The organism is Aquitalea pelogenes (genome assembly GCF_041914625.1).
Classification (GTDB): domain Bacteria; phylum Pseudomonadota; class Gammaproteobacteria; order Burkholderiales; family Chromobacteriaceae; genus Aquitalea; species Aquitalea pelogenes.
Map to the genome: position 1 here is coordinate 127414 of NZ_JAYSDA010000005.1, position 89643 is coordinate 217056.

Below are 89643 nucleotides of genomic sequence, written 5' to 3' on the forward strand. Positions count from 1 at the left end.
TTCTCCGGCGACATGGTCACCATCACCGGCACGGTGGGTGGCGATGCCAAGCTGGGTGACAAGGTGACGCTGGATATTGGCGGTGCGCACTACGAAACCACCGTGATCGACATCAATGGCCAGCTGGGCTTCTCCAAGGTGGTAGGTACTGGCGATTTGTCCAGCGCCACCAATATCCACGCCACGGTAAGCGTGAGCGACAGCTACAACAACACCGCCACCGCCTCGACTGACCATGCCTACTCGGTAGACCTGAAGGCTCCGACCATTGCCATTGATGCCACTCTGGCTGGTGACAATGTGGTGAATGCAGCCGAGCAGAAACAGCCGCTGACCATCAGTGGTACCACCAGTGGTGTGGAAGATGGGCAAACCGTCGATGTCCAGTTCAATGGCGAACACTACAGTGCCACCGTGACCAATAACAGCTGGACGGTAGATGTGCCTGCTGTGAATGTTGCCAAGCTGGCAGATGGCCAGAGCTATACCATTACCGCCAATGTTCAAGATCTGGCCGGTAACAGTGCAGTGCCCGCGCAGCATGGCCTGGGTGTACATGTCACGGCACCGGAAGCCACCATCACGGTGGACAACGTCACCGCCGACAACATTCTCAATATCCGTGAGTTCTCCGGCGACATGGTCACCATCACCGGCACGGTGGGTGGCGATGCCAAGCTGGACGACAAGGTGACGCTGGATATTGGTGGTGCGCACTACGAAACCACCGTGATCGACATCAACGGCCAACTGGGCTTCTCTGTTGATGTGGGTACCGGTGATCTGTCCAGTGCCACCAAAATCCACGCCACGGTAAGTGTGAGCGACAGCTACAACAATACCGCTACCGCTTCCACCGATCATGACTACCTGGTTGACCTGACATCGCCCAAGGCCAGCATCACGGTTGATCCGGTGACTGCCGACAATGTACTGAACATCCAGGAAACCAGCGGCAACACCGTCACCGTCACCGGCACGGTAGGCGGGGACGTCAAGGTTGGCGACACGGTGACGCTGACCGTGAATGGCCACAACGCTTATGGCAATGTGCTGGATCTGGGTAATGGCAAGCTGGGTTACAGCATTGCTGTCAGCAGCGATGACCTGAAGAACGACAGCAATATCCACGCCAGCGTCACTACCAGCAGCATTGGTGGCAATTCTGGCGATGCCAGCACCAACCACAGCTATGGCCTGGACTTGCAGGCACCGACCATCAGCATTGATAGCGGCCTGGCTGGCGACGACATTGTCAATGCGGCCGAGCACAAGTTGCCGTTGACCATCAGTGGCAGCACCAGTGCCGAAGACGGCCAGACTGTTGATGTAGTGCTCAATGGTCAGCATTACAGCGCCATCGTGAACAATGGCAGCTGGAGTACCGAAGTACCGGCTACCGATGTAGTCAAGCTGGCCGATGGCAGCAGCTACACCATCACTGCCGATGTCAGCGACAAGGCAGGTAATCCGGCAGTCGAAGCCAGCCACAAGCTGTCGGTCGATACCAGCGCCACCATCACCATCCTTGATGACGGCAGCGGCGGCGACCACATCTTCAACCAGAGCGAAGCCGGCACCGTGAATGTCACCGGTACCACCAATGGTGTGGAACCGGGCCAGGCGGTGTACGTCACCTTCACCGACGGTGCCAATTCGGTATCCAGCATTGTGTACGTGCAGAAAGACGGCAGCTGGAGCACTTCCGGCGACCTGACGCTGGACCTGACCAGCCTGGAGCAGGGCAAGATCAGCGTGACCGCCAGTGTGGTTGACAAGGCGGGCAATACCGCCAGCGACAGCGTCAATAACGATGTGCTGGACACCCAGGCCACCATCACCATCGCCAATGATGGCAGTGGCAAGGATGGCGTGTTCAACAAGACCGAAGCGGCCGCAGCAGCAGTCAGCGGCAGCACCACGGGTGTGGAAGCAGGCCAGACGGTTACCGTTACCTTCACTGACAGCCAGAATCATGTTGTCAGCGTGAATACCAAGGTAGGCGCGGACGGCAGCTGGACGGTACCGGCGCAAAGCCTGAGCGGCCTGGTGGATGGCACGGTGACGGTGAAAGCAGCAGTCAGCGACGTGGCCGGTAACAAGGCCAGCGACAGCCACAACGACAGCCTGGATACCCAGGCCACCATCACCATCGCCAGTGATGGCAGTGGCAAGGATGGCGTGTTCAACAAGACCGAAGCGGCCGCAGCAGCAGTCAGCGGCAGCACCACGGGTGTGGAAGCAGGCCAGACGGTTACCGTTACCTTCACTGACAGCCAGAATCATGTTGTCAGCGTGAATACCACGGTAGGCGCTAACGGCAGCTGGACGGTACCGGCGCAAAGCCTGAGCAGCCTGAGCGATGGCAGCGTGACCGTGAAGGCGCAAGTCAGCGACCTGGCCGGCAACACTGCTACCGACAGCCACAAGGATGGTCTGGACACCCAGGCCACCATCACCATCACCAACGACGGCAGCGGCGGCGACCACATCTTCAACCAGAGCGAAGCCGGCACCGTGAATGTCACCGGTACCACCAATGGTGTGGAACCGGGCCAGGCGGTGTACGTCACCTTCACCGACGGTGCCAATTCGGTATCCAGCATTGTGTACGTGCAGAAAGACGGCAGCTGGAGCACTTCCGGCGACCTGACGCTGGACCTGACCAGCCTGGAGCAGGGCAAGATCAGCGTGACCGCCAGTGTGGTGGACAAGGCGGGCAATACCGCCAGCGACAGTCTGACCAAGGAAACGCTGGATACGGTAGCGCCGACCCTTACCATCGGCACGCTGGCTGGTGATGACATCATCAATGCCAAGGAGCACGCTCAGCCGCTTACCATCAGTGGTACCACCAGTGCCGAAGATGGCCAGAAAGTGGACGTGGTGCTCAACGGTACGCACTACAGCGCTACGGTGAGTGGTGGCAACTGGAGCACGGTAGTGTCCGCGGGCGATGTGGCCAAGCTGGAAGACGGCAAGAGCTACACCGTGACCGCCGATGTGCGTGATGTGGCCGGCAATGCCGCACCGGAAGCCAGCCATGCGCTGGCGGTGGATACCACTGCACCGGATGCGCCGAAGGTCAGCTTTGTTGCCAGCGGTACTTACAGCTACAGCAACTACTTTGGCATCGACGATGCCCATATCAGCACCCCGGTGAGTGGCCAGAATGCACTGAGCACCGTACTGGGCGATCTGGTTAACCTGAACCCCACGGCCACCTTCATTGCCCAGTCGATCAACTTTGGCACCAGCAGCGGGGCCTGGCAGGACAGCTCGCTGGCGGTGAAGAGCAATCTGGGCAGCTCCGGCGCCTTGCAGGACTTCATCACCAACAGCCATGGCAGTACCGGCACCGACCTGCAACTGGCCGGCAACTATGGCACCACCTCGCGCGCCATCGTGGAAACCGGCGGCGTTTTCACTGCTGCTGCCGGTAACTACACCATTGCCGTGCGTGCGGATGATGGCTACCTGCTGATGATTGACGGCAAGGTTGTGGCGCAGGAAGTCAACAACCAGTCCCCGGCAACGGCCTGGTACACGGTTCATCTGGATGCCACGGCCAACAACCAGCACACCATGCAGATCGTGTACTGGGATCAGGGCGGGCTGGCCACGCTGCAAGTCAGCCTGGAACAGAATGGCAACAACATCGTCAATCTGCTGCAACCGGATAGCACGGTTACCGCACAGGTCACCCTCAACGCCAATGACCAGGCGGTACTGGTGAATGGTGGTTCGGTACACCTTACTGGTAGTGGCAATACCGACCTGACCTTGCATCTGGAAAGTGGCAAGCTGGTAGACGGCAGCCACAACAGCTACAGCTACCAGAACGGGGTGATTTCACTGAGCATGGCCGCACCGGCTGCCGGTGCCTCCATCGCACTGGCGGCAACGGTTTCCGACAAGAGCGGCAATATCTCGCCGTCGGCATCTGCAAGTTACAGCCAGCCGGTCATCCCCACCGGCCATCTGCAGCATGATGCTGTCAATGATACCGGCAGCAATAGCGCCGACAGCATCACGGCAGACAAGACCCCGGTCATCACCGGCACGGCAGATGCCAACAGCCAGATCACGGTGACCCTGAACGGCCACAGCTACACCACCAGCGCTGACAACACCGGCCACTGGTCGGTAAGCGTGAGTGATGCACTGCCGGATGGTGTTTATATTCCGCTGGTCAAGGCCGTGGATGCCAATGGCGCCACTGCTACCGGCTTTGGCACCGCTTTTGCGGTGGATGGTACGGCTACCATCACCATTGCCAGTGACGGTAGCGGCAGCGACGGTGTGTTCAACAAGAGCGAAGCCGCAGCGGCTGTGGTTAGCGGCACCACCAGCGGTGTGGAAGCAGGCCAGACCGTTACCGTCACCTTCACCGACAGTGCCAATCACGTCGTCACTACCACCACCAAGGTGGGCAGCGATGGCAGCTGGTCGGTATCGCCTGCCAGCCTGAGCAGCCTGAGCGACGGCAAGGTGACCGTGAAGGCTCAAGTCAGCGACCTGGCCGGCAATACCGCTACCGACAGCCACAAGGACGGTCTGGACACCCAGGCCACCATCAAGATCACCAACGACGGCAGCGGTGGCGACCACATCTTCAACCAGACCGAAGCCGGTACGGTGAATGTCACCGGCACCACCAGTGGTGTGGAACCGGGCCAGGCGGTGTATGTCACCTTCACCGACGGTGCCAATTCGGTATCCAGCATTGTGTACGTGCAAAAAGACGGCAGCTGGAGCACTTCCGGCGACCTGACGCTGGACCTGACGGGTCTGGAGCAGGGCAAGATCAATGTCACTGCCAGCGTGGTGGACAAGGCGGGCAATACCGCCAGCGACAGCGTCAACAACGACATCCTGGATACCCAGGCCCCGTTGGCGGCACAGCTGTCGTCCACAACCACTACTGCCGCCATCACCGGCCTGTTCAACACCGGTCTGGATGCCAATGGTCATGCCGTGGCAGCTGGCCAGGTTGATGCAAACTACACGCTGCTGTCCAAGCCTGCTGGTGCCAGCCTGAATGGCACCACGGTGGTAAGCGAGACCGATGCTGGCGGCAAGCATTGGGTGACCAATGACTACAGCAAGTCGCAGTGGATTGGCGACATGTCCGACAGCTATGGCCGCTATACCTACCAGACCACCTTCACGATTGCGTCCACGGCCGATCTGGCAACGGTGCTGATCAGTTTCGATCTGTCGGCGGATGACAATGTGCACATTCTGGTCAATGGCAAGGATACCGGCCTGTCCTACAACTCGCTGTGGACGCAGATCCAGCATGTCGACCTGAGCAACGACAGCGGGGCAGGCAGCCTGTTTGTGGTGGGCAACAACACGCTGACCTTCGAGGTGGACAACTCCGGTGGCGGCGCAACTGGCCTGAAGGTGGACAATATGGTGGCCACTGTCCAGGGGCAGGTGCTGGAGCTGGATGTTTCGCTGGCCGGTACCGGTGCGGTTGCCAACGACACGCTGACTATCACTGCGGTGGAACACGGCGCGACCACCACCACCACCCATGTGCTGACCAGCAACGACATCAGCCATGGCATTGTCAGCCAGTCGCAACATCAGCCGGATGCCCACACGGTATCCACTTATACCGCCACCCTGACTGACAAGGCCGGTAATGTGTCCACCGTGGCGACGGAAACCGTGTTCGGTTCCGGTAACCATACGGTGAGCGACGGCGTAGGTGTGGATACCTTCAAGTGGACGCTGGCTTCCAATGGCAGCAGCAGTGCCGCGGCTACCACCACCATCAGCAACTTCGATCTGGCTGACCATGCCAGCGGTGGCTCGGCGCTGGACCTGAAAGACCTGCTGCAAGGGGAAAACCACACCTCTGGCATCGGCAACCTCACCAGCTACCTGCACTTCACCCAGAGTGGCAGCGATACCACGGTGCACGTCAGTGCCTCGGGCAGTTTTGCCAACACCACGGCTGGCGATACCGTGGACATCGTGCTCAAGGGCGTGTCGCTGGCAGATCTGGGTGGCGGCCTGGGGCATACCTCGGATACGCAGATCATCCAGAACCTGCTGAACCACGGCAAGCTGATCACCGACTGAAACCGGCTCAGCCAACAAAAAAACCGACAGTCAGACACTGTCGGTTTTTTTATGCATCCGGCTTGTCAGGCCGACTGCCGGGGCCAGGATGTCGTATCAGTGAATGGCCGGGCCGGTCAGGCAGTGCACGCCCATTTCTACCAGTGCCGTGGCATCTTCGACGTTGCTGATGCCCTTGGCTTCCAGCTGCACACCCATCAGGGCGGCCATGCGCAGCAGGCCGCGCAGGAGCGCGGCACGGCCTTCATCTGCGTGAATACCCTGGGTGAGGGTGCTGTCGAGCACCAGATAGCTGATGCTGGCCTCGTGGGTGCGGGCCACCAGTGCCAGGTTGTGGCCCTGGATTTCCACCGCCAGCTGATGTCCTGCCGGGCGTATGGCACGGCTGAAGGCGACAAAGTGTTCCCAGTGCTCGTCCAGGCCGGTTTCATGGAATTCAAAGTTGATCTGACGTTCCGGGTAGCGCTGCAACAACTGCAGGATGGCCGGCAGGAAGTCCGGATACTGCAAGGAAGCCGGCGACATGTTCACCGCCAGGCAGGCCGCGGGGCCTTGCTGCAAGGCCAGTTGCAGGGTGTTGATGTCCAGCCGGTGCACCAGGCCCAGCCGGGCGGCCTGCGACACCAGGCGTAGCGCGCTCATGGCGGGCAGGCTATCCCGTGCCGGACGATACAGCATGCCTTCGTGCCACAGCACATGACGTTCCGGGTCACATACCGGATACCAGCGCAGCTGCAGCGAATCATCCTGGCAGGCAGCCTCTAGCAAGGGTTTCCAGTCCGGCTGTACCTGACTGGAGGCCTCGGCATGCTGCTGGTCCAGCACCCAGCTGTTCAGCGGCTGGGCTTCGGCCAGTGTCAGGCTGTCGCTGGCACGCGCCAGCACATCGCGCAGGGTGTCGCCGCTGTGGAATGCGGTAATGCCGATATGGCCCAGGCCCGGCTGGTCGGACAAATCCATGGTCCAGTACACCGGCCACAGCAGGCAAAGCTCGTCCGCCAGCTTGCCGGCTTCATCCACCCCCAGCTCCGGGCAGAACAGCGCGAAGTCGGCACCGCGCAGGCGGGTGGCCATCCAGCCACGCTGTGACTGGCAACGGGTGGACAAATCATCCGCCACCCGCTTGAGCAGGGCATCGGTACGTTGCCCGCCCAGCCGCTGGTTCAGCTCGGCCAGGCCCGCTACCCGCACCAGCAGCAAATGCCCGCTAGCCGGGTCGGCCTGCGGGTCCAGCAAGCTGTTGAAACGTTGTTCGAAAGCCTCACGGTTGGGCAGGCCGGTATTGCTGTCGGTCAGCACCTCGCGGCGCAGGCGGTCCACTTCGTCCCTGAGGCCCAGCAGGTAGTTTTGCAGCCGTTCCACCATGTGGTTCATCGCCATGGCTACTTCGGCCAGTTCCGGAATGCCCGGAATGGCAATGCGCATGAAACGCTGTTCACTGATGGCGTGGGCCTGGGTCACCACGGTTTGCAGTTCGCGGCGCAGCTTGCGGATGTCCAGCACTCCCAGCAGGCCGGCAGACAGCCCGATCACCACCAGCCAGAACACGGTTTGCAAGGCACCTTGCCACAGCGAACTGTAGGCATAGCCCAGATGGGCGCGCACCACGATACGCCCGGCCTGCAGCCAGCCATTGCTGACCTGGGCCTGGCCGTCCTGTGGCTTGAGCGGCAGCAGGTGGTGGAACCAGGCCGGGGTATCTTCCAGGCCGTTGCGGTTGCGCAGGTGGATGGTCATGTCGGCAGGCACGCCTTCCCAGCTGATTTCGGCGAAATGCCCTTGCTCGAAGGCCGCTCCCAGCAGGGTTTGCGCCATTACAGGGTCCGCCTTGTACTGGGTGACCATCAGCGCCAGCGCATTGGCGGTATCGGCGCTTTGTGCCGTCAGCTGTTGTTCCAGATAGCTGCGGGCATTGAGCAGGTTGGCAATCAGCGCCCCGCCGATGGACAGGGTGACCAGCAACAAGAGCAACAGCCACAGGCGCTGTACCAGCGAGAGTTTGCGCGACATCACGGGTGTACTCAAAAGGCAAAACCTTCCGTTTTCAGTTTATCCAGCAGCTGTTTCCAGCGGGTCAGCCGGTTGACATTGTTGTTCTGGGTGCCGCCCACCCAGATGCTTTCCATATTGAAGCTGAATACCGGGATCAGGTCGGGCCGCTGCGAGGCAGGCTGGATGCTGGTGATCAGGTTATCCAGAATCAGCGGCTCCACGGTCGGACTGGCATAGTATGCCAGCACCATATGCGCCTGGGTAACATTGCTGGAGGGGCCGCCAATGCGCGCCTTCACATAAGTCAGGCGGATCTTGTCCGGTGCCATGCCCAGCAAGCGTAGCGATACGTATTTGGCAATCACGAAGCCCTTGCAGTCGGCCATGCCCTTGCCAAAGGTTTCCAGCGGTGTGGCCCAGTAGTCCTCCTGCCGCCATACCTGGCTGTTTTCAGCATAGGTGATGCGCCGGTTGAAAAACTCGTTCACATCCTTCAGCCGTGCGCTGTCGCTACTGCCCGCATTGTTCAGCATGGCTTGCCAGTCGCGGTACAAGCGCTGTGCCTGCGGGCCATAGCGCGCCACGGTCTGTTCGCTGGGCAGGCTGCTGCCGGTCACCGCCAGACACAACAACCATCCCAGCAACACGGGCAGCAGGGCGCGCCAGCCGCTGCGTAGCAGGCTGAGGGGGGCAATGGCGCAGAATGGCGTCATGAAGGGGAATGAAACGCGCATGGCATTAATTGTGTAAAAAAAGGGCAGTGACAGTAAAATTCCGTGTGTATAATTGTTAGATAGTGTTTAAAAATGTTGTTTAAAATTAATCACACATTCGATATGGGGTAGTATCAATGAGAAATTTGCGCAAATCCATCAGTTTGTCGGTCGCCATTGGTCTGGCAGGTGTGGCCGCTTTGTTGCCGCAAGCCGCCAATGCCATCGAGGTGAATGCTGCCGTCCAGCAGGCCATCCTGAACAACCCGGAAGTGCTGGCCAAGCTGCACCAGTTCCGCGGTGCCGGCCAGGATGTGAATGTGGGCCGTTCCGGCTACATGCCCACTGTGGATTTGAGCTATGAATCCAACCGCCAGCGCTATGACTACCCCAGCACCGTGGCTGTTGCCGACCAGAATTACACCACCCGTGGCTGGAAGGTGACACTGAACCAGAACCTGTTCCAGGGCCTGCAAACCTATAACACCGTCAAGCAACTGGGTTATGACGAACAGGCACGTTACTTTGATTTCCTCGATACCAGCGAAAGCATTGCACTGCAAACCGTGCAGGCTTATCAGGATGTGCTGCGTTATCGCCAGCTGCTGGATACCGCGCAGGAAAATTATGCCATTCACAAGGGCATCTTCGAGCAGATCGGCCAGAAGGTACAAGCCGGCGTGGGCCGCCGTGTCGACCTGGAACAAGCTGCTGGCCGTCTGGCACTGGCCGAGACCAATCTGATCACCGATACCTCCAACCTGCATGATGTTTCGGCACGTTATGCCCGCCTGACCGGTACCCAGCCGCCGGCACAGCTGAGCGATGTACCGTCGATGAAAGACGCGCTGCCGGCCAACCCGGACCTCATCAAGAATGCCGTAGCCCATAACCCGGCTTACCTGAGCACGCTGGCCAGCGTGCGCTCGGCCACTGCCGAAGTGAATGTCCGCCGTGGCGCCTTCTCCCCGACGCTGGATTTGCAGGCCAGCAAGGCACCTACCGACAATTACAACGGTTACAACGGCCGCAGCAATATCAGCTCGGTGGCGGTCATCTTCAACATGAACCTGTTCCGTGGTGGTGCCGACCGTGCCCGCCTGGGTTCGGCTGCCGAAAAGCTGAATACCACCAAGGACCAGCGTGAAAAGGTATGCCGCGACATGCGTCAGACCTTGAGCATTGCCAACAACAACATCATCAAGCTCAAGGACCAGATGGAATCGCTGCGTCAGCACCAGCTGTCCACCGAGAAGGCGCGTGATGCCTACCGCAAGCAGTTCGATATCGGCCAGCGTACCTTGCTGGACGTGCTGGACAGCGAAAACGAGCTGTTTGATGCCCAGCGTGCCTATATCAATGCCCAGTCCGATTACAAGGTGGCCGAAGCCACGGTACTGGCCAATTCCGGTCGTCTGCTGGAAACGCTGAAACTGAAGCCGGTAGAAGACTTCAAGACCGACAACAGCCTGAGCGAAGAAGAGCAGAACGCGTGTGATACCAGCTACACCCCGCCGCCGGTGATCGACGTGAAGTCGATTGCGGCACGTCAGTACACCGCTGCAACCGCCGAAGCCCAGGCTGCACCGCAAGCCGCGCCGCTGGCTGCCCAGCCGGTGAAGGCCAGCAAGCCCAAGGCCAAGAAGAAAAAGCCGGTAGCCTCCGCCGCCAACTGATTGTTCGTTCCGGCTCATACGCAAAACGCCACCTTTCGGTGGCGTTTTTCATATCCGGCTGCGGCATTGCGTGCCGGGGATGCAAATCAGACCCGGAAGCGGTTCAGGCTGTCATCCAGTGCGGCAGACAAATCCTTCAGCTGCTGTGCCAGCTGGTTGGATTCCTGCACCGAGCGGTTGGTGCTGTCATTCATTTGCGCAATCTGCTCCACATTGCGCGCTACATCCTGGCTGGCCTGGCTTTGTTCCTTGATGGCATCGGCCACATCGCCAATCTTGTCCACCGAACGCTGCGACAAATCACGGATCAGCTGTAGCGAACTGGCCACCTGCTGCGTGCTGCCAACGCCGGTTTCGATACGGCTGTTGGCCTGCTGCATGCTGACAAAGGCCTGCTTGGTATCGGTTTGCACGCTGGAGATGCGCGAGGAGATTTCCGCCGTGGCCACGCTGGTGCGCTCGGCCAGCTTGCGTACTTCATCGGCTACCACGGCAAAGCCGCGGCCCATTTCGCCGGCCCGTGCCGCTTCGATGGCAGCATTGAGCGCCAGCAGATTGGTCTGGTCGGCAATGTCGCGAATCACCTGCACGATATTGCCGATTTCCCCGGAGCGCTGATTCAGCTGTTCGATCACCTTGGCCGTGGTGGTGATGCTGTCGGCAATCTGGCGGATTTCATCTGCTGCCTGGGCGGCCAGCTGGCTGCTCTGGGTGGCTTCTGCCGTGGCGTGGCGTGCCTGCTCCTCCACGCCCTGGGTATTGTCCGACACCATCTGGATGCTCACCGTCATCTGCTCGATGCTGGCAGCACAGGCCGAGGCCGCTTCGGACTGCTGATGCGAAGCCTTGGCCACGTAGCCGCTGACATCGCCCAGGCGGTCGGCCACGCCAACCAGTTGCGATGAATACCCGTGGGATTCCTGGATCAGCGTGCGCACCGTGCCCACCAGGTCGGAAACCGAACGACCCATGCTGCCCAGTTCGTTACGGCCCAGGTCCGGCAGCTGCTGCGTCAGGTCGCGGCTTTGTGCCAGCTGCTGGCTGCTGTCGCGCATGCTGTTGAGCGGGTGACGGATGGAATGGATGATGACCCAGGACAGGGCAATCCCCAGCAGCAGCGCAATCACCAGCAGCACCACCACGGCATTGCGTACCGATGCCGAGGTGCTGTTGATCTGATCGCCCAGTGCATTCACTGCTTCCACCGCAGCCTTGCTGATGGTTTGCAGCATGTCTTCCATCTGGTGCACGTTGGATTTGAATTTATTGATGGCAGCATTACCGTCGGCCGGGGTGGCAATGCTGCCGGCCTCCACCTGTGTGCTGACGCTATTGAAACCATCGGCATAGGCTTGCAGCAGCTCGCCCTGCTTTTGCACCGGGCCGCTCAGGCTGCCGCTCAGGCTGTTGCTGCCGTCGCTCAGCGACTGGGACAGCTTTTTCACCGTGTCCTGCGCCTTGCTGTAGGTGTCTTTCCATTTGCCCAGGTATTCGCCACGCTTTTCGCGGTTGGCAATGTTCAGGAAATAGTCTTTCTCATAGCGGCGCAAATTCCCCATGTGCACGCGCAGCTCGGAGACATCGCGAAAGAACATCAGTTCGTGGCTGGCCACTTCGTCGACCCGGTGGTCGATACGACCCAGCCCTTGCAGGGTAATGCTGCCGATGATGGCCAGCGCCACCAGCAGCAGGCCGAAGCCCGCTGTGATGCGTGCGGCAATGGATAAATTTTTCATTGTGTTCCCCACCCAGGTTGACAGGCAGTCCTGACGCCATCACCCGCGGGTGTGCGCTGCCTGATACATTCCGCCATCCTGATGACCGGCCGATGACATGTGCAGTGCAATGAAAGTCTGCAATGTCGACCGATGCGGTCCGGATTGGCGTTGATTTGGCGCGCACCTTGCCAGTTCATGCCGGCAAATTCAACCCGGCTGGCAACATTGTCATGCAGGGGCATCCAGGCCGATGGCCTGGTAGGTGTTGCACCATAGCGCGTGCCTCAACTCATTCAAGTCCATCTTGCGCAATTCTGCCATGACAATTGCAAACTGATTGAGGTTGGCCGGGGTATTGGGCTGTTGCTGCGCCCATTCGGGCCGGATGTCGGGCGCGTCGGTCTCCAGCACCAGGGCGGACAGGGGGAGGGTGGCGGCCAGTTCGCGGATGCGCCGCGAGCCGCTATAGGTCATGGCACCGCCAAAGCCCAGCTTGAAACCCAGCTTGATGAAGGCGTCGGCTTGCTGGCGGCTGCCATTGAAGGCATGGGCGATGCCGCCCCTTACCGGTATCTGGCGCAGGTATTTCAGAATGCGGTCCTGCGCGCGGCGCACATGCAGCAGCACGGGCAAATCGTATTTGCGCGCCAGCTTCAGCTGTTCCACCAGCAGGGTTTCCTGCCGTGCCGCGTCCAGGCCGGGAACATAAAAATCCAGCCCGATTTCACCCACGGCAACCGGTGCATGCTGTTGCAGGTGTTGCTCCAGCGTGTGCAGGTGTTCATCCAGATGGCGCGACAGGTAGATAGGATGCAAGCCAAAGGCCAGCCAGCAGCCATAACGCTCACGCATGGCCAGGCTGTCGGCAAAGCTGTCGCTGTGGATGGCGGGCAGAATCAGCTGGCCCACGCCGCTGTCCTGCGCCGCTTCTACCAGCTGGTCGCGCCAGCCGGTAAATTCCGGGGCATCCAGATGGCAGTGCGAGTCAATCAGGCAGGGGCCGGGGCGGGGGGCAAAGTGTCTGGTCATCCCGCCAGTGTAGCGCGTGTCAATAGCGCTGGGCGGCCAGCAGGGTCATGAAGTCGGCCACCGGCATCGGGCGGCCAAACAGATAGCCCTGGAAGGCCCGGCAGTGCTGCTCCAGCAGGAAGCGGCGCTGGCTGGCGGTTTCCACGCCTTCGGCAATCACCTGCAACTGCATGCTGCCGGCCAGGGCCACAATGGTGCGGATGATGGACACGTCGTTGGCATCACTGTCGATATCGCGCACGAAGGACTGGTCGATCTTCAGCTGGTCCAGCGGCAGGCGCTTGATATAGGCCAGCGAGGAGTAGCCTGTGCCAAAGTCATCCAGCGAGAAACACACGCCGTCCTGCTTGAGCAGGTTCATCTTGCGCACGGTGTCGTCCACGTCCTGCAACAGCAGGCTTTCGGTCAGTTCCAGCTTCAGGCGACGGGCGGGTGCGCCACTACGCATCAGTGCATTGCGCACCATTTCGACAAAGCTGCTCTGGTGGAACTGGCGGGCGCTGACATTTACCGCCAGCTCCAGCCCGGCAGTGGCCGGGTCTTCCGCCCAGGCGGCCAGCTGGCGACAGGCGGTATGCAGCACCCATTCGCCCAGCGGCACGATCAGGCCGCATTCTTCCGCCAGCGGAATGAAGCTGGCCGGACCCACCAGCCCGTGCTCCGGACGCTGCCAGCGCAACAGGGCCTCCGCACCGGTGACGCGGCCATCGGCATCTACCTGCGGCTGGTAATACAGCTGGAATTCCTGCTGCTGCAAACCGCGGCGCAGCGCACTTTCCAGCTCGGCACGGGCGCTGACGGCCTCCTGCATTTCCGGGTCGAAAAAGCGCAAGGTATTGCGCCCGGCACCCTTGGCCTGATACATGGCGAGGTCTGCCCGCTTAAGCAGCTCTTCCACCGAGTTGTCATGGCCGTCAAACAGCACCGCGCCCATGCTGCAGGTGTTGTGATGCAGGTCGCCCAGCATGGGGTAGGGGCGGGCCAGTGCTTCCAGCACATGCTGGCCGATGGCGCGGGTTTGCAGCACGGCCTGGGCCGGGTCCTGGTGCAGGCCTTCCAGCATCAGCACGAATTCGTCCCCCCCCAGCCGGGCCACGGTATCGCCCGGCCGCAGGCATTCATTCAGCCGCTGCGCCACTTCCTGCAGCAGGCGGTCGCCCTTGTCATGGCCCAGGGTGTCGTTGAGGGTTTTGAAGTTGTCCAGGTCGATGAACAGCAAGGCCCCGGTACGGGCGTGATGCTGGCAGACTTCCAGCGCCATTTGCAGGCGGTCCAGCAACAGGCGGCGGTTGGGCAGCTGGGTGAGCGGGTCGTAGAAGGCCAGCCGTTTGATCTTGTCCTCCGCCGCCTTGCGCTGGGTAATGTCGCTCATGGTGCCCACGTAGTGGCTGACCGAGCCGTCCTCCGCCAGCACCGCACTGATGCTGAGCCATTCCGGATAAACCTCGCCATTCTTGCGCCGGTTCCAGATTTCTCCCTGCCAGGCGCCCAGCTCTTGCAGGCTTTGCCACATGCGCTGGTAAAACGCAGCGTCGTGACGGCCGGACTGCAACAAGCTGATTTTCTGCCCCACCACTTCGTCGGCACCATAGCCGGTAATTTTGCTGAACGCGCCATTCACCCGCAGGATGGTGGTGTGACAGTCGGTCACCACCATGCCTTCCTGCGCTTCAAAGGCGGTGGCGGCAATGCGCAGCAGCTGTTCGGCGTGCTTGCGCTCGCTGATGTCGCGGGCGGAGGCATAGACATAAAGCCGACCGGCAATGGTGACCGGCTTGGCATTCACCTCCACATCAATCATCGAGCCGTCCTTGCGCCGGTGCCGTGTTTCCAGTCGCACGCCCAGGCCGCTGGTGTCGTGCAGCAGCCGTTGCAGCTCGCCGGTGCTGACTGTGCTGTCCCAGTCCTGCAGGCGCAGCGCATGCATTTCCGTTTCGCTGTAGCCCAGCATGGCGGCAAAAGACGGGCTGCACTCGGTCAGCCGTCCTTCCTCGTCCAGAATGTGAATGCCATCAGACGCTGTTTGCAGCAAGGCGGCCTGACGCATGGTTTCGGCCAGTGCCGCATGCTCTGCCGCTTCCCGGTCCGACGTTTCCTGCTCCAGCGCACGGGTGCGCAGGGCCACCAGCAAGGCCAGTTCGGCCCGATTGCGGCGCAATTCCCCCATTTGCCAGGCCAGCCAGCCCAGCAGGCCGCTGATCAGCAGCACCAGCAGGGTATTGATGACCAGATGGCGCGGATTGCGCCAGCCGTCACGCGGTTCCACATCCAGCGTCCACGTGCCGTTGGCCATGTTGATGGTGTAAGGCACCGGCTCGGCCAGCGGCGTGGCCTCGTGTTCCGAGCTGGCCAGTACCTGAATCTGGTGGCTGTCCGGGTGCTGACGCCACAGCCGGTAGCGATAGCCGCGCCGGGGCAGCCAGTCCAGCCCGGCGCTTTGCAACACATCCGGAAAACGCACCAGCGCAATGGCAAAGCCCCAGAACACCGGCGGCACACCACGCTCCCGGCTCAGGAACACCGGCATGCGGCCCACCGCGCCCATGCCGCCCTGCACCAGCGGGAAGGGCCCGGCCAGCGTCATCTCGCCGCTGTCGCGCGCCATGAAGGCTTCCTTGTTGCGCGCCGGGTCGGCCAGCAGATTATGGCCAATCGCCTTTTCATTCCCCTTCAGCGGATAGATTTGCCGCACCACCCCATTAGGGGCCAGTTGCAGCGACATCACGCCGGGGTAGTAAGTCATCAGTGCGCGGGCATAGGCGTCGAAATCATCCAGCTGGCCATGCCCTTGCCGCACCATGGCGCTCAGCGCGTAAGTGGAAGACAGCGCACGGTCTATGGTCACCTTCACCGCATTGCCCCGGTCGCTGGCATCGGCCAGCGCCTGCGAGCGGGCAATGTCCTCATCCTGACGCGCAGCCACACACACCACTGCCATGCCTATCAGGAAGGCAAGCACGGTGACGAGCAGGCTGGACAGCCAGGAAGGCCAGATTCTGTTCACGTTGGTCGGTGCCGAAGGTAATGGGCAGGCAATAGGCCAGACTAGCGCATAGTGTACTGACCCCGCCCAGCCCTTGCCATGCCAAACGCAAAGAAAATCACCTGCATTTGCGCATGATCAGCCCATCGTGGCATTCCCCCCGCCAAAGCCTTGCCAATACTGGCCCTGCGACAATTGGTCACATCCCGGAGCGCAGCGAAATTGCTACGCTTCCGTCCTTATGGATCAAACAGATGTTTGTCCGACAGCTGGTCAAGACCTGCGCTATCCCACCCATGCCGGTTTCTTGTCCCCATCGCGCCGGGCCGGGCTCCCCCTGCACCGGTGCATGACCCTTCCGTCATTCACTTGGGAAACAACATGCATTACCAGACCAAGCCGGCCGCCCTGGCCGTCACCCTCGCGCTGGCCGCCCTTGGCCAGCTGGCCAACGCCGCCGACAGCACCGACAGCACCGACGTACAGCAAATGCCGGAGGTGGTGGTCCACGGCACGCGGCCGGACAGCCAGGCCAATGGCAGCAGCCTCAGCCCGGCACAACTGGCCGCGCAAGCCGCCCGCAGCAGCGACAGCGCCCAGCTGCTGCAAGACATTCCCGGCCTGAACCTGCATGCCGCCGGTGGCTTCTCCAGCCTGCCGGTATTGCGCGGCCTGGCCGACGACCGCCTGCTGGTGAAGACTGACGGTGCCAGCCTGATTGCCGCCTGCCCCAATCACATGAACTCCCCGCTGTCCTATATGGACGCCAGCAAGGTGGACAGCGTGCAGGTATATAACGGCGCGGCCCCGGTCAGCGCCGGGGGCGACAATATCGGCGGGGTGATTGTGGCCAGATCCGCCGCCCCGCAGTTTGCCGAGGCAGGCCAGATATTGCAGACCGGCAACGTGGGCGCGTTCTACCGCAGCAATGGCGATGCCCGAGGTGCCAATGCCAGTGCCATCCTGGCCAACGACCATGTCAGCATCAACTACACCGGCTCCACCGCCCTCAGCAACAACTACGACGCCGCCGCCGATTTCAAGAAATCCGGCCTCGCCGCCACCGGCCGCGCCTGGATGGATGGCAAAACAGTAGGCTCCACCGCCTACAAAACCGAAAACCACGAACTGGGCCTGGCCTGGCGCGACAATGACCAGCTGCTGGAAGCCAAGGTGGGCGTGCAACGCACCCCTTATGAGGGCTTTGCCAACCAGCGCATGGACATGACCGACAACAGCAGCAACCAGCTGAACCTGCACTACAACGGCCAGTTTGCCTGGGGCGAGCTGGACGCCCGCCTGTACAGCCAGTACGTGCGCCACAGCATGGACTTTGGTGACGACAAGCAAACCATCTACGGCATCTATAAAGGCATGCCGATGGACTCTGCCAGCCACACCCTGGGCGGCAGCCTGACTGCCGATCTGGCCCTGAATGCGCGCGACAAACTGAAACTGGGCAGCGAAATCCAGCGCTACAACCTGAACGACTGGTGGCCGGCAGCTGGTGGTACTGGTGGCATGGGCCCCAACACCTTCTGGAACATCAAGGACGGCAACCGCGACCGTGTGGACGCCTTTGCCGAATGGCAGGCCGACTGGACAGCACAATGGCGCAGCATCATCGGCGCACGGCTCAGCCAGGTGAAAAGCAACACCGGCAGCGTAGCGGGCTATAACACCACCGCCTCCTACGCGCCGGATGCCGCCAGCTTCAACGCACAAAACCACGCCCGTACCGACCTCAACCTCGACCTGTCCGCGCTGGCCCGCTACACCCCGTCGGAAACAGCGCAATACGAACTGGCCTACGCGCAGAAAACCCGCTCGCCCAATCTGTACGAGCGCTACACCTGGTCCAGCAACACCATGGCCGCGGTGATGAACAACTTTGCCGGCGACGGCAACGGCTATGTCGGCAACGCCAACCTCAAGCCGGAAGTGGCCCACACCCTCAGCAGCAGCGCCAACTGGCACGCCGTCGACGGTGAAGCCTGGCAGCTCAGGCTCAGCCCCTACTACAGCTATGTGGAAAACTACATCGACGCCCAGCGTTACGGCACCGCCAACAACAACCAGACCGCCACCACCGGCTACGTGGTGCTGCAATACGTCAACCAGAACGCCCAGCTATACGGCGTGGACGTCAGCGGCAAGCTGCAACTGGCCAAAACCACCGGCTTAGGCAGTTTCACTGCCACCGCCCAGCTCAGCTACACCCGTGGCGAAAACCTCACCACTGGCGACAATCTGTACAACATCATGCCGCTCAACGCCAAACTGGCGCTGGTAAACACGCTGGGGCAGTGGACCAGCACCGCCGAATGGCAGGCCGTCCGCGCCAAAACGGACGTCTCTGCCGTGCGCAACGAAGTCAAAACCCCCGGCTACAGCCTGTTCAACCTGCGCACCCGCTATGAAAACAAACGCTTCAGCGTGGACGTGGGCATCGACAATGTATTCAACCGCTTCTACACCCTGCCGCTGGGCGGCGCCTACACCGGCCAGGGCATGACCATGAGCCGCGCCGGCATCCCCTGGGGCGTTGGCGTGGCCGGCCCGGCCCGCTCGCTGTACACCGCCTTCAACCTCAAGTTCTGACCCTGCCTGATTTGGCCGCCAGATGGCGGCCAGAACAACAACACCCCCGGCCATACAGATGGAGCGGGGGTGTTTGGTTGTTGGGGTCTTTATCGAAGTGTGGCTGGAAAACCAATACAGGCGGTGATTTATAAGTTAAATCTATACCGGCTATTCAAATTCTTCTGTCAAAATACTATTCATGGTTATTATGAAATCTTTTGGCATTATATATATGTTGTCGGACAAAATTGATTCAACAACGTGCCGCATAAGTCCTCCAGCATGTTTGTTTTTTGGCATCAGAAATCCAAATGTTTTAATCACTTTTCGTTCTAGTGCATGATCATCCATGTGTAGGTATTTTTTGGATACCTGAAGGGTCATGCCATTCATATACTCAATGCTGATTGTTTCATGGGGGATGTATTCATCTTCGAGTAATAGTTTTTGAAGAGTGCTAATGGCACTCTGCCAGCGAGTAGCATCCCATGTAAATAGTGTTGCATAGCTTTCCTCTAAGGAAAGGATGCTTCTTTCTTTCGCAAAGCCTATATTCTCTTTTGCAACTGTTGCAACCAAAATGACAGGATCAAGCAATAGAGATTCAAGGCCATTCCGTACTCCTGGTGACAGTACGTGGAGGCGCTTTGTTTTAATTTTTTCCCCATCCCAATCAACCAGTCCGAGTACACTTTTGTTCCCGCCCATGGCTAAAGCATCTACGAGGCGAATTACTTGATCGCAGCCAGAGTTTTTCTCCGTACCATCCACTTCTTTTCGACCAACCTCAACAAAGACTAACGACCTCTCGGAGTTAAGAAAATTTTTGTATTTTTGATAGAGGAGGTCATACAAGCTGGCATCCGTTCTGCTTTCAACAAAAACTTGACGCCGGCCATCAAATGCTACAGATAAAGTGGGAACCCCAGCTGTCAACAACATAAGCGCGGAGCCTTTGCTTACCTTTTCAATCATTGGACCGGAAGGATTCATTGCGTAGATTGCCTCCTCCGGTGCTAAGGCTACTGTCGATGGACTATGAGTAGTTAGGATGACGGCAACATTTTTATCTCTGACAAGTACATTCTGAATAGTCTGTAAAAGAGATGAGGCCATTGAAGGGTGGAGTGGGGCATCCACTTCATCAAGTAGAAGCAGTCTAGGGAAGTTTTTTGTTTGACGACTATCCTGCGAGTTGTATAGACAAAGTGCAAATGACATTAATACTTTTTCACCCGATGAAAGGTCCTGAAATTTCATCTCGACTTGTGAAGTGATCTTACTTAGCTTTGGTTCGTATGATGTAATTTCAGACAGTGGTGGGCTATCAACTCGAAAGTCAAGCTTGCACTCTTCTAGTATTTGATTAACAAAGTCCCATGGTGGTGTTCCATACTCTTCGATAAACTCATTTGAATTAAGGTGCCGTCTACTAGGGTCATCTTTAGGTGCATACTTTTCTAGCCGGTCATTGTCATGAATTAATTCACGGTACATCGTGAATACACGTCCAAATGCTTGTTGGAATGGGTCGACTTCTCCCCAGATAAAGTGTTTATTTCGGAAGAATCGGGATTGAGATGAAATTAAAAAATCCTCTGGACTGGTTTGCTGAATTTTTGGAACAGTTTTCCTCCAATATTCATCACCAATCTGGTTGAAAGAATTGGCTCCTATATTATTACCCATTGCCCGGATTTGATCTTTTAATTGCTGTGCAATTTGTTCGGCCAATGATGGGTCTGGTATAATTTCTCTTAGTTTCTCTGCATTCAATTTCGAGATTGCTCTGATGCTGGAGCAATGAGTGGAAGGTATTCCAAGCTGAATGGCAAATTGCTGTAAGCCCGGGAATACTTGCTCCCTGTGCTGTTGCACTGTATTGAACCATTGAGAACGTCTTGTTTGATCTTGGGCTGGATCAAACATGCCTGTGTCATTTGGTATTATAGTATTTGAGTCAAATAATAAGACATCGGTTGTTTGGTTTTGCACTAGGGAAGATGAGACTTGGCCATTTTTTATTGCAGATAATAAATGAGTTTTTCCAGATCCATTTTTGCCGGTTAAAACTACGAACATTGGCAAATTAGTTTCGTCAAGCTTGGTGATGGATTTATGTATTGACCTGAAGCTCAGTGTATTAATCATTCCTGGTACCTTTTAAATGGATAGTGGTGCGTCGTATGAAATTTTATTTCGTGGAGATTGAATTTCTGTGTTGCTGTGTGTAGAGGGATGTTGATCATTCGATCTTGTTTAAGATGATCTGCTAGTTATTGCAATTGGCATGTTTGTAGAGATTTAGGAAAATATTTAAATGGTCAAGAGAAAGGATTTGTTCGTTGTCTTTGGTCTGATTGACTTAAGTTTTCAGCTTTTAAGCAATGTGCTGCTATAGGCCAGCCGGGTCTTACTCTTTGAGTCCAATAGATGGGATTTGCAGGACTGATAGAACTGACCACAACTGCCAGTTAGTACCTATCCCTCTCCTAGCCAGTTTCTTACCAAGCCCTCCATACACATCAAAAAACCGCCCCAAACGGTGGAAGCGCCCCTCAACGCTCTGTCAGACAAGGGTTGCGGCTCCACGTTTTTGCCCACGGTTTTTTCTGCCATTCAGTGGGTCTCTCCGAATTCTCAATAAAATCAATGTTTTGAATGGGGGATGTCATCCATGGTTTCCACGCCTTTCCCACCGCAAACCGTGAATCAGCTTTTCCGGCCTGTTGCGACTTCGTGGACTCCTCGTCCGGTAGCTCTCTTCCCGACACTAAGCAGCTGAAAGACCCTCTTTAGCATCCAGTTTTTCACAATAAACGTGCCGATGTCATATGCCGGATCAAAAATCAGCCAACAATCTGCCGTTGTATTGGTATGAATCGGACAGTGGCGGAATCGACAGGGGCTAATGCCATGCAGTGCTTGGGTGGCGTTTGTGCTGACGGGGAAGGTAATGGCCTGCCGCTGGCAAACAGCACACAGCCCACGCTGGGCGGGCTGTTGGTGGACGGCAGGGGAGGCTTGCGAAAACGACAGGCAACAAAACAGCGCCTTGCGGCGCTGTCTGTCCCTTACAGGAGTTGGCCGATATCGGTGCGGGCGAGGCTGATTTGCTGATGCAGCGGCGTCAGCAGCCCGGCCAGCTGGTTGGCTGCCAGCGGCATGTCTTCGGCGTGGTGCAGCAGATCAAGCAGGCATTGCATGCAGTCAGCGGCACGGTCCAGCGTGCAGATGCCGTCGGCAATGGTGTGCTGGATGGTCTGGCTCAGGCGGGTCAACTGACTGATGGGTTCGCGCAGCGCGGCATGTTCCGGCAGGCTGGTCAGGGTTTGCAGGTGGCCGAGTTGGTCTTGAAAGGTGGCCAGCGCCAGATAGGCGGCGGGAGCGGGCTGGATGAGAGGTTGCTGGGTGTTCATGCGCGGGCCTCCTTGCGGAAGGATGGCGGGGCGGTAACGGCAATGACAATCGCGGGGGGAGGGTGCAACAGGGCGCGGGAGATGCCAGGCATGGTGATTGCCTCCATAGTGTGCGGTTTGCGTACCGCCAACCACTTCCTACGGTGGGTGGCAGTCCGAACGGGGGTAGGAATACCGGCACTATGGAACCGGCCAGCCCGAAGGCTGCCCCGCCCGGCCCGCCATAGAAGGCAAGACAAGACGCACGGACGCAAAAAAACCGCTTTCGCGGTGGTGTCCGCCATAGTGCTAATCGGGTTCCTACGCCCGGTGCCGCTATTGAACAGCACGCGGCAATTGTTGGTTGGCGGGGTTGGCTTGTCAATACCGGGGAAGGATGTGGCACGGCATGGCTGCGGGCTGAGCCTGCCGGTTTGTGCTGTGTTGCGTTATTGGCCCGCCAGTGTTCCATGGCAGGATTTTGGCAACAAAAAAGCGCCTTGCGGCGCTGTTTTTGATTCTTGCTGCAATCCTTATCTGCTAAGGACTTGGTGCCGGGGTCTCTATCGAAGTGTTGCCTGAAAGCCACGCCATTAAAGGACTCTTGTATCGTGATTTTTGAAAAGGTACACAAAAAGGTACACAAAACAGCACCGTTGGAGCGTTGCCACAGTGAGCGCACCACAATTTTCACGTCTCTCGCCAAACCATGTGATGGCTGGCGTAGCTGCTAGCCAGGTAGTGAAATGTTTGGCCGGTTGTTCATTTTTTCATCCGCCTGTCTGATCGTTTGCCATACGTTGCCCTGTGAACACCCCCCCTCCCTAAAATTCTCTCCCCATAAAAATGCGAAGCTAGGCACTGGGTCTTGGTCGGGGCTTGCTGGACTTTCAGTCACCCCCCACCCCATGGCAGATGCCCACCCATTTCTCAGGGTGGTGCTATGGACATCGGGTGCAATCCATACCGCTCCCACTGATTGCTCTGACCTAACGGCGAACTATTTTTCCCATCCCGATAAAAATTGGTAGTGACAATAGTGACGTAGTGACAGCGTTGATTTAAAAGGACATTTTCTATTCTTGTGTAGTGACAAAGCTCATTTGTCACTAGTGACGGCAGCTAGAGTAAGCAACTGATCCTGCTCAATCGCGCAGTGTCATGCATGATGCTGCTCGCAGAATTGCGATCAAGTCATGCAAGGTGCATGATGGCATTAATACTTATGACGATTGGGCGAGGTAGCAATGAAAAGCTATTTTGTATTGAGCATCATATTAATGATGCCGATGGGCGTAAGCGCCGGTGCTTATAGATGCACAGGCGCGAATGGAGCTATTACCTACACTGACACGCCTTGCTCAAATGGCAACGCGGTGACGATACATGACAGTCATATGGGCGAGCCCGCACTACCCAAAAACGTACCGCAACAGGTCAATCCGCAGAATGATGTTAATGCGGTTCGCAAAGCTGGTTGCCAAAAGCTGATTGCCCAATATGAGGCGGCCCGGCGGAATGCAGCTAATAGCAATGACTGGGGACAACAGTTGGAGGCTATTCGTACAACCAAGCAGTTGGCACCCGGTTACAACGCCTGCCTATTAAATGGGTACTAGCAACCATAAATTGCTAATCCCGAAGAGTAGATGGCAGTATTTATATCATTCGGGCGACATCGCCTTGTGGATGTTGTAGGTGCAGGTGAGGTGTGAGAATGCATGAAATAATTAGAGAAATATCTATGGATGTATATAAAAAGTTTGTTGCTATTTTAAATAAAATCAATCCCATGATGTGGGGGGTCCGTTTAGGATTGTGGAATGCTAGACGTAAGGCAAGAGCAGCGTCAAAGATAATAAGAGAACAACAGCCTGATCAGGGTATTGGAGCTGAGTCGCCAATTAGAAAGTCTAGTGAAGATAAGCTTCGTCGAAAAGATTTTGCATGTCATATAGCGAAAATTCTTTCAGAACTTAGTCCGCGTGAAGGTCGGATATTCTCAATTCGTGGAGGGTGGGGATATGGAAAATCTTCGCTGAAAAATTTAATTACTGAGCAACTTGATAGTGATAATAATGGTGCTGATTGGTTGGATTTTAATCCATGGCAATGGGGCGATGGGAATGCAATTGCCCGTGCACTTTTTGAGCAAATGGCCAATAGATTGGGTGGTGATTATTCTGAGTCTGCTAATGAGCGTGCAGAAGCGTTGCGCCGCTATGGGAAACTTTTAGTTGGTGGTGGTAGTGGAATTAAGAAGATTGGTAGTAACAATCATTTAATTACGATGATTGCTGCAAATGCTGCTGTTATTTCAATCGGAACTGCAGTTGGCTTTAAAATGCCAGCAGTTGCCAAGATTGGTATCGGGATTGCTGCTGTTTCTTTTTTTCTATCTATATTGGGGACTTTTCTCGTTCATGTAGGTCGGGATCGTAGTAATGAGTCGCTTGATAAGATTCGTAAGTCTTTGGAAGAGCGTCTTAGCACGCTGGAGAAGCCATTAGTTGTATTTGTGGATGATATTGATCGGCTTGAACCAGAACAGATTCGAACACTCCTTCGGCAGATTAAGGCGAATGCAAATCTGCCTAATATAATATTTGTCCTTCTATTTCAGCCCAGCATTGTGGAAAGTGCATTGCATCCTATTTCTGATGGGGATGGACGTGCATTTCTTGAGAAAATTATACAAGCAAATTTTGACTTGCCTGTGGTTCCTTCTGCTGTAGTCCATGAAATTCTAGCTGCTGAGATTGAGGTTGTTGTTGGACTTTATGCAACTAAAGAGAATGGATTTTCAACTAGTCGATGGGGCAATGCTTTTGTTGGTTGTATTCAGCCGTCGGTGCGTAATTTAAGAGATGTGAGAAGATTAATTTCTTCAATTGAAATCCATTTTCCATTGCATCTGTCTGGGAAAATTCTCGAAGTAAATTTAATTGACTTTATCATTCTTGAGTGTGTTCGTGTATTTGAACCGGCTTTTCATTCTATACTGAGTGGTGAAAAAAGGATTCTCCTGCAAAATGATGTTTTCAGAAGCGGAAATAGAGATTTCCATATTGCTGAGGCTGAAAAATTGCTGGAAATTATTCCAGAGGCTAGGCGTGGTTATGTAAGAAATTCTGTGAATGAATTATTTCCTAATTTTAAAGGGCTTTTTGAAAATAAATCATACTCTGATAGCATTCATTCTATTTGGGCGTACGATAAACGAGTGTGTCATGATCGTTTTTTTTCCCGCTACTTTGAATTGAATATACCAAGTGGTCAAATATCAGAAGGGCAATTCTCTTTTTTCCTAAATCCGAAGGCCACTAGCGATGAACTGAATGATCTAATTGCTAATATTGAGCGTGATGGAAAGCTACGTTCTCTTGCTGAGAGATTGGATGAGTCTGTGGGACAGTTGCCAATTTCTAACTCGCAAGAATTGTTGTGTATGTTGTTTATTATTGCTGAGAAAATAGCAGGCAGTGGAGTGAGTGGTGGCTTTGACTCTTCTTGGATATGTGCGTGGAGATCATGTCATTGGTACATAAAGAGAATTCCGGAGGCATTTCGAGATGTGCGTGTTTTGCAAGTATTTCGTTTGTGTAAAGTTGTTTCTATTTCGGCAATGCTAATAAGTCTGTCAGATGCATCAGAAAATGAGTCGGGTGAGGGAAGTGGTTTTGATCCTGCTTTTAGTATGTCTGCCGTTGCTGAGTTGAAGTTGGAGTGGTTGAGAATTGTTAATTCGCGAGATAATCAAATTAATGATTTGCTTTTGAATAATAATTTGACTTGGCTGCTTAGATGCTGGGAGCGTTTTTCTGGAGGTGTGAGTGAGCCTCGGTCATGGATTTCTGAAATTATTACAGATGACCATGGTTTTATTAGGGTTGTTGATTGCATGTTGAATCGTGGTAGAGCGCATGCGGTAGGTGATAGGGTGTCAATACCCTATAACACTTTCAGGAGAGTTGATGTTGAGGATTTTATTGGAGTTGATGTGGTAAAAGAAAGAATGGCTAAGATTATAGTTTCAGACTATCCAGAATATGCCGAAGTGTTGGAAAATTTTGCTAAGCATATTGATATGTGGGGTGGAGAGTCTGAGAGATAAAGTTACTTATTTCTTGCAATCTAATTTTTGTAAATCTTGAAGTTTATATATATTTGATGGGGTAGTTTATTTGTGGGGCTTAAATGAATGCATGGTGGTGTGTGTATTTTTTAATTTTATCTGGTAGTAATGTAGTATAAAAATTGACATTATGAATCATTAAATTTTTTATATAGATTTTTTCCTGCTCACTTTTATAGGAATTTTTGCGAATTTAATTTAAGGTGCCATAAATAAAATGTAGCAATGACCTATTGGCTAAAAATAATTCATGACTTGAGCAGCGTAGATGTAGCTTGGTGATTATGGCACCGCCATTGCATCAGGTATGGGAAGGATAGACACCAACTGCCGCCCAAAGCGCGGCCTTGCCCATTCAATCACGCTGCGTTGACTTGCCGCTGGCGTGGCCATATACCAGACCAATCGGCCATCATCGAGGCTGATACGCCACAACCAGCAGCATCCTATCGTTACACCAGTACGCGGCAGAAAGCTGGTGCAGTATGCTGCCGTGTCAGCATCCGGCTTGATGCCAAGTGATTGAGCCACAGGGCAGAGGGCGGTACTGTCCAAGTGGCAGGCAGTGCAGGGCATGGGCCGTGCCTTATCCACGTCAGCATCAGCTAGGCCCTGAACCTCTTGTGCGCTTTCATTACACCATTCAAGAGCAAGCGGGTCTGGCGTAGCCTTCACCAGGTGCGTGCTGGAGGCATGTTGATGGCTCTCCGTGTGCGAAACAGCAGCGTGGAAAGCTTCGGCAGGCAAAGCGGCAAACCATGATTCAAGATCATCAGGCGGCATCGCTGGCCTCATCAATGAAGTTGCCATCGCCAAATATTGCTGATGTCACGCAATACACCTTTGCCCGCCCACTTTTGCTGTACTTGGCTTCTGGCGTATACCGGATTTGCAGCATATGGCCAGCACCTTTTGTCACCTCCAAGGCCCCAGCTTGTTGGAGTAAACGACAGGCACGTGATACATCCATTCCCGCGCATACTTCTGCCCGGAAGCTCTCCGGAAGTATCAGATACTTGATGACGCCAGATATCTTGTCCTTGAGTCGATAGCCACACCGGCTAATCGTGCGTGGCGCATGGTCATCAGGGTCAGGGCCTAAGCTATCAACGCTTTGCAGGATGGCTTCATCAGACAGCCGGGTAAATCGTGCCTCGCCATGCTGCTCAAGGAAAAACCGAATCTTGGACAAGATTTCCTCATCCTCGCGATTGCCTGTTGTTCCACGCGCTTTAAGCCAGTCGGCAAAACATTGCTGTGCCGCTTTCCATGCGGTGCCCTTTGGCCAGCCGGTTACTCCCCACGCACTTGCCAATTCACCAGCCACAGCCACTAGCGCGAAGCGCGTGGCGGCGCGGTGGGCTTGCCCGTGTGCATCCTCTGGCAATACCTCACAACCAAAGCGTGCTAGTTGCTGCCTGATGATGGACGGCAGTTTTTCCTTTTCAGATACCAGCCGGTCAATAAATGCCCGGGCGGCTGTGCCGTAGCTGCTGGCGCAGTTTGCTTTCAGGTGGTCAGCAAGGGCCTTGCCGTTCTCTTTGTCGTGCAAGGTATCAAATAGGCCCAGTCCACCACCGGCGTCGGCCTGCACGGCAAGCATGCGGATTTCCATACCTGCTTTCATGTCCTTGCGAGCCTCTGCCATGTGTGCGGCAAGGGTTTTCTCGCCAGACGACAGGAACAGCAAGCGCCACTCTGCTACCGCCCCACGGCTGCCGCCACGGTCATTGGCCCGGCCTTTGCCGCGCCCATTGCCCAGCATATAGACCGCCTCGCCAATAATGCGCGGGTCACACTGGTGAATCTCATCAAGGGGCAGCAAGCAATCCGAGTAGGCAGACGCCATGGCCTCCAGGGCGTTATCCGTTGCACGCCACGTTTGCAGGTAGCCCGGCCCGCCAAAGACACTACCCGCTACTTGTAGCAGAGTGGTCTTACCCTGAGAGCTATCACCATAAAAGTGAAACCCGCCCGATTCAGCGCCAATTACCCCCAGCAGTGGGCCTGCAAACGCGCATGAGGCGGCAAAGGCCAAGCGGCTGTTACCCACGCAATACTGAGCAATGCCAGTTTGCCAGGCTGCCAAATCCCCAGCGCACTGCATGGCCTCGCGTTGCTTTTGTGCAGCCTGAAACACCAGCACCTCATTGCTGTCGCCTAGCTGGCCATCGGGCAGCAGGAAAGCATTGCCATGCCAGCCCAAGCGAGACACCAGCGTGGCACGCTCGCCCCCATCGTAACGGCCAAGATACTCAAGCAGGCGTTGCCGGGCTTTGGGGCCGCTACCAATCAGCAGGCCACGGGAGAGCAGCCCCTTGATAACCTCAGTCCCTTCGCTGCTGGCCACCAGCTCAGACGGGATATTCCATTCCTTGATGCTGCCATCCGGGTCGGCAAAGCGCACCAGCAAGCCCCAGCCCTCGCTATTCACATCACGGGTGCGGGCAAGAATGTCCAGTTTGCTGCACACCCATAAAGGGGCGTCCATATCCTCACTTTTGAAGTACACCCCATTATCAGAAATCTTGAATGGACTTCCCCCATTGCTGCTAATTTGGCGCTTTGGGCGGCCCGGCTTGGCCTTCTCTGGAATGGCATTTTCAGATGCCTGCTGCTCTGCAGGTGGTTGTGTGGTTTCCTCAGAGTGCTGGGGGGCAGCAGGCTTGTTCATTTCAAGCAACATGGCCAAGTGAGCAGCTGTCCAGCCGCGTCCAATTGCGTCGGCAGCATCATCGCCCTCATGCCATTCTCCACCAGGTAACAGCACAGGGGCCGTGCCATCCAGACTAGGGGCGTAGGTGGCAAAGCCAGCCACGTCCAGATGCGTGACGCTGGCCGCGCCGATCTTGAGCAGCTGGCCAGCGACCGCATTGGCGGCAATTTCACCGGGGCTGTCATAGTCACGCCAGATCAGGCAATCACGGCCAGCCAATGGGCTGAAATCTGCCTTGCTTACTGCCTCTGCACCATTCATCCAGCAAACGGCTACATGGTCGGGTAGCAGCTTCCCCGCAGCATCGGCAGCCTTTTCGCCTTCGCAAAGCACGACAGGAGCCGACTGGCGGCTGTGCAGTCTATCCAGTCCATACAGTGGGCGCGGTGCCGGTACGTTTTTCCAGCGCCAGGCGCGCTTGCCCGTGGCAAGGTCTTGCCATACCGACAAGGGGTAATAATCCTTACTACGGCCATTCGCGCCGGGTTCCAGCCGTGCCACAAAGACAAGCGGCAGCCCCTCTGCATCGTTATAGCGCCACACCTGTACCACTTTGCCCGGGTGCTTTGGCTTATTGCGTGGCATGTTGCCCAGCATGTCTGCCGGAATGGGTAGAACAGGCACACTATCCATAGCAGCTGCGGCAGAAGGGGGTAGTGGCACTGCCTCTGTTGCCGGTGCGGCTTTGCCGGACATAATGCCAAACAGCCGGGCCAATTCCTTGCATGCTTCACCCTGCGGGCAGCTTTTCAGATACGCCACCAGGTTCACGACATCCGCGCCCTTGTCGCCGCTGGCAAAGTCAGCCCAAACGCCAGAATTGGCATTGATACTGAATGACCCAAAGCCATCATCATTGGCGCGTGTCGGGTTAATCATCTGGATTTCATGGCCATGCTGTTGCCAGTGAACACCAGCCCAATCAAGCACACGCGGCAGCGCTGCAAGCGCCGCACTATTCACCTCTTTGAATGGCAAACGTCCCGCTGTCGTCATAAGTTACCTCCGTTGCGCCCAACATCCAGCGCCATGGCCGCACCGTTGGAAATGTCCTCAATTAGCCCGGCAAACAGCCCTTGCTGTGCATCATCAGCAAATAGCTCAAGGGCATCAGCCAGCAGGGGGAGAAATGGAGAGAGAAAGCCAGCAAGGGCAGCGGCGGCCATATTGGCGCGCTCTTGCTCGCTATAGCTGGGCATGGCTTGAAGGGTGGCGATATAGCGCAGTAAATCCATGGCCATGCAATGGCCATCACGATAAGCAGGGGCTGCTCCAGGTAATGCAGAGTCAAAGGGCAAGCCGGGGGCCTGACCATTCAAGGTCATCAAATTTTTCATGGGAATCAGCCTAGAGGGATGGGCAGCGCGTCTGCGTAGATGGCTGCCGGTCGGTTATCAGTTGCAAGCTCACGAGTGACAAGGGGATGGGGCCGGTGCCCCATGTGCTTGGCTTTATGTCTTGGAGCGAGGCGGATGAGTTACCACACGGGACAGCAGTGATATTTCTTGCGCCAAATCGTGAGCCAGCCACATGAAGTCCTCTTGCAAGCTGTTATCGAGGCGGCGGAAGCCATCTCCGGCTTCGCCATATGTGGCGGAAAGCAATGCAGTCAACTGTGAAGTCCGACGTGTCAGCATGTCAGCTGCGGTTTCATACTCATAGGAGACAATAAGAGACGAATTTTTCTCTTCGACACCAATGCCAAAACTGGTGATTTCAGACATTACGCCACCTCCACAACAGAATAGCCACGGCTGGCCGGTTCAATGCGAACAGATTGGCCCGTTTTGGCCAGGTGCTGGCGGGCAATGGTTTGTGCCTCTGCCAATGTTGCGGCGGTGCTGATGGTGCTGGAAATGGGGAACAGGCGCGACAGGGCGCGGGAAAGCTTAGGCATGGTGGCCTCCTTAGTGAGTTTATACCCACCATCCGAGGCTAATCGGGGGTGGCAGGCACGTGGCGGGATTAGCCTTACCGGCACTAAGGAACCGGCGCATCCGAAGATGCTCCCACCACGGCCCGCCATAGAAATGGGCGCACCAATGGCGTAATCCGGACGCAAAAAATGCCGCATGGGGCGGCTGTCCGCCTTAGTGTTCGACGAGAGGCTAATCTCGGTGCCGCTATTGAACAGCACAGCAAGATTGTGGCCGACTGCTGGTGTGGCGTCAACCTGCTGGCAGGAGGTGATGCTTGCCACAATCAAGGCCAGGGCAATGATGCGACGATTGAACCGCAAGTCTGCAAGCCGCATGGCTGAGTGACGAATGGCTTGAATTTTCATTTGTACTCCCAGCTGACAATTTCACGGATAAACACATCTATCTCTTTTGCCTTTGCACGGTCGCCGATTCGTGCCGCATTCCGTTTCAATGCACTCAAGTAACTCAATGAGAATGCCATTGCAGGCTTAGGCACTGGAGCCGGTTTCTTACGGATAGAGCGTGCTGCTCTTTTATGCCGCTCTGCAACGGAGCCAGATGAGTGATCTGCCTTGCATTTGAGGTCTGGATGATTGCTTTCGAGTTGGGCAATGATGGCCAGTGCATGGGCAGATTTGCATTGATGCTGTTGATTGGTCGTCATGCCACATTCCCCATGCGATCATTCAGCCATTGCATGACCAGGTGAGAAGGCCAGCCAACGGCACGGCTACCCAGCTTGACCGATGCAGGAAATTCACCTGCTTTGCTCATGGCGTAGATACTAGACTTACTCAGTCCAGACAGGGACAGCACTTCCGGCAGGCGCATCATGTAGGAGCCGATAGGCTGCGATACTGGCGCTGGTGTGCTCTCGGTGCTGCTTATCGTTGCCTTGTATGCATCAATGTCCTCACGGCGATATACCGACTGTCGGCCAATGCGGATGGCTTTGGGGCCTTTGCCTGATACAGCCCACTGATTGAGGGTGAAAACAGATACACCCAACTCGGTGGCAAGCTGGGAGCGTGTGAGGGAAGGGGAATTGGATGCTTGCATACGTCCTCCGGTAAGGGTTGAAGCCGCGCCAAGTGGTGCAGCAGGACGAATGCTAGATAGTTAAGTTTAGCTAGGAGATGATGACTAAAAAAATACTATTTCACCGATCATTTTTCCTATGGTCGTCGATGATCTCTGATACCTTTTCAACGCTAATGCCAAACTCGACAGCAATCGCCTCCTTGGATTTTCCTGATTTTATTTTTTCTATCATTTCTCTCTCCTTCTTATATTGTTTTTTGATTTGAGAAACCCAGCTGTCACCGATGCCAAGGTTAATGGCTATGTTTTTTTGAACTTCGCCAGATTTTAATGCTGCTATTGCTCGCCACTTATTTCCACCATTAATGTCTCTTCTGGCAGTGGCAGCGATTATTTTTTTCTTCTTTGTTTGAATGGCGGCATTTGTTTTCTTTTTCATAATGCCAAGCTCATCATTTATTAAGATTACTGCATTTTCTGGGAAATTCTTGTTTTCACTATAGCGTTCTAGTACCTCTGTCATGCGCATACGCATAATCAAAACACGTGCATTTCCGCATCGCAATAGTGCAAATTCGATACTCTCCTGTTCTGACAGCGGTGCAATAAGGCTACGCTGTAGTGAGGATGCTTCCTTAAGATTTGCAAGGCCAAGTGCAGCCTCTTTCATTGCAGCGATAGCATATGTAAGCGAGTCGGGTACCTTTTCTACTATATTTACGATACTTGAAGGGTGGTTTTCTCTTATTGTGGCTAGCACTGCCTCAGGAATGCTTGGGTATCTGGAAGGTTTTGGCGTTGAGTCAATTCCTTTGAAGAACTCATAGAGAATTTTGTCATTTGTTTGGTCGTTGTCATCCATTTCATGAAATGCAAATGTATTGTATTTATTACTTTGCAGCATAAATAATGCTAGCTCTGTTAGCATTTCATTTTTAAATTCATCATATCCTCTTTTGCGTGCAAAATTCTCCCATCTGCTTAGTGCAGATTGAAATGAATCATGAAGTTGCCTGAATGCGATAAACTTAATAGATGGGCCGTCCGGAAGGTTGGTGTCACATTCACTGTCAATGATTTCACTCTCTAAACTGTAAATATCAAACCCAAAAAGGGTATGGCAAAAATTAGGAAGCATACCCATCATTATTAAGCCCGCTTGAAATTGACGGGTACAACATTCCCACCCTGCTGGGCTGCAATAAAGTCTGCCCACCATTGCATCATGCGCCGCCGTTCTTCCAGATATTCAGCCCGGTGGTATGCAGCACGCACCTTGTTGCGTTCTGCGTGGGCAAGCTGGCGCTCGATTACATCGGGGTCGAATCCCTCTTCATTCAGCACGGTGGATGCCAAGGCCCGGAAGCCGTGCGGGGTGGCCGTTCCTTTGTACCCCATGCGGCCCATGGCATAGCTCAGCGTGTTTTCGCTCATGGGGCGGTCATGGTCGGTCATCGCCGGGAAAAGCATGGCATTGCGGCCCGTTAGCGGCTTAAGCTCATCCAGCAGGGCTAATGCAGAACTGCTTAGAGGGACAATATGAGGGGCGCGCATCTTCATACGCTCAGCAGGTATGCGCCATTCCTTGCGGACGAGGTCGAACTCTTCCCAACGTGCTGCGCGTAGTTCACCAGGGCGCACGAAAGTCAGAATGAGCAGATGCATGGCAATGCGCGTAGGCTGGTAAATCGGTTCCGCTTCCAGTCGCTTGAAGAACTCTGGCAATTCATTGCGCGGCAAGGCCGGGCGATGCTCTACCTTTGCTGAACTGATTGCCCCAGCCAGGTCGCTGGCCGGATTGGTTTGGGCGCGGGCCGTCTGGATGGCATATCGCATCACTGAACCAATGCGCTGCAATACACGTGAGGCCGTTTCAAGCGCACCACGGCTTTCAATTTTGCGGATGGTGGCCAGAATTTGCGGCGCAGTTAACTCACTGACCGGTATCTTCCCCAGGTCAGGGAATGCATCGGTCTCAAGGGAGTCCAGCACCCGGGCCGCATGGGCTGGTGTCCACAAAACCATCTGCTTTAGATGCCACTCCCTTGCAATCGCTTCAAAAGCGTTGGCGCTAGCTTCTTTAGCCGAGGCTTTTGCCACTTTCTTCTCTTGGCTTGGGTTCTTACCCTCATCCAGTAGCATTCTCGCTTCTGCTGCCTTGTCTCTGGCGCTAGCCAGGCTAACCGTCGGATATTTGCCAAGGGATAGCTTTCCGGGCTTGCCGTTGTGACGATACCGAAACAGCCACAGCTTGCCACCCGCTGGTGTGACCTCAAGGAAGAGGCTACCTCCATCGGGTAGGTGATAGGGCTTGTCCTGCGGCTTTGCTTGGCGAATAGCCAGATCAGTTAAGGGCATGATGTGTACCTTTTCCTATGTACCTTTTCGCGCCGCGCCGTAAGGGTGGCGGGCGGAGACCATTCCGCGCCTAGACTTGTGCAGAGAACCAGCTTGCAGGGTGTTGGGTGGCCTTTAGCGGCTCTCTATGCATGGATTTCTACCGTGTCACTAGTGACAAATCGCTTTTGTCACTATCAATGGACATGAAAAAGTCTTTTGAAATCAAGGCTGTCACTATGTCACTACTGTCACTAGTCATTTCTCGCGGGGTGCCGAAAAAAATACATAAATGGTCGTGATGGATGCCAGGGCCATGAGTGGCTGATGACATACATACAATTTTGTAACCAGTGTATGAATTGCAAATGGTGCTAATGACAAGTGATTGTGTACCTTTTTCTACGGGGTTTGTAGGAAGGTACACAAAAAGGTACATAAAAAAGCTGGCTGTTACGGGACGTTGCTGGACGCTAATGGACAACAAAAAACCCGCAGAGCCTTGTGCTGTGCGGGTTTGATGGACTTTCTTGGACTTCTCTAATCGTTGCGATGGTGCCCGGGGTCGGACTCGAACCGACACACCTTGCGGCGGGGGATTTTGAATCCCCTGCGTCTACCGATTTCGCCACCCGGGCATCGCAAGAGGAGGCAAGTCTATCCCATCTGCCGGGGCTTGTAAATCACTCGCCGGCGTCCTTTTTCATTTTCAGCGCATGGTCATACAGCAGCTTGCGGTTGGCACCGGTGATTTGCGCGGCCAGGGTGGAGGCTTGCTTCATCGGCAGGTCGGCGCTGAGGATGTTCATCACCCGGATGGCTTCTTCCGGCAAACCGGCCTTGTCTTCCGCTTGCGGGGCAGCGTCGATGATGAGCACGATTTCGCCGCGCTGCTGGTTGCTGTCGGCCTTTACCCATTCCAGCAGTTCGCCGGCGGGCAGGCTGTGGAAGGTTTCAAAGGTTTTGGTCAGCTCGCGCGCCAGCATCAGGCGGCGGTCCGGCCCCAGTTCGGCCACGATGTCCTGCAGGGTGTCCACAATGCGGTGCGGTGCTTCGTAGCACACCACCAGGTGGTCGGCGCCGATCCATTGCTGCAAGGTACGGCGGCGTTCGCCGCTTTTGGGCGGCAAAAAGCCGTGAAACAGGAAGGCATTGCTGGTGAAGCCGCTGGCGGACAGGGCGGTAATGACGGCGGATACGCCGGGGATGGGGCGTACCGGGTGACCGGCGGCGCGCACGGCTTCCACCAGCCGCGCGCCGGGGTCGGATACCGCAGGGGTGCCGGCATCGGATACCTGCACCACGATCTGCCCTTCCGCCAGCCAGCGGATGACTTGTTCGGCCATGCTGCGTTCGTTGTGCTCGCGCAGGCTCACCAGCTTGCTGGCGTGAATGCCGTAGGCGGTCAGCAGGCTGCCGGTGACGCGGGTGTCTTCCGCGCAGACCACATCGGCCGCGGTAAAGGCCGCCAGCGCACGTGCGGTAACATCTCCCAGGTTTCCAATGGGAGTGGCCACCACATATAATGTGCCGCGACAGAAACTTTCCCGTGCAGTTTCAAGCAAGTGAGCGAACGAAGTATGCAAAGACTGGCTCCGCTGTTGGTTGGCGTCATGATGACATGGTTGACGGCTGCGCATGCGCAGGCACCGGACTATATCATCCAACTCAATGCTGCGCCGCTCAATAGCGTGGCCGGACAAAGCCCGCGCGCCCAGGCGCAGCCGGCATCCGCCCCTGTTGCCCCGGTGGCCAAGCCGCTGGCTGCGCCCGGCAAGCAGGCGGTCCGCCTTAAAATAGGCCTGTTGCTGCCCACCGAGTCCAAATTGCTGGGCGAAGCGGCTGCGGTGGTGCGTAGCGGGGTGGAAGCCGCGCACGATGCCGAGCCGCAAGCCGATGTGGTGGTGATTGATGCCGACGAACACAACGCCGCCCAGCGTTACCGCGAGGCGGTGGCCAGTGGCGTCAACGTGGTGATAGGCCCCTTGTCGCGTGGCGGTATTGCCGCGGTGGCACCGCATGTGATCGTGCCCACGCTGGCGCTCAATGCCGTGGGGCGCGATGTGCCGACCAACCCCAGGCTGTTTACCCTGGCCCTGAATGTGGAAGTGGAAGCCCGCCAGATTGCACGCCTGATGCGTGATGATGGCCGCAGCAATCCCTTGATCATTGCCGATGGCGAGGTATTGTCCAGCCGCCTGAAGCAGGCCTTTGCCGACGAGTGGCGCAGCCAGAGCGGCAAGGACGCGCCGCAGATTGAAGACAACGGCCAGAGCCTGTCCGTGTTGCAGCAGGCCGCCAGCCAGGCCGATGCAGTGTTTCTGGCGGTGGAACCGGCCGAGGCCGCCCGGCTGAAACCGGCCTTGCCGCCGGATCTGCCGGTGTATGCCACCTCGCAAATCAGCACGCGCAGCCCGGACAAGCAGCTGGCCGGGGTGCGCTTCATCGACATGCCGTGGTTCCTGATGCCGCAACATCCGGCGGTGAAGCGTTTTGCCCGGCCGTCCACCGCACTTACCCTGCAAACCGAGCGCCTGTATGCGCTGGGGATCGATGCCTATCGTCTGGCGCTGTTGCTGGGTACCACGCGCAACCCTGCCAGCATCAAGCTGGATGGCGTCACCGGCGACCTGAAACTGGGCCGCGACCGGGTGTTTGACCGCCAGTTGCCGGTATCGCTGATTGGCGAAGGCGAATAAGGCCGATGAACCGCCAGGGCCAGCAGGCAGAGGAACGCGCGCTGGCCTTCCTGTTGCAGCAAGGTTTGCAGCTGCTGGAGCGCAACTGGTTGTGCCGTGGCGGTGAGATAGACCTGATCATGCGTGACGGGCGTTATCTGGTGTTTGTGGAAGTGCGCCACCGGGCCAGCCCGCGTTATGGTGGAGCGGCGTACAGCATTACGCCGGCCAAGCAGAGGAAACTCCTGCATGCGGCCACGGTCTACCTGTCCGATAAGCGAGTAGACGCGCCCTGTCGTTTTGATGCTGTGCTGAGCGAAGGCCAGCAGCCGCTGCAGTGGTTGAAAAACATTTTTGCATAGCAGCCATCCCGCGCTGCTACAAGGAAGAGCATGGACCTGATTGAACGCGTCAACGGACATTTTCTGGAAAGCATTGCCGCCAAGCAGGAGGCAATGGAACTGCTGTCGCCCGCGGTGGCGCTGGCTGCCGAGCGCATGGTCAGCTGCCTGATGAACGAAGGCAAGATCCTGGCCTGCGGCAATGGCGGTTCGGCTGCCGATGCCCAGCACTTTGCTGCTGAAATGCTGGGACGCTTCGAAAAGGAGCGCCCGGGTCTGGCCGCCATTTCGCTGGCGACCGACTCTTCGGCACTCACTGCCATTGGCAATGACTACGATTTCGACATGATTTTTTCCAAGCAGGTGCGTGCGCTGGGGCATACCAACGACCTGTTGCTGGCCATTTCCACCTCGGGCAATTCCGCCAATGTGATTGAAGCCATTTATGCCGCACACGAACGCGGCATGGGTGTGATTGCCCTCACCGGCAAGGATGGCGGCAAGATCAGCGAAATCCTGTCGCCGGAAGACATCCAGCTGAATGTGCCGGTGCTGCGCACCGCGCGTATTCAGGAAGTGCATATCCTGCTGGTGCATGCCCTGTGCGATGCCATCGATTACATGCTGTTGGGAGGTGAGTAAATGAAACGTACTGTCCTGTCCCTGTTGCTGGCGGCTGCTGTGTCCAGCACGCTGTCCGGTTGTTTCGCCCTGGCTGCCGGTGGTGTGGCCGGTGGTGCGCTGGTGGCTACTGACCGTCGTTCCAGCGGTGCTTATGTGGACGACCAGAGCATTGAAGCCAAGGTGTCGCACCAGATTGGCGAGAAATTGCCTTCGGCTCACGTCAATACCACCAGCTATAACCGTGCCGTGCTGCTGACCGGTGAAGTGCCGTCGGCAGAAGCCGGCCAGCAGGCCGAGCTGATTGCCCGCGCCATGCCCAATGTGCGCCGCGTGTTCAATTACACCGTGGTGGCTCCGTCTTCCGGTTTCTCCGAGCGCAGCAACGACACCTGGATTACCAGCAAGGTGCGTACCCGCCTGCTGGATGGCAAGGGCTACTCGCCCAACCATATCAAGGTGGTGACCGAACGTGGCGTGGTGTACATGCTGGGTCTGGTTACACCGGCGGAAGGGCAGGCGGCAGCACAGGTGGCGAGCGAAACCGCCGGGGTGCAAAAAGTGGTGACCCTGTTTGAAAGCATCACCGAAATCACGCCAGCGCAGTAAGTTGTGCTGAAACAGAAAAAGGACCGCATGCGGTCCTTTTTTTATTCTGTCTGGCCTGAGTGTGCTTCAGCCGTGGCTGCTGTGCACACGCGGTGCCAGCACATCGGCACACAGCACGTGCATGGCTTCGTCGATTTCAATCGCCATGGACAGGGTGACGCAGGAGCGGGTGTCGGTCATCGACAGGTAAGGCTCGCTCATGTACAGCACGCCGGGCTGGTCGATGGCATGCTGGAAATACGCACGGCGCGACCACACCGCACCGGTGGTATCCGCCAGCGGGGCAAACTTCAGGCTGCTGGCAATGGTGTTGTGGCGGCTGTTGAGGTTGCGGCCAATCTGGCGGCCTTCGCTGTCCAGCAAGAAACAGCGGATGACATCGGGCATGGCCAGCATGGGGGTGGCTGCCTGGTCGAACGGGGTGCCCTGCATCAGCGAAATGGCCGATTGCACAAAGGCCTGGCGTGCCAGTTCGATCTGGCGGCGGGTAATCTTGCGCTTGAGCAGGTCGCGCACCATCAGCTCGTCCCAGCGCGAATCCAGCCGTTTGGTGATGATGTCGTCTGCATCCGGGCTGGCGGAGGGGCGGGCCACATAATAGCCCTGTACCAGATCGCAGCCGGACTCCAGCGCCACCAGCACATCGTTTTCGGTTTCAATCCCTTCTTCCACTACCAGTGCACCAATTTCGTGCATCAGTCGCACCAGTCTGGACAGCAGATTGCGGGTGCGTGGTTGGCTGACGGCACTGCGCAGCAAGTCCTTGTCGAATTTCACCAGGTCCGGTTCCAGCTGGCAGACCCGGTCCAGGTTGGAATGGCCGACGCCAAAGTCGTCAATCGCAATCAGGAAACCGGCTTTTTTCAGCAGATTCACGCCTTCGATCAGGGCTTCATCCACTTCCAGCACATGTTCCAGCACTTCCAGCACCACATTGCCCGGCTGCAGGCCGGCTTCGCGAATGGTGTTGGCTAGTGCCATGGCCCGCTCCGGGCGGGACAGCGAGGCGGCATCGACATTCAGGAACAGCCAGTGCGGATGGCTGTGCTCCAGCGCGGCAAAGTGCTGTACATGGGCCTGGCTGACGGCCAGGTCCAGCCCGTGGCGTCGCTCGGGGGACACCATGGCATAAAAGGCCTCGGCCGGTGACAGCGGCAGCTGGTTCTGCTCGGCGCGCAGCAAGGCTTCCACGCCCACGGTACGGCGGTGCGCCAGACTGTAGATGGGCTGGAAATGGCTGCCGAGTATCAGACCGGCATGCTCGAAACGTTTCATTGCAGTACATTCCTTCCTGAGATAGGGCTCTTGCTGGCCCATGAACCCGTTACCTAGCAATCGGCATTCCAGTGTAGAGCATGGCCGGATAATAAAAAACGGGCCCGACCGGGCCCGTTAAGATAATTCGCACAAAAAAGCGGATTTATTCCTGCTGGATACCAGCAACCAGCCATTTACCGCCGGTGCTGCCATCCTTGATGTAGTGCCAGTATTCGCTGAACGGCACTGCCGCGGCATTCACCGACTCGCTCACCGTACCGGAGAAGCGCACGGTGGCAATAAAGCGGCCACCTTCTTCCACGGCTTCGGCCAGCTGGCAGTCCAGCTGCGGGAAGTCAGCCACATCGGTATTGCTGCCGATTTCATTGCGCAGGCCTTCGAACAGATCCGGCGTCATGTACTTGCGTACTTCTTCCAGGCTGTCCGGCGTGTTCAGGCTTTGCAGGTGCAGGAAGGTTGCCTTGGCCTGACGCAGGAAGTTCGGGGTTTCCGTACCATCCGGCAGGCGTCCGGGCACTGCACCAGCCATGGCCGGTGCTGCGCCATAGCCAGCCGGCTGACCCAGACCGGAGCCAATCTTGGGAATCGGCTCGAAACGGGCAGCGTCCTGGGCATTGCTGTTGAAGACCGGGCCGTTACCAGCCGGCATCGGGCTGTTCATCGGTGCCTGGCTGGCAGTCTTGCGGCGGAACCACATCAGGCCGCCAATACCCAGCAGGCCCAGCAAGGCCAGCGTGCCCCAGGGAATGCCGGAACCGGCACCTGCGGTATCCACGGCGTTACCCGAAGCATGGTTGTTGTTCATGGCCGAACCCAGCATGTAGCCGGCGGCAGCACCTGCAGCACCCGCTGCAATGGCGGTACCAATGCCAGGGCCCTTCTTGGGCTGGGCTTGCGGCGCAGCCTGCGGAGCAGGTGCCGGAGCCGGCATCGGAGTGGGCTGCTGGTAGCTTTTGGTCGGGGCCGAGCGGCGCATGCCGGCGCTCTTGCCTCCGCCCAGGCGTGCGGCTTCCGCAAACGGTGCCGCCAGGACAGAAACCAGGGTGAAGGCGAGCATGATCGTCTTCGCGCGAGGTGTCATGATTTTATTCTCCAGAGTAAAGGGCTCCGGTGTGACCGGAGCATGGAAGTTTAGTTCGGGGCAAGCGGCTGGATTTCAAGCACGTGAGCATGGTTATCCCGGATGCAAAAGCGGATGTTGTAGTCATAAAGCCGCACGCCGTAGATGCGTTCCGGGTCGTGCTGATAGGCCGGGCGCGGGTCTTGTGCCAGTACTTGTTCAATCAGCTGTGCCAGGCCCGGCGGGGCAGAGGGCAGGGCGGCCAGCTGTTGCAGCGCCGGTTGGCTCCAGCAGATTTCCAGGCTGGGCGGCGGGCCATCGACAAAGCCGCCGCGTGCTTCCGGGTGGGCTTCCACAAACGGGATATAAGGCTTGATGTCCAGCACAGGCGTGCCATCCAGCAAGTCCGCGCCTTCCAGATGCAGCCACACGCCATGCCCGGTATCGATGCCGCGCAGCGCCACCAGCGACAGGCCCAGCGGATTGGGCCGGTGGGTGGAGCGGCTGGCAAACACGCCCACCTTGGCATTGCCACCCAGCCGTGGCGGGCGTACCAGCGGCTGCCAGCCGCGCTGGGCGGTCTGGTGGAAGACGAAGCTGATCCAGACATGGGAGAAGGCTTCCAGCCCGCGTACCGTGTCGGGGTGATTGAATGGCGGCAACAGCTCGATCTGGATGTCGGCAGCGGGGGCCAGCGCGGGCTGGCGCGGGATGCCGAATTTTTCCTTGTAGGGCGAGTGGACGATGCCCACCGGGTGAAATGCGTAGCTCATGGCGGGATTGTAGCCGGGTTCCGGCTGGCTGATCCTGCTTAATCCACCAGACAGAAGCGCTTGGCAAACAGAACAGCCCGGCCGAACGGGGGCTTCGGTCGGGCTGATGACAGCGACAGCGCTGTGCAGGCTGGGGAATCAGCCTACGAAGTGACGGTTGTAACGGCCGGTCAGGCGGCTCATCGGCAGCAGCATGAAGAAGTCTGCGCAGTTGAAGTCCGGGTCCCAGGCCGGTTCACCGCAGATGAAGGCCCCGGCGCGCAGATAGCCCTTGATCAGCGGCGGCATCGGCGAGGAGGGCGCATCGTCGTGAATACGGTCCAGCGGCAGCGGCAGGTGCGGGAACACACGCCATTCGGCCGGGCTGAGGTGGCTGGACTCCAGCTGACGGTACAGGCTGACAGCCTGATGTCCACCATCGGCCAGGCTTACGCTGGCGCAGCCTGCCAGGTAGGCACCGCCTTTTTTCTGTACGTAGTCGGCCAGGCCGGACCACAGCAGGGCAATCACTCCGCCGCTGCGAAAATCCTTGTGGACGCAAGAGCGGCCCACTTCAATCAGGCTGTCGCGCAGGTTGTCCAGGCGGGTGAGGTCGAATTCGTGTTCGGAATACAAGGACGGGGCGCGGCGTGCCATGTCAGGCGGCAGCATGCGGTAGGTACCCACCACCAGGCCGCTGTTGGCATCTTCCACAATCAGATGGTCACACAGGGCGTCGTACTCGTCGCAATCAATACCCAGGGCTTGCGATGACAGCTCGGCACCCATTTCACCAGCAAATACGTCAAAGCGCAGTTTCTGTGCACGGCGGATGTCTTCGGCCGTTTCTGCTACACGCACGCCCAGTTTCAGCTGGCGGCGGCTACTGATGCTTTCATTCAGTTGCATGACTTACTCCCCTGGCGGATATGCGAACGGGCTTGTTGTATTGATCCGGAATGCTAGCCTTGCTGTGGTGTGCTGCCAGTCAGCCATTTCCGGATACGGGCACGGCAACTCCTTCATTTGGCAGTAGCTTTTCGCTTGGCCGGCCTTGCAACACATGCTAGTGATGGAGTTTGACGCAGACATTTCGCGCATATGACTTGTGGATGACCGGCGTTTGAACTGCCGGTTACAACAGGGGCGAAACAAATCAATGACTTATCATGCAATCGGTTTTGCCGTAGAATAGGCCGTTTTTCCTGCACGCTTCGCCCTGCCTGCCTCTTGCGCACGGGCTTCCGAGTACAGCCGATGATTTATCCCACACAGTTTGACGTGATCGTGGTTGGCGGCGGACACGCCGGCACCGAGGCCGCGCTGGCCGCCGCCCGCATGGGCCGCGCCACGCTCCTGCTTACCCACAATATCGAGACCCTTGGTCAGATGTCGTGCAACCCGTCTATCGGTGGCATCGGCAAGGGGCATCTGGTGAAAGAGGTGGATGCGCTGGGTGGCGCCATGGCGCTGGCAACCGATATCGGTGGCATCCAGTTCCGCACCCTCAATGCCTCCAAGGGCCCGGCGGTACGTGCCACGCGTGCGCAGGCCGACCGCATCCTGTACAAGGCGGCCATCCGCGACATGCTGGAGAACCAGCCCAATCTGACGCTGTTCCAGCAGCCGGTGGATGATTTGCTGATCGAGGGTGATCAGGTGGCCGGTGCCATCACCGCCATCGGCATCGTGTTCCGCGCCCGCACCGTGGTGCTGACGGCCGGTACTTTCCTGTCCGGCAAGATTCACGTTGGCCTGGAAAACTACACCGGTGGCCGTGCCGGCGATCAGGCAGCTTCCACGCTGGGCGCACGTCTGCGCGAGCTGGATTTGCCGGTGGGGCGTCTGAAAACCGGCACGCCGCCGCGTATTGATGGCCGCAGCATCGATTTTTCGGTCATGGAAGAGCAGCCGGGGGATACGCCCGAGCCGGTGTTCTCCTACCGCGGCCAGCGCAGCATGCATCCCAGGCAACTGCCGTGCTGGATCACCCACACCAATCAGCAAACCCACGACATCATCCGTTCCGGCTTCGAGCGCAGCCCGATGTTTACCGGGGTGATTGAAGGGGTGGGCCCGCGTTACTGCCCGTCCATCGAAGACAAGATCAACCGTTTTGCCGACAAGGACAGCCATCAGGTCTTCCTGGAACCGGAAGGCCTGACCACGCACGAGTTCTACCCCAACGGGATTTCCACCAGCTTGCCGTTTGATATCCAGCTGGCGGCGGTGCGTTCCATCCGTGGCATGGAAAACGCCCATATCCTGCGCCCCGGCTATGCCATCGAATACGATTACTTCGACCCGCGCGGCCTCAAGTCCACGCTGGAAACCAAGTCCATCAAGGGCCTGTTCTTTGCCGGGCAGATCAACGGCACCACAGGTTACGAAGAAGCCGCAGCGCAAGGCCTGCTGGCCGGCCTGAATGCCGCACTGTATTCGCGTGATGAAGAAGGCTGGTGTCCGCGCCGCGACGAGGCCTACCTTGGCGTGCTGGTGGACGACCTCATCACCAAGGGTGTGTCCGAGCCTTACCGCATGTTTACCAGCCGTGCCGAATTCCGCCTGCAACTGCGCGAGGACAATGCCGACTTGCGCCTGACCGAAATGGGCCGCAAGCTCGGTCTGGTTGGCGATGCGCAGTGGGATGCCTTCTGTCGCAAGCGTGACGCAGTGGAAGCCGAAACCGCCCGCCTGAAAACCACCTGGCTGCATCCGGCCAAGCTGCAGGATGCCGCTGCGCTGGAAGCCCTGCTGGGCAAGGGTATCGAGCGCGAGTACAACCTGTTCGACCTGCTCAAGCGCCCCAATGTCGCTTACCGCGAGCTGATGACCCTGCCGGAAGCCGCAGGTGGCGTGGCGGATGACGTGGTTGCCGAGCAAGTGGAAATTCAGGTCAAATATCAAGGCTATATCAATCGTCAGAACGAAGAACTGGCGCGCCGCGACAACCTGGAAGACGTCCGCCTGCCCGCCGACATCGACTTCGGCGTGGTCAAGGGCTTGTCCAAGGAAGTACAGCAAAAACTGAATCAGCAGCGCCCGGAAACCCTGGGTCAGGCCTCGCGCATCCAGGGCATCACCCCGGCGGCGGTTGCCCTGCTGATGGTGCATCTGAAGCGCGGCTTTGCCGACGCCAAAACCGAATAATTGCAAGCCAAGCGCATGACACATACTGCAGAACTGAAACAAGGGCTGGAACAGCTGGCCCTGGGCCTCACCGAACAACAGCTGGCCTTGCTGGACGGCTACCTGAACCTGCTGGCCAAGTGGAACCACACTTACAACCTGACCGCTGTGCGCGAAGAGCAGCGCATGGTCAGCTACCATCTGCTGGACAGCCTGTCGCTGGTGCCGCACCTGAACGGTGGCACCCGCCTGCTGGATGTGGGCTCTGGTGGCGGCATGCCGGGCATTCCGGCGGCCATCGCCCGTCCCGACCTGCAAGTGGTGGTGCTGGATGCCAACCACAAGAAAACCACCTTCCTGCGTCAGGCCGTCATCGAACTGGGCCTGCCCAATGTCGAGGTGATCACCAGTCGTGTCGAGGCTTACCAGCCGGAACAGAAGTTCGATCGCATCACCAGCCGTGCCTTTGCCGAACTGGCCGAGTTTGTCCGCCTCACCCCGCACCTGCTGGCCGACGGCGGTCAATACCTGGCCATGAAGGGTGTGTATCCTTACGAAGAAATCTCGCTGCTGCCGGAAACGGTAGCGGTAGCCGAAGTACTACCGGTGTCGGTGCCCGGTCTGGACGCCGAACGCCATCTGGTGAGAATGGTGGCTAAATGAATGCACGCGTGATCGCGGTTGCCAATCAGAAAGGTGGGGTCGGCAAGACCACCACCGTGGTCAACCTGGCCGCAGGTCTGGCCGAGCTGGGCCGCAGGGTGTTGATTGTCGACCTCGACCCGCAGGGCAATGCCACCATGGGTAGCGGCATTGCCAAGCAGGCGCTGGAGCGTTCCGTCTACCACGTGCTGCTGGGCGATGCTTCTGTCGAAGAAGCGCGCCAGCCGGCCAAGGAAGGCGGCTATCACGTGTTGCCGGCCAACCGCGACCTGGGCGGGGCCGAACTGGAACTGGTCAACGAACTGGCGCGTGAAGCCCGGCTGAAGAATGCCCTGAGCGAAGTGGAAGACCAGTACGACTATGTGCTGATCGACTGTCCACCCTCGCTCAATCTGCTCACCCTCAACGGCCTGGTGGCCGCCAACAGCGTGCTGATTCCCATGGTGTGCGAATACTATGCGCTGGAAGGGTTGTCCGATCTGGTCACCACCTTGCGCAAGGTGCGCGTGGCGGTGAACCCGCGTATCGAAATCATGGGCCTGCTGCGCACCATGTTCGATGCACGAAGTAATCTTTCACAGCAGGTGTCCGAACAACTGGCCAGCCACTTTGGCAACAAGGTGTTCGAAACCGTCATCCCGCGCAATGTGCGCCTGGCCGAAGCACCCAGCCATGGCTTGCCGGGGCTGGTCTACGACCGCAATGCCCGTGGCGCACAAGCCTATCTCACGCTGGCACAGGAACTGACCGCCCGCCTCGAACCCGCAACTGCAACTCCATCTGTCTGACAACATGGCCAAACTCAAAGGACTCGGGCGCGGTCTAGACGCGCTCCTCGCCACCAGCACGGTGGCGGATGACCGCCTCACCACGCTTTCCATCGACCTGATCCGCCCAGGCAAATACCAGCCGCGCAGCCATATGGACGAGGCCGCGCTGGACGAGCTGGCGGCCTCCATACGTGCGCAAGGCGTGATCCAGCCGGTCGTGGTACGTGAAATCGGCCTCGGAGAATACGAGCTGATTGCCGGTGAACGTCGCTGGCGCGCTGCCCGCAAGGCAGGGCTCACTGACGTGCCGGCGGTGGTAAAGACCGTGGCCGACGAAGCCGCCCTGGCCATGGCGCTGATTGAAAACATCCAGCGCCAGGAGCTGGACCCCATCGAAGAAGCACATGGTCTCAAACGCCTGATCAGCGAATTCGGCCTGACGCATGAAAGCGCGGCGGATGCCGTGGGCCGTTCACGCAGTGCAGTGTCCAATTTGCTGCGCCTGTTGGCGCTGCCCGAGCCGGTACAGTCACTGCTGCATCAGGGGCAGCTGGAAATGGGGCATGCGCGCGCTTTGCTGGCACTGCCGGTGGTGCAGCAGCTGGAGCTGGCACACGAGGCAGTGGAAAAGGGCTGGTCGGTGCGCGAAGTGGAACGTCGTGTCCAACAATTGTCTGACCAAAAAACCACACCACCGGTAGCACAAAAGCGTGTCGATCCGGACATTGCCCGCCTGGAACAAGAGGTGTCGGAACGCATTGGCGCCAAGGTCAGCATCCGCCACGGTGCACGCGGGCAGGGGCGTTTGCAGGTGGAGTATGCCAATCTGGACGACCTGGAACGCTTGCTTGAAAAACTTCAAGCAAAATCAAGCAAATGATTTTATGTTGCACTGCAATGGTGCGGGTGATGTTCAGTTTGACGCAAATCAAGCGCTCAGCCTATAATCGAGCGATTTTTTAAGTGTCGGACATGCAAAATCCGGAAGTCGGGCGCGTACTGCGCCTGCAAGCAAAACTGCTTGTAGTGGCTGTACTACTTGGTGCCGTGCTAAGCGCCGGCACCGTTGTTGTTCCGGTGTCGGTTCTGCTTGGGGGGCTGTCGGCGCTCATTCCCGCCGCAGTGTATGCAAGAATCGCCTACGCCAAGCGGCATGTCCCACCTGCGGTGCTGATGAAGGCGCACTTCAAGGCTGAGGCAGTCAAATTCATCCTGACTGTCTTAATGTTTGGTGCATCTTTGGTGTTTTTCAAGGATTTATCGGTAGTGGGTTTGCTGGCAGGCTTTTTTGCCACGGTGTCCGGCTACTGGTTAGGGCTTCTAATCAAATAATTGAGAAAAGAGCGATGGCAAGCAACGCAATTGAGTACATTAATCACCACCTTACGTTCTGGAATTCCGATCCGTCTCCGGCTCGTGGTTTCTGGAGCCTGCACGTAGACACTTTCTCCGTCTCCCTGTTCCTGGCTTTTGTGTTTGCCGGTGTATTTGCCATGGTGGCCCGTCGTGCCAGCCTGGAAAATCCGGGCAAGCTGCAGTTGTTCGTGGAATCCATCATCGAACTGGTGGATACCCAGGTTAAGGAAATCTTCCATGCCAAGAGCAAAGTCATCGCCCCGCTGGCGCTGACCATCTTCTGCTGGATCTTCCTGATGAACGCAATGGACATGCTGCCGGTTGACCTGCTGCCGAATCTGGCCCAGTGGATCGGCCACACCTTCTTCGGTCTGGAACCGCATCACATCTATTTCCGTTCGGTTCCGTCCGCTGACGTGAATGCCACCTTCGCCATGTCGCTGTCCGTATTCCTGTGCATCATCGGCTTCTCCATCAAGGCCAAGGGCCTGGGCGGCTGGGGCAAGGAATTGCTGACCGCACCGTTCCACACCCACAACCCGATTGGCGCCATCATCCTGGCCCCGCTGAACTTCATCTTCCAGCTGGTCGAACTGGCCGCCAAGCCGATCTCTCTCTCGCTTCGTTTGTTCGGTAACCTGTACGCCGGCGAACTGATCTTCATCCTGATCGCACTGCTGCCGTGGGGCGCACAGTGGATCCTGGGTGCACCGTGGGCCATCTTCCACATCCTGATCATCACCCTGCAGGCCTTCGTGTTCATGATGCTGACCATCGTGTACCTGAGCCTGGCCGTGGAAGCGCACTAAAGAGTTTGTGGTATCTGTTTTTTTAGAGCTTTACCTTTGTTTTAGTTTTTTTTACCAACCATCCTTGCATAAGTCTTAGGAGATACATAATGGAAGCACTCGTTTCTCAGATTCAGTCGATGACCGCTATCGCAGCTGCTCTGATCATTGGCCTTGGCGCTCTCGGCACTGCTATCGGTTTCGCCATTCTGGGTGGCAAATTCCTCGAGGCCTCCGCCCGTCAACCGGAAATGATCCCGGTTCTGCAAACCAAGCTGTTCATTATCGCCGGTCTGCTGGATGCGATCTCCATGATCGGTGTGGGTGTTGCCATGCTGTACACCTTCAGCAACCCGTTCCTGTCCGCTGCCAAAGCAGCTCTGGGTGGCTAATTTTTAGCCAGTAAACGGTTTGTGTAGAAGTCATTCTCTGGAGGAAAACAAGCGTGGAATTTAACGTAACACTACTGGGCCAGGCGATCACGTTCGCCATCCTGGTATGGTTCACCATGAAGTTTGTTTGGCCTCCGCTTACCAATATGATGGAAGAGCGTGCCAAGCGTATTGCAGACGGCCTGGCCGCTGCAGAACGTGGCAAGCAAGATCTGGAAGCTGCTGAAAAGCGCGTTGCGGACGAACTCCGCAAAGCCAAGCAACAGGCAATGGAAATCATTACTGCTGCTGAGAAGCGTGCCTCCCAGATCGTGGACGAAGCCAAAGACAATGCCAGCACCGAAGGTGCCCGTATTGTGGCTGACGCCAAGGGCCAGATCGATCAGGAAGTGATGCGCGCCAAGGAGGCCCTGCGTGAGCAGGTAGCCCAGCTGGCCGTTATCGGCGCAGAGAAGATCCTGCGCAAAGAGATCGATGCAGCCAAGCACGCCGACCTGCTTTCCTCCATCAAAGCGGAGTTTTAATTAACTCATGGCAGAACTCATTACCGTCGCAAGGCCCTACGCCGAAGCGGTATACAGCCTCGCCACCGAAACGCGTACGCTGGACCAGTGGTCCGATGCGCTTGCGTGGCTGGCTGCCATGGTGAACAACCCGGATATGGTTGAAGTTGTCACCAATCCGAAACATACCGCAAAAGAGGTTGAGGCGCTGATGCTGGAAGTCCTCGGCGAGCGTACCAACGAAAGCGTGAAAAACTTTCTGGTCGCCCTGATCGAGAACCACCGCCTGATGCTGCTGCCGCATATCGCCAGTCAGTTTGAGCTGTTCAAGGCCGAAGCGGAAAACATCGTTGATGCGCAAGTTGAAACGGCGTTCCCGCTGACCGAAGAACAGAAAGCCGAACTCACCAGCACGCTTTCCAAGCAGTACGGCAAAACCGTACGTCTTGATGTGCGTGACAATGCCGATCTGATCGGTGGTGTGCGCGTGCTGGTCGGTGACGATGTCATCGACAGTTCCGTGCGCGGCAAGCTGCAAGCCATGGCGGCAAGCCTCAAGAATTAGGAGAGATCATGCAGTTGAACCCCTCTGAAATCAGCGATCTGATCAAGGCCAAGATTCAGAACCTGGCTGAAGGCGCTGAAGTCCGTACCAAGGGTACGGTAATTTCCGTGACCGACGGTATCGTTCGTGTCCACGGTCTGGCAGACGTGATGCAGGGCGAAATGCTCGAGTTCCCGGGCAATACCTACGGCCTCGCCATGAACCTGGAGCGCGACTTTGTCGGCGCCGTGGTTCTGGGTGAGTACGAACACATTTCTGAAGGCGACGAAGTCAAGTGTACCGGTCGCATTCTGGAAGTGCCGGTAGGTCCGGAACTGGTGGGCCGTGTTGTCAACGCTCTGGGCCAGCCGATCGACGGCAAGGGTCCGATCAACGCCAAGCTGTCCAGCCCGATCGAAAAGATCGCGCCGGGCGTGATTGCGCGTCAGTCGGTATCCCAGCCGATGCAGACCGGCCTGAAGGCGATTGACTCCATGGTACCGGTAGGCCGTGGCCAGCGTGAGCTGATCATTGGCGACCGTCAGACCGGCAAGACTGCCGTTGCTCTGGACGCCATCATCAATCAAAAAGGCACTGGTGTTGTTTGTATCTACGTTGCCGTAGGTCAGAAAGCATCCTCCATTGCCAACGTGGTACGCAAGCTGGAAGAGCACGGTGCACTGGGTCACACCATCATCGTTGCTGCTACCGCTTCCGAAGCCGCTGCCCTGCAGTTCATCGCCCCGTACTCCGGTTGCGCGATGGGCGAATACTTCCGCGACCGTGGCGAAGATGCACTGATCGTATACGATGACTTGTCCAAGCAAGCCGTTGCCTACCGTCAGATCTCCCTGCTGCTGCGTCGTCCGCCGGGCCGTGAAGCTTACCCGGGTGACGTTTTCTACCTGCACTCCCGTCTGCTGGAACGCGCTTCCCGCATCAACGCGGATGAAGTGGAAAAACTGACCAACGGCGAAGTGAAGGGCAAGACCGGTTCGCTGACCGCACTGCCTATCATCGAAACCCAGGCTGGTGACGTTTCCGCCTTCGTTCCGACCAACGTGATTTCCATTACCGACGGCCAGATCTTCCTGGAATCCGACCTCTTCAACGCAGGTATCCGTCCGGCCATCAACGCCGGTATCTCGGTATCCCGCGTGGGTGGTGCGGCCCAGACCAAGGTCATCAAGAAGCTCGGTGGCGGTATCCGTCTGGCACTGGCCCAGTATCGTGAACTGGCTGCGTTCTCGCAGTTCGCTTCCGACCTGGACGAAGCTACCCGCAAGCAGCTGCAACACGGTGAAGTGGTTACCGAACTGATGAAGCAGAAGCAGTTCGTTCCGCTGGCCACTGCCGAAATGGCACTGACCCTGTGGGCTGTGAACAAGGGCAGCTACGAAGACGTTCCGGTGAAGAAGGCCCTGGCATTCGAAGCTGAGTTCCTCGCTTACGTGCGTGCGAACCACAGCGACCTGCTGGCCGCCGTTAATGCTTCGGGCGACCTGTCCGGCGACAACGAGAAGGTACTGGCCAAGGCGATGGAATCGTTCAAGGCTGGCTACAGCTTCAACTGAGCCTTTCGACTCACGTCGTAGCTAAAGAAAGGTTCAGGAATGGCAGTCGGTAAAGAGATTCTCACCAAGATCCGAAGCGTGCAAAACACGCAGAAGATCACTCGCGCGATGCAAATGGTGTCAACCTCCAAGATGCGCAAAACGCAAGAGCGTATGCGCGCTGCCCGTCCTTATGCTGAGAAGGTGCGCACGGTTATGGCGCACCTTGCTCAGGCAAACGCGGATCTTGGTCATCCACTGCTTGCACGCCGTGACGTTGTCAAGCGCGCTGGTATCATCCTGGTTTCCTCCGACAAGGGCCTGTGTGGCGGCCTGAACGTGAACTCGTTCAAGCGCTTCTATACCAAGGTCAAGGAACTGCAGGAACAGAACGTCGAAATCGACGTGTGCTGCCTCGGCCAGAAGGCCGTTGCTGCCTGCCAGCGTGCTCGCCTCAATGTTGTGGCAAGCGCAGTCCAGCTCGGCGATGTGCCGAAGATGGACAAACTAATTGGCCCGCTTACAGTGCTGTTCAAACAGTACGCTGAAGGCGAACTGGACGCGGTTTACATCGTCTACTCCGGTTTCATCAACACGATGAAACAGGAACCGACGCTCGAACAGCTCCTGCCGTTGACTCCGCAACACATGGTGGTGGAGCACTCGCATTCGTGGGATTACCTCTACGAACCGGATGCACCCAGCCTGATGGAGTTCTTGGTCAAGCGTTACCTGGAGTCGGTGGTTTATCAGGCTCTGGCCGAAAATATGGCTTCCGAACAGGCAGCGCGTATGGTGGCCATGAAAGCTGCAACCGACAACGCCGGTAATACGATCAAGCAGCTGCGCCTTGTGTACAACAAGGCCCGTCAAGCGGCAATTACCACTGAGCTGTCTGAGATTGTGGCTGGTGCCGCAGCGGTGTAAGCCGTTACACAGACTGTAAAAGTTAAATGTTTAGGAACCGATAATGAGCCAAGGCAAAATCGTACAAATCATTGGTGCGGTGATCGACGTGGAATTCCCGCGCGACGCCATGCCGAAGGTTTATGATGCCCTGAAGCTGGTTGACGCTGACCTGACGCTCGAAGTCCAGCAACAGCTGGGCGACGGCGTGGTCCGTACCATTGCGATGGGTAGCTCGGACGGCCTGAAGCGTGGCATGGCTGTAGCCAATACCGGCGCACCGATTTCGGTGCCGGTTGGTAGCGCCACTCTGGGTCGCATCATGGACGTACTGGGTAACCCGGTTGACGAAGCTGGTCCGGTGGCTACCGACGCACGTCGCGCCATTCACCAGTCCGCTCCGAAGTTTGACGAGCTGTCTTCCGCTACCGACCTGCTGGAAACCGGCATCAAGGTGATTGACCTGCTCTGCCCGTTTGCCAAGGGTGGTAAGGTTGGTCTGTTCGGCGGTGCCGGTGTAGGCAAGACCGTGAACATGATGGAACTGATCAACAACATCGCGAAGGCCCACTCCGGTCTGTCCGTGTTCGCTGGTGTAGGTGAGCGTACCCGTGAAGGTAACGACTTCTACCACGAAATGAAGGACTCCAACGTACTGGACAAGGTTGCGATGGTGTATGGCCAGATGAACGAGCCGCCGGGTAACCGTCTGCGCGTTGCACTGACCGGTCTGACCATGGCCGAGCATTTCCGTGACGAGAAGGACGCTTCCGGCAAGGGCCGTGACGTTCTGCTGTTCGTGGACAACATCTACCGTTACACCCTGGCCGGTACCGAAGTATCCGCTCTGCTGGGCCGTATGCCTTCCGCAGTGGGTTACCAGCCGACGCTGGCCGAAGAAATGGGCCGTCTGCAAGAACGTATTACTTCGACCAAGGATGGTTCCATTACCTCCATCCAGGCCGTATACGTACCTGCGGATGACTTGACCGACCCGTCTCCGGCAACCACCTTCGCCCACTTGGACGCTACCGTGGTTCTGTCCCGTGACATCGCTGCCCTGGGTATCTACCCGGCCGTTGACCCGCTGGACTCCACTTCCCGTCAGCTGGACCCGCTGGTGGTTGGTGACGAGCACTACTCCGTAGCCCGTGGCGTGCAATCCACGCTGCAGCGCTACAAGGAACTGCGCGACATCATCGCCATTCTGGGTATGGACGAACTGTCCGAGGACGACAAGCTGGTAGTGGCACGTGCGCGTAAGATTCAGCGCTTCCTGTCCCAGCCCTTCCACGTAGCTGAAGTGTTTACCGGTTCCCCGGGCAAATACGTCTCCCTGCGCGATACCATCAAGGGCTTCAAGGCAATTCTCGCTGGCGAATACGACCACCTGCCGGAACAAGCGTTCTACATGGTTGGCGCGATCGAAGAAGCCGCTGAGAAAGCCAAGACCCTTTAATTAAGGAGAGGGCTTATGTCCAAGATGCATGTGGAAGTGGTCAGCACCGAACAACTCATCTACTCGGGTGAAGCCGAGTTTCTGGTCGCCCCGGCGCTGGAAGGTGAGATCGGTGTTTATCCGCGACACGTGCCGCTCCTGACCCGTATCAAGCCCGGTGTGCTGCGCATGACCGTACCGGGCAGCAAGGAAGAAGTGTTGGTGGCTGTCTCCGGCGGCATGCTGGAAGTACAGCCCACCCACATCACCGTCCTGGCTGATACGGCGATCCGCGGCGAGGATCTCGACGAAGCGCGCGCCAATGAGGCCAAGCGTGCAGCAGAAGAATCTCTGCAGCATGCTACCGACGACCTGAGCACGGCAAAGGCTCACGCTGCCCTGGCAGCCGCCATTGCCCAGCTCAAGGCGCTGGACTACCTCAAGAAGCGTGTGCACTAAAAGCGCGGGAACGATTCGTGTATAGTTGCAGGCTGCCACTTTTGTGGCAGCCTTTTTCATTTTTGGTCAGCAAAGAGTTCGCATGGACAGCCTCAATATCGTGATTCTGGCAGCGGGCAAGGGTACCCGCATGTACTCCGCCAAACCCAAAGTTTTGCACCCGATCGGTGGTGCGCCGATGCTCGCCCGCGTCATCGCCACGGCCCGCAGCCTGAATCCGGCGCGGCTGGTGGTGGTATATGGTTTCGGTGGCGATCAGGTCCGCCAGGCTATCAAGGATGAAGACATTGTCTGGGCCGAGCAGGCCGAACAACTGGGTACTGGTCACGCACTGAAAATGGCCTTGCCGGCACTGCCCAGCGAAGGCAAGACCCTGGTGCTGTATGGCGATGTACCGCTGACCCGCAGCGAAACCCTGCAACAACTGATTGCTGCTGCTGGCCATGGCATGGCGGTGCTGACCGACGTGCTGGAAGATGCCAGCGGTTATGGCCGCATGCTGCGTGGCAACGACGGCAAGCTCAAGGCCATTGTCGAGCACAAGGATTGCACGCCGGAGCAACTGGCAATCCGTGAAATCAATACCGGCATGATGGTGCTGCCCAACCGCCAGCTCTCTGGCTGGCTGCAGGCACTGCGCAATGGCAATGCCCAGGGTGAATATTATCTGACCGACGTGCTGGCACTGGCCGTGGCGGATGGCGTGGCGGTGGAAAGCGCCAGCGTGTCGGCTTCGTGGGAAGCTGCCGGCGTGAATAACAAGCTGCAACTGGCCGAGCTGGAGCGCATCCTGCAACAGAACCAGGCGCGCGCGCTGCTGACTGCCGGTGTCACGCTGGCCGACCCGGCGCGTATCGACATCCGTGGTCAATTGCAGCATGGCCGAGATGTCAGCATCGACGTCAATTGTGTGTTCGAAGGCGTGGTGGAGCTGGGTGACAATGTCGAAATCGGCGCCAACTGCGTGCTGAAAAACGTCAAGATCGCGGCAGGCACCCGTATCGCCGCGTTCTCGCATCTGGAGGATGCCGTGGTCGGGGCAGATTGCCGCATCGGCCCGTATGCCCGCCTGCGTCCTGGTGCGGCATTGTCTGACGAAGTGCATGTCGGCAATTTTGTCGAAATCAAGAAGAGCACGGTTGGCCTGGGTTCCAAGGTCAATCACCTCACCTATATCGGTGATGCTGAAATCGGCAGCAAGGTGAATGTGGGTGCCGGTTCGGTCACCTGCAATTACGACGGCGTGAACAAGTTCAAGACGGTCATCCAGGACAATGTGTTTGTCGGTTCCGGCACCTTGATGGTTGCCCCGGTTACGCTGGAAGCCGGTGCTACTGTAGGGGCAGGTTCGGTGATCAGTCGCACCGCCCCGGCCGATACCCTGACCGTGGCACGTGCGCGTCAGGTCAGCATTCCAGGCTGGAAGCGTCCGCAGAAAAAGAGCTGATTCCCGGCAGGATGCACACCATGCCCGCTGCGCTTTTCACAAGAAAGCACGGCGGGCATTTTCATTTGCCGTCTGTCAGCAAAGCTGTGGCATTTCTTTCGTTGCAAAAGAAAAACATCACATTTTACGGTTCTGATGATTGATATTGACTTATTCAGTCGATATCATGACGAAACTTTCGAAACGAAATGTTTCAATGACCAAACGAAATACCCAGCAACGCCGCCATGCCATCGCCACCCTGGTGCAAGAGCGTGGTGAAGTCAGTGTCGATGAGCTGACCCGGCGTTTTGCCACTTCAGAAGTCACCATCCGCAAAGACCTTGCCCTGCTGGAAACAGGTGGCCTGCTGCTGCGCCGTTATGGCGGAGCGGTTGCCCTGCCCAGTGAAATGGCAGTGGAGCCGGAAGTGGGCCAGGTGTCCGACCGCAAGCTGGATATCGCCCGTGCGGCAGCAGAGCGCATACGCGACCACAACCGCATCATCATCGACAGCGGTACCACCACCAGCGGCATGATTCCGCTGCTGGGCAGCAAGCGCGGCCTGGTGGTGATGACCAATTCGCTTAACGTGGCGGCAGCCCTGCGCGAACTAGAAAACGAACCCACCCTGCTGATGACCGGTGGCACCTGGGACCCGCACTCCGAATCCTTCCAGGGCCAGGTAGCCGAGCAGGTATTGCGCTCTTACGATTTCGACCAGCTGTTTGTCGGTGCCGACGGCATCGACCTGGAACGTGGCACCACCACCTTCAACGAACTGGTGGGCCTGTCCCGCGTGATGGCGGAAGTCGCACGCGAAGTCATCGTCATGGTGGAGTCGGACAAGATCGGCCGCCGCATTCCCAACCTGGAATTGCCGTGGCACACCATTCACACCCTGATTACCGATGAGGCACTGCCGGCGGAATCGAGGGACATCATTCAGGCCAAGGGCATCACGCTGATTTGCGCGCCCGCTGGCAACGACAGTGCAAGGAGAAAATAATGTGTGGCATCGTTGGCGCCATTGCGGCGCGTAATGTGGTTTCCATTCTAGTGGATGGCCTCAAACGCCTGGAATACCGTGGTTATGATTCCGCCGGTATCGCCGTGCATACCGGTAATGCCATCAGCCGCGTGCGCCGTGTCGGCCGTGTGGCCGAAATGGAAGCCGCTGCAGCGGCAGAAGGCCTGCAAGGCACGCTGGGCATTGGCCACACCCGTTGGGCCACCCATGGCGGTGTGACCGAGCATAACGCCCACCCGCACATCTCCTTCGACAAGATTGCCGTGGTGCATAACGGCATCATCGAAAATCACGAAGAACAGCGTCAGCAGCTGAAAGCGCTGGGCTATGAATTCACCTCGCAGACCGATACCGAAGTGATCGCCCATCTGGTGCATCACTACTATCAAGGCGGTGTCAGCCTGTTTGATGCCGTGAAGCAAGCCACCCGCCAACTGACCGGTGCTTACGCTATCGGCGTTATCGCGCTGGACCGCCCGGACGAACTGGTGTGCGCCCGCATGGGTTGCCCGCTGCTGGTGGGCCTGGGTGAAGGCGAACACTTCATCGCCTCCGACGTGTCTGCCATCCTGTCCGCCACCCGTCGTGTCATCTTCCTGGAAGAGGGCGATATCGGCCTGCTCACCCGTGACAGCGTGGTATTGCATGACAAGAACGATCAGGTGATCGAACGCGCCGTGCATGTGTCCGACGTATCGCTGGCTTCGCTGGAACTGGGCCCGTACAGCCACTTCATGCAAAAGGAAATCCACGAACAACCCAAGGCCCTGTCCGACACCATCGAAGCGGTGCTGGAAAACGGCTTTGCAGCCGGGCTGTTCGGTGCGCGTGCCGCCGAACTGCTACCGCAAGTGGAAGGCGTGAAGATTCTGGCCTGCGGCACCAGCTACTACGCCGGCCTGACCGCCAAATACTGGATCGAAAGCATTGCCGGTATCAGCTGCGATGTGGAAATCGCCAGTGAATACCGTTACCGCGACGCCTTTGCCAACCCCAAACATCTGGTGGTCACCATCTCCCAGTCCGGCGAAACCCTGGACACCATGGAAGCGCTGAAGTACGCCAAGGAACTGGGCCACAGCATGGCCCTGTCCATCTGCAATGTGCGCGAATCTGCCATTCCGCGCGCCAGCGAACTGGTGTTCTACACCCGCGCCGGTGCTGAAATCGGCGTGGCTTCCACCAAGGCCTTCACCACCCAGCTGGTCGGCCTGTTTGCCCTGGCGGTAACGCTGGGCAAACTGCGCGGCCGCGTGGATGCACAAGCCGAGCACGATTATCAGGAAGCACTGCGCCAGCTGCCGGGTTCGGTACAGCATGCGCTTAATCTGGAGCCGCAAATCAAGGCCTGGTCCGACAAGTTTGCTGCCAAGCAAAATGCCCTGTTCCTCGGCCGTGGCCTGCACTACCCGATTGCGCTGGAAGGCGCACTCAAGCTCAAGGAAATCTCCTACATCCACGCCGAAGCCTACCCGGCTGGCGAGCTGAAACACGGCCCGCTGGCGCTGGTGGACGAAAGCATGCCGGTGGTGGTGATTGCCCCCAACGACGCGCTGCTGGAAAAGGTGAAATCCAATATGCAGGAAGTGCGGGCCCGTGGTGGCGAGCTGTTCGTGTTTGCCGATCTGGACAGCCATTTCAGCGAGTCGGACGGCGTACACGTCATCCGCACCCCGCGCCATGTCGGCGTGCTGTCCGCCATTGTGCACACCATCCCGGTTCAGCTGCTGGCCTACCATGTAGCCCTGGCACGTGGCACCGACGTGGACAAGCCGCGCAACCTGGCAAAATCCGTCACGGTGGAGTAATCACCGGGCAGGCTTCTGACTAGATGTTAAGCGACAATAGTTTTTGACACAAAACAATATAATCTGACACAAAACAATATAGTTTGACACAACCGGCCCCCTCTCTATACTTCCAATAAGAAACTAATCTTTGGAGGGTGTGGTGAGGGGGCGTCGTTTTAAGACTCAAGCCGATATCGAGCGGTACATTGAGCAGGGGTACGGCCAAGGAGAAGGTCGGGACTATAAATCATGGCTCCGAGTCCAAGATGTGCCTTCCCATGGACGATCTCGTAAGGTATCAGGAAGCAAGGTGGATCGTGTCTATCATCTTCTGTCTGACCTTGAGTTTGCCTATTTCCTGACTTTGGAGTTTTCCGAGCGAGTTATTGATATTCGCGAGCAATATCCGATTCTTCCGGTCAGAGAAGCCCAGGATATCGCTGCTAGCCTTGGCATAAAGTATCCCAACTACCCTGGAACCAAAGTTCCTTTTGTGCTAACAACGGACTTTTTGGTTACCTATCTTGGTGAGGATGGTCAACCACATCTGGCGGCCAGAACGGTCAAGTATGAAGAGGACCTTTTACCCTCTCCGAAACTTGAATGGACCTTGCAAAAGCTTGAAATTGAGCGTTGTTTTTGGATGAATCGAAGGGATGATTGGCTGGTGGTCACTGACCTCTGCATTGGGCCTGCCATCAGTCATAACCTTCAGTGGCTGCGTAAAGGGGTACATCTGGAGCGTAGGCTACAAGATCACGATCTCCATTGTTACTTTCTGGATATTATCGGCCAGTTCAATGGCACTGGTCGGACTTTGTCGTCGATGATCCGGGCGGCTTCAAAAATTATCCACCTCACCTACAATGACGGAGTTGTGCTGTTCAAACACCTCGTCTGGAATAAATCGATCCGTTTTGATCTGCAAGCTACCCCTCTCCAGTTGACAATGGAAGCTCCCGTGTTCGAGCTTTTTAGTGAGACCGCTTCTCCTGTCTTTACATCAAAGGTGGCTTGATATGTCAAACCAGTTAGTCGTAAACGATGTGGTTGAGTCGGTTATGGGCGAGATCCCATTTGATAAGCCAGCTCGTCTCCTTTGGATTGATCAAGCTTCAAGAGGTGTGACGTTACTAACGATTGAGTTTCCTCCCAAACGTCCATGGATCTTTGGCTTCGACGATTTAGTATTGATGCTACAGGCTGAGACGATACGTAAGACCAAGGTGCGCCCTCCTGCATTCATGCTTGAGCTCGAAACAGACCTGCCTGAACACGCAAAAGAGGTGCGCGAGAAGAATTGGAAGCGCATACAGCCGTTGCTAGAGACTGCTCTGCCAGGGGAGATATTTTTCCCTGGCATGTTGGGAGCGATGGTGGCTGCTCATGCTGCAAAGTCAGGCTTACCAAGAAAGACGCTATACCGATTGCTCTACAGATATTGGTTATATGGTGGAGTGCGTAATGCTTTGCTTCCAGATCGGACAAAGCGGGGAAATCCCGGCGTGGAAAGAGCTTTTGTCCGAGGAAATGTACCTGGTCGGCCTGCTCGTTATCTTGGAGAAACCGTAACAGTCAAGAAGGGTATCCTCACTGAGCAAGACAAGGAAATTATCCGGATCGGTTTCGCGCTTTACGTAAAGAACAAGGTAAAGTCGATTCCCGATGCGTATCAAAAGACCTTGAGGCGCTTCTATCGGGCTGAGCACTCAAGCCCAGGCGAGGCAGAGAGCGATGTGGTTTTAAGACCACTGTCAGAGCTCCCATCTGAACGGCAATTTGTCTACTGGGGCAAGAAGGCCTTTGACGATATGACCGTGCTGCGTGGTCGCAGCGGAGGGCGGCGTTGGGCCAAGGATCACCGGGCCTTATCTGGACGGGCCAGTGATGGGGTATTTGGTCCTTGCCATCGCTTCGAGATTGACGCCACGGTGGCAGATATCTATTTGGTCAGTCGTTATCGACAAGATTGGATTATAGGTCGGCCAATCGTCTATGTCGTGGTCGATGTCTTCTCCGGCATGATCGTCGGACTCTTCGTTGGTCTGGAAGGCCCGAGCTGGGATGGCGCTCGCCATGCGTTGTTCAACGCATTTACCGACAAAGTCGCTTTTTGCAAGGTGCACGGTCTCGATATCTCGGAAGCCGAGTGGCCCTGTCATCATCTTCCTCAGGAAATCATGGCTGACCGAGCTGAACTGCTGAGTAAGGCGGCCGAGCAAGCGCTCGTCAATGGGCTGAGGATCGACGTGGCTGTACCTGGGCCCTACCGGCCAGACTGGAAGGCTGTCGTCGAGAGCCGCTTTAAACTACTCAATGATGTTTCACAAATCCATTGGATTCCAGGTGGAGTGCGTGCTCGTGAACGTGAGCGGGGAGAGAGAGACGTACGCTTGGATGCTACCCTTAATTTGGAAGAGTTTACTCAGATCATCATCGCGAGCATCTTGCATTACAACCGACACAATAGGCAGCCGTATCGTTTGAGTGCGGAGATGATCAAAGATGGTATAGAGCCGACTCCTATCAATATTTGGAATTGGGGTGTCGAGCAAGGGATCGGGCAACCCAATATTCGGTCAGCGGAGGAGGTGTATCTGCATTTACTTCCGAGTGCTCAAGCCAGTATTCAAGCCGGCGGGATAAATTATATGGGTATGTTTTATACATCCGAATATGCCGTAGCAGGCAACTGGTTCGCGCGTGCTAGGAACAAGGGGAGGGAGTCCGTCAGGGTTTGGTATTCTCCATGGTCGACCGACTATATTTGGATTCAGGGGGAGGATAAATCATTCCACCGCTGTTCACTTAGAGGCTCTGAAGATCGCTATCGAGGTTATCGTCTCGAAGAGGTCATCGATATGCTTGAGATAGTGAAGAATCCCTCTCCTAGCACTCATTTTTCCAGTCTCAATAGTCGTGTTAGGTTGGATGAACAAATCGAATCTACGATTAAAAAGGCTAAACAGGCTAAAGTTGATAGTGGTGTGTCAGCATCCAAACGGATTGCTGGGATTCGTATCTATCGCCAAGTGGAAAGAGTGATTGAGCAAGTACGGCTAAGTGAACGGTTTGGCACCATACGCCATACGTCACCGAAGCCGCCAGAGTCTGCAGAGACTACTGGCGTGGCAACGACCTATGCAGGGGAACGGAGTTCCCAAGTGATTGACCTTCTCGGACGGCTTCACCAGAAAGGTAAAGCGTCGTGACCCGTGATGTATTTATACCCGCAGGGTATCTGGAACAGAGCGTTGCTGAATACCGGGGTAACCCGCTCATCGAAGCATTGCCGCCGATTCATTCTGAAGAGGCCGCCGCAGTGGCAATGTCGAACTTTCCTGACATCCCGACTGATGAAGAGAGAAGACAGCCAAAAGAGATCCGATTGCACTGTATCGATCGACTCAAGCGCCTAGTCCAGCCAATGCCGATTCACCTTGAACTGGAAGGCGTGGTCTCCTCAGTCATCCGTGGAGGCTACGTGGGGCGCAATCCGATGGTAGCCGGAACTTGGCGCCATTTGTACTCGCTTTCAACAGATCGAGGTGCCGCATCGGAATTCGTTTCCTCTGCGTCGTCATTCAGCCTCGTAGGGCTGAGCGGTATTGGGAAGAGCACGGCACTTAACTCAATCCTCAAGCTCTACCCTCAGGTTATCCGTCACCAGAAGTATCACGACCGTGGGTTCGTGCATACACAGATTACTTACTTGAAACTTGACTGCCCTCATGACGGGTCCTTGTCTGGCCTGTGTCGAGCGTTTTTTCGGGCGGTTGACGTGGCCCTGGGACAAGATCGTTATCTGCGGCGTATCCGTCCCAGAGCCGGTGTGCCAGAGCTGGTGCAGATGATGGAGCAGGCGGCTAGCACGTTTTTCATCGGCGCCCTGTTCATTGATGAGATACAGCATTTACGTGTTGCCAAGACAGGTGGCAAAGAGAATATGCTGAATTTCTTCGTAAACTTGATCAACTGTATTGGTATTCCAGTTGCTTTTATCGGCACCAATTCGATGGTAGAGCTGTTCGCCGATGTGATGCGTAATGCTCGCCGGGCCTGTGATATGGGCGACCATGAGTTCCAGCAACCAAAGCAAGATGACCCTGTGTGGAACCTTTTGCTGAATGCTGTTTGGCAATACCAGTGGGTTCAGGCCCCAGGTCCGTTGACACCAGATATCAGGGGGCGACTTTATGACTTGACCCAAGGTGTGACGGATTTTCTGACCAAGTTGATGATTCTTGGCCAGCGCTATGCCATTCAAACGGGTAAGGAAACCCTGACCCCAGAGGTGTTCAGCTATGTTGCCGATACAAAAATGAAGCTGCTGAAGCCTGCTATTTCTGCGTTACGTAGTGGAAATCCTGAGCAGATGAGGCGGTTTGAAGATCTATTGCCGACGGATGAACAGTTCAAGTTCATGATGGAACCCAATGATGGGGGAACGCTGCAGGCTCGGCTGAACATTCTGGAAAACATGCCATCACCGTTGGTCTCACATGTGGAGATGGTCAGCCCTACACAGGTAGGGCCGAATGTTGCTTCACCACCAATAGTTCAACGCCCCTCTGAGGCGCTTCAGTTTGCACAGCAGACTGATTCAGTTGCTGCGTTGAAGCAGGCTGGTTGGCTTTTAACAGATCCCTTCGAGTTCTCGCTTGCATACTGTTCTGCATGAGGCAACATCATCATGAGACAGCTCGATTTCTGTCCTCAGCCTTATCCCGATGAAACTCTATTCAGTCTAGTAAGCCGATACCATCGGTTGACAGGTTTCATGAGTTATCGAGATACAATTGAGCTGTTGTTCGGTACGCCAGCCCCTTTACTGCATTGTTCTTTTCCCCAGCACCTACATGTAGCGAGCACTGCATTATTCCCTGATAAGGGTATCTCCTTAGTCATAGATCAACTCACTATCTTTCCATACTTCCGCCCCTTCCTGTTTGCTTGGCAAGCTAATAAAGCCTCAGCCTATCTAACCGGGCGTCAGACTGGGGCCATTAAGACGCTGCTCGGCATGGTGGCCAGTCAAGTCGGTGCAGAAACTCTCTACCGGTATTGTCCTGTATGTCTTGGTGCTGACCGTCGGCAGTATGGTCAAGCATATTGGCACCGTTCTCACCAATTACCAGGAGTATGGGTCTGCCCACTTCATCACCTTCCTCTGTTTGAGGTCGACTCAACGTGGATGGCAGGATTGCCTCTACGACTTGTCTTACCTGATGAGACCGAGCCGCAGAACCACGCAGTCCCATTACCCGTGACGCTTTCCCAACGAGATTCACTTAGTCGTCTAGCAGAGCTGAGTGCACAGATACTGAATTCAAACCTGGGTGTTATACCACCACAAACTTGGCAGCGGCTTTACCTGCAGCGGGTCATCGACCTCGGACTGGCGCGGCCTACCGGACGTTTGCACTTGGCTGCGCTACATACCTATTTGATGCAAGCCATGATGCAATTCCCTACCCAACATGAATTCAGGGGATGCTTGGCGTTAGCAGGGGAGTTGCCTAGTTGGTTGCTGATGTTACTGCGTAAGCCACGACGATCGCTGCATCCACTCAAACACTTGTTGTTGGCTGAAGGCTTGGGCTTTAGTGGTGAGATGCTGCTGCAGTGGGTAGAGGCACCGAGAGCGAGCCGAATTGTGGAGCCTACATCATACCGTATTCAGAAGGACTGTCGGGAGAGTGATGCTCTGCTATGTCAGGTGCTAGCGAGGACTGGCGGGTCATTGCAGCAAGTGGCCAAGCTTACCGGCGTCAGTGTGACCACATTGCGGTTGGACGCTGTCAGGCTAGGTTTACCCGTTAAGTCCCGACCGAAAACCCTGAGCCCGCCTGTTATGAGTGCACTGGAGCAGGATTTTTTAGCTGGACTGTCATTGAGCGATATTGCAGTCAAAGAACAGTTATCACTGGTAAGCCTGTATCGTGTGCTAAGAATGCAACCACTGGTTGCTACTCAGTGGCGAGCACTAAGAGCAACTCGGGAGCGGGTCGAACGCCGTCAGCGGTTCTTGGATGATTTGCGTCACATGCCACTTCGACACAGCTCCGAGTATCAATGGCTCTATAAGCATGATCGTGACTGGCTCGGGCAGCAAGTCCTTGACTATGGAAAAGTTCCACGTCGAAGAATGGCCAGGGTCGATTGGGAACAACGTGACCGGTTGTTAGCCCAGCGTGTAGAAAAATGGTCTGAGGCAAGGAAATATCTGGGGGGACGGCCAATCAGAGTGACCTTGTCTTTGATTGGCAGAGAGCTTCACGTAGCGGCGCTGCTTGACCACTTTCTCGACAAGCTACCTCTGACTAGGGAGGCGATTGCCAGTGTGGTCGAAAGTCAGCAGCAGTTTCATTGTCGGCGACTCGTTTGGGCCCGTGACCAGTTGAGTGCAAAAGGAGTACCCGTAATCCGATGGCGTTTACTGCGCCAAGCTGGCATTCGTCCCACACTTTCTGCTGAGATTCAACAGTTCATCAAAGTGCTATGTCAGGAAAACGTATAAGCAAGATTTACCTACTGACGGCTTTGTTGCACAAATCAGGGCTTGCATCCGTCCGGTAGAATGACCGCATGTGCAAGTCCCTCCCAAGTGCCAAACCATCAACTGGCAGGCCTGAATCGCCCCGAGCTTGCTAGATCCATTTATGGCCATTTTCAATAGAGAAGTAGCCATTTCTCCAATGGATTATGGCCGTCGGCTTTGGCCGGCCTACTGACAAAGAGCGTCGGCATTTGCCTGTTCTTGTTGCACGTCTGGCCGGTAGCAACATTTCGGCTTAACTACCTACGGCAGGACGCTATCTAGCAGTCCTTCAAGGAGCTACGGATATGTGTCTACGAAACGCGAGCGATGCAAAAACCAGCTGAGTGACTTGATTCTCCTCGCGCACATCGACCAGCATTGCATTTTCTTGTCCAAATTTACGCTGAATGAGTATTCGCACGAATTCCGTTGCCAATTCCTATGCCAAAACCGCCATGACTTCGCATCTGAAAGCCATCACCATCGCGCATGCCAAATCCGCAGCGCGTTCGCATGACAATACGCCTTTGAGTCCGAGATTGCCTCAAAGGCGGCCAGCATGTTTTCTCGTCAAGCAGACAGCCATCATAGGCACGTCTAGTCAGCCTCGTATCCAGCCCCTTGCGATAGGACGCGCTAGCATGAGCCGGTACAGGCGTTCAACATGGTCAGTGACCAACGCACCCAGCACCTGCCAAAGCGGCTTTACAGCCATATAGGACACAGCCACCACTCCCACCGCGCCAGCCATATCCATCGGGAAATGCACGCCCAGAAACACTCGTGCCCAAGCCACACCCAGCCCGGTCAACAGTGTGACTACTGCCCATCCCAATGCACCGTCAAACAGCAGCGTCAATCCGATGCCGGCGAACACGGTCATGTGGTCACTCGGGAACGACGAGTCGGCAGCGTGCGGAATCCAGGTATGTCCGAGTCCGATCATGAAGGGCCGAGGATGGGTCCAGAGCAAGCCAATGCCCTGATTCACACCAAGTGCCAGCAGAGTGACGAGGCATGCCTTGATAGCCAGGTTGCGCCACCCATGGTTACCCCACAGCCACTGTCCGAATAGTAGTATCGGGATCAGATAGACCAAATAATCCGCCATACCGATGGCGGTCTGAATTAGCCAAGCCGGGGTATCGGCACCACCGTTAATTTGGAGAAATAACGTGCGGTTAAAAACTTCAAGATCGTTCATAAATCAACTTGTTCCAAATGTAGTATGTACACGTGTTCTGGCTCGACCGTCAGCGTGTCAGTGCTTGTGTCTGTGGTGTGAATCAGGGAAATGCGGGTGGGAATGCGTCAGCACCTCATGCCGATGCTGATGACGGTGTTTGGTGCCAGGCGCAACCGGATAGTCATGATCGTGCTGGTGATGCTCATCATGCACATGCTCGTGCTCATGTTCCAATGCTTCGTGCGTGTGTTCATGTTCGTGGCGTTCGGTGAGGTGCAGCCAGATGCCGAGTGCCATCAAACCACCGGCAAGCAACAACGGTAGTGTGATCGGCTCACCCATGGCCAATGCCAGTAGTGCACCGAAGAACGGCGCGACAGAGAAGTAGGCACCGGTACGGGCCGTACCGAGGTGGCGCAGTGCTACCACGAACAGTGCCAGGCTCACACCATAGGCAAGGAAGCCAACGACCATCGCGCCACCGAGGTTAGGCAGCGGCGGCAGAGAAGCCCCCAGCATTAAGGCCAGCAGCAGGTTAACCGAGCCAGCCGCCAGCCCTTTGACCGAAGCGATCCAGGTTGCATCCGTCAGGGAGACTTTGCGCGTCAGGTTGTTGTCGATACCCCAGGCGAAGCAAGCGCCAACGACAGCCAGTGCCGGCCACACGCCAGCGAAGCGCGCCTCTCCCGGCCAGCTCAGGATCAGAGCCCCTACTGCAATGGCCACCATTCCTAACGCAATGCGGTGGTCAAAGTTTTCCTTGAAGGCGAACCAAGCCAGCAGCGCCGTGAATACGCCCTCAGCATTGAGCAGCAGCGACGCCCCGGAGGCTGGCATCCCGGTCAGCCCCAGCATCAGTAACACCGGCCCGATGACACCGCCCGACACGATGGCCCCGATAAACCATGGGGCTTCCTGACGAGGCAAGCGGACAGCAGGTGCTCGCGTCAGGCGACGGTACAGCGTCAGGCCAAAGCCAGAGCCAAGGTAGAGCAGCCCGGCCAGCAGCCATGGGTTTACGTTGTGCAGTAGCAGCTTAGCAAATGGCGTCCCGGCGCCAAATAACAGCGCAGCGCCTAGCGCCGATGGCACGCCAGGCTGGCGTAGACCTTCTTTCCAACTCATGATGATCTCTCAGTTACTAGGTAGTTCCCCTGTTGTGGGGGAGTCCCGCCGAACGTGTGCCGTCTAGAGGTATTTGGTGATCTCTTTGAACTCGCGTAGGGTCTCGTCCGCACTTTGTTGGCCCTCAAGCACGACATGTTCCAGACAGTGCTCGATATGGTCATGCACCAGAATTTTCTTGGCGTTGGTGACAGCGCTTTCGACGGCCTGAAGCTGCTGGGCAATGTCCAGACAGCTGCGCCCCTCTTCGAGCATGCTAATGATGCTCTTGAGGTGACCATCGGCGCGCTTGAGACGTTTGATGATGTCGGGATGGGAGGTGTGTGTACTCATGGTTTAATATCCTATCCAGGGGGATAGGAAAAAACAAGGAAATCTAGATCTGGCAGCGAGACTTTCCTGGCGTCCGACATGACATGGCCCACGTGCAGCAGGTGGTGGAAGACGCTCTGCCATCGAGGCGAAATAGCACTTTCGGTTTCGGCGGTCCAGTGGACCTAGTTGGCTACATACATCTCGACCTGGTTGAGCGCCATTATTGGAGTTCTGAAGCCGACGACTACTACAAGGAAGGTATCGCCTTGGCCCAGTTGGCACCGGAGTCGATGGCTGCACAAACGGCCATTTATCTCGGCTATGCACCCTGGGTACCACGTTGGCCGGGCTGGCCTTCGTGCTCCCTTGGTTCTTTATGGTGCTGCTGGACTGGGCAAAACAGTGCTAAGCGGAGACGCATAATTGGCCGCCCAAGATGAGGCGTTTTTCTGCAATTAAATAAGGGAGACCTATACGGTCTCCCTTGCTGTTTATCTACCGTAACACTACTACTCGCGGTAGCTGATACCGTTCGGTCCGTCACCTACCTTGTAGCTGGTTACGACAACATGCTGCTGGCTGTCGATCACCGACATAGTGCTTGATTCGATATTGCTGACGAACACGTACTGGCCATCACTGCTGATCGCCACGCCATGGGCCCCTGGACCAGTCTGTACTTCGGCAATGGTTTTACCCACTTTCGGATCGACCACCGACACCCGATTGTCCGGTTGCTTGCTACTACCCTGGTCAGCCACGAATACCTGCCGGCCATCCGGCGTGGCGAATATCTGGATTGGCGTGCGGCCAACCTTGACTTTGCTGGTTAGCTTGCGCGTGGCGGTATCGATGAGACCAAGACTGTTTTCGGCACTCAGGGACACATAGGCCTGCTTGCCGTCCGGTGCAAACCCTACCTGCACAGGGGCAGTGCCCACGGCGATACGGCCAAGTTCGCGCTGGCTGACTGCATCCAGTACTGATACGTTATTGCTCTTCACGTTGGCCACATAAATAGTTCGCCCGTCCGGGCTCAGCCTCAGCCCGTGTGGGTATTTTCCAGTCTTTATGGACGCGACCTGTCGCTTGGCCGTCAGGTCGTAAACCTGTACCGCGTTATTACTTGCATCGGTCACATAGGCAATGTTACTGCTGGCATCGGTGATCACATGGCCCGGATGCCCGGCCACCGGTAGACGGAATACCGGCTTCGGACCTAGCGGTAAGTCGAAGACCAGCAAATCACCGCTGACCTGTCCTCGGTGGTGGCCGGCATGTTCGCTCATACCGACGGCCAGCAAGCGTTTACCATCCGGGGTGACTTGCACGTTGTGAGGAGCAATGTCCAGCGGCATGGTGGTGACCTGGCCAGTAGCCAGATCTACTTGACTGATCGAATTACCGCGTTCGTTGGCGGTAAACACCGTACCAGTTGGTGCTGCCATAGCGGCGATGGACAGTAGCGACAAAGTCGTCAGTAGGGAAGCAGAAATAACCCTTCGCATAAGGTAAATCCTCAATGATGATGTTGAGCATGGCCCCAGTTGGGGATGAAGGCGGGGGTGTTTTGTCGATAGGTTTCGTAACGCGTGCCGAACTGCGCTAGCATCTCTGCCTCCTCGTGCAAAGCGAGGCGGGAGTAAATCCAGACCAGAATCGGGAACATCAGCAGCGTCAGCAGAGTGGGCCACTGCAGCAGGAAGCCAAACATGATGATGACGAAGCCAGCATATTGCGGGTGCCGGATACAGGCATAGGGCCCCTCCGTCGCCAGCTGTTGCTGGCGCTGGGCGCGGTATAGCACATGCCAGGATGCCGACAGTAGCCAGAAGCCGGTAATGATCAGTACGATACTGAGTAGATGAAATGGCCCCCAGTGCGGATTTGCACGCCAGCCAAACATCATCTCCAGCAGATGGCCGTTGTCGTGGGCAAAGAAATCAATGTTGGGGTAGTGGCTGCCCAGCCAGCCGGACAATAGGTAGATCGTCAACGGGAAACCGTACATCTCAGTGAACAGCGCCACGATGAAGGCCGAGAACATGCCGAGCGAGCGCCAGTCCCGCGCACTTTTTGGCTTGGTGAAGCTGAAGGCAAAAATGATGAACACCATGGAGTTCACTATCACCAGTCCCCACAGGCCATATGCTGACATATCGTGATTCATGGCTCACTGCTCCCTTCGCGGCGGCTGCCCGCTGTCATTGCTGGTATCGTGATGGTGGTGCCCGTGGTGTCCGTGGTGTCCGTGATGCATGAACAGGTGCATCAATGGGCAGGCAAATAGCAGCAGATAAGGCAGTACGCCAAGGACATGGGCACGGTGTTCGCTGAACATCAGGAAGCCGGCAATCAGCACGAAGCCCAGAAACACCCAGTTACCACGGCGGCGGCGCTGTTCATCATGATGATCATGCATGGAGGTTCTCCTTGTGCTTACGCTCGCGCTGCTCTACCGCCAGCGCCTGATCGATATCCGCTTCGCTGCGCCGAGTCAGGTGAAAGCTCAGCCAGATCACGCCGAATGGGCAGGCGGCCAGCAGCAGCGCTAGTTCCAAGGTTGGCAGCGAGATGCCAAAGCGCCCCAGCGCCAGCCCGATGATGAGTAAGGCAATCAGCGCGCAGCTGATATAGGCGAGACGATTCATCAGGCACCGCCTTCCGCTTGCGTGCTGATGCGCACCCGCTTCAGCAAGGCCGAGTTGACGATGACGGAGAGCGAACTCAGCGCCATGGCTGCCGCCCCCAGGATGGGATTCATGAAGCCCAGCGCGGCAACCGGAATGCCGATGCTGTTGTAGATGAAGGCCCAGAACAGGTTCTGCTTGATCTTGTGCATGGTGGCGCGGGAGAGACGAATGGCGTTTTCCACATCACGCACATCGTTGCGGATCAGAATGATGCCACCGGTTTCCTTGGCCACGTCCGAGCCGGAGCCAATGGCGATGCCGATATCGGCGGTAGCCAGTGCCGGCGCGTCGTTGACACCATCGCCCACCATGGCCACCACCTCGCCCTCCTGCTGCAGGTTACGGATCACGGCGGCCTTGTCTTCCGGCATCACCTCGGCGATTACCCGCTCGATGCCCAACTGGCGCGCAATGGCACTGGCCGTGCGTTGGTTGTCACCGCTAAGCATCACCACCTTGATGTGCTGTTGCTTGAGCAGGGAGATGGCTTCGCTGGCTTCTGGCTTGAGCGTATCGGCCACCGCGATGAGGCCGATCAGCTTGTCGCCATAGCCCACCAGCATGGCGGTCTTGCCGTTCTGCTCCAGACTCCGCATGGTGTCATCCGCCGCCGCGGTGGCAATGCCCTGCTGGGCCAGCAGCCGCCGGTTGCCCAGCCATACCGGCAAGCCATTGACCTCACCGCGAATACCCAGCCCCGCCAGGCCGGTGATGGCACTGGCCGCCGGCAAAGTCAGCTGCCTATGGTTGGCCGCACGCACAATGGCTTCGCCCAGCGGGTGCTCGGAGCCGGATTCCACCGCTGCGGCCAGGCTCAACACTTCCAGCTCAGTGTGCGCATCAAACGGCACGATGTCGGTCACTGTCGGCTCACCACGCGTGAGGGTGCCGGTTTTGTCGAACACCACACAGCTGAGCTTCTCCGCCCGCTCCAGTACTTCGCCGCCACGGATCAGCATGCCGCTGTCCGCCCCTCGGCCTACCCCCACCATCAGCGCCGCCGGCGTGGCGATACCCAGCGCGCATGGGCAGGAGATGATCAGCACGGCAATGAAGGCCAGCAGCCCCTGCGGGAAATTGCCGGCCAACCACCAGCCGAGGAACGCCAGCACCGCCACGCCAACAACTGCTGGCACAAAGTAGCGGGTGACCTCGTCGGCCAGACGCTGGATGTGCGCAGTGCTGGTCTGAGCCTCCTCCACCATTCGGATGATCTGCGCCAGCGCGGTATCCGCCCCGATGCGGGTGGCCCGGAAACTGAATACCCCAGCGCGATTGAGGGTGCCTCCAATCACCGTCTTGCCCGCTTGTTTCTCCACTGGCATCGATTCACCGGTCAGCATGGACTCATCCACCGTGGATTGCCCGGAGATGACTTCGCCATCGGTGGCGATCTTCTCGCCGGGCTTCACCACCACGGTTTCACCCACCATGATGTTGCCTGCAGGCACCTCCACCTCCTGGCCATCCCGCAGTACGTGGGCGGTGGCAGGCTTGAGGTCCAGCAAGCGGCGTACGGCGGCGGAAGACTTTTTCTTGATGATTTCCTCCATGTAGCGCCCCAGCAGTACGAAGGCGATGATCACGGCGGAAACTTCGAAGTAGACATCGCGTTCGGCCACTTTCACCGGTAGCACGTCGGGAAAGAACATCACCGCCACGCTGTAGAAGTACGCCACCGAGGTACCCAGCGCGATCAGGAAATCCATGTTGATATTGCCGGTATGCAGCGTATTCCAGGCCCCCCGGTAAAAGCTCCAGCCGCCGATGAACTGCACCGGTGTCACCAAGATGAACAGCCACATACCCCAGGTAAACCATGGCAGATTCGGGATGGGTGCCCAAGTCAGCAACGTGGCGCCAGTTGCCAGCCCGAGAAAGGCACCGGCCCGAAGGATGGCCAGCGCCAGCACCCCGGTCATGGCCACGGTGACACGGGTTTTCATCGACTTAAGTTCGTTTTCCGGCGACTCGAAGGTGCGCAGGCAAGTTTCGCTGCAAAAGTAATAGCTGCGGCCGCCACGTTCGCTCTTCAGCGCGGTGGCCTTGTTGACTACCATGCCGCAAATCGGGTCCTTGGCCTTGTCGCCAAGCGCTGCGACTTCAGCCACTGCCGCGTGCTGGTGATGATGCTTGTGCAGAACAGCAACCATCTTTGCCCCTGGCGCCTGCGCATAGCGCTGGGGGTCAGCCATAAACACCTGCTGACAATGCGCAGAACAAAACCAGTAGTTCTGCCCTGCATAGCGATATTTAGCCTCAGCGGTATCGCTGTCGATGTTCATGTTGCAGACGGGGTCTTTGACGCTAGCCATGGTTCACTCCTTATCTGGCTTCATGCAGCGCAACAAGTTATGGCAGCAGCGATCCAGACTATGGCTGCGCCAGCTATACAGCGTGCCGGTAATAAAACTTCATACCACCAGCACCGTCATCGGCATGGAGAAATCGGCCAAGGCTGATAGCCATCTACGTGATGGCCACCGCCCTGGTATTCGCAACCGAGTGACTTACTGCATGGGCATCATGCCACCCTGCTGCCCCATCATTTGCTGCATGATGTCCATCATCTTCATGCGCTGATTCACCATTGTTTTGATATCAACCTTGCCAGCGTCCATGTTCTGGCATGGCATCTTGCCGTTGGCCATCATGTCCTTGTCCATTACCTGCATCATCGCCATGCCTGACTGCATGGCCTTCATCTGCTCTGTCATGGCTTGCTGGCGTTCTTCTGGTGTCTTGGCCGCCATCATCTTGTCGTGTGCGGCCTGCAGCTGCTGCATCTGTACCTGCAGGCCGGTTGGCGTGGCTTTGACAGAGCTGTCGGCCGACCAAGCCGTCGTTGTAACTAATGCCATTAGTAAAGCAAGAGACACCGCTTTCATGCGTTTCATGATTTCAATCCTCATTCAAAATGGAAGTCTGCCGTATGGCAGAGACGTGACGACACCCTGCGAGGCGTACCTCACAGTGAGAAACCGACGGGAAATACTAGTTATTGAAGCGCTGGAACAGCAGATGCGGACGTGGCGGACTGCCACCAGTGAGCAGAGGCGGAAGATCAATACGGAAACGGGCGGACAGGTCGGTCCACAGACAAGCGAACAGGCCCCATAGCGTGAGACCCAACAATAGACATGGCAGCAGAATCACGCCCACACCGAGCTTGACGATCGGCGCCGACAGATTCTGACAAAGTTTGCCGCAAAGCCGATCATGAGATGATCCATGCAGACCATCTTGCATTTGCGAGGCGTGTGGCGGGCTACTCTGAGCAAGCGCAGGTATGACCTCCCCAAGACTACCATCTTGGATACCACAGCCAGCCAGCACGCTGAACGCAAATACAACAATCCACACCGCCAGCATTAGGCGGCATAGTCGTTGAATTCGAGTCAGGAAGAAACGCATGCTGGCAGGCTCCTTAGCCAATCACTTTCACTATAGACAACGCGCTATCAAATTAAATTGACAGACATCAACACTATTCAGCACGTGGCCGACAGCCGATTCACCTCATTCTGCCGGCGTCTTATTTCCTTGGACCACCGACTTTTTATCCAAGACAGCGCGGAGATAATGGCAGCATCGCTCCATCGGCTCCCCCCGATTCAGCAAAAAAGTAGATCGTAATTCGACCACAGAATCATTTTGCCAACTGAATATTGGTTACCAGCATGGTGCCGTCTTCGTGACTCAAGGTGAAATGCACCTTGTCACCCGCCTTGAACTTGCTCAGTAAGGCTTTGTCCTTGACCGGATACGTCATGGTCATGCCCGGCATTTCTGCATCCTGCATGCCATGTTTGATGGCAATCTTGCCGACAGTAAGGTCTACTTTGCGAACCTCACCATCCACCGCCATCGGCATCGCGGCACTGGCATTCATTATGGTCTGAGCCATACTCACTACCGGTGTCAGCGATGCCAGACCAATGATGAAAGCCAACAACAAGCTACGAACGTTCTTCATCTATTTATCCTCTACTGGTAACAACTTTGTAGACCTTGCCCAGGCGGTCGCCCAGGCAAGGCATAACGCAAAATAACGAGCCATCAATGTGATGCAGGCATCACTCTCAAACCACTTTCAGCTGCCCCATCATGCCGGCAACCTCATGTTCCAGGATGTGGCAATGGAACATGCGAATACCCGGCCAATGCTGGACTGTCTTGATTCGCACGGTTTCACCCGAGCGCAGGTTGACGGTATCCCGCCAAGCCAGGAAAGGTTCTGGTGTCACCACTCCATCCACTTCACGAGACTGCACCTGGAACTGGGTACCATGTAGGTGGAACGGGTGATCCATATCAGACTGGTTGACGATTTCCCATAGCTCGACCTCGTTCACCCGGCTGACCAGGTCGATACGGTTCATGTCGTATTGTTTGCCATTCACTAGGAACTGCATGGCATGCTGGCCGTTTTCCATGGTCATCTGCTCGGAGAACACTACCTGTTTGCGGGCAAGCGGCGTACCCAGGTCGGGCATCGTGGCCAGCGGCACAGGTAATGCGGCCAACTTGCTGCCGGTCACGGCGGAGAAATCCACATCCAGAATGGCAAGCGCCTTTTCAGGTGCAACCTTCCCCATCTTGCCGCGATCGTAAATGGCACCGGTCAGTATGGCGGTGTCGCGTCGGCGACCAGCATCCACCACCAGCTCAGCCCGTTGCCCCGGCGCCAACAGGTATTCGCTCAAGCCATGAACCGGCTTTTCAATCAGGCCACCATCTGTCCCCACCAACGTGAACTCGCTACCAGGCAGCTGCAGCCGCAAGTAACGCGCACTGCAGGCGTTCCACACCCGCCAGCGTTCCCGGCCTTGCGCGGAGAAACGCAGCCGCGGCCGCTGCTGCGCATTCACCAGGACAAATTGCCCCTCACGCCCATTCATCCAGTCGTTGCTGTCGTTTAGAGCAATCTGACCTGATTGGTCGAGCTTCAGATCGGACAAGATCAAATGTCGCTCGGTCAGACCGGCCAGTGGATCGTGCTTGGCGCGGACAATGAATCCGCCAGCGAGGCCACGGAACGCCTGTTCGGCAGTAAATTCATGCGGGTGTGGGTGATACCAATAGGTGCCTGCACAGCCCTCTGGCAGAGTGAAACGGTAAGTGTGCTGCTGCCCTGGCAGAATCGGTTGCTGCGGGTTGCCGTCCTGCTCCGGCGGCACCGGCAAACCATGCCAGTGAATCGTTGTGGGCTGCGACAGGCGATTGATCAGCGTAATTTCTACCGTATCGCCTTCCGTTACCTCGATCAGCGGGCCGGGCAGTGTGTTGTTATAGGCCCAGAACTCGGTTGGCCCAGACTTCAATAGTGGCACCTTCACCGGAGCTGCTGTCAGCGTAGCGCGGAACATACCGGCCTCGATACTTTGGTTGGCCAGTTTGGGCATGGCGGCCAAGTCAGCACCTGACGGTAGCAGCGCCGGGTTCAGCAGTGTCATACCGGCGGGTGCCAGCGGCATGGCGTTCGACATGGCTGCTGCCAGGGTGTTAAGCGAAAAGCTGCCGGCGCCAGCCAACAGCATACCTTGCAGAAAAGTGCGTCTTTGCATGCTACTGCTCCTTACTGGTTCATCGGCATCGACAACATCGATGACTGCTGATCCATCATCTTCATCATCATGTCCATCATCGGCTCGTCACCTTGCATCATGCTCATGCTGTCAGTGCAACTACTGGTACTTCTTCCACGCTGCAGGCAGCTGTCCATGCGCATATTTTTCATCATTGCCATACCATCTTTCATCGTCTGCATGGCCGCTTGCATCGCAGCCTGACGCTCTTCCGGTGTCTTGGCAGACAACATTCTGACCTGTGCTGCCTGCATCTTTTTCATCTGTGCATCCAGCACCTTGTTAGCCCTGACCTTACGAGGGGTAGTCGCCGGCTTGGTTGACGCAGTCGGTGCCGAAGCGTCGGGATGATGGGCCTCGTTGGCGATTACATTGCTTGCAGCAACGGCCAAGGCCGCAGCAAAAAGGGATTTCAGCAGAGTAGTCATGGTGGTATCCAATTCAACTGACCGCGCGCACCGCCACCTTAATGAGGATTGGCCGCAGCGCGCGACATGTTTCAATAAGCGTGAGGTAAAGCTGCAGGGCTATCGGCTAGAAGTTGCCGTACAGCGAGCTGGGCTGCGGGCTGTGCGCCATGCTGTAAACAGCTAGGCTACCGGGTTTCTCCGGGCCCATGCCTGGGCTATTGGCGGGCATGCCAGGCACCGACAGCCCCACCAGCCGGGACTTGCTGGTGAGCAGTTTGCCGATGGCGGCCACTGGCACATGGCCTTCTATGCTGTAGCCAGCGATGCGGGCAGTATGGCAGCTTTCCAATCCCGGGGCCACCCCCAGCTGCTGCTTGAGTTGCGGCATGTCGTTGCGGTTGATCGTGGTTACCTGGACGCCGTTCTGTTTCAGATAAGCGATATACGCCTCGCAGCAACCGCAAGCGGGGCTCTTGTAAACGGTGGCAGAAATGGCGGCCAATGCCGGAGTAGTGGTTGCGGCCAGTAGGCCGATAACCAGCAGGGTACGAAGTACAGGCATGATTGCCTCCTTCTTGATGGAGTTCGACTCAGAGCAAGCTGCTGCGCAAAGCGCGGCAGGTGCGATAACAGAGGGTCAAACCAGCAAGGGAGGACGATGCGGAGGGGTAATGACGATGCCGGCAAGCTTGGCCGGTTGATATGGCACGAGTGAACCGGATTCCTGAATTGCGGAAACGGTTAAAGCCTCATGGCCAAGAAGTGAGGGAGTACACAGCGGGGTGCAACCCTGTGAACTACAAAGCAGGCCATGATGTTCTCCCATGGCCATCTTGTCGGCAGGCTTGGAAGCCTTACCCTCATGGCAGGCACTCTTGTGCATGGCCATGCAATCTGTCGCTTGCACCGTATTACCCAGCATGATCGCGTCTACATCTGCCGCCAGCACATTGAGTGCGGGTAGCATCAGCAGGATCATCAGGAAAAATCGGTAGAGCGTCTTCATCGCCGCTATGGTAGCACCATTCTGAAGTCATCAAGCACGTTGGCGACGGAATGCGGCAATCGATTTGATCTAAATCACGATAAGTGAGCCATCTCGTTCTGAATGCGAGATAGGGAAGACTGTAGTCGAGCATGTTAAAGTTACCCTAAAATGTGACGTTGTAATATTTTGTGTGCACTACACGATGATCACTACATAGTCGGTGGGTAAGCTACACGGTGTGTGAGTCCAGAGGCATGGCGTACAGTGCGGGCTATGTGCTCGGCAACGCCGAAGCCTCAACTTCAAGTGTGTCATGAGTGCTGACGGTTAGATGCAATGACTGCCGGTTGAGAAGCAGGCAAGGGCAAAAGGTAAACGCAGGAGCTGATTTCGGCGTACGGAATAACGGAGTCTCAAACATAGGAAGGGCAAGCATGGCAGCAGCACCACTGGATGGCGTACTGAATCAGGCACAGCGAGAAAGCCTCGAAATTGTAGATTTCATTTTCCATATTATTGTGCCGGATGCCGACGAGGGAGGCGAGGTTGTCTTTCTCGATGAGGTGCAATTGGAAGCCAAGCAGAAGGCGTTCTTCCTAGACCGGTTGCGCGAAATCGCCGAAGGCACCCAATATGTGTTCAAGCAGGACGCAGTAAACCTGAAGGAGAAGTGTGAACAGCTGACCGGAGAACCGGGCAGATTCGTTGAGCTTTCCCGTCACATTACCACTGATTTTTCTGGGCGCCACAAAGGGCATATGTCAGCGGGCGTGTTCATCGTGTCTGTCGTGAAATACTTGCACTCTGCACATAACTGGCAGCAGTTGGTGTTCCTGGTGAAGATGGACAAGCAGCCCACATTTACCTATAGCTATGAAGAAAAAAATGGCCGACGCATTGCCGTAGTCAGTGAGGTACCAAACTCCCTAAATGAGAACAAAGGTGCGGTACAGAAAAGTGCGCTGATTGACGCCTCTGGGCAGTTCGCTTGGGATGTACTGGCCTTTGATCGGGTGAGGAAGCCCGGATTGAGTGACTACTTCCGTGGTTTTCTTGGGGTGACCGAGCGTCAGCAGGAGTCCGTACTGACGAGGGCGGCTCACGCTGAGGTAAGGAAATGGGCGAAGAAACTGCCGGCGGACAAGCTTCCGCCTGGCGAAGATCTGAACACCTTTCTTGGCCGGTCGCTCAACTATCTGAATGACCACGACACCTTTGACACAGATGACTACTTGAACGCGGTGGTTCGCGACGAGGATGCTGACCGTAAGGCCGAACTTATACAGTCTCTGCGTGATGCACTTGCCGAAGCGGGGGTGGCCGGACAACAATTCAGGCCGCAACCCGGCTCCCTGCGTGATAGTGATCGTAGACAGGTCTACAAGACGCTCGAAGGGGTAACCATCTCTTTCGAAGGCACCCAAGAAGCAGTGGGCATGAACATTGAGCAGTTGGACGCAGGGCGCGTCCGCATAACCATTGAAACCAATCGTCTGGACCCCAAAGGCTAGGAGCGTATGACCGCTACCGCGGATCTACTGAACGCAATTGATGAACTGCACACGCATGCAGCACGGTTCATCGATGAGAGCTTTCGTCTGATTGTTGAAGGAGAAACGCTCGGCGGGGCCGTGAACGCGGGCATCCGGAGGGTCGCCGACTTGGCGACTGAGCTAGGTATTGGGGCACCAACACTGCTTATCTCTGGTGAGTCTGCCGACGCGGCCGATTTGGCGGGAACCATCTACGATGGCGAACCGTGGCGGCTGATCCTTGGCAAAGCGCAACTCGCCGAATGTATGCGCGCGCGAGACGACGAAACCACGCTGTTGTTTTTCACGGTGGAGGGGTTTCACCAGTGGCTCGCCCGCACTGACCCGTTTTTGTATCCGATGGGGAACGAGCCTGACCTAGCCGAGCCAACGACGGTTCGCGTCCATGGGTTACTGGAAGGGTTTGGCGGACCATTGCTGTGGGTATTACCGCCCGAAGGAGATGTGCCGGCAGTGGTGGCCGCCAAGTTACCCGATCTGTCGGAGGTGCATGGGCTGATTCATATCAATGCGGTCAAGCCCCTCCGTGTATGCCCAGATGCCTATGCGTTGACCTGGGGAAATCTCCCCGCCGCCGAAGCGGAACCCTTAATCAGATTGAGCGCGTGTGTGTTGTCGGCATGCCTGGTTCAGGAACTACGGCGTGTAGACGATCGATACGAAGTTACGCTTCGCGGGACCAAGCGACTCTCGCTGCCATTGTTCGATGACGGACAGACAGTCACGTGTGAGACGCTACACGGACTGATTGAGGCGGTTCGTTGGGTGTATGAGGAGCGGCCTGAAACGCGGCTGCGACTGGTCATGGATCGGCTTTCGATCGATATCGAGCCCGGCCAGTCTTTGCTGTCGGGAGCGGAAAAATACCTGGCTGCTGCTCTGCAGCAGGCGCGTGACAGCTATGCGTTCGTGATCCTTGAACGCAAGGACGCCTATCACAAGGAAGTCCGCGAGCTGATGAAGGACATGAAGTCGCAGGCCGACTTGTACGCGGCAAAGGTGCGGGATTTAGTTAATTCCCTTACCCGTGACGTGCTAGGGATTTTGGTGTTCATCGGCTTTTCATTTATTGGCAAATTCGATCAGAAAAACCTACAGGCTCTGCTGAAGAGTGCGGAACTCGCGCTACTGGTCAAGGTGCTGGCAGGTTATCTTGTGTTGTCCTTCATTCTTCAACTCAGTTCACAGTGGCGCGATGCCAAACTTGCCTTTGACGAGAGCAAGACGTGGCTTGATGTACTCCAGCATTACTCTTCTCAAGCTGACAAACGGGATAGATTCCTTGAGCCGATCGGCAAGCGGAGACAGACCCTTTTCGTGGCGATGTGGATCACCGCCGCCATCTATGGGGCCTTGGCTCTAGCAACTTGGAATCTTCCCTTCATCGTTGAACTGCTACTCGCGCAGTAATGCCACGTGCATTAAACCGCATAATGCCTCTTCCCGTGACGCTTCGCTGACAATAGCAGAGTGTATTAATCGTCCCTAGTTTACTAGATACATTTGTGGCGATTTCCAATGGGAAAGTGGCCATTTTCATCGGTCGGTTGGTCGTCTGCTTTTTAGGCCGATGAGCCGCCGTAAACACGGTGGACATCATTGGCCAAGCTAGTTATGGCGGACATAGTGGTTAGATGCTACAAGCGCCTATTCTTAGGCGACCTCTGCCTATTTATCTCGCTCTCTTCAAGGATTGGGTGAGTATCGCTTACCACGATAAGCGGCTTGCCAACACTAAAGTGTGGGTTTGGCTGTTAAAACGAGGTTGGTTGGCGTTTTCTTGATCGGCTTGCCCAGTTATGGGGTTTCCGAGGTTCGGGATTGAGGATGAAGTCCAGATATGACTTAGGTTCCATCTGTACTTGGCTTATATGGCGTCGCCCGCCGTTGATCTGAAGGTCCGGGCGCTGGGGGCCAGGCCAGTTATGTGGAATTCCCGATCTGAGAAGAAAACTTGGGATATCGATTGACTGCAGGGCGAGTGTCTCGCAATGCCACTCACAATAGTCGACGATATCATTCACCCAATGGAAAGATACCCCGGAGACTGAGGCGATATTTGCAGTTGAGATCATTTCCCCCAAGGCTTGTAGTTCGTCGATGGCCCACAGGATGCGTCGTGCTCGAAAGTGCCAGAGAGACTCTGTATGGTAGTCGATGCGCTCAAAGGTCAAAGGGAAACGTTCTCGATCACCATAAAAAGTCCTTAGCCGTTTCTCAATACATCCCATTAGTCGGCCAATTGTTAATCGTAGCGGCTTACCCGAGTTATTGGCGAAATAGGTTCTGGAAAAATTGTCGACCTTGGCAGCGAATCGCTCATCATCAGCTGCGGGGCCGATGGTTTTGGTGGATGTTGCAGTTTGAGGTTGAAGAACATGCTTTTGCAGCCAAGTTAGGTCATTGTCGTAAAGCCAAGACATAGACTTGAAGGACTGCTTCCAGAGAGCTTGGATGGTGGTGGTTGGGCGCCGCTGTTTTGCTTTGAGTACTTTGCTGCGATGGAATTCTTTTTGCTGGAGACTGATCTCAGTATCTTTACTTGCCCCATTTGCCCCTTGGAGTTCTGACGACGGTTCGCCCTTCATCTTTTTGCCACCGTTACGTAGCTGGTGCGAGAGCTGTTCCACTCCCCCGAACAAGTACAGGCTAAGGAGGATATGGCGTGTGATTGGTGTGTCCAAGGCGGATTGGTAGGACGTCAGCCGTAACCAGTTCTTCCGCCGTGCCGAGGCATATGCTGCATCGACCTCTTTTATGAATGGCTCCCCGTAGTGGTCAATGATGGCATCCTGAAGCTGCTCAACTGCAACCATGCTTCCTCTAGTGAAGTCTAGCTGGATGGCTCTCTCCTTATAGGTTGTGAAAAGGTGCTGTGGTGGAATGGGAGGCAAGTTCCCGATTAAAAGGTCATGAGCAAAAAGAGCATACTCATGTGCGATGCTGTCTTGACCGGAGGGTAGGGAGGCCACGTTTGGTTGCCAGGCACAACGGCATGGCTGCCATGGGATACCCAAGAGTTTTTTTGAAAGAAGGAATGGGCAGCCGCATACCGGGCAGCTATCCAGCAGGGGAGTCCGATGTTTCCAACAGATGGAGACTCCAGGAATTTGATGAGAGCGGTGCCAATATGGGACGCCATACGCGCGTTGATCATCCCGGACACATTCGAGGCAGAGGTGTGCTTCACCATGCATACCAACTACTCTACGGGGGATATGGCTGACCACTTCGGACGGATCAACGGTCAAGTTCGTGGATACTCTTGTTGGGGCAAGATATGGAAGGAATAGAGGCAACAAGGTGTTCTCAAGCAGTAACTTTTTCAGCTCGTCTCTTTGTTCTCCTGGTAGCTTGGTGGCAAGGACTTCAATGCCTAGGGGGACGATCTGTTCGAGAGGAAAGGGCGGTTTGCCGAACAGCTCGTCGAATGTGACGGGGATTGTCTTGTTACCGGAAAGTAGGTGGTATCTTGAAACACGTGAGAGTAGGGTCTCATCAGGCAACGAGCTAGGAAAGAAGGGGAGTTGGTGATTCATTCATCGTGCAGGTAGAGTTGTTTGTGTCAAATTGTATTGTTGTACGTTTGACTCGTCTACTTGTTATGATTAATCGTTGTGTCAAAATATGTGGCCTAAACAACAATGTTAAATTGACATGTAACTTATTGATGATAAAGAATTTGTTGTGTCAAAATATATTGTTGTTTAACACTAGAGCAAATAAAGTCTGTCGGAGTCTGATCAAGTAAAAGGGGCCATTGGCCCCTTTTCTTTTTGCATAGCAGATTTGCCGAGATGGCCGCAGCGGCTTTGCAAGCTGGTGTGCTTGCGTTCCAGACAGTCATGAGCTGTATCAACACGATTGCTTGTTTCCAAGTACGACAATGGTCACCAATGCGGACATAAGAGCTGGGGAGATTCAGGATCTACCACGGTGGTAGATCTGAATGGCTTTGATAATCGTTATTCTTTTGGAATAATTCTTGACTGATATCGCACCATGATATAAAAAACATTGTCATTTAATGAAATGTTATTAGTACTCTCATCTTGGGTAAGTTAAATCAACATAGTTCTTAAAGTGATGCAGTGTATGCAGAACTGGTCAACTCTGACTGCTATGTGAGTGGAAGGTGTTGGTCTGATTGCATATTTAAATGTCATTAATTATGCACTTGGTGCATCTTGTCATGATTAAATGCTTTTTGACTATGAGCGAGTTGCTGTTGCGTGTGAAGTAGTTTGATTTGACTCAGCACTGGATGTTGTTGGGTCCGCATTACCAAATGTTTTTACCTCTATGGTGCTAGCCGGGTGTTGATCGTTGTATCGCGTACTCGGAAGCAATAGACGCTATCTCCAGAAGGTAGTCATTTGCTTCCATGTCCTCGTTGCATGACGAAGAGCTATCGATGGCGGCTGTGGTCCCTTTGCTTCAAGTAAGTTCGTTTATCACACTAATTAAGGAGTACCAGGGTGAACAGCGCCTATCGCACGGTATGGAATGACAGTCGCGGTTGTTATGTCGTGGTGGCAGAGACTGCGCGCAGCCGACGCAAGGGTGGTTCATCCTGCCGTAGTCTGGTGACGCTGTCTCTGGTATTGGCTTCCGCATTGTCCGAGGCGGCTCCTGTCGGGGGGAATGTTTCGGCAGGCAGTGCGTCAATTGCCGCATCCGGCAGTACCACAACGATTAACCAGAATACTGCCCGCGCTATCATCGACTGGTCCTCGTTTTCGATTGCGGGCAACGAAGCCGTCCGCTTCAACAACGGCTCGGGTGCAACGCTTAACCGCGTAGCGGCAGGAGCTCCGTCCTCGCTTATCGATGGTTTGCTGACAAGTTCAGGCAGCGTATACCTTATTAATTCGTCTGGGGTCATCATTGGTCGCAATGGTGAAGTCCGGGTGGGCGGCAGCTTTGTTGCTTCAACTCAGGATCTGTCCAACAACAATTTCATGGCTGGTGGTCCGCTGGCTTTCAGTGGCAATTCCAATGCCGCGGTGACCAATCTGGGCAAGATTGGTGCTTCCGGCGGCGATGTGGTGTTGATTGCGGCCCAGGTGGCCAATCAAGGCAATATTCAGGCGGATAATGGTCGGGTTGGCTTGCTGGGTGGTTATCAGGTACTGGTGAAAGACCAGGCCGATCAGGATGGACGCTTTGTCATCGGACTTGGTGGCACTTCCACCTCGGTGACCAATGCAGGGCTGCTCCAGGCGACTGCGGCGGAGCTTCGAACCGAGAATGGGAATGTGTATGCGCTTGCGGGTAATACTCAAGGCCTGATTCGTGCCACCGAAGTAAGTGGTCAGGGTGGGCAGATCTGGTTGTCTGCGCCAGGTGGCACGGTTCAGGTAGCCAGTGGAGCGACGCTGGATGCATCTGCTGCTGGTGCAGGTAGTGCGGGTGGCTCGATAAGCGTACAGGCTGCAGCGGATCACAATGGTAGTAACGGCGTGATTTCGCTGGATGGCACAATGACTGCGTCGTCGAGTAGTGGTGCGGCTGGCAGCATCACGGTTTCTGGACGGCAGGTTATCGAGTCTGGTGTCATGCATGCTGACGGCACCAGTGGTGGCAATGTCACTGTGCAAGCGGCTGGTTTGTTACAGTCCGGCACGATCAGTGCGGATGGTCTTGAGGGGCAGGGTGGAGTAGTCGCTTTGTCAACCCAGGACAGTCTGATTCAGACCGCGTCGGCAAAAACCTCGGCCAATAGCACCAACGGGGTGGCAGGCACCGTGCAGCTGGCAAGCACGGCGAACGTGTTTAGCTCCGGTAAAGTGACTGCCAGCGGTCAGCGCGGCGGCACGATTTCTGCACTTGGCCAGCGGGTAGCGCTTGCCGCCGCTGATTTTGAAGCGAATGGTGTGCAGGGCGGGGGCCACATCAATATCGGTGGCGGGCTGCATGGCAGTGGTTCACAAACGGCGGATACCACCGTCGTCAATGCGTCAACCACCCTGGCCGCTAATGCCACCAGTGCTGGTGATGGCGGGCAGGTTGTGGTCTGGTCAAATACGAAGACCACCTTCTTGGGATCCGTGACCGCACAGGCTGGCAAGCAAGGTAATGGTGGCCTGATTGAAGTGTCGAGTGGCGACCGGCTGGTCTATGGCGGTGTCGCCAATGCAAGCGCTACCGCAGGAACCGCGGGCAAACTGCTGCTGGATCCGAAGAACATTACCATTAGCGCCAGCGCCGGGGATGTTGCCAGTGCCAATCTGATCGATCCGAATGCCGGTTCCGGCTCCGGTTTCGGTACGGCTGCGGTGCAACTGAGCAATGGCAGCTACGTGGTGACCAAACCCAGCGACACGGTAGCCGGCAATAGCGGTGCCGGGTCGGTATATTTTTATAACGGCACTACGGGCGCGCTGATGTCGGCGTTGCAGGGGTCGCATGCCAATGACCAAGTTGGTAGTGGCGGCTTGTTGTTCCTTAATTATCAGAATTGGTACAACAACTATTACATCGGTACTGCTCTGGTCAACGATACCACCAAGCCATTCTTGATCCTTAGCCCGAGCTGGAGTGGCGGTGCGGGTGCCATTTCCTGGGTAGGTGCGAATGGCAGCCTGACCGGCATGGTGTCGTCCAGCAACAGCTTGGTGGGCACTAAGCCGACCGATGCGATTGGCAGCACCGTCAACTTGCTACCCAACAATAATTACGTTTCCATCGCGCCGCAGTGGGATACCGGGAAGGGGGCGGTGACGCTTGGTAGCTCTGCCAGTGGCGTCTCGGGTGTTGTTTCATCATCCAATAGCCTGGTTGGCTCCAATGGAACAATTGCCGCAGATAACAACTTGGGTGGTGATCAGGTTGGCTATGGTGGCATCACCATTCTGAGCAACGGCAATTTTGTGGTGGATAGCCCGTATTGGAACCAGAACGCGGGTGCGGTAACGCTGATTGATAAAAGTGCGGGGCTGACTGGTGCGGTCAGCGCTTCCAATAGCCTGGTAGGTAATGCGGGAACCTTGTATTCCGCTACATGTACCATTTACTGTTATAACGGTACCAATAGCGGTACCAGCTATGGTTATTACAACGGTGACAGTGTTGGCAGCAGTGTGATTGCGCTGTCCAACGGCTACTACGCTGTGGTTTCGTCTGCCTGGGGGCATGGGCGTGGTGCGGTGACCATTGGCAACGGTAGTAGCGGGGTGACTGGTATCGTCAGTGCCGCCAATAGTCTGGTGGGGACAACCCAAGGCATTGGTGACAGCGGTGGCGGCACCTACTACACCTCCAACTATGGTTACCGTGCTTACTATGGCGGCGATGCGGTTGGCTCTGGCGGGGTAACTGATCTGGGTAACGGCAATGTCGTGGTGTCCAGTACCAACTGGAGCAGCAACACTGGTGCGGTTACCTTCATGTCGCTGACCTCACCCTTGACGGGCGCGGTATCGTCCAGCAATTCGCTGGTGGGTAGCACGGCAGGCTCGGCTACTGGTTACGATGCCACCTACCACCAGAACTCCATCAGCGGTGGAGACCAGGTCGGTAGCGTCACCAAGCTTAATAATAGTAATTATGTGGTGACTGCGACTGCCTGGAATGGCCATCAAGGTGCAGTCACCTTCGGTTCGGGAACGACTGGCATAAGCGGTGCGGTATCGTCATCCAATAGCCTGGTGGGTAGCAGCAGCGGCGACAATGTGGGGTCTGGTGGTGTGGTCAGTCTGAGCGACAACGACTATGTTGTGCTCAGCCCGGTGTGGAACAGTTATCGTGGCGCGGTGACCCGTGGCAGTGGCAGCACGGGCGTGACAGGCAGCATCAGTTCCAGCAACAGTATTGTCGGTACCACGGCGATACTGGGTGGCAACAATCCATACAATCTTGGCGGCGACCAAGTTGGTAGTGGTGGCATCGTCAATCTGAGCAATGGTGATTGGGTCGTGCTCAGCCCCAACTGGGCCCAGCAGAAAGGTGCCGTCACGCTGATGACGGCATCGCAGACCACATCCGGCAATGTGAGTGCCAGCAATAGTCTGGTCGGCTCCACTGCCTCTACTCAATTCAACGGTCTGGTCAGTGGTAGCCAGGTCGGTCTGTTCGGCGGCGACCAGGTCGGTTCTGGCGGCATTCTGACCCTGTCCAATAATGGCGGCAGCAATTACCTGGTCTTGAGTCCGTTGTGGGGAGGCAACAAGGGGGCGATCTCCTTTATCAATCCCTCATCGGCAACGGTAGGGGCGGTGTCCTCGGCCAATAGTCTGGTTGGCCAATATTCAGGCACCATCAATACCTATAACTACGCTGGTTTCGTTTATAAGCAGTATGAGAACGGCGACGCGATTGGTACTGGCGGCTCTGCCAATTATTTCTACAAGAGCGACCAGAATCTGTGGATGAACAATGTCGTCGTACAGGCCAATAACGACTATGTCGTGTTCAGCCCTTTGTGGAACAACAACCGTGGTGCCGTCTCCTTCGGCAACGGTAGCACCGGTACGACAGGGGTAGTTGGTTCAAGCAACAGCCTGGTCGGTTCAACGGCTGGTTCCTTGTCAAACTATGCCCAAGACAATGGTACGTTTTCGATTTCGACGACGGGCGGCGACCAGGTTGGTTATGGTGGCATGCAGTACCTCAGCGGTAACAATTACCTGATTTTCAGCTCCCAATGGAACAGCAAGGCCGGTGCGGTCACCTATGTCAGTCAAGGTGGCTCGGTGACTGGGACTGTATCAGCCAGTAACAGCCTGATCGGTGGCAGCGCTGATGATCAGGTAGGCAGTGGCGGTGTTACGCTCCTGTCCGGCGGTGATTATGTGATTTCCAGTCCGAACTGGAACGGCGGTCTTGGTGCGGCAACCTGGAGCAATTCTACCGGTGCAATCACCGGCACCGTCAGCAACGGCAACAGCCTGAGCGGTGTAGCCGCCAACTACAGCCAGACGGTATCGGCGCTCAACAGCGCCAAGCAATTCATGGTGGCGCGACCGGGTGATGGCAGCGGCACGGTGACGCTGGCGTTTACTGACCCCACCCTGTTCACGTACGGATTCATGTCTGGGCTCGACGTTACCATTGCGCCCAGCCTGATTTTGCAAACCCTTAACAGCGGTACTTCGGTCACGCTGCAGGCCAATAACGACATCACCGTCAATAGCGCGATTTCTGCCAATGCAGGCTCCACGGCGGGGCTGACCCTGGATGCAGGCCGCAGCATAGCGGTCAATGCAGCTATCGACACCGGCAATGGTGATTTGACACTGACTGCAAACGACACCGCTTCCCATAACGTGGTCAATGCAGATCGCGATAGTGGTGCGGCATCCATCTCGGTCGCATCCGGTGCCAACCTGTCAGCAGGCAGCGGCATGGTGAACATTACGCTTGATAATGGAGCTGGTAACACCAACAGCACGGCCGGTAATATCACTTTGGCCAGCAGTATCGATGCTGGCAGTATCTCGGTGAAAAACCTCGGAACCCAGAACGGATCGATTACCTTGTCGAGCGGCGCTGCACTGACTGCTAGCGCAAGCAACGGCACGATTACGCTGCAAACCGGCGGTAACTTCATCAATAACGCGGGGGCAAGTGCGCTATCTGTTCCCAATGGCACTTGGCTGGTGTATTCGGCTGGCCCGAGCGGGGATACTTTCGGCAATCTGGACAGTAATAACACGGCGGTGTGGAATACCGCAGCAGGTGCATCGGTGAGTGCCAGCGGCAATCGTTACGTTTTTGCCTATCAGCCGCATTTGACGGTCACCAGTACTAACGACAGCAAGACATATGGCGTTGATGCCTCTTCTGCTATCCAGTCTGACTACACCATTACCGGTTTGCAGCCTGCGGTAAGTGGCGCCTATCTGGCCGACACTGCCGCCATGGTGTACAGCGGTGCGCCTAGCATGTCATCAAGTGGTGCCGGTGTGGCTGCCACCGTGGCTGGTGGCCCCTATACCATTAGCGGTGCTGCAGGAACGCTAACTGTTGGCAACGGTTACGGTGCAACCACATTCACCAATAGCGGCCAATTGACAGTGAACCCGGCGACCTTGATCATCACCGCCAGCGATCAAACCGCCACCTATGGGACGCCATATACGCTGTCGACTGCGCTAAACACCGGCTACACGCAAACCGGTCTGGTCAACAGTGATGCCATTACCGGTCTGACTGAAACGATACCAGGCAATTTGACGGCAACCACTGCGTCTACTGCAGTGGGGCAATACACGATCACCCCGTCGGCGGCTACAGGGACCGGACTGAGTAATTACACCATCCAGTACCACACCGGTACCCTCAACCTGCAACCTGCAGTACTTTACACCTCGCTGAACTACTCAGTCGCCGATGCCTTCTCGACCTATGGCACGCTGGCAACTCTGGGAAGCGCTACCTTGAGTGGCATCCTCAATAACGATCAGGTGTTTGGTACCGTGGGCGCCTTTACCCAAGGTGGTGCCAGTGTGACTCTGGCCGCCAATACAGCTGCGGGTAGCTATGTAGAGAAAGTCACCGGTCTTACCGGTTCGGGGGCATCCAACTATGTGCTTGCCGCCAGCGGCAATACCAATGGTACGCTGACCATTCAACCACTGGCCGTCACCCTGACCGGCAGTCAGACCTATAACGGCAGCACCATCGCGCAGGGCAGCAATCTGTCGATTGGCAATCTGGTTGGCAGCGACAGCGTCACCGTGGGCGGTACCGCCACCCTGTCCAGCACCCATGTTGGCAACCGCAGCTTGTCAGGTTTCAACGGCCTGACACTCAACAACTCCAACTACACCCTGAGCGGTGCGTCGGGCAGCATGACGATCAACCCGCTGGCCGTCAC

69 protein-coding genes, 1 tRNA gene and 1 pseudogene are annotated in these 89643 nt (G+C 56.4%); 33 read left to right on the forward strand and 38 right to left on the reverse strand.

The window, feature by feature from the left end:
• The first annotated feature begins 12 nt into the window (after positions 1 to 12).
• Positions 13 to 6096 (forward strand): Ig-like domain-containing protein, encoded by a 6084-nt coding sequence (locus ACE3SE_RS06135; RefSeq protein WP_374554237.1) that lies wholly within the window; start codon positions 13 to 15, stop codon positions 6094 to 6096.
• Between the two features lie 96 nt (positions 6097 to 6192).
• Here ACE3SE_RS06135 and ACE3SE_RS06140 read toward each other — a convergent pair whose 3' ends face one another.
• Both ACE3SE_RS06140 and ACE3SE_RS06145 read right to left on the reverse strand, forming a co-directional pair.
• Complete coding sequence (locus ACE3SE_RS06140) at positions 6193 to 8106, reverse strand: bifunctional diguanylate cyclase/phosphodiesterase (RefSeq protein WP_374554238.1); 1914 nt, start codon at positions 8104 to 8106, stop codon at positions 6193 to 6195.
• An 11-nt stretch (positions 8107 to 8117) separates the two neighbouring features.
• Complete coding sequence (locus ACE3SE_RS06145; RefSeq protein ID WP_239689640.1) at positions 8118 to 8822, reverse strand: transglutaminase-like cysteine peptidase; 705 nt, start codon at positions 8820 to 8822, stop codon at positions 8118 to 8120.
• 116 nt (positions 8823 to 8938) lie between these two features.
• Here ACE3SE_RS06145 and ACE3SE_RS06150 point away from each other — a divergent pair, with 116 nt between their 5' ends.
• Complete coding sequence (locus tag ACE3SE_RS06150; protein ID WP_082696178.1) at positions 8939 to 10477, forward strand: TolC family outer membrane protein; 1539 nt, start codon at positions 8939 to 8941, stop codon at positions 10475 to 10477.
• 86 nt (positions 10478 to 10563) lie between these two features.
• On the opposite strand, the gene ACE3SE_RS06155 is transcribed toward ACE3SE_RS06150, so the two are convergent.
• From ACE3SE_RS06155 to ACE3SE_RS06165, 3 genes are all read right to left on the reverse strand, one after another.
• Positions 10564 to 12213 carry a methyl-accepting chemotaxis protein gene (locus ACE3SE_RS06155; RefSeq protein ID WP_374554239.1) on the reverse strand — a complete coding sequence of 550 codons (1650 nt, stop codon included), beginning with the start codon at positions 12211 to 12213 and terminating at the stop codon, positions 10564 to 10566.
• 210 nt (positions 12214 to 12423) lie between these two features.
• Complete coding sequence (locus tag ACE3SE_RS06160) at positions 12424 to 13224, reverse strand: TatD family hydrolase (RefSeq protein ID WP_374554240.1); 801 nt, start codon at positions 13222 to 13224, stop codon at positions 12424 to 12426.
• Positions 13225 to 13243: 19 nt separating this feature from the next.
• A complete protein-coding gene (locus ACE3SE_RS06165; protein WP_374554241.1) occupies positions 13244 to 16228 on the reverse strand; it encodes a bifunctional diguanylate cyclase/phosphodiesterase in 2985 nt (994 codons plus the stop codon).
• Between the two features lie 360 nt (positions 16229 to 16588).
• Between ACE3SE_RS06165 and ACE3SE_RS06170 the strand changes: the two genes are divergently transcribed.
• Positions 16589 to 18808, forward strand: a complete 2220-nt coding sequence (locus ACE3SE_RS06170) for a TonB-dependent receptor (protein ID WP_374554242.1) — start codon at positions 16589 to 16591, stop codon at positions 18806 to 18808.
• Between the two features lie 150 nt (positions 18809 to 18958).
• Here the strand turns inward: ACE3SE_RS06170 and ACE3SE_RS06175 are convergent, their stop codons facing one another.
• The gene (locus ACE3SE_RS06175) at positions 18959 to 20941 is read right to left on the reverse strand and encodes an AAA family ATPase (RefSeq protein WP_082086523.1); all 1983 of its coding nucleotides are present in this window, start codon (positions 20939 to 20941) and stop codon (positions 18959 to 18961) included.
• 923 nt (positions 20942 to 21864) lie between these two features.
• Entirely contained in the window at positions 21865 to 22209 is a 345-nt protein-coding gene (locus ACE3SE_RS06180) for a DUF1484 family protein (RefSeq protein WP_374554243.1), read from the reverse strand.
• A gap of 1226 nt (positions 22210 to 23435) precedes the next feature.
• Here ACE3SE_RS06180 and ACE3SE_RS06185 point away from each other — a divergent pair.
• Together ACE3SE_RS06185 and ACE3SE_RS06190 are read left to right on the forward strand one after the other, a co-directional pair.
• Positions 23436 to 23807: a DUF4124 domain-containing protein gene (locus tag ACE3SE_RS06185; RefSeq protein ID WP_374554244.1), complete on the forward strand. Its 372-nt coding sequence runs from the start codon at positions 23436 to 23438 to the stop codon at positions 23805 to 23807.
• Positions 23808 to 23905: 98 nt separating this feature from the next.
• Positions 23906 to 26302, forward strand: coding sequence for a KAP family P-loop NTPase fold protein (locus ACE3SE_RS06190; protein WP_374554245.1), 2397 nt, complete (start codon positions 23906 to 23908; stop codon positions 26300 to 26302).
• Between the two features lie 793 nt (positions 26303 to 27095).
• On the opposite strand, the gene ACE3SE_RS06195 is transcribed toward ACE3SE_RS06190, so the two are convergent.
• The 10 genes from ACE3SE_RS06195 to rsmI all read right to left on the reverse strand — a co-directional run bounded on the left by ACE3SE_RS06195 (position 27096) and on the right by rsmI (position 35859).
• On the reverse strand, positions 27096 to 30035 hold the full coding sequence (locus tag ACE3SE_RS06195) for a DUF927 domain-containing protein (protein WP_374554246.1): 2940 nt from the start codon (positions 30033 to 30035) through the stop codon (positions 27096 to 27098).
• Positions 30032 to 30376, reverse strand: coding sequence for a hypothetical protein (locus ACE3SE_RS06200; RefSeq protein ID WP_374554247.1), 345 nt, complete (start codon positions 30374 to 30376; stop codon positions 30032 to 30034). Before ACE3SE_RS06200 ends, ACE3SE_RS06195 begins: the two co-directional genes overlap by 4 nt.
• Before the next feature lie 114 nt (positions 30377 to 30490).
• Positions 30491 to 30763: a hypothetical protein gene (locus ACE3SE_RS06205; protein WP_374554248.1), complete on the reverse strand. Its 273-nt coding sequence runs from the start codon at positions 30761 to 30763 to the stop codon at positions 30491 to 30493.
• A complete protein-coding gene (locus ACE3SE_RS06210) occupies positions 30763 to 31323 on the reverse strand; it encodes a hypothetical protein (RefSeq protein WP_374554249.1) in 561 nt (186 codons plus the stop codon). The genes ACE3SE_RS06205 and ACE3SE_RS06210 overlap by 1 nt, the downstream gene beginning before the upstream one ends.
• Entirely contained in the window at positions 31320 to 31625 is a 306-nt protein-coding gene (locus ACE3SE_RS06215; protein ID WP_374554250.1) for a hypothetical protein, read from the reverse strand. Before ACE3SE_RS06215 ends, ACE3SE_RS06210 begins: the two co-directional genes overlap by 4 nt.
• On the reverse strand, positions 31622 to 32020 hold the full coding sequence (locus ACE3SE_RS06220; protein ID WP_374554251.1) for a helix-turn-helix transcriptional regulator: 399 nt from the start codon (positions 32018 to 32020) through the stop codon (positions 31622 to 31624). The genes ACE3SE_RS06215 and ACE3SE_RS06220 overlap by 4 nt, the downstream gene beginning before the upstream one ends.
• A gap of 100 nt (positions 32021 to 32120) precedes the next feature.
• The gene (locus ACE3SE_RS06225; RefSeq protein WP_374554252.1) at positions 32121 to 33149 is read right to left on the reverse strand and encodes a hypothetical protein; all 1029 of its coding nucleotides are present in this window, start codon (positions 33147 to 33149) and stop codon (positions 32121 to 32123) included.
• A 2-nt stretch (positions 33150 to 33151) separates the two neighbouring features.
• Positions 33152 to 34360 (reverse strand): tyrosine-type recombinase/integrase, encoded by a 1209-nt coding sequence (locus ACE3SE_RS06230; protein ID WP_374554253.1) that lies wholly within the window; start codon positions 34358 to 34360, stop codon positions 33152 to 33154.
• Positions 34361 to 34892: 532 nt separating this feature from the next.
• Positions 34893 to 34977 (reverse strand) — tRNA-Leu (locus tag ACE3SE_RS06235).
• Between the two features lie 45 nt (positions 34978 to 35022).
• On the reverse strand, positions 35023 to 35859 hold the full coding sequence (gene rsmI, locus ACE3SE_RS06240) for a 16S rRNA (cytidine(1402)-2'-O)-methyltransferase (protein WP_045847686.1): 837 nt from the start codon (positions 35857 to 35859) through the stop codon (positions 35023 to 35025).
• 93 nt (positions 35860 to 35952) lie between these two features.
• Here rsmI and ACE3SE_RS06245 point away from each other — a divergent pair, with 93 nt between their 5' ends.
• From ACE3SE_RS06245 to ACE3SE_RS06260, 4 genes are read left to right on the forward strand one after another with little or no spacing between them, the layout of a single operon-like run.
• Complete coding sequence (locus ACE3SE_RS06245) at positions 35953 to 37038, forward strand: penicillin-binding protein activator (protein WP_374554254.1); 1086 nt, start codon at positions 35953 to 35955, stop codon at positions 37036 to 37038.
• Positions 37035 to 37379: a YraN family protein gene (locus tag ACE3SE_RS06250; RefSeq protein ID WP_197077222.1), complete on the forward strand. Its 345-nt coding sequence runs from the start codon at positions 37035 to 37037 to the stop codon at positions 37377 to 37379. The genes ACE3SE_RS06245 and ACE3SE_RS06250 overlap by 4 nt, the downstream gene beginning before the upstream one ends.
• Before the next feature lie 30 nt (positions 37380 to 37409).
• The gene (locus ACE3SE_RS06255) at positions 37410 to 38000 is read left to right on the forward strand and encodes a phosphoheptose isomerase (protein ID WP_045847689.1); all 591 of its coding nucleotides are present in this window, start codon (positions 37410 to 37412) and stop codon (positions 37998 to 38000) included.
• Positions 38001 to 38588, forward strand: coding sequence for a BON domain-containing protein (locus ACE3SE_RS06260; protein WP_374554255.1), 588 nt, complete (start codon positions 38001 to 38003; stop codon positions 38586 to 38588).
• Between the two features lie 66 nt (positions 38589 to 38654).
• On the opposite strand, the gene ACE3SE_RS06265 is transcribed toward ACE3SE_RS06260, so the two are convergent.
• The 4 genes from ACE3SE_RS06265 to ACE3SE_RS06280 all read right to left on the reverse strand — a co-directional run bounded on the left by ACE3SE_RS06265 (position 38655) and on the right by ACE3SE_RS06280 (position 42587).
• Positions 38655 to 39863 (reverse strand): sensor domain-containing phosphodiesterase, encoded by a 1209-nt coding sequence (locus ACE3SE_RS06265; RefSeq protein ID WP_052694166.1) that lies wholly within the window; start codon positions 39861 to 39863, stop codon positions 38655 to 38657.
• A 145-nt stretch (positions 39864 to 40008) separates the two neighbouring features.
• Positions 40009 to 40947: a Tim44 domain-containing protein gene (locus ACE3SE_RS06270; protein ID WP_062790788.1), complete on the reverse strand. Its 939-nt coding sequence runs from the start codon at positions 40945 to 40947 to the stop codon at positions 40009 to 40011.
• A 50-nt stretch (positions 40948 to 40997) separates the two neighbouring features.
• A complete protein-coding gene (tsaA, locus tag ACE3SE_RS06275; protein WP_045847693.1) occupies positions 40998 to 41699 on the reverse strand; it encodes a tRNA (N6-threonylcarbamoyladenosine(37)-N6)-methyltransferase TrmO in 702 nt (233 codons plus the stop codon).
• 138 nt (positions 41700 to 41837) lie between these two features.
• A complete protein-coding gene (locus ACE3SE_RS06280) occupies positions 41838 to 42587 on the reverse strand; it encodes a GNAT family N-acetyltransferase (protein WP_045847694.1) in 750 nt (249 codons plus the stop codon).
• A 348-nt stretch (positions 42588 to 42935) separates the two neighbouring features.
• On the opposite strand from ACE3SE_RS06280, the gene mnmG reads away from it, so the two are divergent.
• The 20 genes from mnmG (at position 42936) to ACE3SE_RS06380 (ending at position 64945) form a co-directional block, all read left to right on the forward strand.
• Entirely contained in the window at positions 42936 to 44828 is a 1893-nt protein-coding gene (mnmG, locus tag ACE3SE_RS06285) for a tRNA uridine-5-carboxymethylaminomethyl(34) synthesis enzyme MnmG (protein WP_374554256.1), read from the forward strand.
• Between the two features lie 15 nt (positions 44829 to 44843).
• Positions 44844 to 45470, forward strand: a complete 627-nt coding sequence (gene rsmG, locus ACE3SE_RS06290; RefSeq protein ID WP_131357316.1) for a 16S rRNA (guanine(527)-N(7))-methyltransferase RsmG — start codon at positions 44844 to 44846, stop codon at positions 45468 to 45470.
• Complete coding sequence (locus ACE3SE_RS06295) at positions 45467 to 46258, forward strand: ParA family protein (RefSeq protein ID WP_045847697.1); 792 nt, start codon at positions 45467 to 45469, stop codon at positions 46256 to 46258. The genes rsmG and ACE3SE_RS06295 overlap by 4 nt, the downstream gene beginning before the upstream one ends.
• Before the next feature lie 4 nt (positions 46259 to 46262).
• On the forward strand, positions 46263 to 47120 hold the full coding sequence (locus ACE3SE_RS06300; RefSeq protein WP_374554257.1) for a ParB/RepB/Spo0J family partition protein: 858 nt from the start codon (positions 46263 to 46265) through the stop codon (positions 47118 to 47120).
• Positions 47121 to 47212: 92 nt separating this feature from the next.
• Complete coding sequence (locus ACE3SE_RS06305; protein WP_045847699.1) at positions 47213 to 47572, forward strand: ATP synthase subunit I; 360 nt, start codon at positions 47213 to 47215, stop codon at positions 47570 to 47572.
• A 14-nt stretch (positions 47573 to 47586) separates the two neighbouring features.
• Positions 47587 to 48405 (forward strand): F0F1 ATP synthase subunit A, encoded by an 819-nt coding sequence (gene atpB, locus ACE3SE_RS06310; protein ID WP_062787388.1) that lies wholly within the window; start codon positions 47587 to 47589, stop codon positions 48403 to 48405.
• 89 nt (positions 48406 to 48494) lie between these two features.
• Positions 48495 to 48776, forward strand: a complete 282-nt coding sequence (atpE, locus tag ACE3SE_RS06315; RefSeq protein WP_045847701.1) for a F0F1 ATP synthase subunit C — start codon at positions 48495 to 48497, stop codon at positions 48774 to 48776.
• Between the two features lie 53 nt (positions 48777 to 48829).
• Complete coding sequence (locus ACE3SE_RS06320) at positions 48830 to 49300, forward strand: F0F1 ATP synthase subunit B (RefSeq protein ID WP_045847702.1); 471 nt, start codon at positions 48830 to 48832, stop codon at positions 49298 to 49300.
• Between the two features lie 7 nt (positions 49301 to 49307).
• The gene (locus ACE3SE_RS06325) at positions 49308 to 49844 is read left to right on the forward strand and encodes a F0F1 ATP synthase subunit delta (protein WP_045847703.1); all 537 of its coding nucleotides are present in this window, start codon (positions 49308 to 49310) and stop codon (positions 49842 to 49844) included.
• A gap of 8 nt (positions 49845 to 49852) precedes the next feature.
• The gene (gene atpA / locus ACE3SE_RS06330) at positions 49853 to 51397 is read left to right on the forward strand and encodes a F0F1 ATP synthase subunit alpha (RefSeq protein ID WP_045847704.1); all 1545 of its coding nucleotides are present in this window, start codon (positions 49853 to 49855) and stop codon (positions 51395 to 51397) included.
• Positions 51398 to 51436: 39 nt separating this feature from the next.
• Complete coding sequence (gene atpG / locus ACE3SE_RS06335; protein WP_374554258.1) at positions 51437 to 52303, forward strand: F0F1 ATP synthase subunit gamma; 867 nt, start codon at positions 51437 to 51439, stop codon at positions 52301 to 52303.
• Positions 52304 to 52346: 43 nt separating this feature from the next.
• Positions 52347 to 53741: a F0F1 ATP synthase subunit beta gene (gene atpD, locus ACE3SE_RS06340; protein ID WP_045847706.1), complete on the forward strand. Its 1395-nt coding sequence runs from the start codon at positions 52347 to 52349 to the stop codon at positions 53739 to 53741.
• Between the two features lie 15 nt (positions 53742 to 53756).
• Entirely contained in the window at positions 53757 to 54179 is a 423-nt protein-coding gene (locus ACE3SE_RS06345; RefSeq protein ID WP_045847707.1) for a F0F1 ATP synthase subunit epsilon, read from the forward strand.
• A gap of 82 nt (positions 54180 to 54261) precedes the next feature.
• Positions 54262 to 55626 (forward strand): bifunctional UDP-N-acetylglucosamine diphosphorylase/glucosamine-1-phosphate N-acetyltransferase GlmU, encoded by a 1365-nt coding sequence (gene glmU, locus ACE3SE_RS06350; protein ID WP_374554259.1) that lies wholly within the window; start codon positions 54262 to 54264, stop codon positions 55624 to 55626.
• Between the two features lie 196 nt (positions 55627 to 55822).
• Complete coding sequence (locus ACE3SE_RS06355; RefSeq protein ID WP_045847709.1) at positions 55823 to 56614, forward strand: DeoR/GlpR family DNA-binding transcription regulator; 792 nt, start codon at positions 55823 to 55825, stop codon at positions 56612 to 56614.
• The gene (gene glmS, locus ACE3SE_RS06360; protein WP_374554260.1) at positions 56614 to 58443 is read left to right on the forward strand and encodes a glutamine--fructose-6-phosphate transaminase (isomerizing); all 1830 of its coding nucleotides are present in this window, start codon (positions 56614 to 56616) and stop codon (positions 58441 to 58443) included. The genes ACE3SE_RS06355 and glmS overlap by 1 nt, the downstream gene beginning before the upstream one ends.
• Positions 58444 to 58735: 292 nt before the next feature.
• Positions 58736 to 59443 (forward strand): TnsA endonuclease N-terminal domain-containing protein, encoded by a 708-nt coding sequence (locus ACE3SE_RS06365; RefSeq protein ID WP_374554261.1) that lies wholly within the window; start codon positions 58736 to 58738, stop codon positions 59441 to 59443.
• Between the two features lies 1 nt (position 59444).
• On the forward strand, positions 59445 to 61637 hold the full coding sequence (locus ACE3SE_RS06370; RefSeq protein ID WP_374554262.1) for a Mu transposase C-terminal domain-containing protein: 2193 nt from the start codon (positions 59445 to 59447) through the stop codon (positions 61635 to 61637).
• Positions 61634 to 63106 (forward strand): ATP-binding protein, encoded by a 1473-nt coding sequence (locus ACE3SE_RS06375; RefSeq protein WP_374554263.1) that lies wholly within the window; start codon positions 61634 to 61636, stop codon positions 63104 to 63106. The genes ACE3SE_RS06370 and ACE3SE_RS06375 overlap by 4 nt, the downstream gene beginning before the upstream one ends.
• A 12-nt stretch (positions 63107 to 63118) precedes the next feature.
• Positions 63119 to 64945, forward strand: a complete 1827-nt coding sequence (locus ACE3SE_RS06380; RefSeq protein WP_374554264.1) for a TnsD family Tn7-like transposition protein — start codon at positions 63119 to 63121, stop codon at positions 64943 to 64945.
• A gap of 622 nt (positions 64946 to 65567) precedes the next feature.
• On the opposite strand, the gene ACE3SE_RS06385 is transcribed toward ACE3SE_RS06380, so the two are convergent.
• The 3 genes from ACE3SE_RS06385 to ACE3SE_RS06395 all read right to left on the reverse strand — a co-directional run bounded on the left by ACE3SE_RS06385 (position 65568) and on the right by ACE3SE_RS06395 (position 67610).
• A complete protein-coding gene (locus ACE3SE_RS06385; RefSeq protein ID WP_374554265.1) occupies positions 65568 to 66170 on the reverse strand; it encodes a phosphatase PAP2 family protein in 603 nt (200 codons plus the stop codon).
• Between the two features lie 57 nt (positions 66171 to 66227).
• Positions 66228 to 67277: a DMT family transporter gene (locus ACE3SE_RS06390; protein ID WP_374554266.1), complete on the reverse strand. Its 1050-nt coding sequence runs from the start codon at positions 67275 to 67277 to the stop codon at positions 66228 to 66230.
• Positions 67278 to 67340: 63 nt separating this feature from the next.
• The gene (locus ACE3SE_RS06395; protein WP_374554267.1) at positions 67341 to 67610 is read right to left on the reverse strand and encodes a metal-sensing transcriptional repressor; all 270 of its coding nucleotides are present in this window, start codon (positions 67608 to 67610) and stop codon (positions 67341 to 67343) included.
• 83 nt (positions 67611 to 67693) lie between these two features.
• Between ACE3SE_RS06395 and ACE3SE_RS06400 the strand changes: the two genes are divergently transcribed.
• The gene (locus ACE3SE_RS06400; protein ID WP_374554268.1) at positions 67694 to 68032 is read left to right on the forward strand and encodes a chromate transporter; all 339 of its coding nucleotides are present in this window, start codon (positions 67694 to 67696) and stop codon (positions 68030 to 68032) included.
• 69 nt (positions 68033 to 68101) lie between these two features.
• Here ACE3SE_RS06400 and ACE3SE_RS06405 read toward each other — a convergent pair whose 3' ends face one another.
• The 13 genes and pseudogenes from ACE3SE_RS06405 to ACE3SE_RS06465 form a co-directional block, all read right to left on the reverse strand.
• A complete protein-coding gene (locus ACE3SE_RS06405; RefSeq protein WP_374554269.1) occupies positions 68102 to 69100 on the reverse strand; it encodes a YVTN family beta-propeller repeat protein in 999 nt (332 codons plus the stop codon).
• Positions 69101 to 69111: 11 nt separating this feature from the next.
• Positions 69112 to 69762, reverse strand: coding sequence for a methyltransferase family protein (locus ACE3SE_RS06410; protein ID WP_374554270.1), 651 nt, complete (start codon positions 69760 to 69762; stop codon positions 69112 to 69114).
• A gap of 3 nt (positions 69763 to 69765) precedes the next feature.
• Positions 69766 to 70014, reverse strand: a complete 249-nt coding sequence (locus ACE3SE_RS06415; protein WP_374554271.1) for a DUF2933 domain-containing protein — start codon at positions 70012 to 70014, stop codon at positions 69766 to 69768.
• A complete protein-coding gene (locus tag ACE3SE_RS06420) occupies positions 70007 to 70243 on the reverse strand; it encodes a hypothetical protein (RefSeq protein WP_374554272.1) in 237 nt (78 codons plus the stop codon). The genes ACE3SE_RS06415 and ACE3SE_RS06420 overlap by 8 nt, the downstream gene beginning before the upstream one ends.
• Positions 70243 to 72438, reverse strand: coding sequence for a heavy metal translocating P-type ATPase (locus tag ACE3SE_RS06425; protein WP_374554284.1), 2196 nt, complete (start codon positions 72436 to 72438; stop codon positions 70243 to 70245). The genes ACE3SE_RS06420 and ACE3SE_RS06425 overlap by 1 nt, the downstream gene beginning before the upstream one ends.
• Positions 72439 to 72510: 72 nt before the next feature.
• A pseudogene (locus tag ACE3SE_RS06430) lies at positions 72511 to 72600 on the reverse strand (hypothetical protein); the annotation flags it as partial.
• 195 nt (positions 72601 to 72795) lie between these two features.
• Positions 72796 to 73182 carry a hypothetical protein gene (locus ACE3SE_RS06435; RefSeq protein WP_374554273.1) on the reverse strand — a complete coding sequence of 129 codons (387 nt, stop codon included), beginning with the start codon at positions 73180 to 73182 and terminating at the stop codon, positions 72796 to 72798.
• A 97-nt stretch (positions 73183 to 73279) separates the two neighbouring features.
• The gene (locus ACE3SE_RS06440; RefSeq protein WP_374554274.1) at positions 73280 to 73699 is read right to left on the reverse strand and encodes a hypothetical protein; all 420 of its coding nucleotides are present in this window, start codon (positions 73697 to 73699) and stop codon (positions 73280 to 73282) included.
• A gap of 235 nt (positions 73700 to 73934) precedes the next feature.
• Positions 73935 to 74261 (reverse strand): copper-binding protein, encoded by a 327-nt coding sequence (locus tag ACE3SE_RS06445; RefSeq protein WP_374554275.1) that lies wholly within the window; start codon positions 74259 to 74261, stop codon positions 73935 to 73937.
• Between the two features lie 106 nt (positions 74262 to 74367).
• Positions 74368 to 75825 carry a multicopper oxidase family protein gene (locus ACE3SE_RS06450; protein WP_374554285.1) on the reverse strand — a complete coding sequence of 486 codons (1458 nt, stop codon included), beginning with the start codon at positions 75823 to 75825 and terminating at the stop codon, positions 74368 to 74370.
• Between the two features lie 38 nt (positions 75826 to 75863).
• On the reverse strand, positions 75864 to 76301 hold the full coding sequence (locus ACE3SE_RS06455; protein ID WP_374554276.1) for a hypothetical protein: 438 nt from the start codon (positions 76299 to 76301) through the stop codon (positions 75864 to 75866).
• A gap of 106 nt (positions 76302 to 76407) precedes the next feature.
• Positions 76408 to 76845: a DUF411 domain-containing protein gene (locus tag ACE3SE_RS06460; RefSeq protein ID WP_374554277.1), complete on the reverse strand. Its 438-nt coding sequence runs from the start codon at positions 76843 to 76845 to the stop codon at positions 76408 to 76410.
• A 75-nt stretch (positions 76846 to 76920) separates the two neighbouring features.
• On the reverse strand, positions 76921 to 77289 hold the full coding sequence (locus tag ACE3SE_RS06465; protein ID WP_374554278.1) for a hypothetical protein: 369 nt from the start codon (positions 77287 to 77289) through the stop codon (positions 76921 to 76923).
• 416 nt (positions 77290 to 77705) lie between these two features.
• Between ACE3SE_RS06465 and ACE3SE_RS06470 the strand changes: the two genes are divergently transcribed.
• Together ACE3SE_RS06470 and ACE3SE_RS06475 are read left to right on the forward strand one after the other, a co-directional pair.
• On the forward strand, positions 77706 to 78782 hold the full coding sequence (locus tag ACE3SE_RS06470) for a nucleoid-associated protein (RefSeq protein WP_374554279.1): 1077 nt from the start codon (positions 77706 to 77708) through the stop codon (positions 78780 to 78782).
• 6 nt (positions 78783 to 78788) lie between these two features.
• Positions 78789 to 80234, forward strand: coding sequence for a hypothetical protein (locus tag ACE3SE_RS06475; RefSeq protein ID WP_374554280.1), 1446 nt, complete (start codon positions 78789 to 78791; stop codon positions 80232 to 80234).
• Between the two features lie 344 nt (positions 80235 to 80578).
• On the opposite strand, the gene ACE3SE_RS06480 is transcribed toward ACE3SE_RS06475, so the two are convergent.
• The gene (locus ACE3SE_RS06480; RefSeq protein WP_374554281.1) at positions 80579 to 82363 is read right to left on the reverse strand and encodes a TniQ family protein; all 1785 of its coding nucleotides are present in this window, start codon (positions 82361 to 82363) and stop codon (positions 80579 to 80581) included.
• A 939-nt stretch (positions 82364 to 83302) separates the two neighbouring features.
• Here ACE3SE_RS06480 and ACE3SE_RS06485 point away from each other — a divergent pair.
• Positions 83303 to 89643 (forward strand): two-partner secretion domain-containing protein (locus tag ACE3SE_RS06485; protein ID WP_374554282.1); only part of this gene is annotated, 6341 nt, incomplete at its 3' end.

What these genes read in the sequence shown, in the direction of transcription:
- ACE3SE_RS06180 (WP_374554243.1), bottom strand. Translation starts at nt 22,209, where the DNA reads ATGAACACCCAGCAACCTCTCATCCAGCCCGCTCCCGCCGCCTATCTG.
- ACE3SE_RS06200 (WP_374554247.1), bottom strand. Translation starts at nt 30,376, where the DNA reads ATGAAAAATTTGATGACCTTGAATGGTCAGGCCCCCGGCTTGCCCTTT.
- ACE3SE_RS06140 (WP_374554238.1), bottom strand. Translation starts at nt 8,106, where the DNA reads ATGTCGCGCAAACTCTCGCTGGTACAGCGCCTGTGGCTGTTGCTCTTG.
- ACE3SE_RS06325 (WP_045847703.1), top strand. Translation starts at nt 49,308, where the DNA reads ATGGCAGAACTCATTACCGTCGCAAGGCCCTACGCCGAAGCGGTATAC.
- ACE3SE_RS06455 (WP_374554276.1), bottom strand. Translation starts at nt 76,301, where the DNA reads ATGACTACTCTGCTGAAATCCCTTTTTGCTGCGGCCTTGGCCGTTGCT.
- ACE3SE_RS06415 (WP_374554271.1), bottom strand. Translation starts at nt 70,014, where the DNA reads ATGCATGATCATCATGATGAACAGCGCCGCCGCCGTGGTAACTGGGTG.
- ACE3SE_RS06280 (WP_045847694.1), bottom strand. Translation starts at nt 42,587, where the DNA reads ATGCAACTGAATGAAAGCATCAGTAGCCGCCGCCAGCTGAAACTGGGC.
- ACE3SE_RS06385 (WP_374554265.1), bottom strand. Translation starts at nt 66,170, where the DNA reads ATGAACGATCTTGAAGTTTTTAACCGCACGTTATTTCTCCAAATTAAC.
- ACE3SE_RS06425 (WP_374554284.1), bottom strand. Translation starts at nt 72,438, where the DNA reads ATGGTTGCTGTTCTGCACAAGCATCATCACCAGCACGCGGCAGTGGCT.
- ACE3SE_RS06210 (WP_374554249.1), bottom strand. Translation starts at nt 31,323, where the DNA reads ATGAAAATTCAAGCCATTCGTCACTCAGCCATGCGGCTTGCAGACTTG.
- ACE3SE_RS06205 (WP_374554248.1), bottom strand. Translation starts at nt 30,763, where the DNA reads ATGTCTGAAATCACCAGTTTTGGCATTGGTGTCGAAGAGAAAAATTCG.
- ACE3SE_RS06300 (WP_374554257.1), top strand. Translation starts at nt 46,263, where the DNA reads ATGGCCAAACTCAAAGGACTCGGGCGCGGTCTAGACGCGCTCCTCGCC.
- ACE3SE_RS06470 (WP_374554279.1), top strand. Translation starts at nt 77,706, where the DNA reads ATGGCAGCAGCACCACTGGATGGCGTACTGAATCAGGCACAGCGAGAA.
- ACE3SE_RS06420 (WP_374554272.1), bottom strand. Translation starts at nt 70,243, where the DNA reads ATGAATCGTCTCGCCTATATCAGCTGCGCGCTGATTGCCTTACTCATC.
- ACE3SE_RS06305 (WP_045847699.1), top strand. Translation starts at nt 47,213, where the DNA reads ATGCAAAATCCGGAAGTCGGGCGCGTACTGCGCCTGCAAGCAAAACTG.
- ACE3SE_RS06265 (WP_052694166.1), bottom strand. Translation starts at nt 39,863, where the DNA reads ATGAAACGTTTCGAGCATGCCGGTCTGATACTCGGCAGCCATTTCCAG.
- ACE3SE_RS06255 (WP_045847689.1), top strand. Translation starts at nt 37,410, where the DNA reads ATGGACCTGATTGAACGCGTCAACGGACATTTTCTGGAAAGCATTGCC.
- ACE3SE_RS06390 (WP_374554266.1), bottom strand. Translation starts at nt 67,277, where the DNA reads ATGAGTTGGAAAGAAGGTCTACGCCAGCCTGGCGTGCCATCGGCGCTA.
- ACE3SE_RS06465 (WP_374554278.1), bottom strand. Translation starts at nt 77,289, where the DNA reads ATGAAGACGCTCTACCGATTTTTCCTGATGATCCTGCTGATGCTACCC.
- ACE3SE_RS06225 (WP_374554252.1), bottom strand. Translation starts at nt 33,149, where the DNA reads ATGATGGGTATGCTTCCTAATTTTTGCCATACCCTTTTTGGGTTTGAT.
- ACE3SE_RS06145 (WP_239689640.1), bottom strand. Translation starts at nt 8,822, where the DNA reads ATGCGCGTTTCATTCCCCTTCATGACGCCATTCTGCGCCATTGCCCCC.
- ACE3SE_RS06185 (WP_374554244.1), top strand. Translation starts at nt 23,436, where the DNA reads ATGAAAAGCTATTTTGTATTGAGCATCATATTAATGATGCCGATGGGC.
- ACE3SE_RS06260 (WP_374554255.1), top strand. Translation starts at nt 38,001, where the DNA reads ATGAAACGTACTGTCCTGTCCCTGTTGCTGGCGGCTGCTGTGTCCAGC.
- atpB (WP_062787388.1), top strand. Translation starts at nt 47,587, where the DNA reads ATGGCAAGCAACGCAATTGAGTACATTAATCACCACCTTACGTTCTGG.
- ACE3SE_RS06435 (WP_374554273.1), bottom strand. Translation starts at nt 73,182, where the DNA reads ATGAAACGCATGAAAGCGGTGTCTCTTGCTTTACTAATGGCATTAGTT.
- ACE3SE_RS06170 (WP_374554242.1), top strand. Translation starts at nt 16,589, where the DNA reads ATGCATTACCAGACCAAGCCGGCCGCCCTGGCCGTCACCCTCGCGCTG.
- ACE3SE_RS06160 (WP_374554240.1), bottom strand. Translation starts at nt 13,224, where the DNA reads ATGACCAGACACTTTGCCCCCCGCCCCGGCCCCTGCCTGATTGACTCG.
- ACE3SE_RS06245 (WP_374554254.1), top strand. Translation starts at nt 35,953, where the DNA reads ATGATGACATGGTTGACGGCTGCGCATGCGCAGGCACCGGACTATATC.
- ACE3SE_RS06380 (WP_374554264.1), top strand. Translation starts at nt 63,119, where the DNA reads ATGAGACAGCTCGATTTCTGTCCTCAGCCTTATCCCGATGAAACTCTA.
- atpE (WP_045847701.1), top strand. Translation starts at nt 48,495, where the DNA reads ATGGAAGCACTCGTTTCTCAGATTCAGTCGATGACCGCTATCGCAGCT.
- ACE3SE_RS06355 (WP_045847709.1), top strand. Translation starts at nt 55,823, where the DNA reads ATGACCAAACGAAATACCCAGCAACGCCGCCATGCCATCGCCACCCTG.
- ACE3SE_RS06150 (WP_082696178.1), top strand. Translation starts at nt 8,939, where the DNA reads ATGAGAAATTTGCGCAAATCCATCAGTTTGTCGGTCGCCATTGGTCTG.
- ACE3SE_RS06395 (WP_374554267.1), bottom strand. Translation starts at nt 67,610, where the DNA reads ATGAGTACACACACCTCCCATCCCGACATCATCAAACGTCTCAAGCGC.
- atpA (WP_045847704.1), top strand. Translation starts at nt 49,853, where the DNA reads ATGCAGTTGAACCCCTCTGAAATCAGCGATCTGATCAAGGCCAAGATT.
- ACE3SE_RS06135 (WP_374554237.1), top strand. Translation starts at nt 13, where the DNA reads ATGGTCACCATCACCGGCACGGTGGGTGGCGATGCCAAGCTGGGTGAC.
- ACE3SE_RS06440 (WP_374554274.1), bottom strand. Translation starts at nt 73,699, where the DNA reads ATGCGTTTCTTCCTGACTCGAATTCAACGACTATGCCGCCTAATGCTG.
- ACE3SE_RS06400 (WP_374554268.1), top strand. Translation starts at nt 67,694, where the DNA reads ATGGCCCACGTGCAGCAGGTGGTGGAAGACGCTCTGCCATCGAGGCGA.
- ACE3SE_RS06345 (WP_045847707.1), top strand. Translation starts at nt 53,757, where the DNA reads ATGTCCAAGATGCATGTGGAAGTGGTCAGCACCGAACAACTCATCTAC.
- ACE3SE_RS06190 (WP_374554245.1), top strand. Translation starts at nt 23,906, where the DNA reads ATGCATGAAATAATTAGAGAAATATCTATGGATGTATATAAAAAGTTT.
- ACE3SE_RS06175 (WP_082086523.1), bottom strand. Translation starts at nt 20,941, where the DNA reads ATGATTAATACACTGAGCTTCAGGTCAATACATAAATCCATCACCAAG.
- glmS (WP_374554260.1), top strand. Translation starts at nt 56,614, where the DNA reads ATGTGTGGCATCGTTGGCGCCATTGCGGCGCGTAATGTGGTTTCCATT.
- ACE3SE_RS06475 (WP_374554280.1), top strand. Translation starts at nt 78,789, where the DNA reads ATGACCGCTACCGCGGATCTACTGAACGCAATTGATGAACTGCACACG.
- ACE3SE_RS06195 (WP_374554246.1), bottom strand. Translation starts at nt 30,035, where the DNA reads ATGACGACAGCGGGACGTTTGCCATTCAAAGAGGTGAATAGTGCGGCG.
- ACE3SE_RS06270 (WP_062790788.1), bottom strand. Translation starts at nt 40,947, where the DNA reads ATGACACCTCGCGCGAAGACGATCATGCTCGCCTTCACCCTGGTTTCT.
- ACE3SE_RS06480 (WP_374554281.1), bottom strand. Translation starts at nt 82,363, where the DNA reads ATGAATCACCAACTCCCCTTCTTTCCTAGCTCGTTGCCTGATGAGACC.
- ACE3SE_RS06460 (WP_374554277.1), bottom strand. Translation starts at nt 76,845, where the DNA reads ATGCCTGTACTTCGTACCCTGCTGGTTATCGGCCTACTGGCCGCAACC.
- ACE3SE_RS06445 (WP_374554275.1), bottom strand. Translation starts at nt 74,261, where the DNA reads ATGAAGAACGTTCGTAGCTTGTTGTTGGCTTTCATCATTGGTCTGGCA.
- ACE3SE_RS06410 (WP_374554270.1), bottom strand. Translation starts at nt 69,762, where the DNA reads ATGAATCACGATATGTCAGCATATGGCCTGTGGGGACTGGTGATAGTG.
- ACE3SE_RS06215 (WP_374554250.1), bottom strand. Translation starts at nt 31,625, where the DNA reads ATGACGACCAATCAACAGCATCAATGCAAATCTGCCCATGCACTGGCC.
- tsaA (WP_045847693.1), bottom strand. Translation starts at nt 41,699, where the DNA reads ATGAGCTACGCATTTCACCCGGTGGGCATCGTCCACTCGCCCTACAAG.
- ACE3SE_RS06295 (WP_045847697.1), top strand. Translation starts at nt 45,467, where the DNA reads ATGAATGCACGCGTGATCGCGGTTGCCAATCAGAAAGGTGGGGTCGGC.
- ACE3SE_RS06370 (WP_374554262.1), top strand. Translation starts at nt 59,445, where the DNA reads ATGTCAAACCAGTTAGTCGTAAACGATGTGGTTGAGTCGGTTATGGGC.
- ACE3SE_RS06450 (WP_374554285.1), bottom strand. Translation starts at nt 75,825, where the DNA reads ATGCTGTTGGCTGGCGCCGGCAGCTTTTCGCTTAACACCCTGGCAGCA.
- atpD (WP_045847706.1), top strand. Translation starts at nt 52,347, where the DNA reads ATGAGCCAAGGCAAAATCGTACAAATCATTGGTGCGGTGATCGACGTG.
- ACE3SE_RS06405 (WP_374554269.1), bottom strand. Translation starts at nt 69,100, where the DNA reads ATGCGAAGGGTTATTTCTGCTTCCCTACTGACGACTTTGTCGCTACTG.
- ACE3SE_RS06220 (WP_374554251.1), bottom strand. Translation starts at nt 32,020, where the DNA reads ATGCAAGCATCCAATTCCCCTTCCCTCACACGCTCCCAGCTTGCCACC.
- rsmG (WP_131357316.1), top strand. Translation starts at nt 44,844, where the DNA reads ATGACACATACTGCAGAACTGAAACAAGGGCTGGAACAGCTGGCCCTG.
- ACE3SE_RS06155 (WP_374554239.1), bottom strand. Translation starts at nt 12,213, where the DNA reads ATGAAAAATTTATCCATTGCCGCACGCATCACAGCGGGCTTCGGCCTG.
- ACE3SE_RS06230 (WP_374554253.1), bottom strand. Translation starts at nt 34,360, where the DNA reads ATGCCCTTAACTGATCTGGCTATTCGCCAAGCAAAGCCGCAGGACAAG.
- atpG (WP_374554258.1), top strand. Translation starts at nt 51,437, where the DNA reads ATGGCAGTCGGTAAAGAGATTCTCACCAAGATCCGAAGCGTGCAAAAC.
- mnmG (WP_374554256.1), top strand. Translation starts at nt 42,936, where the DNA reads ATGATTTATCCCACACAGTTTGACGTGATCGTGGTTGGCGGCGGACAC.
- glmU (WP_374554259.1), top strand. Translation starts at nt 54,262, where the DNA reads ATGGACAGCCTCAATATCGTGATTCTGGCAGCGGGCAAGGGTACCCGC.